At 66.0% G+C, this 114,505-nt stretch carries 98 protein-coding genes (2 of these 98 running past the window's edge); 50 read left to right on the plus strand and 48 right to left on the minus strand.

Going from position 1 to position 114,505, the window contains the following annotated elements:
• Both CSC74_RS07630 and CSC74_RS07635 read right to left on the minus strand, forming a co-directional pair.
• Positions 1 to 1,676, minus strand: the 5' portion of a protein-coding gene (locus tag CSC74_RS07630; RefSeq protein WP_162313857.1) for a M28 family metallopeptidase. 19 nt of this gene lie to the left of the window's left edge; only the first 1,676 of its 1,695 coding nucleotides appear in the window; it begins with the start codon at positions 1,674 to 1,676; its stop codon lies beyond the left edge, outside the window.
• A gap of 120 nt (positions 1,677 to 1,796) precedes the next feature.
• Positions 1,797 to 2,459, minus strand: a complete 663-nt coding sequence (locus tag CSC74_RS07635) for a DUF4097 family beta strand repeat-containing protein (protein ID WP_162313858.1) — start codon at positions 2,457 to 2,459, stop codon at positions 1,797 to 1,799.
• A 243-nt stretch (positions 2,460 to 2,702) separates the two neighbouring features.
• On the opposite strand from CSC74_RS07635, the gene gpmI reads away from it, so the two are divergent.
• From gpmI to CSC74_RS07650, 3 genes are all read left to right on the plus strand, one after another.
• Entirely contained in the window at positions 2,703 to 4,265 is a 1,563-nt protein-coding gene (gene gpmI / locus CSC74_RS07640) for a 2,3-bisphosphoglycerate-independent phosphoglycerate mutase (RefSeq protein ID WP_246193046.1), read from the plus strand.
• A complete protein-coding gene (locus tag CSC74_RS07645) occupies positions 4,262 to 5,521 on the plus strand; it encodes a murein hydrolase activator EnvC family protein (protein ID WP_162313859.1) in 1,260 nt (419 codons plus the stop codon). Before gpmI ends, CSC74_RS07645 begins: the two co-directional genes overlap by 4 nt.
• Positions 5,522 to 5,697: 176 nt before the next feature.
• The gene (locus CSC74_RS07650) at positions 5,698 to 7,014 is read left to right on the plus strand and encodes a S41 family peptidase (RefSeq protein ID WP_162313860.1); all 1,317 of its coding nucleotides are present in this window, start codon (positions 5,698 to 5,700) and stop codon (positions 7,012 to 7,014) included.
• Between the two features lie 121 nt (positions 7,015 to 7,135).
• Here the strand turns inward: CSC74_RS07650 and CSC74_RS07655 are convergent, their stop codons facing one another.
• Positions 7,136 to 7,456: a DUF1820 family protein gene (locus tag CSC74_RS07655; RefSeq protein ID WP_162313861.1), complete on the minus strand. Its 321-nt coding sequence runs from the start codon at positions 7,454 to 7,456 to the stop codon at positions 7,136 to 7,138.
• 160 nt (positions 7,457 to 7,616) lie between these two features.
• Complete coding sequence (locus CSC74_RS07660) at positions 7,617 to 8,309, minus strand: rhomboid family intramembrane serine protease (RefSeq protein ID WP_162313862.1); 693 nt, start codon at positions 8,307 to 8,309, stop codon at positions 7,617 to 7,619.
• A 238-nt stretch (positions 8,310 to 8,547) separates the two neighbouring features.
• On the opposite strand from CSC74_RS07660, the gene CSC74_RS07665 reads away from it, so the two are divergent.
• Positions 8,548 to 9,927, plus strand: coding sequence for an OmpP1/FadL family transporter (locus CSC74_RS07665; RefSeq protein WP_162313863.1), 1,380 nt, complete (start codon positions 8,548 to 8,550; stop codon positions 9,925 to 9,927).
• 65 nt (positions 9,928 to 9,992) lie between these two features.
• Here the strand turns inward: CSC74_RS07665 and CSC74_RS07670 are convergent, their stop codons facing one another.
• Together CSC74_RS07670 and putA are read right to left on the minus strand one after the other, a co-directional pair.
• A complete protein-coding gene (locus tag CSC74_RS07670; protein WP_162313864.1) occupies positions 9,993 to 11,150 on the minus strand; it encodes a GGDEF domain-containing protein in 1,158 nt (385 codons plus the stop codon).
• A gap of 300 nt (positions 11,151 to 11,450) precedes the next feature.
• A complete protein-coding gene (gene putA, locus CSC74_RS07675) occupies positions 11,451 to 14,759 on the minus strand; it encodes a bifunctional proline dehydrogenase/L-glutamate gamma-semialdehyde dehydrogenase PutA (protein WP_162313865.1) in 3,309 nt (1,102 codons plus the stop codon).
• 274 nt (positions 14,760 to 15,033) lie between these two features.
• On the opposite strand from putA, the gene CSC74_RS07680 reads away from it, so the two are divergent.
• The 7 genes from CSC74_RS07680 to map all read left to right on the plus strand — a co-directional run bounded on the left by CSC74_RS07680 (position 15,034) and on the right by map (position 20,680).
• Positions 15,034 to 15,522, plus strand: coding sequence for a DUF2244 domain-containing protein (locus CSC74_RS07680; RefSeq protein ID WP_162313866.1), 489 nt, complete (start codon positions 15,034 to 15,036; stop codon positions 15,520 to 15,522).
• 19 nt (positions 15,523 to 15,541) lie between these two features.
• Positions 15,542 to 16,474: a cytochrome c oxidase subunit II gene (gene coxB, locus CSC74_RS07685; protein ID WP_162313867.1), complete on the plus strand. Its 933-nt coding sequence runs from the start codon at positions 15,542 to 15,544 to the stop codon at positions 16,472 to 16,474.
• A gap of 80 nt (positions 16,475 to 16,554) precedes the next feature.
• Complete coding sequence (gene ctaD, locus CSC74_RS07690; protein ID WP_162313868.1) at positions 16,555 to 18,165, plus strand: cytochrome c oxidase subunit I; 1,611 nt, start codon at positions 16,555 to 16,557, stop codon at positions 18,163 to 18,165.
• A 20-nt stretch (positions 18,166 to 18,185) separates the two neighbouring features.
• Positions 18,186 to 18,320 carry a hypothetical protein gene (locus tag CSC74_RS17645; RefSeq protein ID WP_281349728.1) on the plus strand — a complete coding sequence of 45 codons (135 nt, stop codon included), beginning with the start codon at positions 18,186 to 18,188 and terminating at the stop codon, positions 18,318 to 18,320.
• The gene (locus tag CSC74_RS07695; protein WP_162313869.1) at positions 18,317 to 18,895 is read left to right on the plus strand and encodes a cytochrome c oxidase assembly protein; all 579 of its coding nucleotides are present in this window, start codon (positions 18,317 to 18,319) and stop codon (positions 18,893 to 18,895) included. The genes CSC74_RS17645 and CSC74_RS07695 overlap by 4 nt, the downstream gene beginning before the upstream one ends.
• Positions 18,896 to 18,953: 58 nt before the next feature.
• Positions 18,954 to 19,832, plus strand: a complete 879-nt coding sequence (locus tag CSC74_RS07700; protein ID WP_162313870.1) for a cytochrome c oxidase subunit 3 — start codon at positions 18,954 to 18,956, stop codon at positions 19,830 to 19,832.
• Positions 19,833 to 19,933: 101 nt separating this feature from the next.
• A complete protein-coding gene (gene map / locus CSC74_RS07705) occupies positions 19,934 to 20,680 on the plus strand; it encodes a type I methionyl aminopeptidase (RefSeq protein ID WP_162313871.1) in 747 nt (248 codons plus the stop codon).
• A 187-nt stretch (positions 20,681 to 20,867) separates the two neighbouring features.
• Here map and CSC74_RS07710 read toward each other — a convergent pair whose 3' ends face one another.
• Positions 20,868 to 21,086, minus strand: coding sequence for a twin transmembrane helix small protein (locus CSC74_RS07710; protein WP_162313872.1), 219 nt, complete (start codon positions 21,084 to 21,086; stop codon positions 20,868 to 20,870).
• 54 nt (positions 21,087 to 21,140) lie between these two features.
• Here CSC74_RS07710 and CSC74_RS07715 point away from each other — a divergent pair, with 54 nt between their 5' ends.
• From CSC74_RS07715 to cyoE, 4 genes are all read left to right on the plus strand, one after another.
• Positions 21,141 to 21,854: an SURF1 family protein gene (locus tag CSC74_RS07715; RefSeq protein ID WP_162313873.1), complete on the plus strand. Its 714-nt coding sequence runs from the start codon at positions 21,141 to 21,143 to the stop codon at positions 21,852 to 21,854.
• A 66-nt stretch (positions 21,855 to 21,920) separates the two neighbouring features.
• A complete protein-coding gene (locus CSC74_RS07720) occupies positions 21,921 to 22,484 on the plus strand; it encodes a hypothetical protein (RefSeq protein WP_162313874.1) in 564 nt (187 codons plus the stop codon).
• Positions 22,484 to 23,647 carry a COX15/CtaA family protein gene (locus tag CSC74_RS07725; protein ID WP_162313875.1) on the plus strand — a complete coding sequence of 388 codons (1,164 nt, stop codon included), beginning with the start codon at positions 22,484 to 22,486 and terminating at the stop codon, positions 23,645 to 23,647. The genes CSC74_RS07720 and CSC74_RS07725 overlap by 1 nt, the downstream gene beginning before the upstream one ends.
• A 5-nt stretch (positions 23,648 to 23,652) precedes the next feature.
• Positions 23,653 to 24,564 (plus strand): heme o synthase, encoded by a 912-nt coding sequence (cyoE, locus tag CSC74_RS07730; protein WP_425501441.1) that lies wholly within the window; start codon positions 23,653 to 23,655, stop codon positions 24,562 to 24,564.
• A 103-nt stretch (positions 24,565 to 24,667) separates the two neighbouring features.
• Here the strand turns inward: cyoE and CSC74_RS07735 are convergent, their stop codons facing one another.
• The 8 genes from CSC74_RS07735 to rpsU form a co-directional block, all read right to left on the minus strand.
• Complete coding sequence (locus CSC74_RS07735; RefSeq protein ID WP_211369580.1) at positions 24,668 to 26,677, minus strand: S9 family peptidase; 2,010 nt, start codon at positions 26,675 to 26,677, stop codon at positions 24,668 to 24,670.
• Positions 26,678 to 26,866: 189 nt separating this feature from the next.
• A complete protein-coding gene (dnaG, locus tag CSC74_RS07740) occupies positions 26,867 to 28,594 on the minus strand; it encodes a DNA primase (RefSeq protein ID WP_162313877.1) in 1,728 nt (575 codons plus the stop codon).
• A gap of 5 nt (positions 28,595 to 28,599) precedes the next feature.
• Positions 28,600 to 28,926 carry a type II toxin-antitoxin system RelE/ParE family toxin gene (locus CSC74_RS07745; RefSeq protein WP_162313878.1) on the minus strand — a complete coding sequence of 109 codons (327 nt, stop codon included), beginning with the start codon at positions 28,924 to 28,926 and terminating at the stop codon, positions 28,600 to 28,602.
• On the minus strand, positions 28,919 to 29,194 hold the full coding sequence (locus CSC74_RS07750) for a type II toxin-antitoxin system Phd/YefM family antitoxin (protein ID WP_162313879.1): 276 nt from the start codon (positions 29,192 to 29,194) through the stop codon (positions 28,919 to 28,921). Before CSC74_RS07750 ends, CSC74_RS07745 begins: the two co-directional genes overlap by 8 nt.
• Positions 29,195 to 29,269: 75 nt before the next feature.
• Positions 29,270 to 29,788 carry a GNAT family N-acetyltransferase gene (locus CSC74_RS07755; RefSeq protein ID WP_162313880.1) on the minus strand — a complete coding sequence of 173 codons (519 nt, stop codon included), beginning with the start codon at positions 29,786 to 29,788 and terminating at the stop codon, positions 29,270 to 29,272.
• A 4-nt stretch (positions 29,789 to 29,792) separates the two neighbouring features.
• Entirely contained in the window at positions 29,793 to 30,182 is a 390-nt protein-coding gene (locus tag CSC74_RS07760) for a hypothetical protein (RefSeq protein WP_162313881.1), read from the minus strand.
• Between the two features lie 6 nt (positions 30,183 to 30,188).
• Positions 30,189 to 30,635, minus strand: a complete 447-nt coding sequence (locus CSC74_RS07765; RefSeq protein WP_162313882.1) for a GatB/YqeY domain-containing protein — start codon at positions 30,633 to 30,635, stop codon at positions 30,189 to 30,191.
• Positions 30,636 to 30,845: 210 nt separating this feature from the next.
• Positions 30,846 to 31,061 carry a 30S ribosomal protein S21 gene (gene rpsU, locus CSC74_RS07770; protein WP_162313883.1) on the minus strand — a complete coding sequence of 72 codons (216 nt, stop codon included), beginning with the start codon at positions 31,059 to 31,061 and terminating at the stop codon, positions 30,846 to 30,848.
• 124 nt (positions 31,062 to 31,185) lie between these two features.
• Between rpsU and tsaD the strand changes: the two genes are divergently transcribed.
• From tsaD to CSC74_RS07790, 4 genes are all read left to right on the plus strand, one after another.
• On the plus strand, positions 31,186 to 32,238 hold the full coding sequence (gene tsaD, locus CSC74_RS07775) for a tRNA (adenosine(37)-N6)-threonylcarbamoyltransferase complex transferase subunit TsaD (RefSeq protein WP_162313884.1): 1,053 nt from the start codon (positions 31,186 to 31,188) through the stop codon (positions 32,236 to 32,238).
• Between the two features lie 171 nt (positions 32,239 to 32,409).
• Positions 32,410 to 32,763, plus strand: coding sequence for a dihydroneopterin aldolase (gene folB / locus CSC74_RS07780; RefSeq protein ID WP_162313885.1), 354 nt, complete (start codon positions 32,410 to 32,412; stop codon positions 32,761 to 32,763).
• Entirely contained in the window at positions 32,763 to 33,245 is a 483-nt protein-coding gene (gene folK / locus CSC74_RS07785; RefSeq protein ID WP_162313886.1) for a 2-amino-4-hydroxy-6-hydroxymethyldihydropteridine diphosphokinase, read from the plus strand. Before folB ends, folK begins: the two co-directional genes overlap by 1 nt.
• Before the next feature lie 184 nt (positions 33,246 to 33,429).
• Positions 33,430 to 34,257, plus strand: a complete 828-nt coding sequence (locus CSC74_RS07790) for a DUF6159 family protein (RefSeq protein WP_162313887.1) — start codon at positions 33,430 to 33,432, stop codon at positions 34,255 to 34,257.
• A gap of 92 nt (positions 34,258 to 34,349) precedes the next feature.
• Here CSC74_RS07790 and CSC74_RS07795 read toward each other — a convergent pair whose 3' ends face one another.
• The gene (locus CSC74_RS07795; protein ID WP_162313888.1) at positions 34,350 to 35,090 is read right to left on the minus strand and encodes a pteridine reductase; all 741 of its coding nucleotides are present in this window, start codon (positions 35,088 to 35,090) and stop codon (positions 34,350 to 34,352) included.
• Positions 35,091 to 35,257: 167 nt separating this feature from the next.
• On the opposite strand from CSC74_RS07795, the gene CSC74_RS07800 reads away from it, so the two are divergent.
• Genes CSC74_RS07800 through CSC74_RS07810 form a run of 3 tightly spaced genes read left to right on the plus strand, consistent with a single transcriptional unit; the run spans position 35,258 to position 38,722 of the window.
• Positions 35,258 to 36,439: a class I SAM-dependent methyltransferase gene (locus CSC74_RS07800; RefSeq protein ID WP_162313889.1), complete on the plus strand. Its 1,182-nt coding sequence runs from the start codon at positions 35,258 to 35,260 to the stop codon at positions 36,437 to 36,439.
• Positions 36,427 to 36,840, plus strand: a complete 414-nt coding sequence (locus tag CSC74_RS07805; protein ID WP_162313890.1) for a VanZ family protein — start codon at positions 36,427 to 36,429, stop codon at positions 36,838 to 36,840. Before CSC74_RS07800 ends, CSC74_RS07805 begins: the two co-directional genes overlap by 13 nt.
• Positions 36,841 to 36,892: 52 nt before the next feature.
• A complete protein-coding gene (locus CSC74_RS07810) occupies positions 36,893 to 38,722 on the plus strand; it encodes an O-linked N-acetylglucosamine transferase, SPINDLY family protein (RefSeq protein WP_162313891.1) in 1,830 nt (609 codons plus the stop codon).
• Between the two features lie 18 nt (positions 38,723 to 38,740).
• On the opposite strand, the gene CSC74_RS07815 is transcribed toward CSC74_RS07810, so the two are convergent.
• The 3 genes from CSC74_RS07815 to CSC74_RS07825 all read right to left on the minus strand — a co-directional run bounded on the left by CSC74_RS07815 (position 38,741) and on the right by CSC74_RS07825 (position 45,078).
• The gene (locus CSC74_RS07815) at positions 38,741 to 41,050 is read right to left on the minus strand and encodes a family 20 glycosylhydrolase (protein WP_425501442.1); all 2,310 of its coding nucleotides are present in this window, start codon (positions 41,048 to 41,050) and stop codon (positions 38,741 to 38,743) included.
• A gap of 156 nt (positions 41,051 to 41,206) precedes the next feature.
• Positions 41,207 to 43,909 carry a TonB-dependent receptor gene (locus tag CSC74_RS07820; protein ID WP_162313892.1) on the minus strand — a complete coding sequence of 901 codons (2,703 nt, stop codon included), beginning with the start codon at positions 43,907 to 43,909 and terminating at the stop codon, positions 41,207 to 41,209.
• 137 nt (positions 43,910 to 44,046) lie between these two features.
• Positions 44,047 to 45,078, minus strand: a complete 1,032-nt coding sequence (locus CSC74_RS07825) for a glucokinase family protein (RefSeq protein WP_246193051.1) — start codon at positions 45,076 to 45,078, stop codon at positions 44,047 to 44,049.
• A gap of 411 nt (positions 45,079 to 45,489) precedes the next feature.
• Here CSC74_RS07825 and CSC74_RS07830 point away from each other — a divergent pair, with 411 nt between their 5' ends.
• The 6 genes from CSC74_RS07830 to CSC74_RS07855 all read left to right on the plus strand — a co-directional run bounded on the left by CSC74_RS07830 (position 45,490) and on the right by CSC74_RS07855 (position 52,646).
• Complete coding sequence (locus CSC74_RS07830) at positions 45,490 to 46,773, plus strand: sugar MFS transporter (RefSeq protein WP_162313894.1); 1,284 nt, start codon at positions 45,490 to 45,492, stop codon at positions 46,771 to 46,773.
• 67 nt (positions 46,774 to 46,840) lie between these two features.
• The gene (locus CSC74_RS07835; RefSeq protein ID WP_162314256.1) at positions 46,841 to 47,887 is read left to right on the plus strand and encodes a LacI family DNA-binding transcriptional regulator; all 1,047 of its coding nucleotides are present in this window, start codon (positions 46,841 to 46,843) and stop codon (positions 47,885 to 47,887) included.
• 15 nt (positions 47,888 to 47,902) lie between these two features.
• Positions 47,903 to 48,940, plus strand: coding sequence for an SIS domain-containing protein (locus CSC74_RS07840; RefSeq protein WP_162313895.1), 1,038 nt, complete (start codon positions 47,903 to 47,905; stop codon positions 48,938 to 48,940).
• Positions 48,937 to 50,076: an N-acetylglucosamine-6-phosphate deacetylase gene (gene nagA, locus CSC74_RS07845; protein WP_162313896.1), complete on the plus strand. Its 1,140-nt coding sequence runs from the start codon at positions 48,937 to 48,939 to the stop codon at positions 50,074 to 50,076. Before CSC74_RS07840 ends, nagA begins: the two co-directional genes overlap by 4 nt.
• Positions 50,073 to 51,143 carry an acyltransferase family protein gene (locus CSC74_RS07850; protein ID WP_162313897.1) on the plus strand — a complete coding sequence of 357 codons (1,071 nt, stop codon included), beginning with the start codon at positions 50,073 to 50,075 and terminating at the stop codon, positions 51,141 to 51,143. Before nagA ends, CSC74_RS07850 begins: the two co-directional genes overlap by 4 nt.
• A gap of 237 nt (positions 51,144 to 51,380) precedes the next feature.
• Complete coding sequence (locus CSC74_RS07855; RefSeq protein ID WP_162313898.1) at positions 51,381 to 52,646, plus strand: PQQ-dependent sugar dehydrogenase; 1,266 nt, start codon at positions 51,381 to 51,383, stop codon at positions 52,644 to 52,646.
• A 76-nt stretch (positions 52,647 to 52,722) separates the two neighbouring features.
• Here CSC74_RS07855 and CSC74_RS07860 read toward each other — a convergent pair whose 3' ends face one another.
• The 4 genes from CSC74_RS07860 to CSC74_RS07875 all read right to left on the minus strand — a co-directional run bounded on the left by CSC74_RS07860 (position 52,723) and on the right by CSC74_RS07875 (position 58,642).
• Positions 52,723 to 53,640 (minus strand): hypothetical protein, encoded by a 918-nt coding sequence (locus tag CSC74_RS07860; protein ID WP_162313899.1) that lies wholly within the window; start codon positions 53,638 to 53,640, stop codon positions 52,723 to 52,725.
• Positions 53,637 to 55,091, minus strand: a complete 1,455-nt coding sequence (locus CSC74_RS07865; RefSeq protein ID WP_246193053.1) for a glycosyltransferase family 2 protein — start codon at positions 55,089 to 55,091, stop codon at positions 53,637 to 53,639. The genes CSC74_RS07860 and CSC74_RS07865 overlap by 4 nt, the downstream gene beginning before the upstream one ends.
• Before the next feature lie 204 nt (positions 55,092 to 55,295).
• Positions 55,296 to 56,528, minus strand: coding sequence for a multifunctional CCA addition/repair protein (locus CSC74_RS07870; protein WP_162313900.1), 1,233 nt, complete (start codon positions 56,526 to 56,528; stop codon positions 55,296 to 55,298).
• A gap of 167 nt (positions 56,529 to 56,695) precedes the next feature.
• Entirely contained in the window at positions 56,696 to 58,642 is a 1,947-nt protein-coding gene (locus tag CSC74_RS07875) for a transglycosylase SLT domain-containing protein (protein ID WP_246193116.1), read from the minus strand.
• Between the two features lie 132 nt (positions 58,643 to 58,774).
• Between CSC74_RS07875 and CSC74_RS07880 the strand changes: the two genes are divergently transcribed.
• Positions 58,775 to 59,572: a sulfite exporter TauE/SafE family protein gene (locus tag CSC74_RS07880; RefSeq protein WP_246193055.1), complete on the plus strand. Its 798-nt coding sequence runs from the start codon at positions 58,775 to 58,777 to the stop codon at positions 59,570 to 59,572.
• An 82-nt stretch (positions 59,573 to 59,654) separates the two neighbouring features.
• On the opposite strand, the gene CSC74_RS07885 is transcribed toward CSC74_RS07880, so the two are convergent.
• The 4 genes from CSC74_RS07885 to CSC74_RS07900 form a co-directional block, all read right to left on the minus strand.
• Positions 59,655 to 60,422, minus strand: coding sequence for an endonuclease/exonuclease/phosphatase family protein (locus tag CSC74_RS07885; protein WP_246193057.1), 768 nt, complete (start codon positions 60,420 to 60,422; stop codon positions 59,655 to 59,657).
• Positions 60,423 to 60,439: 17 nt separating this feature from the next.
• A complete protein-coding gene (locus CSC74_RS07890; RefSeq protein WP_162313902.1) occupies positions 60,440 to 61,219 on the minus strand; it encodes a thiol:disulfide interchange protein DsbA/DsbL in 780 nt (259 codons plus the stop codon).
• A 95-nt stretch (positions 61,220 to 61,314) separates the two neighbouring features.
• Complete coding sequence (locus tag CSC74_RS07895) at positions 61,315 to 61,941, minus strand: thiol:disulfide interchange protein DsbA/DsbL (protein ID WP_162313903.1); 627 nt, start codon at positions 61,939 to 61,941, stop codon at positions 61,315 to 61,317.
• A 105-nt stretch (positions 61,942 to 62,046) separates the two neighbouring features.
• Positions 62,047 to 62,895 carry a c-type cytochrome gene (locus CSC74_RS07900; RefSeq protein WP_162313904.1) on the minus strand — a complete coding sequence of 283 codons (849 nt, stop codon included), beginning with the start codon at positions 62,893 to 62,895 and terminating at the stop codon, positions 62,047 to 62,049.
• Between the two features lie 176 nt (positions 62,896 to 63,071).
• On the opposite strand from CSC74_RS07900, the gene yihA reads away from it, so the two are divergent.
• Entirely contained in the window at positions 63,072 to 63,683 is a 612-nt protein-coding gene (gene yihA / locus CSC74_RS07905; RefSeq protein WP_162313905.1) for a ribosome biogenesis GTP-binding protein YihA/YsxC, read from the plus strand.
• A 46-nt stretch (positions 63,684 to 63,729) separates the two neighbouring features.
• The gene (locus tag CSC74_RS07910) at positions 63,730 to 64,704 is read left to right on the plus strand and encodes a polysaccharide deacetylase family protein (protein WP_162313906.1); all 975 of its coding nucleotides are present in this window, start codon (positions 63,730 to 63,732) and stop codon (positions 64,702 to 64,704) included.
• Positions 64,705 to 64,728: 24 nt separating this feature from the next.
• Here the strand turns inward: CSC74_RS07910 and CSC74_RS07915 are convergent, their stop codons facing one another.
• Complete coding sequence (locus CSC74_RS07915; RefSeq protein WP_211369581.1) at positions 64,729 to 65,424, minus strand: VIT1/CCC1 transporter family protein; 696 nt, start codon at positions 65,422 to 65,424, stop codon at positions 64,729 to 64,731.
• A 191-nt stretch (positions 65,425 to 65,615) separates the two neighbouring features.
• On the opposite strand from CSC74_RS07915, the gene CSC74_RS07920 reads away from it, so the two are divergent.
• From CSC74_RS07920 to fghA, 5 genes are all read left to right on the plus strand, one after another.
• Positions 65,616 to 66,980, plus strand: a complete 1,365-nt coding sequence (locus tag CSC74_RS07920; protein WP_162313907.1) for a glutamate--cysteine ligase — start codon at positions 65,616 to 65,618, stop codon at positions 66,978 to 66,980.
• 131 nt (positions 66,981 to 67,111) lie between these two features.
• Complete coding sequence (gene frmR, locus CSC74_RS07925) at positions 67,112 to 67,387, plus strand: formaldehyde-responsive transcriptional repressor FrmR (protein ID WP_162313908.1); 276 nt, start codon at positions 67,112 to 67,114, stop codon at positions 67,385 to 67,387.
• A 15-nt stretch (positions 67,388 to 67,402) separates the two neighbouring features.
• Positions 67,403 to 68,512 (plus strand): S-(hydroxymethyl)glutathione dehydrogenase/class III alcohol dehydrogenase, encoded by a 1,110-nt coding sequence (locus CSC74_RS07930; RefSeq protein WP_162313909.1) that lies wholly within the window; start codon positions 67,403 to 67,405, stop codon positions 68,510 to 68,512.
• A 68-nt stretch (positions 68,513 to 68,580) separates the two neighbouring features.
• Positions 68,581 to 69,156: an S-(hydroxymethyl)glutathione synthase gene (gfa, locus tag CSC74_RS07935; protein WP_162313910.1), complete on the plus strand. Its 576-nt coding sequence runs from the start codon at positions 68,581 to 68,583 to the stop codon at positions 69,154 to 69,156.
• A gap of 58 nt (positions 69,157 to 69,214) precedes the next feature.
• Positions 69,215 to 70,045, plus strand: a complete 831-nt coding sequence (fghA, locus tag CSC74_RS07940) for an S-formylglutathione hydrolase (protein WP_162313911.1) — start codon at positions 69,215 to 69,217, stop codon at positions 70,043 to 70,045.
• A gap of 77 nt (positions 70,046 to 70,122) precedes the next feature.
• On the opposite strand, the gene CSC74_RS07945 is transcribed toward fghA, so the two are convergent.
• The 3 genes from CSC74_RS07945 to CSC74_RS07955 all read right to left on the minus strand — a co-directional run bounded on the left by CSC74_RS07945 (position 70,123) and on the right by CSC74_RS07955 (position 72,390).
• The gene (locus CSC74_RS07945; protein ID WP_211369582.1) at positions 70,123 to 70,800 is read right to left on the minus strand and encodes a Dph6-related ATP pyrophosphatase; all 678 of its coding nucleotides are present in this window, start codon (positions 70,798 to 70,800) and stop codon (positions 70,123 to 70,125) included.
• A 27-nt stretch (positions 70,801 to 70,827) separates the two neighbouring features.
• Positions 70,828 to 71,172 carry a hypothetical protein gene (locus tag CSC74_RS07950; protein ID WP_162313912.1) on the minus strand — a complete coding sequence of 115 codons (345 nt, stop codon included), beginning with the start codon at positions 71,170 to 71,172 and terminating at the stop codon, positions 70,828 to 70,830.
• Positions 71,173 to 71,442: 270 nt separating this feature from the next.
• Positions 71,443 to 72,390 (minus strand): DegV family protein, encoded by a 948-nt coding sequence (locus CSC74_RS07955; RefSeq protein WP_162313913.1) that lies wholly within the window; start codon positions 72,388 to 72,390, stop codon positions 71,443 to 71,445.
• A 308-nt stretch (positions 72,391 to 72,698) separates the two neighbouring features.
• On the opposite strand from CSC74_RS07955, the gene CSC74_RS07960 reads away from it, so the two are divergent.
• Positions 72,699 to 74,339 carry a sensor domain-containing diguanylate cyclase gene (locus CSC74_RS07960; protein ID WP_162313914.1) on the plus strand — a complete coding sequence of 547 codons (1,641 nt, stop codon included), beginning with the start codon at positions 72,699 to 72,701 and terminating at the stop codon, positions 74,337 to 74,339.
• Positions 74,340 to 74,362: 23 nt separating this feature from the next.
• On the opposite strand, the gene CSC74_RS07965 is transcribed toward CSC74_RS07960, so the two are convergent.
• Both CSC74_RS07965 and CSC74_RS07970 read right to left on the minus strand, forming a co-directional pair.
• A complete protein-coding gene (locus tag CSC74_RS07965; protein ID WP_425501443.1) occupies positions 74,363 to 75,625 on the minus strand; it encodes an amidohydrolase family protein in 1,263 nt (420 codons plus the stop codon).
• Between the two features lie 128 nt (positions 75,626 to 75,753).
• On the minus strand, positions 75,754 to 77,199 hold the full coding sequence (locus CSC74_RS07970; protein ID WP_162313916.1) for an amidohydrolase: 1,446 nt from the start codon (positions 77,197 to 77,199) through the stop codon (positions 75,754 to 75,756).
• 120 nt (positions 77,200 to 77,319) lie between these two features.
• Between CSC74_RS07970 and CSC74_RS07975 the strand changes: the two genes are divergently transcribed.
• Positions 77,320 to 78,096: an AMP nucleosidase gene (locus CSC74_RS07975; RefSeq protein ID WP_162313917.1), complete on the plus strand. Its 777-nt coding sequence runs from the start codon at positions 77,320 to 77,322 to the stop codon at positions 78,094 to 78,096.
• A gap of 209 nt (positions 78,097 to 78,305) precedes the next feature.
• Entirely contained in the window at positions 78,306 to 78,842 is a 537-nt protein-coding gene (locus tag CSC74_RS07980; RefSeq protein ID WP_162313918.1) for a DUF924 family protein, read from the plus strand.
• 335 nt (positions 78,843 to 79,177) lie between these two features.
• On the opposite strand, the gene grxD is transcribed toward CSC74_RS07980, so the two are convergent.
• Positions 79,178 to 80,107, minus strand: a complete 930-nt coding sequence (gene grxD / locus CSC74_RS07985) for a Grx4 family monothiol glutaredoxin (RefSeq protein ID WP_162313919.1) — start codon at positions 80,105 to 80,107, stop codon at positions 79,178 to 79,180.
• Between the two features lie 58 nt (positions 80,108 to 80,165).
• Between grxD and CSC74_RS07990 the strand changes: the two genes are divergently transcribed.
• A complete protein-coding gene (locus CSC74_RS07990; protein WP_162313920.1) occupies positions 80,166 to 80,960 on the plus strand; it encodes a polysaccharide deacetylase family protein in 795 nt (264 codons plus the stop codon).
• 74 nt (positions 80,961 to 81,034) lie between these two features.
• On the opposite strand, the gene CSC74_RS07995 is transcribed toward CSC74_RS07990, so the two are convergent.
• The 3 genes from CSC74_RS07995 to CSC74_RS08005 all read right to left on the minus strand — a co-directional run bounded on the left by CSC74_RS07995 (position 81,035) and on the right by CSC74_RS08005 (position 83,793).
• Positions 81,035 to 81,727, minus strand: coding sequence for a methyltransferase domain-containing protein (locus tag CSC74_RS07995; protein ID WP_246193120.1), 693 nt, complete (start codon positions 81,725 to 81,727; stop codon positions 81,035 to 81,037).
• Positions 81,724 to 82,377, minus strand: coding sequence for an SGNH/GDSL hydrolase family protein (locus tag CSC74_RS08000; RefSeq protein WP_162313922.1), 654 nt, complete (start codon positions 82,375 to 82,377; stop codon positions 81,724 to 81,726). Before CSC74_RS08000 ends, CSC74_RS07995 begins: the two co-directional genes overlap by 4 nt.
• Positions 82,378 to 82,497: 120 nt before the next feature.
• The gene (locus CSC74_RS08005) at positions 82,498 to 83,793 is read right to left on the minus strand and encodes an aminotransferase class I/II-fold pyridoxal phosphate-dependent enzyme (RefSeq protein WP_162313923.1); all 1,296 of its coding nucleotides are present in this window, start codon (positions 83,791 to 83,793) and stop codon (positions 82,498 to 82,500) included.
• Positions 83,794 to 83,980: 187 nt separating this feature from the next.
• Here CSC74_RS08005 and rsgA point away from each other — a divergent pair, with 187 nt between their 5' ends.
• Positions 83,981 to 85,075: a ribosome small subunit-dependent GTPase A gene (gene rsgA / locus CSC74_RS08010; protein WP_162313924.1), complete on the plus strand. Its 1,095-nt coding sequence runs from the start codon at positions 83,981 to 83,983 to the stop codon at positions 85,073 to 85,075.
• A 372-nt stretch (positions 85,076 to 85,447) separates the two neighbouring features.
• Positions 85,448 to 86,704, plus strand: a complete 1,257-nt coding sequence (locus CSC74_RS08015) for a flavohemoglobin expression-modulating QEGLA motif protein (RefSeq protein ID WP_162313925.1) — start codon at positions 85,448 to 85,450, stop codon at positions 86,702 to 86,704.
• 22 nt (positions 86,705 to 86,726) lie between these two features.
• Here CSC74_RS08015 and CSC74_RS08020 read toward each other — a convergent pair whose 3' ends face one another.
• The 3 genes from CSC74_RS08020 to CSC74_RS08030 all read right to left on the minus strand — a co-directional run bounded on the left by CSC74_RS08020 (position 86,727) and on the right by CSC74_RS08030 (position 90,590).
• The gene (locus tag CSC74_RS08020; protein ID WP_162313926.1) at positions 86,727 to 87,665 is read right to left on the minus strand and encodes a LysR family transcriptional regulator; all 939 of its coding nucleotides are present in this window, start codon (positions 87,663 to 87,665) and stop codon (positions 86,727 to 86,729) included.
• Between the two features lie 61 nt (positions 87,666 to 87,726).
• Positions 87,727 to 88,986 (minus strand): FAD-dependent oxidoreductase, encoded by a 1,260-nt coding sequence (locus CSC74_RS08025; protein ID WP_162313927.1) that lies wholly within the window; start codon positions 88,984 to 88,986, stop codon positions 87,727 to 87,729.
• 23 nt (positions 88,987 to 89,009) lie between these two features.
• A complete protein-coding gene (locus tag CSC74_RS08030; RefSeq protein ID WP_211369584.1) occupies positions 89,010 to 90,590 on the minus strand; it encodes a gamma-glutamyltransferase family protein in 1,581 nt (526 codons plus the stop codon).
• Positions 90,591 to 91,110: 520 nt separating this feature from the next.
• Here CSC74_RS08030 and CSC74_RS08035 point away from each other — a divergent pair.
• The 3 genes from CSC74_RS08035 to CSC74_RS08045 all read left to right on the plus strand — a co-directional run bounded on the left by CSC74_RS08035 (position 91,111) and on the right by CSC74_RS08045 (position 96,971).
• Positions 91,111 to 93,840: a TonB-dependent receptor plug domain-containing protein gene (locus CSC74_RS08035; protein WP_162313929.1), complete on the plus strand. Its 2,730-nt coding sequence runs from the start codon at positions 91,111 to 91,113 to the stop codon at positions 93,838 to 93,840.
• Positions 93,841 to 93,953: 113 nt separating this feature from the next.
• Entirely contained in the window at positions 93,954 to 95,699 is a 1,746-nt protein-coding gene (gene ggt / locus CSC74_RS08040; protein WP_211369585.1) for a gamma-glutamyltransferase, read from the plus strand.
• Between the two features lie 96 nt (positions 95,700 to 95,795).
• Positions 95,796 to 96,971 carry a serine hydrolase domain-containing protein gene (locus tag CSC74_RS08045; RefSeq protein ID WP_162313930.1) on the plus strand — a complete coding sequence of 392 codons (1,176 nt, stop codon included), beginning with the start codon at positions 95,796 to 95,798 and terminating at the stop codon, positions 96,969 to 96,971.
• 268 nt (positions 96,972 to 97,239) lie between these two features.
• On the opposite strand, the gene gltS is transcribed toward CSC74_RS08045, so the two are convergent.
• From gltS to dgcN, 4 genes are all read right to left on the minus strand, one after another.
• Positions 97,240 to 98,457 (minus strand): sodium/glutamate symporter, encoded by a 1,218-nt coding sequence (gene gltS, locus CSC74_RS08050; protein ID WP_162313931.1) that lies wholly within the window; start codon positions 98,455 to 98,457, stop codon positions 97,240 to 97,242.
• 63 nt (positions 98,458 to 98,520) lie between these two features.
• Complete coding sequence (locus tag CSC74_RS08055; protein WP_211369586.1) at positions 98,521 to 100,146, minus strand: N-acyl-D-amino-acid deacylase family protein; 1,626 nt, start codon at positions 100,144 to 100,146, stop codon at positions 98,521 to 98,523.
• Between the two features lie 35 nt (positions 100,147 to 100,181).
• On the minus strand, positions 100,182 to 101,210 hold the full coding sequence (dgcA, locus tag CSC74_RS08060; RefSeq protein ID WP_162313933.1) for an N-acetyl-D-Glu racemase DgcA: 1,029 nt from the start codon (positions 101,208 to 101,210) through the stop codon (positions 100,182 to 100,184).
• Positions 101,195 to 102,250, minus strand: a complete 1,056-nt coding sequence (gene dgcN / locus CSC74_RS08065; protein ID WP_162313934.1) for an N-acetyltransferase DgcN — start codon at positions 102,248 to 102,250, stop codon at positions 101,195 to 101,197. Before dgcN ends, dgcA begins: the two co-directional genes overlap by 16 nt.
• A gap of 423 nt (positions 102,251 to 102,673) precedes the next feature.
• Here dgcN and CSC74_RS08070 point away from each other — a divergent pair, with 423 nt between their 5' ends.
• Positions 102,674 to 104,974 (plus strand): NADP-dependent malic enzyme, encoded by a 2,301-nt coding sequence (locus CSC74_RS08070; RefSeq protein WP_162313935.1) that lies wholly within the window; start codon positions 102,674 to 102,676, stop codon positions 104,972 to 104,974.
• 174 nt (positions 104,975 to 105,148) lie between these two features.
• On the opposite strand, the gene CSC74_RS08075 is transcribed toward CSC74_RS08070, so the two are convergent.
• From CSC74_RS08075 to CSC74_RS08090, 4 genes are read right to left on the minus strand one after another with little or no spacing between them, the layout of a single operon-like run.
• Positions 105,149 to 105,538: an STAS domain-containing protein gene (locus tag CSC74_RS08075; protein ID WP_162313936.1), complete on the minus strand. Its 390-nt coding sequence runs from the start codon at positions 105,536 to 105,538 to the stop codon at positions 105,149 to 105,151.
• Between the two features lie 37 nt (positions 105,539 to 105,575).
• The gene (locus CSC74_RS08080) at positions 105,576 to 105,965 is read right to left on the minus strand and encodes an STAS domain-containing protein (protein ID WP_162313937.1); all 390 of its coding nucleotides are present in this window, start codon (positions 105,963 to 105,965) and stop codon (positions 105,576 to 105,578) included.
• Positions 105,962 to 106,399: an ATP-binding protein gene (locus CSC74_RS08085; protein WP_162313938.1), complete on the minus strand. Its 438-nt coding sequence runs from the start codon at positions 106,397 to 106,399 to the stop codon at positions 105,962 to 105,964. The genes CSC74_RS08080 and CSC74_RS08085 overlap by 4 nt, the downstream gene beginning before the upstream one ends.
• Complete coding sequence (locus CSC74_RS08090) at positions 106,371 to 108,419, minus strand: SpoIIE family protein phosphatase (RefSeq protein WP_162313939.1); 2,049 nt, start codon at positions 108,417 to 108,419, stop codon at positions 106,371 to 106,373. The genes CSC74_RS08085 and CSC74_RS08090 overlap by 29 nt, the downstream gene beginning before the upstream one ends.
• Positions 108,420 to 108,661: 242 nt before the next feature.
• Between CSC74_RS08090 and aceE the strand changes: the two genes are divergently transcribed.
• The 4 genes from aceE to CSC74_RS08110 form a co-directional block, all read left to right on the plus strand.
• Positions 108,662 to 111,352 carry a pyruvate dehydrogenase (acetyl-transferring), homodimeric type gene (gene aceE, locus CSC74_RS08095; protein WP_162313940.1) on the plus strand — a complete coding sequence of 897 codons (2,691 nt, stop codon included), beginning with the start codon at positions 108,662 to 108,664 and terminating at the stop codon, positions 111,350 to 111,352.
• A gap of 90 nt (positions 111,353 to 111,442) precedes the next feature.
• Entirely contained in the window at positions 111,443 to 112,660 is a 1,218-nt protein-coding gene (locus tag CSC74_RS08100) for an SIR2 family protein (RefSeq protein ID WP_162313941.1), read from the plus strand.
• Positions 112,657 to 114,486, plus strand: coding sequence for an ATP-binding protein (locus tag CSC74_RS08105; protein WP_162313942.1), 1,830 nt, complete (start codon positions 112,657 to 112,659; stop codon positions 114,484 to 114,486). The genes CSC74_RS08100 and CSC74_RS08105 overlap by 4 nt, the downstream gene beginning before the upstream one ends.
• Positions 114,487 to 114,492: 6 nt before the next feature.
• Positions 114,493 to 114,505 carry the 5' portion of a KTSC domain-containing protein gene (locus CSC74_RS08110; RefSeq protein WP_162313943.1) on the plus strand. Its footprint extends 200 nt past the window's final position, so 13 of the gene's 213 nt are visible here — the first part of the coding sequence; its start codon is at positions 114,493 to 114,495; its stop codon lies off the right edge, out of view.

Here is a 114,505-nt window from a genome sequence, read left to right on the forward strand (position 1 = left end):
TTGTCGCGCGCGTTCTTGAACGGGTTGCCCGCGTACCAGTTCGGCCAGCGGTCGCCGTTGGCGATTTCCAGGCCGACCGCGTACACCGCGGCCAGTTCGTCCATGGTCCCGTCCAGCTTCCAGGTCGCCGCGTCGTACTCGTCGCCGGGCTTGTGGTAGCGATGCTCGTTGTAGTCGCGGGCGGCGGCTTCTCCCGCGGCCTTTCCGCCGTCGATCAGGTCGTCGCCGGCGTCTACGTACAGCGCCGGCACGCCGGCCTTGGCGAAGTTGAAATGATCGGAGCGGAAATAGCCGCCGGACTCCGGGCGCGATTCGGAATGCAGCGCGCGCCCCTGCTTTTCCGCGATCGGCTTGAGGATGTCTTCCAGTTCCGAACTGCCCATGCCGACCACGGTCATGTCGCGGGTCTTGCCGGCCACGCCCATGGCGTCGAGGTTGATCACCGCCGCGGTCTTGTCCAGCGGAATCAGCGGATGGGCGACGTAATACTGCGAGCCGAGCAGGCCGGATTCCTCCAGCGTCACCGCCAGGAACAGCACCGAGCGTTTCGGCTTGCCGAGCCTGGCGAACTGTTCGGCGATCTCCAGGATCGCGGCCACGCCGGTCGCGTTGTCGACGGCGCCGTTGTAGATGTTGTCGCCGGGTTCGTCGGCATGCCGGCCCAGGTGGTCCCAGTGGGCCATGTAGATCACCGCCTCATCGGGTTTCTCGCTGCCCGGCAGGATCCCGACCACGTTGCGCGACTGTTTCTCGACGCTGGTGCTCTTCAGGTCCACGCTCATCTTCGCCGGCAGCGCCACCGCCTTGAAGCCGCGCTTGTTGGCGGCCGCGCGCAATTGCGCCAGGTCGAGTCCCGCATCGGCGAACAGCGTCGTGGCTTGGGCACCGGTGATCCAGCCCTGCAACGGCAGGCGCGGGGCCGGGTCGTCCGCGGCGGGCAGGTCGTATTGCGCGCCCGACCAGGAGCCCCTGACCACGTCCCAGTCGTAGGACGCGCCTTCGGTGTCGTGGATGATCAATGCGGCGGCGGCGCCCTTGCGCGCGGCTTCCTCGAACTTGTAGGTCCAGCGCCCGTAATAGGTCATGCGCTTGCCTTCGAAAAGCGATTCGTCGTGCGCGTGGAAACCGGGGTCGTTGACCAGCATGACCACGGTCTTGCCCTTCACGTCGATGCCGGCATAGTCGTTCCAGTCCTGCTCCGGCGCATCCACACCGTAGCCGACGAAGACCAGGTCGCTGGCTTCGACCTTCACTTCCGGTTTGCCGCTGCGCGTGCCGATCACCATGTCGGTGCCGAACGCCAGCGTGTGCGCCTTGCCCTTGACGCTGATGTCCATCGCCGTGTGTTCGTCGGCGCGGGTCTCGACCATCGGCACGGTCTGGAAATAGCTGTCGCCGTTGCCGGGCTGCAGGCCGATGCGCTGCATCTGCGCGCGGACGTATTCCACGGTCTTGTCTTCGCCCGGGGTGCCGGGGCCGCGGCCTTCGAACTCGTCCGAAGCCAGAGTCCTGACGTGTTCGGCGAAGTCGGCCGGGTCGATCGCGTCCTTGAACGCGATCGCGGCGGTCGCGGCGACCGATGCGGGTTCGGTGGCGGCAGGCGCGGGTGTTTCGCGCTTGCACGCCGACAGGGCCGCGATCGCGGCCAGGCACAGCAGGAGATTGCGGGATCGCATCGGGGATTCCTCGTTCCGGGAATCGCCGATTCTAACGTGCTTGTTCCAACGCGCCGGTTCCAGCGTACCGATCCCGGCGCGATGCGCTTCGCCTTCATCAGGCGAAGCGCAAGGGTCGCATCACTCGGCCGGTGCGGTCGGGGTGTCGAAGCTCTGCGCGGTGGCGCCGGTCACCGCGCCGATGCGCGCGGTCTTGTGTACGTACAGCTTGACCGCGCGCTCGAACACCAGCGGGCCTTCGACCACCGCGTTGGGGCCGATGACGATACGCGGATCGCGCTTGGGCTCGATGTTGAATACGCCATGCGATTTCTGCACCCGCAGGCCGCCGGCGACATGCGAATCGACCCCCACGGTCACGTCGCCGCGCACGGTTTCGATGCCGCCGCCGAGCTGGGTCGCGACCAGGCCGATCGCGCCATTCACGGTTTCCACGCCATCCTTCACCTTGCCGCCGCGGTCAACGAAGATGCTGCCGTTGACGGTCTCGATGCCGCCATTGACGGTGACGTCGCGTTCCAGCTTGATGCCGCCGTTGACCGTTTCCAGTTTTCCGGTAACGGCCTTCCCGCCGACGCTGATGCCGCCGTTGACGGTACCGGCACTGTCGGTGGTCGCGCCGCTGGCGATGTGGATGCTGCCGTTGACGGTTTCCAGATCGCCGTAGGTCTGGCCGGATTCGGTGTGGATGCCGCCATTGACCTTGGAGATGTCCTCGGCAGCGAAGACGTTGCCGGCACTCAGGGCCAGGGCGATGAACAGGGCGGTGCGGATGGGGGACATGGGCGGATTCCTGTCTGGGTGGTACGGAGTGGGATGCGCGGGAAGCGGGCAGGGTTTAGAGCTGTAGGAGGGATTCTGCCCGATGCTTCCGGGCGCAGGAGCGACGTGAGTCGCGAAGGTGAACTCCTTGCTATGTTTCCTTCGCGACTCACGTCGCTCCTGCGTCAGGTCGCGATCGCATCATGCTTCGCTACAATCGTCACCTGCCTTAAGTCACTCCCCTGCATTTACCGGAGCCCTGCCGTGCCCGCATCCCCCGCGCGTCCCAAGCCTGTCGTCCTGCTGATCCTCGATGGCTGGGGTTATCGCGAGGAGACCGCCGACAATGCGGTCGCACAGGCCACGTTGCCGAACTGGCGACGGCTGCTGGCCACTGCCCCCCACACGTTGATCCATACCGAAGGCCGCCACGTGGGCCTGCCGGACGGGCAGATGGGCAATTCCGAGGTCGGGCACATGAACCTGGGCGCCGGCCGCATCGTCTACCAGGATCTGACCCGGATCGATGCGGCGATCGAGGATGGCAGCTTCTTCGACAACGCTGAGTTGGTAGGCGCCTGCGACGACGCCAAAGGCGGCGGGCGTACGCTGCATGTCTTCGGCCTGTTGTCGCCGGGCGGCGTGCACAGCCACGAAAACCAGATCTTCGCCATGCTCGAGCTGGCCAGGCGCCGCGGCGTCGCGCGCGTGGCGGTGCATGCCTTCCTGGATGGACGCGACACCCCGCCGCGCTCGGCCGAAGCCAGCCTGGCCGCACTGCGCGAGCTGTGCGGAAAGTTGGGCAACGCGCAAATCGCCACGGTCAGCGGTCGTTATTACGCGATGGATCGCGACCAGCGCTGGGACCGCCTGCGCCTGGCCTGGGATGCCATCGTCGAAGCGAAGAGCAAACATCATGCCGCCGACGCTTCATCCGCCCTGCGCGATGCCTATGCGCGCGGGGAGAACGATGAATTCGTGCTGCCGACCGTGATCGGAGGTGCGCAGGCGATGCAGGACGGCGATGCGGTGGTGTTCATGAACTTCCGCGCCGATCGCGCGCGCCAGCTCACTGCCGCCTTCGTCTCACCCGCCTTCGAGGGCTTCGGCGAATCAGGCGGCGGCGCGCGCCGGCCGAAGTTTTCGCGTTTCGTCTGCCTGACCGAATACGACGCGAAGCTGCCGGCTGCGGTCGCGTTCGCCCCGGACGATCTGCGCCATACCCTGGGCGAACTGCTCGCCGAGGCCGGCCTGGCCCAGTTGCGCATCGCCGAGACGGAAAAATACGCGCACGTGACTTTCTTCTTCAGCGGCGGCCGCGAAACGCCTTTCGCCGGCGAAGAGCGCATCCTCGTCCCCAGCCCCAAGGTCGCCACCTACGATCTGCAGCCGGCGATGAGCCTGCCGGAACTGACCGCGAGGCTCGTCGACGCCATCGCCTCGGATCGCTTCGACGCGATCGTCTGCAACATCGCCAATCCGGACATGGTCGGCCACAGCGGCGACCTGCAGGCCGCGATCCTCGCCGCGCAGGCGGTGGACATCGCCATCGGCGCGGTCGATGCGGCGGTGCGGGCGCGGCACGGCGCGCTGATCGTCACCGCCGACCACGGCAACCTGGAGATGATGCGCGACCCGGTCACCGGGCAGCCGCATACCGCGCACACGGTCGGTCCGGTGCCGCTGGTCTATGTCGGCGAGCGCGACAACGCTTCTTTGCGAAGCGGAGGCGCCTTGCGCGACGTGGCGCCGACCTTGCTCGACCTGCTCGGACTGCCGCAGCCCGCGGAAATGACCGGCCGCAGCCTGTTCGATGCCGCCGGATGACCCATCGTTTCGCCACTTTCTGCGTCGTACTAGCGTTCGCCTTCGCGGCGACCGCTCCCGCGCCTGCGCAGAGCCAGCGCGAAGCCGAGAAGAAACTGCAGCGCTTGCGCGGCGAACTGAAGGACATCGCCCGCGAACGCCGCAAACTGGAGGATGCGCGCGGCGAAGCGGCGCGCAAGCTGCGCGAGGCCGACGAGCAGGTCGGAAAGTCCAGCCGCTCCCTCGATGAAACCGAGGCCGCGCTGCAGCGCGAGGAAGCCGCGCTGGCGCAGCTGCAGCAACAACGCGACGACATGCGCCAGCGCCTGGCCGGGCAACGCCAGCAATTGACCGCCCTGGTCCGCGCGTCCTACCAGACGGGCAGCGATGCACCTTTGAAGGTGTTGCTGTCGCAGGATCGCGTGGCCGATGCCAATCGGATGCTGGCCTATCATCGCTACCTGCAGGGCGATCGCGCGCGCCGGATCGCCACGCTCGGCACCGAACTGAAGGCGCTGGACGAGGTGGAACGCGATATCGCCGCGCGCCGCACGCAACTGGCCGCGACCCGCAAGCAGCAACTGGCCAAGGTCGATACGCTGGCCAGGGACCGCAAGGCCAACGCCGCGCTGACCGCGGACCTGGACAAGCGTTACCAGGACCGCAGCGCGCGCGCAAAAGCCCTGGGCGAGGATGCGCGTTCGCTGGAAACCTTGCTCGCCAACCTGCGCGCCGCGGCCGCACGAGCCGAAGCCGAACGCCGGGCCGAAGCGAAGCGCGGCGCCGCTGAGCGGGCCGCCGAGAAAAAAGCCGCGGCCGCGCGCCCGCCCGGCAGCAAGCCGCCCTCTTCGAATACCAGCCCGCGTCCCGCCGTGGCCAACGCGCCCGCGCTGAAGGTCGGCGGCCTGGGCTGGCCGCTGTCGGGCAGCCTGCTGGCCCGTTTCGGCGGGCGCATGCCCGACGGGCGCAGCAGTTCGGGCGTGCTGATCGGCGCGCCCACCGGGAGCACGGTCACCGCGGTGGCCGACGGCAGTGTGGTCTTCTCCGAATGGATGACCGGTTACGGCCTGATCCTGATCATCGACCACGGCAACGGCTACATGAGCCTGTATGCGCACAACGAAAGCCTGCTGCGCGATGCCGGCGACAAGGTCAAGCGCGGCGACGCGGTGGCCAAGGTCGGCACTTCGGGAGGACAGGGCATCCCGGCGCTGTATTTCGAACTGCGCCGCAATGGCCAGCCGGTCGATCCGTCCTCATGGCTGCAACGGCGCTGAGCCCGCTTCCGCGCCCGCCCCTCCCACAAAAGTCCTCCCACAAAAACCAGGCGATCCGCACGTTACGACGCGGGTCAGTCAGCGAACGCGGTTTTACGGCGCCTTCCCGCATAATCCGCCGAAACTTCGCGCCACGGCGCGGAGTCGATCATTCGAAGTCTTCCCGGAGCGATTGCATGCGTTTGCCCTTGGCCCTGTTGTTCGCATTGTTCTGCCTGCCCGCCTTCGCCCAGGACGCGGCCAAGGACGAGCCTGAAGTCGCTTCCAGCGACGATCCCGATGCCGCGGAAACCGCGCCTTCGAAAGTGCCGCTGGACGAGATCCGCCGCTACGTGGCGGTGTTCAACGCGGTCAGGGACGCCTATGTCGAACCGGTCGACGACAAGAAGCTGATGCATTCGGCGATCCGCGGCCTGCTGCTGGACCTGGATCCGCACAGCACCTATTTCGACAAGGAAGACGCCGACGCCTTCGACGAGCAGGCCACCGGCGCCTACGACGGCGTGGGCGTGGAATTGCTGCAGCAGCCGGACAACACCTTGCGGGTGATCGCGCCGATCGACGGCACGCCCGCGGCCAAGGCCGGGATCAAGTCCGGCGACGTGATCGTGGCCATCGACGGCAAGCCGATCAGCGGCGAGGACGGCATGGAACCGCTGCGCGGCGCGCCCGGCACCAAGCTGACCCTGAGCGTGTTGCGCGAAGGCAAGGCCAAGCCCTTCGACATCATCCTGACCCGCGAGACCATCCGCGTGGCCAGCGTGACCGAGCGGATGCTGGAACCCGGCTACGGCTACATCCGCATCAGCGCTTTCCAGGCCGATACCGGCGCCGCATTCCAGCAGGCCCTGGACAAACTGCAGGCCGCGGGAAAATTGAGCGGTCTGGTCCTGGACCTGCGCAGCAATCCGGGGGGGCTGCTGACGTCGGCGGTGCAAGTCGCCGACGACCTGCTGGACAAGGGCACCATCGTCAGCACCCGCGGCCGCATCGCGGTCAGCGATGCCAAGTTCGACGCCACTCCCGGCGACCGCCTGAAAGGCGCGCCGCTGGTGGTGCTGGTGGATGCGGGTTCGGCCAGCGCGGCCGAGGTGCTGGCCGGCGCCTTGCGCGACAACAATCGTGCGCGCGTGGTCGGCAGCCGCACCTTCGGCAAGGGTTCGGTGCAGACCGTGCTGCCGCTGGACAACGGCGACTCGGTCAAGCTCACCACCGCGCGCTATTACACGCCAAGCGGCAAGTCGATCCAGGCCAGCGGCATCGTCCCCGACGTGGTCCTGCATGCGGAAGTGCAGAAGGACGCGGAGCCGGAGAGCGGCATCGACTACAGCGAGGCCACGCTTCCCGGCCACTTGCGCGGCGACGACGAAGGCGCCGAAGGCTACAGCGCCGGCGAAGTGCTGGACGGCGACAAGCCGATCGCCGCCGCGTTGGCGGAATTGAAGAAGAAGGTTCCCGTCACCACCCAGGCGACCGCTGCCGCCAAACCCTGATCCGGCCGGTGTAGCGGCGTCCCGGCGCGAGCTTTCGACGACCCGGCAATGCCATGCACGCAGTTGGCATCAACGCATGCGCAGGAACTCGCGCCGGGACGGCGCCTCCCACGTGGGGCTGCTAGCGTGGTTTCGCCGGCAACGGAAACGGCGTGACCACGCGCTCGCCGCTTTCGGCGTCGCGGATCACCGACTGGCCTTTGCGCTCCACTTCCTCGATGCGCACGATGCTCTGCATCGGCAGGTGCAGGACCTTGGTGCCTGCGAATTCGTCGCGCAGGCGCTCCTCGGTGGGGTCGACCACGATCCCGTCGTGCACGTCGAACACCAGTTCGCCCACCTCGGTGAAGCCCCACAGGCTGCTGGCGGCGACATGGCGGCCATACAGCTCGTAGATCTTGCCGTGGTTGAGGAAGGTGATCTTGTAGAGGGATTTGGCCATGTGCGGATTATAGGGCGGTGGGGTCGCCCGCTTCGCGGGCTGCGAAGTCGTGGGCCGCGCCCACTGTGAATGGCGAAGTTAAAGCGATCCAGTTCCTCGCAGGCCGCGAAGCGGCCGACTTCACCCCTCGCAGCTTGCGCAGCAAGCGACTTCCCGGCCTTCAATACCCTTGCCGCTTGCGCAACCTGCGCGCGATCGCCGCACGCACCAACAGCGCGAACACCACCCCGAACAGGAAGCCGGCGATGTGCGCCGACCATGCCACCGCGCCGAAGGCCGGGCCTATGTAGGCGAAGATCACCTGCAGCAGCGCCCAGATGCCGATCAGCAGCGAGGCCGGCGCCTTGACGAACTCCAGGAACAATCCCAACGGCAGGACCACCCCCAGCTTGGCCCGCGGGAACAGGGCCAGGTAGGCGCCGATCACCGCCGACACCGCGCCGCTGGCGCCGATGATCACCCGGTCGGGGGCGCCGATGGACAGCGCCGCGGCCAGGTTGGAGAACGCGCCGCCGAGCAGGAACAGGATCAGGAACCGCCACGGGCCCATGGTCCGTTCGGCCGGCAGGCCGAAGATCAGCAGGAACACAAGGTTGCCCAGCAGGTGGGCCCAGTCCGCATGCAGGAACAAGGCCGTGAACAGCCGCGAGGCGCTGCCGTCGCGCAATGCCGCCATCCACGCTTCGGGCGTGGACAGGCCACCGGACAAGGCGCCCCATTCCAGCAGCAGACTGCCATGCGCCGGTTCCGGCCGCGTCGCCGCCCACAGGAAGGCCAGCCACAGGGCCGCGAACAGAAGTGGGGTGGCCCAGCGCAAGGTGGGCTTTCTACGGGATGGCAGGGAAACGAACATGAGGGGGAATTTACCGGGTTTGGCCCGCCAGGACGGTGCCAGACCCAAGTCAGGTCGATGAACCCAAGGCTAACCAGCTCGGACTCAAGTTGTTAGTGTTTGGTTATGCGCTGAAGTTATACTACGTACGGCGTCGTATGTCGGGAGGGAATTCCGGCACGTGGTCTTGGGGCGAAACCCGCTCTTATAAGCAACGGCGCATATGAACTTCCCCACGTCTTTCCGGAGTAGACACACCATGGAATTCACCAAGAACGCAACCCGCATCACGGCGCTCGCACTCGGCATCGCCGGCGCGCTTGCCTGTGGCCATGCCCAGGCCTCGGCCTTCCAGCTGAAGGAAAACAGCGTCAAGGCCCAGGGCCGCGCGATGGCCGGTTCGGCTTCGGCCAAGGGCGATGCCTCGGTCGTGGTCAACAACCCGGCCGTCATGTCCACCTTCACCGAAAAGACGGTGCAGGCCGATGTCACCGCGATCGACCTTTCGTTCCAGTTCAGCGGTGGCGGCTCGGCCGCGGCCGGAAGCCCGTTGCAGCGTCCGCTGGTCGGCGGCGACGGCGGTGAGGCCGGCGGCGTGACTCCGGTGCCCGCGATGTCCTTCGTCCTGCCGCTCAGCGACCGTTTCGAGTACCTGACCCTGGGCGCCATGGTCAGCGCGCCGTTCGGCCTGAAGACCGATTACGACAGCGACTGGGTCGGCCGTTACCACGCGTTGAAATCCGACGTGAAGCTCATCGACCTGACGCTGGCGGCCTCGCTCGAACTGAGCGACAGCTTCTCGGTCGGCCTGGGCGCGGTGTACGAGCGCGCGGACGTGACCCTGTCCAACGCGGTCGACTTCGGTTCGGCCATTTGCCGCATCAACATCGCCGCCTGCATCACCCCGAACCCGGTGGCTGCCCCCTATGGTCCGCAGAAGAACGACGGCACCGCCCAGATCCACGGCACCAACAATGGGCTGGGCTGGATCTTCGGCTTGAACTGGCGTCCGACCGACAGCCTGTCGTTCGGTTATTCGCACCGTTCGGAAATCGACCATGAACTGCGCGGTTCGGCCAAGTTCGATGTCCCGGCCAGCGTCCGCGCGCTGATCGGAAACTCCGTGTACCTGCCGACCGATGGCGGTGGCGCCGACCTGACCACTCCGGCCATCGATACCTTCAGCGGCACCTGGCAGACCAACGACAAGCTGAGCCTGATGGCGGAAGTGTCGCGTACCGACTGGAGCTCGCTGAAGGAAATCCGCATCGAGTTCGACAACCCGCTGCAGGCCGATGCGGCCGAAGACTACAACTGGAAGGAAAGCTGGTTCTACTCCCTGGGCGGCGAGTACGCGTTCAACGACAAGTTCACCTTCCGCGCCGGCGTGGCCCGCGACGACTCCCCGGTGAGCCGTCCGTACCGCACCCCGCGCATGCCCGACCAGGACCGCATGTGGTATTCGCTGGGCCTGACCTGGAAGGCGACGGACAACTTCGAACTGAGCGGCGTCTACACCAAGATCGACCTGGTCGATACGCCGGAAGTCGACATCCTGTCCTCGAGCGGCTCGCGCCTGGTGGGCGAATTCGACGGCGGCGCCGACCTGTACGGCATTTCGGCGCAGTACCGCTTCTGATCGCGGACACACGGAAAACGGAAAACCCCGCTGCGGCGGGGTTTTTCATGCCTGTGCTCCGCGCTTCAGGGCTGCAGCGCGCGCATCTGCACCTGGTTGCGGCCCAGGTGCTTGGCCTCGTACAGGGCCTGGTCGGCGATGCGCATCAGCGCCGGGAAAGGTTGCGGTCCGGCCGAGGTACCCACGCCCAGGCTGACCGTCACGCGCAAGGCAGGGCCGTGCGGCGCGAATTCGAGCGCCTCGACCTCCGCGCGGATGCGTTCGGCCATGCGCCTGGCGCTGTCGGCGCTGCTGCCGGGCAGCACCACCACGAATTCCTCGCCACCGAGGCGTGCGAACAGGTCTTCGCCGCGGATGCAGCTGCGCACGGCTTCCGAGAACCGTTGCAGCACCTGGTCGCCGGCCTCGTGCCCGTGCCGGTCGTTGATGGCCTTGAAATGATCCAGGTCCAGCGCGACCACCGCCAGTCCGTCGCCCGCCGGCATCGATCCGCCCCGCGCGCGCAGTTCGCTGTGCAGACCACGGCGGTTGAGGGCGCCGGTCAGCGGGTCGTACAGGGCGCTCAGGCGCAGGGATTCGCCGGCGCGGAAGCTGGTCAGCATCAGCATGCAGAAGTTGAGCAGGAACCAGATCGAGAGATCCAGGTTGACCCAGGCATCGTTGGGGCCGTATTCGCCGGTGAAGGCGTTGAGCAGGTCGCGCCCGTACAGCACCAGCAACACCGCGCAACCCAGCAGCATCAGCCGCGCGGGCAGATGGTCCGGCGCCGTGTTGAGTTTCAGCAGGTGGCTGATCACCACCACCAGCATCAGCACTTCGGCCGCGCTCATCGCCGCGCCCTGGGCGTCGACGGTTCCCCAGAAGATCCAGCCGACCAGCGAGAACCCGAGGCATAACGGCATCAACGCCCATTCCCAGCGGCTCAATGCCCGCTGGCGGACGAACTGCACGATCGACCATGCCAGTCCGGCCAGGCCGCCACAGGCGAGCAGGCCGCCGATGCCCGCGGTCCAGTAGGCCAAGTGCAGGTCGCCGGAACGGGTCAGTTCCTGGCTGGTGCCATCGAGCATGGCCGCGCCCAGCGAATACAGCAGGTGGGCCACCCCCCAGGTGGCGATTCCGCGCAGGCCACGCGAGTTGCGCTGCACATACCAGAACAGCACCAGCAACAGCACGGCCAGGGCGCAGTCGCTGAGCAGCAGGTTGTAGAAATCGGTGGTCATCGCCGGATATTAACGGCCAACGCGCCCCGCCACCCCGGCCATTGGGCATGGCCGGCTTCCATCAGGCCATGCGGACAAATCTCGTACATATCGCGTCGGCCGCCATAGGCCATCGACGCTCAGGATCGTAGGGCGGGCCTTGGCCCGCCGCTCTTCCTTCCGGCGCCAGCACAACCTGGTTGTCTGACCGGTTCGACCGCAGGAGCGAAGTCTCCTTGGAGGATGTCGCGCCGCATAGATCGTGCCTTCGCGACTCACGTCGCTCCTACGGCAGGACCCGTCCCGCAGGAAGGCGGCTTGCTAGTCGCCCAGGGTCAGCAACGAGGCGTTGCCGCCCGCGGCGGTGGTATTCACGGTCACCGTCTTCTCGGTTGCGAAGCGCGGCAGGTAGTGCGGGCCGCCGGCCTTGGGGCCGGTGCCGGACAGGCCCTGGCCGCCGAACGGCTGCACCCCGACCACCGCGCCGATCTGGTTGCGGTTGACGTAGACATTGCCGACCTTGACCCGCGCGGCGATGCGGTCGATGGTTTCGTCGATGCGCGAATGCACGCCCAGGGTCAGGCCGTAGCCGGTGGCGTTGATCGCGTCGATGACCTTGTCCAGGTCCTCGCCTTTCCAGCGCAGCACGTGCAGCGCGGGACCGAAGACTTCCTTCTGCAACTGGTCCAGCGAATGCAGTTCCCAGGCGCCGGGCGCGAAGTAGGTGCCGTGCGCCACCGACGCGTCGGCATGCGCGCGCTTGATCGGCTTGGCTTCCCGGTCCATGCGCGCGGCATGGTCTTCGAGGATCTTCAGCGCATCGGCGTCGATCACCGGGCCGACATCGGTGGACAGCAGGCCGGGATCGCCGACCCTCAGTTCGTCCATCGCCCCGGCGAGCATGCCGATCACCTTGTCGGCGATGTCTTCCTGCACGAACAGCACGCGCGCGGCCGAGCAGCGCTGGCCGGCGGAAGTGAAGGCCGAGCCGATCGCGTCCTTGACCAGTTGTTCCGGCAGGGCGGAGGAATCGGCGATGAAGGCGTTCTGGCCGCCGGTCTCGGCGATCAGCACGCCAATGGCGGCGTCGCGCGCGGCCATGGCGCGGTTGATCGCGCGGGCGGTGTCGGTGGAACCGGTGAAGGCCACGCCGGCCACGCGCGGATCCCTGGTCAATGCAGCGCCGACCACGGCGCCGTCGCCGGGCAGGAACTGGACCACATTTTCCGGCACGCCGGCTTCATGCAGCAGCTTCACCGCGGCATGGCCGATCAGGTTGGTCTGTTCGGCCGGCTTGGCGATCACGCTGTTGCCTGCGGCCAGCGCCGCGGCGACCTGGCCGAGGAAAATGGCGAGCGGGAAATTCCATGGGCTGATGCACACGAACACGCCGCGACCGTGCAGTTGCAGCTCGTTGGATTCGCCGGTCGGGCCGGGCAGGCGTTCCGGCGCGCCGAACTGGGCGCGCGCCTGCGCCGCGTAATAGCGCAGGAAATCGACCGCCTCGCGCACTTCGGCGACGCCATCGGGGATGGTCTTGCCGGCTTCCTTCACGCACAGGGCGATGAATTCGGGCATGCGCGCTTCCAGCAGGCCGGCGGCATGCTCGAGGATCGTGGCGCGGCCGGCGGCCGGGGTACGGTCCCAGCCCGGTTGCGCGGCGACCGCATTGTGCAGCGCCTTCTCGACGATGGCGCTGTCGGCGGCATGCCATTCGCCCACCACCTGGCGGCGGTCGGCCGGGTTGGTCACCGGCAGCGCGCGCGTGGACAGTACCGCGCCCGGCACCAGCGGCGCGGCGCGCCAGCCATGCGGGCCGGCTTGCGTGAAGGCGTCGTTGATCTGCTCGGCGAGTGCGCGCAGGTCCTGGTCGTTGGCGAGGTTGGCGCCCATGGAATTCTTCCTGTCGGTGCTCAGGCTCGGCGCCTGGTTCTGGAAAAGTTGCACCGGCAACGGGATGCGCGGGTGCGGAATGGAATCGAACCCGGACACGGTTTCGACCGGGTCGCGGATCAGATCGTCGATGGCCACGTTTTCGTCGGTGATGCGGTTGACGAAACTGGAGTTGGCGCCGTTCTCGAGCAGGCGCCGGACCAGGTAGGGCAGCAGGTCCTCGTGCGAGCCGACCGGCGCGTACACCCGGCAGGGAATGCCGAGGCGGTCGGCCGGGACCACTTCGGCATACAGGTCGTCGCCCATGCCGTGCAGTTTCTGGAATTCGAAAGGCGAGGAACGAGTGGAGAGGAACGAGGAACGAGAGGTATCCACCGCCGCTCCCGCTTCTACTCGCTCCTCGTTCCTCGTTTCTCGTTTCTCCAGCAATACCGAGGCCATCTGGCGAATCGCCGCGATCGTCTGTGCGTTATGCGTGGCGAACATCGGATACAGCGCGTCGATATTGGCGAACATCCGTCGCGCGTTGGCCAGGTAGGACACGTCAGTGTTGGGCTTGCGCGTGAACACCGGATAGCCCGGGTGGCCTTCGACCTGCGCGCGCTTCACTTCCGCGTCCCAGTACGCACCCTTGACCAGGCGCACCGGCATGCGCCGGCCGGCCCGGCGGGCCAGGTCGGCGAGGAAATCGAGCACCCAGGGCGTGCGCTTCTGGTAGGCCTGCACGGCCAGGCCGTAGCCTTCCCAGCCCTCCAGCGACTTGTCGGAGAAAGTGGCCTCGATCAGGTCCAGCGACAGCTCCAGGCGGTCGGCTTCCTCGGCGTCGATGGTGAAGCCGATGGCGTACGACCTGGCCAGTTGCGCCAGCTCGAGGATCCCGGGGGCGAGTTCGGCCATCACCCGTTCGCGCTTGGCGTGTTCGTAGCGCGGGTGCAGGGCGGAGAGCTTGATCGAGATGCTGGGGGCGGCGAATACGTCGGCGAACGGGCCGGTCTTGCCGATCGCGTGGATGGCCTTGCGGTAGGCCTCGAGGTAGCGCGCGGCATCCTTCGAAGTCAGCGCGCCTTCGCCGAGCATGTCGAAGGAATAACGGTAACTGGCGTTGTCGCCCTTGCGCGACCGGGCCAGCGCTTCGGCGATCGTCCGGCCCATCACGAACTGGTGGCCCATGATGCGCATGGCCTGACGCACGGCCAGGCGGATCACCGGCTCGCCCACGCGGCCGACCAGGCGCTTGAAAGCGCCGCGCACATCGTGGCGGGTCAGGTCGTTCAGGCTGACCAGCTTGCCGGTCAGCATCAGGCCCCAGGTCGAGGCGTTGACCAGCACCGAGTCGCTTTCGCCCATGTGCTTCTTCCAGTCCGCGTCGCCCAGCTTGTCGCGGATCAGCTTGTCGGCGGTGTCCTGGTCGGGGATGCGCAGCAGCGCCTCGGCCACGCACATCAGCAGCACGCCTTCCTCGCTGCCCAGGTCGTACTGGCGCATGAAGGCCTCGATCGCGCCCTGATCCTGGGCGCGGGCGCGGACCCGGGTCACCAGATCCGCGGCCAGTGCCTGGGCGGCGGCCTGGTCCGCGGCGGGCAGGCGCGCCTGCTCCAGCAGATCGCGCACGTGTTCGGTTTCGTCGCGCATCCAGGCCGCGGTGATGGCCTGGCGCAGGGGGGACGGTTCGCCCGGGAGCTCGGGGGCAATGAGATCCGCAGGAGGGGTGACGGCGGCGGGCGAGGGAATCGACATGCTGGTCGCGGGACTCGGAAGCGAAGCCCGATAGTTTAGGGCTACCGGGCTGGCCGGGATACTGTCGAATCTTGCGCTGATGCCCTCTGTTTCTGCAGATAATGCGGATCCCGTCGCGACCCTGGCCAGGGTCGGGATACAGACGCGAAAGCGCCTTGTGGCTTCGCTTGGCGAGGTGTTGGACGGTGTCGGCGGAATCGCCGAAGCTTGCCGCTAACTGTGGCGAGGGCTACCATTTAGCGGTTTTCCGCGGCCTCGCAGCGAGGTTGGCGACGTGATCGAGGTGGTTCCGTCTTTCCCCGACGGGCGTAGCGCGCGGCTCCGGCTGCGACCGCCCCGGGCACTGACGGCCCGCCAGTTCGTGGCGCTGTTCGCCGTGCTGGCGGGGGCGATGTGGCTGGTGGCAAGCATGGGTTGGCTGGCCGGCAATGTCTTCGCGCCGGCCTTCGCCCTGCTGCACAGCGCGATCCTGGCGGCCGCGCTGCGCTGGTTGTGGCGCAGCGGCGATCGCGACGAGTGCATCACCATCGGTCCGGAGGTGGTGGAGGTCAGCCGCACCGCGCCGGCGGGAGTGCAGGCGCAAGCGGTATTCCGGGCGCATCCTTATTGGGTGCGATTGGGTATCGAAGAGGATGGCGAAAGGATTTCGCTGGCTTCCAGTGGCAGGCGGGTCGAGGTGGGCAACTTCCTCGGGCCGGCCGAACGCCGGGAGCTGGCAGGGCAGTTGCAGGTTCTACTGGCGGCCGCAAGCCGCTACCGATGACGCACATAGGGTCTAGGCAATGACGCAAGCGAAAGGTTTCTTCAAGCGGGTCACGTGGTCGATGGGTGCGGCCTGCGCATCGATGTTGGCGCCGGCCCTGGCCTGGGCGCAATCCGCCGATCCCAAGCCCTGGCAGCTCAACATGGGCCGCGGCGTCACCTCGTCGGCCAACCACGCCTACGACGCGCACATGTTCGCGCTGTGGGTCTGCGTGGTGATCGGCGTCATCGTGTTCGGCGCGATGGGCTACGCGATGTTCAAGTTCCGCAAGTCCAAGGGCGCGGTCGCGGCGAAGTTCACCCACAACACCACCGCCGAGGTCATCTGGACGGTGATCCCGATCATCATCCTGGTGGTGATGGCGTGGCCGGCCACGGCCAAGCTGATCGCCATGTACGACACCCGCGATTCCGAGATGACGGTGAAGGTCACCGGCTACCAGTGGATGTGGAAGTACGAATACCTGGGCGAGGAGGTCGCGTTCACCAGCCGCCTGGACCGCGAATCCGATCGCGTCCGCCAGAGCGGCGTACAGCCGACGATCGCTGCCAACCCGCATTACCTGCTCGACGTCGACAATGAACTGGTGCTGCCGGTCAACACCAAGATCCGTTTCGTGATCACCGCCGACGACGTGATCCACGCCTGGTGGGTGCCGGCGCTGGGCTGGAAGCAGGATGCGATCCCCGGGATCATCAACGAGGCCTGGACCGACATCCAGACCCCGGGCATCTACCGCGGCCAGTGCGCCGAACTATGCGGCAAGGACCACGGCTTCATGCCGATCGTGGTGCGCGCGGTGCCGAAGGAAGAATTCAGGCAGTGGCTGGCTTCGAAGAAGCCGGCCGCGGCGCCGGCGCCGCCAGTCGAAGCCGCGCCTGCCGCAAGCCCGGCTGAAGCCGCGCCGGTCGAGGCCGCCCCCGAACCCGCCCCCGAGCCGACCGAGGCCTGATCGTCGTCGAACCGACGCCGTTTCCGCCCACGCCAGTCCGCATTCGCCAGTCCGCATCCGATATTCCGAGGTAACACCCCATGGCCCATTCCGCAGTCGATCACCACGAAGATCACGGCCACAAGCAAGGCTTCGTCGAGCGTTGGTTCTTCTCCACCAACCACAAGGACATCGGCACGCTGTACCTGATCTTCAGCTTCATCATGTTCATCATCGGCGCGGGCATGTCGGTGGTGATCCGCGCCGAGCTGATGACCCCGGGCCTGCAGTACGTGAAGCCCGAGTTCTTCAACCAGATGACTTCGGTGCATGCGCTGGTGATGATCTTCGGCGGGATCATGCCGGCCTTCGTCGGCCTGGCCAACTGGATGATCCCGCTGCAGGTCGGCGCGCCCGACATGGCCTTGCCGCGGATGAACAACTGGTCGTTCTGGATCCTGCCGTTCGCCTTCACCCTGTTGCTGCTGACCCTGTTCCTGCCGGGCGGCGCTCCGGCCGGCGGCTGGACCCTGTATCCGCCGCTGTCGCTGCAGGGCGGCTACAACCTGGCCTTCACCATCTTCGCCATCCACATGATGGGCGTCAGCTCGATCATGGGCGCGATCAACATCATCGCCACGGTGCTGAACATGCGCGCGCCGGGCATGGACCTGTTGAAGATGCCGATCTTCAGCTGGACCTGGCTGATCACCGCGTTCCTGCTGATCGCGGTGATGCCGGTGCTGGCCGGCGCGGTGACCATGCTGCTGACCGACAAGTTCTTCGGGACGAGCTTCTTCAATGCGGCCGGTGGCGGCGACCCGGTGATGTACCAGCACATCTTCTGGTTCTTCGGCCACCCGGAGGTCTACATCATGATCCTGCCGGCGTTCGGCATCGCCAGCGAGATCATCCCGACCTTCAGCCGCAAGCCGCTGTTCGGCTACCAGGCCATGGTCTACGCCACCGCGTCGATCGCGTTCCTGTCGTTCATCGTCTGGGCCCACCACATGTTCACGGTGGGCATGCCGCTGGGCGGCGAGATCTACTTCATGTTCGCGACCATGCTGATCGCGATCCCCACCGGGGTGAAGGTGTTCAACTGGGTCAGCACCATGTGGCGCGGCTCGCTGACCTTCGAGACGCCGATGCTGTGGGCGATCGCCTTCGTGATCCTGTTCTCCATCGGCGGTTTCTCCGGATTGATGCTGGCCATCGTGCCGGCCGACTTCCAGTACCACGACACCTATTTCGTGGTCGCGCATTTCCACTACGTGCTGGTCACCGGCGCGCTGTTCGGCATCATCGCCGCGGTCTATTACTGGTGGCCGAAGTGGTCGGGCCGCATGTACAGCGAGTTCTGGGGCAAGTTCCACTTCTGGTGGACCATGGTCTTCGTCAACCTGCTGTTCTTCCCGCAGCACTTCCTGGGCCTGGCCGGCATGCCGCGCCGCATCCCCGATTACAACCCGGTGTTCGCGGACTGGAACATGGTCAGCTCGATCGGCGCGTTCGGCATGTTCGTCACCCCGTTCCTGATGGCCGCGATCCTGTTGAGCTCGCTGCGCAGCGGGGCCAAGGCCGAAGCGCGCGCCTGGGAAGGCGCCAAGGGCCTGGAGTGGACCGTGCCGTCGCCGGCGCCGCACCACACCTTCACCACGCCGCCGGTGATCCGTCCGGGCGACCTGGCCCACGACGACGTGAGCCACTGATCCGGGAGGGATGATCCGAGATGAGCGATCCGATCCGCCCCGTCGATGATTCCGCCGTGCGCCGCAAGCGCGCGGCGCGTACCGCGCTGGTCGTGGGCGGCATCGCGCTGTTGATCTACATCGGCTTCATCCTGTCCGGCGTCGTCGCGACATGAGCGCGGGCAAGTCCAACTCCGCGGGCATGCTGAAACTGATCGGCGTGTCGCTGGCCGCGTTCGCCTTCACCTTCTCGCTGGTGCCGCTGTACCGCATCGCCTGCGAGAAGGTCTTCGGCATCCGCCTGGAGCAGGGCCCCGGCGAAGCCAGGGCCGCGGCGCTGGCGCCGAAGGCGCGCACCGTCACCGTGCAGTTCGACGGCGGGGTGAACTCGAAGCTGCCGTGGGCGTTCCATCCGGAGCAGCTGACCATGCAGGTCGTTCCCGGTGAATTGAACGAGGCGAAGTATTTCGCCCGCAACGACAGCGCGCGCGCCATCGTCGGCAGCGCGGTGCCCTCGGTGGCGCCGTCGCGCGCTTCGGGCTACTTCACCAAGACCGAGTGCTTCTGCTTCACCGCCCAGACCCTGCAGGCCGGCGAAAGCCGCGACATGCCGGTGCGTTTCATCGTCGATCCGAATCTGCCCGCGGACATCGGCACCATCACCCTGTCCTACACCTTCTTCAAGAACGAGGCCCTGACCACTCAGCTGGGTGGGGCCAAGACCTCGTCCTCGCCGCTCGCGGCACCGTAACTCCAATCGAAGCAAATATCGCACTCTCCACCGGATCAGCAACAGGAAAGATTCCGCCATGGCCCAATCGCATTCGCCGGACGCCAACGTCTACTACGTACCGCACCACAGCAAGTGGCCGTTCGTGGGTTCCATCGCCATGTTCACCACCATGCTCGGCGTGGCCAGCTGGCTCAATGAAACGGCTTGGGGCAAGTGGACGTTCTTCGCCGGTCTCTTCATGTTGTGCGCCACGCTGTTCATGTGGTTCGGCGACGTGATCCGCGAATCGGTCACCGGCAACTACAACAAGCAGGTGGACGTGTCGTTCCGCATGGGCATGGTCTGGTTCATCTTTTCCGAAGTCATGTTCTTCGGCGCGTTCTTCGGTGCGCTGTTCTATGCGCGCAACCTGGCGCTGCCGTGGCTGGGCGGTGCCGGCGATGGGGTGATGACCAATGCGCTGTTGTGGGAAGGCTTCAGCGCGGCCTGGCCGACCAGCGGCCCGGGCCAGGTCGGTGGCGCCTTCCAGACCATTCCGGCCTGGGGCCTGCCGCTGGTCAACACGCTGATCCTGTTGAGCTCCGGCGTGACCCTGACCATCGCCCACCACGCGCTGAAGGCCGCCAACCGCAAGCAGATACTGATCTGGCTGGGCCTGACCGTGATCCTGGGCGGCCTGTTCCTGACCTTCCAGGCCGAGGAATACATCCATGCCTACAAGGAACTGAACCTCACGCTGGGTTCGGGCATCTACGGCTCCACCTTCTTCATGCTCACCGGCTTCCACGGCGCGCACGTGTTCCTGGGCACGCTGATGCTGGCGATCATGTGGCTGCGCGTGGCCAAGGGCCACTTCAGCAAGGACAACCATTTCGCCTTCGAGGCCGCCGCGTGGTACTGGCACTTCGTCGACGTGGTCTGGCTGGGCTTGTTCCTGTTCGTTTACGTGCTGTAAGCGCAACGGAAGAAAAGCGGAACGTCCGCCGCATCCGTGCAAGCGAGACCCCGCCGGTAACGGCGCCACCGGTTTTCTTGCTGGCTTACGGAGGAATCTAAATGACGATCGAAACGGATGAGGACGTCGCAGGACTTCAGCGAATCGGCGGTATAGTCTCGTTGATACTCCAGCGAATGCTTGAATCAGCAGCCCCTGGAATGACGACCCGGGACCTCGACCGGATCGGCGAACGGCTCCTGGCAGAATACGGCGCACGATCCGCGCCGAAGCTGACATACGGCTTTCCTGGCGCGACCTGTATCAGCATCAACGAACAGGCAGCGCACGGCATTCCCGGAGACCGGATCATCCAGGCTGGAGATGTCCTCAACGTGGATGTGTCGGCGGAGCTGGGCGGATACTTCGCCGATACCGGCGGTACCACGGTAATACTGCCGACCACTCCGCTGAAGACCCGCCTGTGCCACGCCACCCGCATTGCGTTGACTGAAGCGATGAAGAACGCCAGGGCCGGGCTGCCCATCAACGGAATCGGTGCTGCCATCGAGCGTACCGCGAAGAAATACGGTTTCAGGGTTATCGAGAATCTTGGCAGCCACGGCGTCGGCCGGGCGCTGCACGAGGAGCCGGAGCATATTCCCGGGTACTTCGATCCCTCTGATCAACGAATCCTGGAAGAAGGCATGGTCATCACCATAGAGCCATTTCTGTCCACGAAAAGCCGGGTCGTCGCGGAAGAAGCGGATGGTTGGACGCTTTCGGGTGCGAAAGGAAACCTGTCCGCGCAGTACGAGCACACCATGATCATCACGACGGGTGCGCCTTTGGTCGTCACGCGACACTGATCGGGAACGAAAGCCGGTAATTCACTTGCTGGGCGCCTGTGCCCGGGGCGATTCGATCCACCCCAAGGGCATGTACGGGCTTTCTACCGATGGGTGTGTCGAGCATCGAAAGTCCATGTGTTCATCCGGCGCTTCGCGCCGCTTATCCAGTCTCGAGAATGCCCAGCTCCATATGGGATAATGAAGATCAGCCGCCGATGCCGTGCGGCTTGATCACCCCGGTGTAGATGCCCAGCGCCACCAGCAGGATCAGCGCCACGGAAACGGCGATGCGCCGGGTCAGTGCGTTGACGGTACGCTTGCTCTGGCCCTTGTCGACCAGCAGGTAGTACAGGCCGGCGCCCAGGTTCCACAGGATCACGATCAGGAACGCGATGATCAGCAGTTTTTGCAGTGAAGGGCTCATGAGGGATACGTCCAGCGATGTGTTTCCATTATCGCAGCCACGGGTAAAGCGCGCATGAGCCGGTCGGCCGGAAAGCTGTGGATACTCGCCGCGATCGTCATCGCCCTGTTCTGCCGGGCGGGGGTGTGGCAACTGGATCGCGCCGAGCAGAAACAGGCGATGCTGGCCGAATCGCAGAAAGCACTCGCGGAGCGCAAGCCGCTGCCGTTGTCCGCGGCCGGCGATCCGGCGCGCAAGACCGCCTACGACTGGGCGGCGGGCGAGGGCCGGTTCGCGCCGGCGCCGGCGGTGCTGCTGGACAACCAGAGTCACGGGGATCGCGCCGGCATCCGTGTCTATCGGGTTTTCCTGTCCGCCGCCGCGCCGCCGTTGCTGGTCGAACTGGGCTGGCTGCCGTTGCCGGGCGACCGCAAGCTCCCCGTCATCGAAACTCCCCCGGGCCCGATCCGTGTAGCCGGCCTGCTGGCGCCGCCGCCTTCCCCGGGCATCGCCGGGTCGCAAGCCACGCCGCAGGCCGATGGCAACCTGCTGGCGATCGGGCTGGATCCCGCCGCGCTCGCGGATGCGCTGAAGGTGCCGACCCTGGCATCGCGCGTGCTCAAGCTGGATCCGGCATTGAAGCTCGGCTACGCCCGCGACCTCGACATCCTGCCCAACACCCTGCCGCCGGAACGCCACCTCGGCTATGCGGTGCAATGGTTCGGCCTGGCGATTGCGGTGCTGGTCGTCGCGCTGGTGCTGACCTTGCGCAAACGACGCCCGCGCTGAGCGGCTGCGCATGAGAAAATGCCGCACATGAATCCGAATTCCCCCGTTCCTGCACGACCCGATCCCATGCAACCCGATCCCGCCCAAGTCCGCCGCGGACGCTGGATACTGGTGCTGATCTTCCTGTTGTTCTTCGGTTCCATCTTCGGCGCCGGCGTGTTGCGCTTCAGCGGCTGGCAGCCAAAGGGCAGCAAGGTCCATGGGGAGATGCTGCGGCCCGCGATCGACGCGCGCGCCGTGGTGCCCAGGCTCGCCGATGGCAATAACTATGAGTGGCGGCCCACCGAGCGCCTGTGGCGGATCGTGGTCGCGCCTGCGGCCGACTGCACGACCGAATGCCAGAAGCTGGCGCGCGACCTCGACACGGTGTGGCAGTTGTTCGGCAACAACGCCGACCATGTCGAGATCCTCTGGGCCGGCGCGCTTCCCGCCGATGCGCCCGACACCCAATCCCGTCGCGTACTGCTGCCCACGCCGGAGTTGCTGGCCGCATTGCCGCGGGTGAAGGATCCGGCCGGCGTGCCTGTCTATGTGATCGATCCCAACGGTTTCGTGATCCTGCGTTATGCGCCGGGCACGGATCCGGGCTTCATCCGCGCCGACGTCTCCAAACTGCTGAAACTGATCTGATGACCCTGGTCGCCCGTCCCGCTGTCTACCGACATTTCCATCGCTTCGCCTGGCTGGCCGTGGTGCTGACCTTGTGCGTGGTGGTGTTCGGCGCTTTCGTGCGCCTGTCCGATGCCGGCTTGAGTTGCCCGGACTGGCCGACCTGCTATGGACGCGCGGCCTGGCCGCAGGCCGCCAGCGAAGTCAGCGACCACGCGGCCAGCGCGATCCGTCCGTTCGAGACCCACAAGGCCTGGCGCGAACAGGTGCACAGGATGCTGGCCGGTTCGCTGGGCGTGCTGGTGCTGCTGCTGGCGGTGCTCGCGGCGCGCAAGCGGCGCCATGGCATCGCCCAGGTCGCGCTGGCATCGCTGCTGGTGGCGGCGGCGATTCCGCTGTACATGCGCGGGGAACATGCGGCTGCGTCGGCGCTGGCGATAGCCGGTGAGATCATCCTGTTGTTCGCGGCCGTGCGCTGGTCGAACTCGGATCTGTCGCGGGTGGCCGTGCTCGCCCTCGCGGTGATCATCTTCCAGGCCCTGCTGGGCATGTGGACGGTGACCCTGCTGCTGAAGCCCATCGTGGTCATGGGCCACCTGCTGGGCGGACTGGCCACCTTCGCGCTGCTGGTGTGGATGGCCTGGCGGGCGATCGATCGCCCGATCACCCTGGTCGAAGCCGGCGCATTGAAACGCTGGGTGATCGCCGGCCTGGTCCTGCTCGGATTGCAGATCGCGCTTGGCGGCTGGACCAGCGCCAACTACGCGGCGCTGTCGTGCGGTGCGGGCAGCTGGTCCGCGGACAATTTCCCCAGGTGCGTGGGCCAATGGTGGCCGCCGCACGATTTCCGCGAAGGCTTCGTACTCTGGCGCGGGGTCGGCGTGGACTACGAAGGCGGCGTGCTGGATGGCGCGTCGCGTATCGCCATCCAGATGGCGCACCGCATCGTCGCCGTGCTGCTGGCGCTGTACCTGCTGGTGTTCGCAGTGCGCCTGCTGCGCACGCCGGGCATGCGCGGCTGGGCCACGGCGCTGATCGTGCTGGTGATCGGCCAGGTGTCGCTGGGCATCCTCAACGTCAAGCTGGCGCTGCCGCTGCACGTGGCCGTCGCCCACAACGCCGGTGCGGCGCTGTTGCTGTTCGTGCTGGTGTCGCTGCTGGCGCGCCTGCGCAGGCCGGAATGACGACGATGGCTACCGTCCGCCAGTACTGGAGCCTGACCAAGCCGCGCGTGGTCGCGCTGATCGTGTTCACCGCGCTGGTCGGCATGCTCCTGGCCATCGACGGCATGCCCGATGCGCAGCAGCTCAGGCATGGCGCGCTCGGTTTCCTCGGCATCTGGCTGGCGGCGTCCAGCGCGGCGGCGATCAACCAGATCCTGGACGCGCGCATCGACGCGAAGATGGCGCGGACCTCGTGGCGGCCGCTGGTGGTCGGCCAGCTGAAGCCGTGGCAGGCGCTGGTGTTCGCGCTGCTGCTGGCGGCCTTGTCGATGACGGTGCTGGTGCTGTGGGTCAACACCATCACCGCACTGCTGACCTTCGCTTCGCTGATCGGCTACGCGGTGGTCTACACGGTGTTCCTGAAGCGGGCCACGCCGCAGAACATCGTCATCGGCGGCGTCGCCGGCGCCGCGCCGCCGTTGCTGGGCTGGGCCGCGGTCACCGGCATGACCGGCGAGTGGGACTGGCCGTACGCGTTGTTGCTGGTGCTGATCATCTTCGTGTGGACGCCGCCGCATTTCTGGGCGCTGGCGATCTTCCGCCGCGACGATTACGCGCGGGCGCTGGTGCCGATGCTGCCGGTGACCCATGGCGTGACCTATACGCGCTGGCAGATCCTGTTCTACACGGTGCTGCTGGTGGAAGTGACCGTGCTGCCGGTGATCTTCGGCATGAGCGGCCTGTTCTACCTGGGCGGCGCGCTGGTCCTGGGCGCGGTGTTCCTGTGGTACGCATGGCGCCTGCTGGATCCGCCCGACGAATTCTTCCCGATGCGCGTGTTCAACTATTCCATCGTCTACCTGATGGCGTTGTTCGTGTTCCTGCTGGCCGACCACTGGCTTATGCCGTTGCTGCAGCCGGCAGCGCTGGCCGGATGATTCCGCGAGAATCGTAGGAGCGCCCCTTGGGCGCGATGCTCTTGGGTTTTTCGCGATCGGATCGGAGGGCATCGCGCCCAAGGGGCGCTCCTACGGTCCGCGGTTATTCGGGCAACAGGTACTCCTGCCAGAAGCGCATCGTCGCTGCGCCGAAGTAATCGCTGTTGGTCTTCTTCTTGAAGCCGTGCCCTTCGTCGGCGTACATCAGGAACCACACCGGCCGGCCATTGCCGCGCACCGCTTTCACGATCTGCTCGGCTTCGGTGTAGGGCACGCGCGGGTCGTTGCGGCCCTGGGCGACGAACAGCGGCGAGGTGATCCTGCCGGCGTTGTTCAGCGGCGAGATGCGCTCGAACACGACCTTCATTTCCGGATCGCGTTCGTCGCCGTACTCGGCGCGGCGCAGGTCGCGACGGTAGCTCTCGGTGTTGTTGAGGAAGGTGCCGAAGTGCGAGATGCCGACTGTTTCGACGCCAGCACGGATGCGCTCGCTGTAATGCATCAGCGAGGCCAGCACCATGTAGCCGCCATAGCTGCCGCCGGTCACGCCGACCCGGTCCGCGTCCAGTTCCGGTTGTTGCGCGATCCAGTCCAGCAACGCGCCGATGTCCTTGACCGAATCCTCGCGCTTTTCCGCATTGTCCAGGGTCAGGTAGGTCTTGCCATAGCCCGATGAGCCGCGCACATTGGGCACCAGCACCGCAATGCCGAGTTCGTTGGCCATGAACTGGATGCCGGGGTTGAAGGCCGGCAGCGCCTGGCCTTCGGGTCCGCCATGGATGCTGATCACCACCGGCAGCTTGTGGCCTGCCGTCGCGTTCGCGGGCCGGTAGTAGAACGCGGGAATGGTACGCGGGCTCTTGCCCGGTGCGCCGCCATCCACCTGGTCGAAAGTGGGGAAGCGGACCAGCGTCGGCGCGACGAATTTCGAGGCATCGAGTCCGCCGACTTCGCTTTTGGTCCACTGCGTGCGTTCGCCGCCGGCCAGGTCGATGACATGCACATCGCTCGGCGAAGTCGCGGTGTTGAGGCTCAGGGCCAGGCGCTTGCCATCGGGCGAGAAACCGAAGCCGCCGATCACGCCCACGGGCAGGGCAGGCAGTTGCAACGGCCGGTGGTCCGGAAGCGAAAGCACATGCAGCTTGCCGATCCCGTCCTCATTGCTGACGAAGGCCAGGTGCCTGCCGTCGTCTGCGATCTCCAGTCCTTCCACGTCCCATGGGATGCCGCCGCTCAACTGCAGGAGCTTGCCGCTGGCGGGGTCATGGAAACGCAGGGACTGGAACTCGCTGGCCTTGCCTTCGAACGGCTCGTCGGAAATGAAGTACGCCGCCTTGCCGCCGGGCGCGTACCTGAATCCACCGAACGCCGCCTTGCCGCCATCGACCGGGAACAGTTCCAGCTTGCCGCTGGCGATATCGACTTCGCCGGGTTGCGATTCGCTCGCCGAAACGTACTTCATCACCAGCAGGCGCTTGCCATCCGGCGAGAAGTCCATCGCGCTCCAGCTGCCGCCGGCCGTCACCAGCGTGCGTGTCGTGCCCGCGCGGGTGTCGCGCAGCCAGATATCGCGATCCGTGCCGTTGCGCGCGGTACTCGTATAGGCCATCAGTCCGCCGTCATGGCTCAGCACCACGCCACCGTTCTGGGTGCGCTTGCCATCGGTCAGCAGGGCGATGGAACGGGTCTGCGCATCGAACCAGTACAACTGCGAGAACTCGTCTCCGCCCTTGTCCTTGGCGAAGACGAAGCCTTCGCGCCATGCCTTGGCCGGTGAAGGCGCGATGCCGGCCACGGGCTCCGGATAGAACGTCAACTGCTCGCGCGCGCCCATCGGCTGGCACACGCGATGCGCCTGTGCGGTCTCGGCGAAGCGGGTGCTGATGAGCAGGCATCCGTCCCCGGTCCAGCCGGCGAAGGACGCACCGCGCGTGTTCTGGTAACGGTTGAGCCTGTCGATCAGTTCAGCCGGAATTTCCGGCACGTTCTCGGTGATGCGGTTGCCCTGTTCCTTGCGCACCACTTCCTGCGGCTTCATCGCCGCCTGCGCCGCGACGGGCAATGCGGCGAGCGCGAACAGGCTGGCGAACAGGGCATGATCCATGCGGCGCATCAGGATTCTCCTGGAGAGGGTCGCGACACTTTATCGCGGCGGGCGCGGGCCTGTGCATGACCAAGGTCATGCCTTGGTAGAGCCGAGCTTGCTCGGCCGCTCTTCGCGAAAAATCAAGAGCAGCCGAGCAAGCTCGGCTCTACGCCCCGAAGCAAGTCCCCTTGGGGGACAAGGTGTCGGGATCCGTGTTCAGCCGCGGCCGATGCGCGCCTGCAGCAGGGCGCGCAGTTCGTACTTGTCGGCTTCGTCCAGCCCGCCGTCGCGGTTCTTGGCCTGCAGTTCCTCGATGCGCTGTTCGACCGTCTGCCGTTCCAGCTGGGCCACGGCGTCGTGCAGCTCCATGCGCCAGGTGGTTTCGTTGCCGGGCAGCGCATGCGACGCCAGCTTCTGCAGCGCGGCCAGTTCGTCGCGTCCGGAGAAATGCTGCAGCAAGGCGCCGGTGCTGATTTCGGGGCGTGCATGGACCAGCGACAGCAACTCCACCAGCAATTCGACGCCGGGTTGCTTCAGGTCGCGGAAGCCATAAGGCGGCATCAGCGAAAGTCCCAGCGACGGCTGCTGCAGCAATACCGAGATCGCGCCGCGCACCAGGCTGCGCTTCTGCGTGGCCACCGGCGCGCGCGAAACGGGTTTCGGCTTTTCCGGCAGGGCCTGCGCTTGCCGCACGCCGACGCCGGTGATCTCGCCCAGGCGTTGCCGCATCAGGTCGCCGAACGCGCCATCGGGGATCTGCGCGAGCAGCGGCCTGGCGCGCTCGGCCAGGCGCGCCTTGCCATCCAGCGTGGAAAGATTCACGTCCTTGCCTAGTTCGTCGTAGAAGAACTGCGACAGCGGCGTCGCCTGTTGCAGGCGCCTGTCGAAACCGGCGGCGCCTTCGCTGCGCACGATGCTGTCCGGATCCTCGCCATCGGGCAGGAACAGGAAGAACGCCTGGCGCCCGTCCTTCATCCGCGGCAACACCGATTCCAGCGCCTTCCACGCCGCGCGTTGTCCGGCGGCATCGCCATCGAAGCAGAAATACACGTCCGGCGAGTTGCGGAACAACAGCTCGGCGTGGTCCGGCGTGGTCGCCGTGCCCAGCGTCGCCACGGCTTGGGTCACTCCATACTGGAACAGCGAGACCACGTCCATGTAGCCCTCGACCACGACCAGTCGTTCGATCTTCTGGTTGGCCTGGCGCACCTGCCACAGGCCGTAGAGTTCGCGGCCCTTGTGGAACAGCGGCGTCTCCGGCGAGTTGAGGTACTTCGGCCCATCGTCCTTGGCCAGCACGCGGCCGCCGAAGGCGATCACCCGGCCGCGGCGATCGTGGATCGGGAACATCACCCGGTCGCGGAACTTGTCGTACACGCGACCGTTGTCGCTGCGCGACAACATGCCGGTCTTGTCGAGCAGCTTGATCCGGCGTTCGTCGGTGCCCAGCGCGTCTTTCAACGCGGAAAATCCATCGGGCGCGTAGCCGATCGAGAACTGCGCGCGGATGCTGTCATCGACGCCGCGCTGGTCGAGATAGGTTTTTGCCTTGTCGCTTTCCTGCAGCTGGCGCTGGAAGAACTTCGCCGCCGCGTCCAGCGCCGCGTACATGTCGCGGCCGTCGTCGGTTTCGTTGCGCTTCTGCGTTTCCTTGGGCACTTCCATGCCCACGCGCTTGGCCAGCTCGTCGACCGCGTCGAGGAACTCCAGGCGGTCGTAGTTCATCAGGAACGAGATCGCGGTGCCGTGCGCGCCGCAACCGAAGCAGTGGTAGAACTGCTTGGTCTGCGACACCGTGAACGACGGCGAGCGCTCGTCGTGGAACGGACAGCGCGCCGAGTACTCCTTGCCCTGGCGTTTCAACGGCACGCGCGTGCCGATCACCTCGACGATGTCGGTGCGGGCGAGGAGATCGTCGATGAAGGCGTCGGGGATGCGTGCCATCTTGTCTAGGAGCGGATCAGGCGTTCAAGAAGCAGTGATTGCAGATCGCGTCGGGTGTCCAGCACAGCCAGCACCAACACCCGGCCGGCCTCGATGCGATAGACGATACGCCACGGGCGTTCCAGCAGTTCGCGGTAGTGCAATACGCCGACGGCGCGCAATTCGGGGACGATCCTGCCGCGTCGCGCTTGCGACTCCAGGGCCCGTGCCCGCCGCTCGAGCGTGTCGAGAACCTGCATTGCAGCCGCGGGGTCGTCCGCGGCGATGTAATCGACCAGGCTTTCGAGATCATTGCGTGCGGTGTCGGTCCATAACACCACGCTCCTAGTCACGTCGCTTTTCCAGCTTGCGCCGCAGGGCCGTGAATGTCTGCGCCTGCGTACTGGTGCGTCCTGTCTGGATATCGGCCTCGCCCTGGGTCATCAGCTTCAACATGGCCAGGCTCTGCTGCTGGCGCTGGAAGCTCTCGAAACTTTGCACGACGGCGCTGCCACGACCGTTCTGGGTCAGCACGACCGCCTGGTTGTCTTCCTGCAGGTGCTTCAGCCATTGACTGGCGCCGGCCTTGAAATCGCTCAGGCTGATGACAGGATCGCTCATCTTCGCATCTCCAATTCGGTCCGAATTCGGTTGGAGTATAGCCGACCCGAAGACTGTGCCCTCGGAGGAAGGTGGTTATTCCTCCCGGTTCGCAGCCAATGCCCGCAGTGCGGCGCCGGTGACGCGTTGCACCGTCCATTCCTCCAGGCCGAGCGCGCCCAGGCTGCGGTAGAAGCGGATCGCCGGCTCGTTCCAGTCCAGCACCGACCATTCGAAGCGGCCGCAATCGCGTTCGACCGCCAGCCTGGCCAGGTGGACCATCAGGCGCTTGCCCAGGCCCAGGCCACGGAATGGCGGGCGCACGAACAGGTCTTCCAGGTACAGGCCGCGCTGGCCGAGGAAGGTGGAGAAGTTGTGGAAGAACAGGGCGAAGCCGGCGGGTTGCCCATCGACTTCGGCGATGAGGACTTCGGCGGCGGGTCGTTCGCCGAACAACTGTGCCGCCAGCGTGGCTTCGTCGGCCACGGCTTCGTGTGCGAGCTTTTCGTATTCGGCGAGTTCGCGAATGAAGCACAGGATTTGTCCGACGTCATCGCGCGCTGCAGGGCGTAGTCGCACGTCTGGCGGGATCGGAAGGGATGTCGTTATGGGCATTTTCTCAACGTTCCTCGCCGTGGAAGGGTTCAGCGACGACCTGCCACTGGTCTTCATGAACAATGTAGCCGGGCCGCTCCGTCTGCACGATCTCTATCAGGTGGTCATGCTGCCGCGCGATATCCGCAATGGCGTGCAGGTAACGGACGGCATCGGTGGCGCTGGATCTCAGCCATGAGATTCCGTGCGTCTGCTTGTGCGAAACATTGCGCTTGCGGGCGAACCTGGCGGGAACCGGCAGATTGGTTTCGAGCCATTGCGTGTGGCTGCGCAATCTTTCTTCTTCCGCATGAGGCAGATTGCCCGAGCGAAGCAAGCGATACGCCACAGTCATCAAACCGGTCCGTTGACCGGTCCGTTCATCGCGATCCGGGGTGACGAATCGCAGCAGCATCCGGACTCAACCCGCGAACTTCTTCTTCACCAATGCCGACACCAGGCCCATGTCGGCCTGTCCGGCCAGCTTCGGCTTCAGCACGCCCATCAGCTTGCCCATGTCGGCCGGGCCGGTGGCGCCGGTCTCGGCAATGGCGGCGTCGATGGCCGCAAGGATCTCGGTCTCGCCGAGCTTGGCAGGCAGATACTTCTCGATCACCACGATCTCGGCGCGCTCGATGGCGGCCAGGTCTTCGCGGCCTGCGGCCTCGAACTGGCTGACCGAATCCTTGCGCTGCTTGACCATTTTTTCCATGACGGCGAGCACGGCGGCGTCATCCAGCTCGATGCGCTCGTCCACCTCACGCTGCTTGATCCCGGCGTTGATCAGGCGCACCACGCCCAGCGTGTGCTTGTCGCCGCCCTTCATCGCGGCTTTCATGTCTTCGACGAGCTGCTGTTTCAGGGACATGTGGATCTCCAGGTTGTTGATTAAAACCGTATGCCAAGGCGTGCCGTCCTCTCGCCTCGTAGATCCGAGCTTGCTCGGATGCATTTCGCATTGAGGCAAGAGCATCCGAGCAAGCTCGGACCTACAAGACCGGGGCGATGCTCGCCACGGCCAAAAACACAAAAAGCCGGCTACGCTCGCGCGTGCCGGCTTCTGGCGAAGCGACGCGGCTCAGTACAGGCGCTGCTTCTTGGTGACGTCGCGCGAGCTGCGGCGCAGCTGGCGCTTCACCGCGGCGGCGGCCTTGCGCTTGCGTTCCTGGGTCGGCTTCTCGTAGAACTCGCGCTTGCGGGTTTCGGCCAGAACACCGGCTTTTTCGCAGGTACGCTTGAAGCGACGCAGAGCAAACTCAAAAGGCTCGTTTTCGCGGACTTTGACGCTGGGCATGGAATCTCCGGGACACAAACAACCGGGTCAGTCCCGGCGAGCCGCGTATGATAACGGCTCCCCGGGGCTGCCTGCAACCCGCCCGGGCGCTGGAATCCTGCCCTCAAGCCCACATTTCGAGCCCATGCGCGTCCTCGGCATTGAAACCTCCTGCGATGAAACCGGCGTGGCCGTCTTCGACACGGCCTTGCCGGGCAGCGCCGGACTGCGGGCCCACGCGGTCTACAGCCAGATCGCCCTGCATGCCGAATACGGCGGCGTGGTGCCCGAACTGGCCAGCCGCGACCACGTGCGCAAGCTGCTGCCGCTGGTCAGACAGACCCTGGCCGAGGCCGACCTGAAGCTCGGAGACCTCGACGGGGTGGCCTATACCGCCGGCCCCGGGCTGGTCGGGGCGCTGCTGGTCGGGGCCGGGGTGGCCCGTTCCCTGGCCTGGGCGCTGGAAGTCCCGGCGCTGGGCGTGCACCACATGGAAGGCCACCTGCTGGCGCCGCTGATGGAAGACGACCCACCCGAACCTCCCTTCGTGGCCCTGCTGGTCTCCGGGGGACATACCCAGCTGGTTGCGGTGGACGCCATCGGCCGCTACCGGTTGCTGGGCGAAACCCTGGACGACGCCGCTGGCGAGGCCTTCGACAAGACCGCCAAGGTCATGGGCCTGCCATATCCGGGCGGCCCACAGCTGGCGGCGCTGGCGGAAGGCGGGAAGCCAGGCGCCTACAAGTTCTCCCGGCCGATGACCGACCGGCCCGGGCTGGATTTCAGCTTCAGCGGCCTGAAGACCCAGGTCATGCTGGCCTGGCGCGACAGCGACCAGAGCGATACGACCCGGGCCGACATCGCCCGCGGATTCGAGGACGCGGTGGTCGATACCCTGGCGATCAAGTGCCAGCGCGCGCTCGACGAAGCCGGCAGCGACACCCTGGTGATCGCTGGCGGCGTCGGCGCCAACAAGCGCCTGCGGGCCAAACTGCACGACATCGCCGGCAAGCGCGGCGGACGGGCCTGCTTCCCGCGCCCAGAGCTGTGCACCGACAACGGCGCGATGATCGCCTTCGCTGGCGCGTTGCGGTTGCAGGCCGGGCAGTTCGAGGATGCGGCGGTGAGGGTGACGCCACGCTGGGATATGGCGACGTTGCCGGAAGTGGCTAGCGAAAAGCCGGAACTTCAGCAATAGCGGGCGGGAAATTCCTGCCGTCATTCCAGCGAATGCCGGGATCGACTTTGCTTCAGCCTTCGAACGAACAGGTGTTCAACAAGATCAAGATGGATCCCAGCGTTCGCTGGGATGACGAACAAAAGCGGCTACGCTTCCCTCACTCCTCACTCCTCACTCCTCACTCCGCTCATGGACAAAGTCTTCATAGAAGGTCTCGAGATCGACGCCCTGATCGGCATCTACGACTGGGAGCGGCGCATCCGCCAGACCCTGCGTTTCGACCTGGAAATGGGTTTCGACAACCGCAAGCCCGCGGCCAGCGACGACATCGCCGACACGCTCAACTACAAGGCGGTGAGCAAGCGCCTGATCGAGTTCGTCGGCCAGTCGGACTACGGTCTGGTGGAAACCCTGGCCGAACGCTGCGCGGAAATCGTGCTGGCCGAATTCGGCGTGTCCTGGCTGCGGCTGAAACTCAGCAAGCCCGGCGCGGTGCGCGGCGCGGTGGCGGTGGGCGTGATCATCGAGCGCAACCGCGGCTGATGGGCAAGGCCTATCTGAGTCTGGGCAGCAATGTGTTGCCGGAACGAAACCTGGCTTCGGCCCTGCGCGCGTTGCGGGAAAGGTTCGGTGCGTTGCTGGTTTCTCCGGTCTATCGGACCAAGGCGATCGGATTCGACGGCCCTGATTTCCTCAATGCCGCCGCCGTGCTCGATTCCGACCTCGGCGTGCGCGAACTCAACGACTGGCTGCATGCGCTGGAAGACGCGCATGGCCGCGATCGTAGCGGGCCGCGTTTTGGCGATCGGCCGCTGGATATCGACATCGTGTTCTATGACGATCTGGTCATGCAGGGGCCCGGCAGCTTGCGCCTGCCGCGTCCGGAACTGCAGCATGCGTTCGTGCTCAGGCCATTGGCGGATATCGCTCCGGACTTCGTGGATCCGGTGTCGGGTCGGACTCTGGCCGATCTGTGGGCGCAGTCGCCAGAGAGCGGTGTCCCGATGCAACTAGTGGAAGGCTGACGTGGGAGCGGCGTCCCGCCGCGAGCCCTCCCCCCAAGCGCACGCATTGCTTGCTCGGCGACTCATGCAAGAGCTCGCGGCGGGACGCCGCTCCTACGTCATGCCGCCCCCACAATGACTTCCGGCAGCTTGCGGCGCCCGTCCGCAGGCGGCACGCTATCCGCATCGTCACTGGGGAAGGGTCATGTTCGAGAAATTTTCGCGTAGCTGGGAACTGGTCAAGGCCAGCGCCGGGGTCCTGCGCTCCGACAAGGAGCTGATGCTGTTCCCGCTGATTTCCGGTGCCGCCACCCTGGTGGTGATGGCGACGTTCCTGATCCCGGTATTCGCGCTGCGCATCTTCGAGAACGGCATCGGCATAGGCGGCGCGGTACTCGGCTTCCTGTTCTACTTCTGCCAGTACAGCGTGATCATCTTCTTCAACTGCGCGCTGGTCGGCGCGGCGATGATCCGCCTCGACGGGGGCGATCCGACCCTGCGCGACGGTTTCGATGCGGCGAAATCGCGCCTGCCTTCGATCCTCGGCTATGCGGCCATCGCCGCAACCGTTGGCGTATTTCTGCAGGCGCTCAAGAACAAGGACAACAATTTCATCGTGCGCCTGGTCGGCAGCGGCCTCGGCGCCGCCTGGACCCTGGCCACCTTCCTGGTGGTGCCGGTGCTGGTCAGCCGCGACATCGGTCCGATCGACGCGTTGAAGGAAAGCGTAACCCTGCTCAGGCGCACCTGGGGCGAGAACGCGATCGGCAACGTCGGCATCGGCGCCGCGTTTGGACTCATCACTTTCCTGTCCCTGCTGGTCGGCGCCGGACTGGTGTTCGCCGCGTACCAGGTGTCGCTGCCGCTGGCGATCGGGATCGGCGCGATTTTCCTGCTCGGCGTGCTGTTGCTCGGCATCTACCAGGCCGCGCTGAGCGGAGTGTATTCGGCGGCGCTGTACCGCTACGCGGTATCGCACGAAGCGCCGGCGGCGTTCCGCGGCGCGATGCTGGAAGACGCGTTCCGCGCGTAGGAGCGACGTAAGTCGCGAAGGACATGCATGTAATCCGGGTATGCCGCACGCCCATCGCGACTAACGTCGCTCCTACGCCATTTCTACGCCGATCAACCGGCGAGGGTGCGTCCGCCGTCCAGGTGGATGACCTGACCGGTGGTGTAGGTCGCGTCGCGCAACAGCCAGCGCACGGCTTCGGCGATCTCGGCGGGGGCGCCGGTCCGGGCCAGCGGCGTGCGCGCCAGCATCGCCTGCTGCCTGGTGTCGCTGGTTTCGTTCTCGGCCCAGAGAATCGCGCCGGGGGCGATCGCATTCACGCGCACGTCGGGCGCCAATTCCAGCGCCAGCGACCGGGTCGCCATCACCAGCGCGGCCTTGGCCATGCAATAGACCGAGTGGTCGCGCAGCGGGCGCTCGGCGTAGATATCGACCAGGTTGACGATCGCGCCTTGCGATGCCTTCAGGTGCGGCGCCGCGGCCTGGGCCAGGAAGAACGGCGCGCGCGCGTTGGAAGCGAATAGCGCGTCCCATTGCGCGGGAGTCGCCGTGCCCAGCGGCGTCGGCTGGAAGGTGGAGGCGTTGTTGACCAGCGCATCCAGTCGGCCGAAGCGGCCGACCGCCTTGGCCACCAGCTCCGGCAGGCGGTCGAATTCGGACAGGTCGGCCCGCAAGGTCAGCACGCTGTCGGCGCGGGTCGCTTCCAACTCGGCCGCAAGCGCCTGCATTTCCGTGGCCGAGCCACGATAGTGCAGGACCAGGTCGTAGCCTTCGGCATGCAGTCGCCGTGCGATCGCGGCGCCGATGCGGCGGGCGCTACCGGTGATCAGGGCAACGGGGGCCGGTGCGGGCATGGAATACCTTGGATTCTGGAGTCGGCGCATTGTGTCCCCAATCCGGCGCCCAGCGCGAATGCGCGATCGCTCCCGCAGCCGCACAACTGGCCGTGGCCACTCGCGATGCGCCAAGCCATGCGCTGCCGTCGCGTAAGATGACGGCCTGTTTCCCGTGTTCTTCAACGATGTCCGAGCTGCCCGCGCCCGATCCCGATGCACGACGCCACAGCGAGGCACTCGCTGCGTTGATCCGCGCCGAAATCTCCGCTTCCGGCGGCAACCTCCCGTTCTCGCGCTTCATGGAGCGCTGCCTGTACGCGCCCGGCCTGGGTTATTACAGCGCCGGCAGCACCAAGTTCGGCGCTGCCGGGGATTTCGTCACTGCGCCGGAACTGGGCCCGTTGTTCGCAAGCTGCGTGGCCGAAGCGGTGGCGCCGGTGTTGCGGCAACTGGGGCCGGAAGCGGAGTTCGTCGAGATCGGCGGCGGCAGCGGCGCCTTCGCCGAGACCGTGCTCAAACGCCTGCTCGCGCTGGATGCGATGCCGGCGCGCTACGCGATCCTGGAACCCAGCGCGGATCTGCGCGAACGCCAGCGCGAGCGCCTCGGCCGCAGCCTGATTCCACCGGTCTTCGATCGCATCGAATGGCTCGATGGTCCGCCCGAGGCCCGATGGAACGGCGTGCTGTTCGCCAACGAGGTGATCGATGCCCTGCCTACGCCGCGCTTCACCTTGCGCGAGGGCGAAGTGTTCGAGGAAAACGTGGCGCTGGATGGCGACGGGCGTTTCGTGCGCAGCGACCGGCCCGCCGATGCCTTGCTCGCGGCCGCGGTGCGCCATGTCGAACGTTACCTGGGCGCGTCCTTCGCCGATGGCTATCGCTCCGAGTTGCTGCCGCAACTGCCGTACTGGCTGCAGGCGGTGATGGGCGGGTTGCAGGCCGGAGCGATGCTGTTCGTCGACTACGGTTATCCACGGCGCGAGTTCTACCTGCCGCAGCGCGACCAGGGCACGCTGCGCGCGTTCTATCGCCACCACATCCATAACGATGCGTTCCTGTGGCCCGGCCTGCAGGATCTCACTGCCTCCGTGGATTTCACCGCGCTGGCCGAAGCCGGCACGCATGCGGGCTTCGAGCTGGAGGGCTACTGCACCCAGGCCAGTTTCCTGCTCGGCAACGGCCTGCCGGAATTGCTGGAAGAAGCGGAAACTCGCGCCGATGAAGCCCGCATGCAGCGCTTGCGCAACCAAGCAAAGCAGCTGACGTTGCCCAGCGAGATGGGCGAACGCTTCCAGGTGATGGGCTTCTCGCGCCAAGTGGAATTCGGCACCGCATTCCTGTCTGGCGATCTGATGTGGCGACTGTAGTGCTGAAGCCGTTGCGACGTCCGTGGATATGGCTTGGCCTGTGGTTGCTGGCCATTGCCGTGGTGATCGGCACGTGCCTGATGCCGGGTGCGGATCTGCCGCCGATGCCGCGCAACATCGACAAGATCGAGCATGCGCTCGCGTTCTTCGTACTGGCCGCCAGCGCAGTGCAGTTGTTCAGCCCGGGCCGGGCGCTGCTGGGCGCGGCCGCGGGACTGGTGCTGCTGGGCGTGGGCATCGAGTTCGCGCAGGCCGCATTCACCGCAGACCGCAGCGGCGATCCGATGGATGCGCTGGCCGATACGATCGGCGTGCTGCTCGGCCTTGCGACCCTGGCGACCCCATGGTGTGATGCGCTGCTGCGGATGCAGAGCCGCTCGGCCGTTAATTCCCGTACCTGATGCGCACATCGCATCCGGGCACATCCTTCGACTCCGTCTGACAGGTATCAACATGCAAGGCGACACTCCGGCCGCGAGCTATACGCAGGCTTTCGATGCTTACCGGCAACACGACCTGCATGGCGCGCTGCTGCTGCTGGGCCCGCTGCTCAAAGCCGATCCAGGGCATGCCGATGGCTGGAACCTGTGCGGTGTGATCTACACCATCGAGCGCGATTTCAATTCGGCCATCGCCTGCTTCGGGCGCGCGGTCGCCGCGGGCGCAGGTGCGGGAACGCTGGTGAATCTCGGCTTCGCGCACCAGAAGCTGGAGCAATACGACCTGGCCGGGCGAGCCTATAAACAGGCCTTGCGGCAGGAGCCTTCGCTCGCCATCGCCTGGCAGAAGCTGGGCGGCCTGGAGGAAATCGAAGACCGGCCCGAACGCGCGCTGGATTGCTATCGTAGGGCGGCGCAGCTCGATCCCGCGGACTTGAAGAGCCTCGGCGATGGGCTGTTTCTGCGCCGGCACCTGGCCGACTGGTCGGGCGATGGCGGGCCGACGCCGGACGCGCTGCTGGCGGCATACGCCAGCGCTTCGCGCAGCGATTTTCCGCCGCTGTTGCTGCTGGCGCTGCCCGAGGCGGGTGCGGACGCGCAGAAGGACGCAGCCAGGAAATTCGCCCAATCGCAGTGGGCCGCCGCGCTTGCGTCGCCGCCGCTGGCACCGGCGGCCGCCGCGCTGGAAGGGCGCAGGTTGCGCATCGGCTATCTTTCGTCGGACTTCCGTGATCATGCGGTGTCCTACCTGGCGTTGGAGGCCATCGCAGCGCACGATCGCGATTCGGTCGAAGTCTTCCTGTATGCGCATGGACAGGTCGCAGCCCTGGACGAATGGCGGCAATCGGCCATCGCCGTGGCCGGGCATTTCGTGGATCTTGACGCGCTGGGCGATCGCGCCGCCGCCGAAAGGATAGCGGCCGACGGCATCGATGTGCTGGTCGACCTCAATGGTTACACCGGCAACGGGCGGCTGGGCATCGTCGCCCTGCGCCCTGCGCCGGTGGTCGCTTCGTGGCTTGGCTATATAGGCACGCTCGGCGAGCCGCGACTGGCCGATTACGTGATCGGCGATGCAGTCGCCACGCCGGCGGAAATCGCCGGACAGTTCAGCGAGTCGATCGCCTCGATGCCGCGTTGTTTCCAGCCTGGCGGCAAGCTCGAGTCGTTGCCGCCGCCGCCCTCGCGAACCAGCCAGGGCCTGCCGGAACACGGACTGGTGTTCTGCAGCTTCAACCAGACCTTCAAGCTGCATCCCGCGCTCTGGGACGACTGGTGCGAGATCCTGCGCCAGGTGCCCGACAGCGTCCTGTGGCTGGCGCCGCCGCGCAACGAGGCCGGCCAGCGCAACCTGCGTGCGGAAAGCGAACGCCGCGGGGTGGACCCCGCGCGACTGATCTTCGCCACGCAGCAACCACGCGCAGCGCACCTGGCCAGGCTGGCTCTCGCCGACGTGGCGCTGGATACCTACCCCTACAATTCCGGGGCCACGGCGAGCGATGCATTGCGCGCAGGCGTGCCGTTGCTGGCTTTCCCTGGCGATACGTTCGTCGGCCGGATGGCGGCGAGCCTGCTGTCCGTCGCCGGACTGCCCGAATGCATCGCCCGCGACCGCCACGATTACGTGGCGCTTGCCATCCGCATGGGAACCGAAGCATCGCTGCGCGAACGCACGCGCCAACGGCTGCGGGAGAACCTGCCCCACTCCGCGCTGTTCAAGCCGCAGGTTTTCGCCCATGACCTGGAGCGCTTATACCGGGCCATGCATGCGCAGAAACTCGCGGGCGCGCGCGGACCGGTACAGCTCCCGACGAGCGGCGCGTCCGCAAGGCCGGGCGCCTGACAGGACGCCATCCTCGGCTTACCGGCCCAGGGTCGCCCGGTCCAGCACCCACATCGCCGGGCGGGTGTCGCCGGTGAAGTAGATGCACAGATCCTGCGGACCGCTGGTGGGCTTCAGTTCCGTTCTGAGATCGACGAAACCGTCCGCAGCGGTTGCCGCGGGCATCGGAACCGTCGCCAGGACCGGGCCCTCGCAACCGGCCCGGATTTCAAGTTCGCCATGCACCGACTTCGCGGGCTTGAACTTGCGATGCGATTCGTCGTGCGCCAGCTGGAAGTAGTACGGCATGCGTCCGGCGCGGACCGTGATCGAGGCGATGCCGTCCAGGTCCGCGGCCTTCCATTCCCAGCACGGGTTGAAGATGTCGGCATTGAAGATCGCGCGTTCGCCCTCGGCCGGGCCGTCGTCTTCGAGGCGCAGCATCAGCGCGCCGGTGCACATCGCCAGTTCCTCGTCGCTGCGGGTCAGCAGCGATGCGGCATCGATCGTGCGCAGCGTCGGCGTCGCCAATGCCTGACCGTCGACGAATACCGTTGCGCGCAATTCCGCCGGCAGCTTCAGCTCGAAGGGCGCCGAGTATTGCTTCGATGCCGCGGTCGGATCGCTGCCATCGGTGGTATAGCGCATGTCCGCATAGCCAAGCTGGTTGGACAGGCTGACCTGGACCGTGCCCTGCTTGCGGTCCTCGATCAACGCGCTGCGCACCTCGAACGGCGTCTGCGCGTAGGCGATGTCCATTGCCCGATAGCGCTGCAGTTGCGCGGGTAGCCGTGCGACGAACCCTTCCCAGTCCTTCTTGTCCTGTGGCGACCAGGCGGTCTCCGCCAGTGCGGCGATGCGCGGGAAGATCGCGTGCTCGACCCGGGCGAAGCTGCGCATGTGTTCGGTCCACACGTTGGCCTGCAGGCCGAGGATATGCGCGCGCTTGTCCGCGGCCAGCGCCGCGGGTACCGGTTCGAACGCATAGACCTGCTCGAGGGTGATGGTGGCCGGACGCCCGGGTGGCTCGTTGGGCGAATCGGTCTGCAGGTAGTCCAGGTACAGCTTGTCGGAGGGCGACATCACCACGTCGTGGCCCTGGTTGGCCGCGACGATGCCGCCTTCGATGCCGCGCCACGACATTACCGTGGCTTCCTCCGGCAGACCGCCTTCCAGAATCTCGTCCCAGCCGATCAGGCGCTTGTGATGGGCGACCAGGAATTTCTCCAGGCGCTTGACTAGGTAGCTCTGCATTCCGGCTTCGTCCTTCACGCCGAGTTCCTTGATGCGCTCCTGCACCCGCGCCGAAGCCTTCCACTGGTCCTTGACCGCTTCGTCGCCGCCGACATGCACGTAGGTGCCGGGGAACAGTTCGACCACTTCCGCCAGCACGTTTTCCAGGAACTGGAAGGTGCTCTCCTCGACGTTGAACAGGGTGGTATTGACGCCCCATTCGTTGAGTACATGGACTTGCTTGCCGGTCACGCCGAGTTCCGGATACGCGGCCACCGCGGCCTGCGCGTGTCCGGGGGCATTGATCTCCGGAACGATGGTGATGTGGCGCTGCGCCGCATAGCGGACCACGTCGCGGATCTGGTCCTGGGTGTAGTAACCGCAATACGGACGCGGCTTCCCGTCGTTGCCCACGCCGCCGTCGCCGGCGGGGATGCGGCAACCGCCGACCGCGGCCAGCTTCGGGTAGCGCTTGATCTCGATGCGCCAGCCCTGGTCGTCGGTCAGGTGCCAGTGGAAGGTGTTGAGCTTGTGCAGCGCCATGGCATCGAGCAGTTGCTTGATTTCATCCACGGTCTGGAAATGGCGCGCGGAATCCAGCATCAATCCGCGCCAGGCGAAACGCGGGGTGTCGTCGATATGCACGGCGGCAATGCTCAGGTCATTTTTCGCGTCCGTTGTCAGCAGCTGCCACAGCGTCACCGCGCCATAGAACAGGCCGCGAGGATCGCGTGCGGACACCACGATGCGCTGCGGATCGGCATCCAGCGTGTAACTTTCGGGATTCGCGCCTGCTGCCTCCGGATCGATGCGGAAGTCGATCGCGCCCTTGTGGTCGCCCCCTGCTTCCTGGACCTTCAATTGCAGTGCATGGGTCCGGGCGACGAGGCTCGCGAACTGATCCGCGGCGGCGCGCGCCTGGGGATCCAGCGCCCGGACCGGCGTGGTCGGGCCCACGAGGAAGTTGCCCGCATGCCGTTGCATCGAGGCAGGCGCGGGGATCAACGCAGGTTCCGCCAATGCCGTGTTGTTCGCTGCCATCGCACCGAGTGGAATCGCGGCCAGCGCTGCCAGCGCCATCAATGCGGCACATCGCAAGCTATTGGAAACCGTCATCAGATCATCCTCGCAATATTGTCGATCCGGCCCGAGAGTAGTAGTGCCGCTCGGCATCTGGATCAAGCATTGGCAATCATCATCCCGCAAAAAAATCGGGCCCGGACAAGTCCAGGCCCGTGAGGGAAAGCACATCAAGCGATAGTACGTTGCCGCTTAGAACTTGAAGCGGAAGTTCAGGTAGTACTGGCGGCCGTTGCTGTAGAACGAGGTCGGAATGGCCGCGCTCTGGTAGTACTTGATGGTCGGGTTGTTGAGGTTGAGACCATCGAGGCTGATGCTCAGCCAGTCGGTGGCCTTGTAGTTCAACGAGGCCGACAGCGTGCCGAAGTCATCCTGGTAGTACGGGTTGGCGCCGGACAGGGCGATCAGGAACGACGAGCGACGGGTGTAGCTGACCCGCGCGCCGAAGGTGTCGTTCTCGAAGTAGGCGCCCACGTTGTAGGTGTCCTGCGAGTTGCCCTGCAGGTTGTTGCTGCCATCGGCCCAGGTATGCGAGCTGCTGCCATCGGAATAGGTGTAGTTGGCGTTGACCCCGAAGTGCTCGCCGATCGGCTGTTCGTACGCCACCTCCAGGCCATGGACCTTGCCGTCGGCGTTGATCGGCACGGAGACCTGGTAGGCCTCCAGCTGGTGGGTCAGCTCGCTGAACAGCATCTGCGTTTCCACGCCGAAAGCGACGTAGTCCTTCAAGTCCATCGAGAAGGCGCCGAGCGACAACAGGCCGCGCGGCATGAAGTACCACTCCAGGTTGGCGTCGAAGTTGGTGGACAGCACCGGCTTCAGGTTCGGGTTGCCGCCGCCACCGGTACGGTTCAGGTCCGAACCCCAGCTCGAGGCGCCCAGTGCGGAGTAGTCCGGCAGGGTCTGGGTCTGCGAGGCGGCGAAGCGGAACAACAAATCGTCGGCCAGTTCGAACTTGAGGTTGGCGCTGGGCAGCACGCGGCTGTACTTGTTGTTGTAGTGACGGCGATCCCAGGCGCCGAACAGGCTGCTCACGTCGGGGCTGACGGTATCGGCGAAGTAGGTGTCGATGTCCTGGTCGACGTTGACGTAGCGTAGGCCGAAATTACCGCTCCAGCGATCGCCGACGAAGTTGGCCTGGACGTAGGCGGCGAAGTTCTTCTCGGCCACCTTCCATTCGCCGCCATAGTTGTGGCGGCCGGTCGGGCCGTCGTTGTCGGACAGCCAGGTCGAGTTGGCGAGGATCGCCTCCTGCAGCGCGCCCGGGGTGAAGTACCACAGGTTGCGCGGGAAATCGCCACCGATGTCGCCGGCGAACCCGCTCGGGTACATGCCCGTGGCGCCATTCTGCAGCGCAGGCCAGATATCGCCCGGGCTGGCGCCTTCCGGCGAAAGGGCTTCACGGGTGTGGTCGGCATAGCGGGCGCCGAAGTCGATCGACGACAGGGTTCCACTGTTGAAGTACTGGCTGAAGTCGGCGGTGAACCAGTCCTCGTCGTCCTTGGCCGTCACTTCCTGGTTGCCCCAGGTACCGAAGCCGGTCACGCCAGCGGGAGAAATATCGCCGCCGACGGTCCAGTCCACCGGCGAGCCGGCGCCATGGGTGTTCCAGCTGGCGCCGCCGCCCCTGGCCAGGGTCACTTCAGCGATGAACTGGCGCGGGGTCGAGCCTTCGCCGCTGGTGGTGCCGGCCTGGAACCTGGAGCTCAGGTTGTCGGTGATCTGCCAGTCCGCGTCGAGGGTGGTGTAGCTGCTCTTGGCCGAGGCTTCGCGGTAGATCATGTCGTACACCGCGTAGTCCGTACCGGCCACGCCGGCATACGTGGCATTCGTCAGCACGCCGTTCTCGACCACATAACCGGGGTCGGGCGCCTGGGACCGGGCGAAGTTGCCGCCCCACAGCATGAAGTTGCGGTTGTAGTTGTTGGCCTTCATGTCCGAAGTGAAGTGGCTCAGGCCCAGGGTCAGGTCGTCGTTGGGCTTGAACTGGATGTCGACTAGGCCGCCCTTGCGGTCGCGGGTCTGTTCGAACAGGGTCGAACCCAGCAGGCCCGGGGCGTAGACGCCGACCAGGTCCGGGTTGCTGATGCCGGCCGCATCGGTGGCCCCGATCTGGAAGAACCCGCCCGGGACTTCCTGGGCCTCGCGGCGCAATTCGCGCTTCTGCTTGAACGCCTGGACCATCACGCCGAAGGTGCCGGCGTCGTTCTTGTAGTTGAACAGGCCCGACAACTGCGGGTCGGTGCTCTCGGCCTGGTCGGAACGGACCGCGCCGATCGAGGCTTCGGCGGTGATCTGGTCGGCGAACTGCAGTGGCCTGCGGGTGATGATGTTGACGGTACCGGTGGTGCCGCCATCCTGCAGCTTGGCCTGCGAGGACTTGTTCACTTCCACCGAGCTGACCAGCTCGGACGGCAGCAGGGTGTAGCTGACGCTGCGGCCGACGTTGCTGCCCTGGCTGAGCACGAACCAGTCGGCCGAGCCGACGCTGTGGCCGTTGATCAGGGTCTGGGTCAGGCTGGGACTGGTGCCGCGCAGGCTGACGCGGTCGGCTTCGTCGAAGCCGCCTTCGTCGGCGCTGGAGGAGCTGATGTTCACGCCCGGCAGGCGCTGCAGGGTGTCGGCCACATTGTGGGCCGGCAGCTTGCCGACATCTTCGGCGGTGACCACTTCCACGCGGGCATCGGCGTTGCGCTTGGTGTCGAGCGACTTCTCCATGCTGCCGCGGATGCCGATCACGGTGACCGTGTCCAGGTCGGTGGCGTCCTGTTCCGCATTGCTGGCGGCTTGCGGTGCCGGTGCCGGTGCTGTTGCCGTTTCCTGCGCATGCAGTTGCGCAGCGAAGCTGAGGCTCGCCACGATCGCAGCCGAGAGGATTGATTGCTTGTAATTCATGATGCTCTTCCCCATCACTGGTTGAATTGAGGCAACGAAGACCGCTGCCGTGCCTGTAGCTTCTTGTTGCTGGATCGCGCCTGCCCTGGCGGTGTAAAGCCAGCAGGTGATCCGTGGTCGCTCCGACGACTTTTCTCCTACCCACCCTCACATTGGCCGAGGTACCAGTTCGCGGCGCCGATGACGCCGAGTTGACCGTGCTCGACCAATCGCACGGGTATGCGTTCCAGCGCCGCACGCATCGGTCCCTTGTTGAGGAACCGTTCGACGAAGCTGCTGTTCAAGAGGAATTCGCGGATCTGCGGCAGGATCCCGCCTGCCAGATAGATGCCGCCCTGCACGCCGTAGAGCAGGGCCATGTCGCCGACCGCGCTGCCGAGCAGGCCGCAGAAGATCTCCAGGCTTTCGCGCGCCAGCGGGTCGCTGCCCGACGCGGCGGCGGCGGTGATCTCGCCCGGTGTCCTGTAAGTGTTCCGGGCGCCGCGCAATGCGCACAGCGCGTTATGCAGGTTCATCAGGCCGGGGCCGGAGAGCGCGTATTCGACCGGCACATGAGTGCGGTCCTTCAGCATCTCGGACAGCAGCGCCATCTCGATGGTGTTGCCTGCGGTCAGTGCCGCCTGGCCGGCTTCGGTGGCCAGGACCACGGCACGCTTGCCGGTGGGAATCCACACCGCCGCACCCAGGCCGGTACCGGGACCCAGGACCAGGGTAGGGCCGGCGACCGGGGCGATTTCCGGGCCGGTCAGGCGCAGCACTTCGCTGGCATCCACGTAGGCCGCCGCGTGGGCGACGGCCTCGAAATCGTTGACCAGGCGGAGCTCGCGGAAACCCAGGCGTTCGCCGATCGCGCGCGGCGACAGGCGCCACGGCAGATTGGCGGTGATGACGGTGCCGTCCTCCAGCGGGTAACCGGCGCTGGCGATCACGCCACGGCTGACGGTTTCCCCATCCAGGGCGCCGATGAAGTCCTCGATGATCTCGGCCAGGCCGGGGTACTGCGCGCAGACGTACTTGCGGTACTGCAGCACGCTGACCGGGTGGGCCGGGTCGCCGCTTTCCTGGACCAGGCCGATGCGCACATGGGTGCCGCCCACGTCCGCGGCGATGAACCGCTCGTGCAGCGTGTCCTGGGGAACGACCGGCGTTGGATTGGCGTTTGCGACCACACATCTCCCCATGTCTTTCGCGGCTGCTTGCAGGAATCCGCAGTGCCATGACGCCGGAGTGTGTGAGCGGTCTGACAACGTTGTCAACAGTCGGTCACGAAAAACCGCTAAGACCCTCCCTCTTCACGACAACAAGGGAACTGAATAGGGGAATCAGTATGCATTCGATCCGGAAATGATTATTAATGTTCATATTCAGGCATATAGCCCTGCTGCCAGTGCGGACATCTTGCTGCAGTGCAGGATAGTGTCAGGGCGTTGGATTGACTTCCGGATGCGATCCCGAGGGGCGCGAAGTGGCTCCAAACGAAAAAGTATGACAACGTTATTCCCAGTTCGATCCGCGCACCCGACCCGGGCATGGCCCCCAAGGCGCCATCGCGGCCACCGTCAGCAGGGGAGTCCATCGCCATGACCGCAGTACCCGCCACTGCCGCCGCCGCGGCCAACCGGCACATCGGTTCCATCGCCATCATCGGCGCGCTGTTCTTCATCATCGGCTTCTTCACCTGGATCAACGGACCGCTGATCACCTTCGTCAAGCTCGCCTTCGACCTGGATGATGTGAATGCGTTCCTGGTGTTGATGGTGTTCTACCTGTCCTACTTCTTCCTCGCGCTTCCGGCGGCCTCGCTGCTCAAGCTCACCGGCATGAAGAAAGGCCTCGCCCTGAGTCTGCTGGTGATGGCGGTGGGCGCGGCGATGTTCGGCCAGCTCGCCACGCAGCGCTGGTATCCGGGGGCGCTGGCCGGCCTGTTCGTGATCGGCGGCGGGCTTGCGTTGTTGCAGACCGCGGTCAATCCGTACATCAGCATCCTCGGCCCGATCGAAAGCGCGGCCCAGCGCATCGCCCTGATGGGCATCTGCAACAAGGTGGCCGGGATCCTGGCGCCGTTGCTGATCGGTACCGTGGTCCTGCACGGCATCGGCGATCTTTCCGAGCAGGTCGCGGCAGCGGACGCGGCGGCGAAGACGCAACTGTTGAACGATTTCGCGGCCAAGATCCACACGCCTTATCTGGCGATGGCGGGCGTGCTGGTGTTGCTGGCCGGCGCGATCCTGTTTTCCTCGCTGCCCGAACTCAAGACTTCCGAGGCCAATGCCGAACGCGGCGGCATGGGTGCGGTCGGCAAGCGCAGCATCTTCCAGTTCCCGCACCTGTGGCTTGGCGTGCTGTGCCTGTTCGTGTACGTGGGCGTGGAAGTGCTGGCGGGCGATGCGATCGGCACCTATGGCAATGGCTTCGGCCTGCCGCTGGACCGGACCAAGATGTTCACCTCGTTCACCCTTGGCGCGATGCTGATCGGCTATCTGGTGGGGCTGGTGGCGATCCCGCGCTTCATCTCGCAGGAGCGCTACCTCAGCGTGTCCGCGGTGCTGGGCGTGCTGTTCGCCATCGGCGCGTTCCTGACCCATGGCTACGTCTCGGTGGGTTTCGTCGCGGCACTGGGCTTCGCCAACGCGATGATGTGGCCTGCGATCTTCCCGCTGGCGATCAAGAGTCTGGGCCGCTTCACCGAGACCGGCTCGGCGTTGCTGATCATGGGCATCGCCGGTGGCGCGATCATTCCGCGCTTGTTCGTGGTGCTGAAACAGCATTACGACTTCCAGCTGGTGTTCGCCGCGGTGGCGATCCCCTGCTACCTGTACATCCTGTACTACGCATTGCGCGGCCACCGCGCCGGCATGAAGTGATGCGGCTGCGTATCCTTGCCGATCCGATGCAGTCCTGAAGCGAGCCACGACCATGACCGAACCGTCCCTGCGCAGGCCGACCATCAAGGATGTCGCCGAGCGCGCGAAGGTCTCGCTGAAGACCGTCTCCCGGGTGATCAACAACGAGCCCTCGGTGATGCAGGGCACGCGCGCGCGGGTGCTGCATGCCATCGCCGAACTCGATTACGAGCCCGATCAGTCCGCGCGCAACCTGCGCAGCGGCACCCCGTTCGTGATCGGCCTGACCTACGACAACCCCAATCCGTACCACATCATCGGCGTGCAGAACGGCGTGCTGGCGGCGTGCCGCGAGACCGGTTTCGGCCTGCAGATCCATCCCTGCGATTCCACCTCGCCGTTGCTGGCCGAGGAGTTGTCCGAACTCGTGCAGCGTTCGCGCCTGGCCGGCCTGGTGCTGACCGCACCGATGTCGGAAAGCATGGAGCTGGTCAACGCGCTGGCCGCGCGCGGGGTCAAGCTGGTGCGGATCATCGCCGCCACCGAGGATCCTCGCGATGGACATGCCTGCGTGTACGTGGACGACAACGATGCCGCCTACGAAATCACCGAGCACCTGATCCAGCTCGGCCACCAGCGCATCGGTTTCCTCTGGGGCGGGCTGGCCCATCGTTCCAGCACCGAGCGCTACAGCGGTTACGAGCGCGCGCTGAAGGACTACGGCATCACCCTGGACAAGCACCTGGTGGTGCCGGGCGATTACACCTTCGATGACGGCTTCCGTGGCGCGCGTCGCCTGCTCGCCTTGCGCGAACCGCCGACAGCGATCTTCGGATCCAACGACGAAATCGCCGCCGGCGTGCTCGCCGCCGCCAAGTCGGCGGGCATGAACGTGCCCTACGACCTGTCCATCGCCGGCTTCGAGGACAGCCCGTTCTCCAGGCAGTCCTGGCCCGCGCTGACCACCGCCAAACAGGCCACCGAAGACATCGCCCGGCAGGCCGCGCGGCTGCTGATCGCCGGTTTGCGCCACGACGCCTACGACGAGAATCCCACCCCGCTGCACAACCAGGGCTTCGTGCCGCAACTGGTGGTGCGCGGCTCCACCGCGCCGGTACGTCCGCGCAACGATTGAAATGAACCCGAGCCGATGAACAAACCCCGCTTGCCCGATCCCGACCAGACCCTGATGCATGCGGAGGCCGCGCAGACCGCCGACGTGGTCGCCGCGCAGTTCGCGCGCAACGAAGCGGTGATCGCCACTTTGGCCGAAGACCTGCGCCGCAACCCGCCCCCGTTCGTGGCGACCTGCGCGCGCGGCAGTTCCGACCATGCCGCGACCTACGCCAAGTACCTGTTCGAGACCCAGTTGGGCATCGTCACCGCTTCGGCCTCGCCGTCGGTCGGTTCGGTGTACGAAGCGAAGCAGAAACTGCAAGGCGCGCTGTACCTCGTCATCTCGCAATCGGGGAAGAGTCCGGATCTGCTGCGCAACGCCGAGGCAGCGCGTGAGGCGGGCGCGCGCGTGGTCGCGCTGGTCAACGTGGAGGATTCGCCGCTGGCGCAACTGGCGCATACCGTGATCCCGCTGCATGCCGGACCGGAGCGCAGCGTGGCGGCGACCAAGAGTTATCTCTCGTCGCTGTCGGCGATCCTGCAGCTGGCCGCGCACTGGAAGAACCAAGCGCCGCTGCTGGATGCATTGGTGAAGCTGCCCGACGAATTGCGTGCCGCTTGGCAGGCCGACTGGTCGCCGCTGACCGAAGGCCTGGTCGATGCGCACAACCTGTTCGTGCTCGGTCGCGGACTGGGCCTGGCCGCGGCGCAGGAAGCCGCGCTCAAGTTCAAGGAAACCTGCGGCCTGCATGCCGAGGCCTACAGTTCGGCGGAAGTGAAGCACGGGCCGATGGCGCTGGTGGGGCCGGGCTTCCCGGTGCTGTGCTTCGCCCAGCCCGACGAAACCGAGGCGGGCACGCTGGCACTGGCCAAGGAATTCCGTGCGCGCGGCGCGGAAGTATGGGTGTCGTCGGCGCATGGCGATCTGCCGCTGGTGCAAGCTTCGCATCCGGCCTGCGCGCCGCTGCTGACCATCCAGAGTTTCTATCGCGCGATCAATGCGCTGGCGCTGCTTCGCGGGCACAATCCCGACGTGCCGCCGCATCTGAACAAGGTCACCGAAACCGTATGAGCAGTCTCGCCCTGATCAATGGCCGCGTGCTGACCGATCGCGGGATCGAGGACGGCCTGGCGGTGGTGATCGAAAACGGGCGGATCGCTGCGGTGATTACGCCCCAACAGGCTTTGCAACGCGCGACTGAAGTACACGACTTGCAGGGCGCCACCTTGTTGCCGGGATTCATCGATTGCCAGGTCAACGGCGGTGGCGGCGTGCTGTTCAACAACTCCACGGATGTCGCCGCGTTGCGGCGCATCGGATCGGCGCATCGCAAGTTCGGCACCACCGGCTTCCTGCCGACGCTGATCAGCGACGATGTCGGTCGGATGGGCGAAGCGATCGCCGCCGCCCGCGACGCCATCGTCCAGGGCGTGCCCGGCGTGCTCGGCATCCACCTGGAAGGCCCGTACATCGCCCCGGCGCGCAAGGGCACCCACGACGCCAGCAAGTTCCGCGTGCCCGATGCGCAGGAAATCGCGCTGGCCACCGGCCTGGACAACGGCATCACCCTTGTCACCCTGGCGCCGGAGCGTGTTGGCGCAGAGACGATCCGCGCGTTCGTGCAACGTGGTGCGATTGTCTGCGCCGGCCATACCGCAGCCAGCTACGAAGAAGCGCGCGCCGGCATCGAGGCGGGCATCAGCGGCTTCACCCATCTGTACAACGCGATGTCGCCGCTGACCGGGCGCGAACCCGGCGCGGTCGGCGCGGCGCTGGAGGATGCGCAGGCCTGGTGCGGGGTCATCGTCGATGGCCATCACGTGCATCCGGCCAGCCTGCGCGTGGCGCTGGCGGCCAAGCCGCGCGGCAAGGTCTTCCTGGTCACCGATGCGATGCCGCCGGTCGGTGCGGATGATCCCAGCTACGAGCTGTACGGCGAGACCATCACCGCACGCGATGGCGTGGTGCGCAATGCCGCCGGCTCGCTCGCCGGCTCCGCGCTGGACATGGCCACCGCGGTGCGCAACAGCGTGGCGATGCTCGGCGTGCCGCTGGAGGAAGCCGCGCGCATGGCTTCGGCGTATCCGGCGGCATTCCTCGGCATCGGCGATCGTTACGGACGCATCGCGCCGGACTACCACGCCGACCTGGTGGCGCTGGATGGCGACCTGCAAGTCGTCGCCACCTGGATAAACGGAAAGCAATGAACTCCACGCAGCGCTTCGCTTCGGTCGACGCGCTGCGCGGCCTCACCGTCGCAGCGATGCTGCTGGTCAACGATCCGGGCGACTGGGGCCATGTGTACTGGCCATTGCTGCATTCGGAATGGAATGGCTGCACGCCGACCGACCTGGTGTTCCCGTTCTTCCTGTTCATCGTCGGCGTATCGATCGCGCTGGGCATCGTGCCACGCGTCGAAGCGGGCTCGGATGTTGCCGTGCTGCGACGCGCAGTGTTGCTTCGCGCGGCGAAGATCGTCGGTCTCGGACTGATCCTGCATGCGCTGGCGTTCTGGTTGCTGGACAAGCCCTGGTTCCGGCCCTGGGGTGTGCTGCAGCGGATAGGCCTGTGTTTCGCGGTGGTCGGCCTGCTCGCGCTGGCGACGCGTGCGCGTGCGCAGTGGCTGCTGATCGCGGCCTTGCTTCTGGGTTATTGGGCGTTGCTCGCCGCAGGCGGTTCGTATGCGCCGTGGGACAACCTGGCCAGTCGCCTCGATACCGCGATGCTGGGACCCATGGCCTACCAGTTCGACCCGACGACCGGCCGCGGCCACGATCCGGAAGGCCTGTTGAGCACGCTGCCCTCGATCGCAACCACCTTGCTGGGCTTGCGTGCGGGCGACTGGCTGCGTCGGGGGCAAACCCGACGCCTGTTGTTGGCGGCGGTGATCGCGCTGGCGCTGGGATTGGCCTGGTCGCAGGTATTCCCGTTCAACAAGAACCTGTGGACTTCTTCGTACGCGCTATGGACCGCGGGCTGGGCGATGCTGGCGCTGGCGCTCGGTCATGTGCTGGTCGATGGAAGGAGGTGGCCGGCCGTGGGCCGCAGCTTCGGGGTCAATGCGATCGCCGCTTACGCAGGTTCGGCGATCATGGTTTACGTGTTCGCAGCGCTGGGTTGGTGGGAGCCGATCTATAGCGTCGGCTTCAGCGATTGGATGACGCCGCGTTTCGGACCATACCTGCCTTCACTGACATTTGCCCTGGCCTTCGTGGCGTTCTGGTGGGTGGTGGTGCGTTGGATGGACAAACGCGGCTGGCATGTGAAGGTCTGAGCCCAGGAATCGCCGATCGGGCCACTCTCCGACCTTGTAGATACGAGCTTGCTCGGATGCTCTTGGCGGGAATCAAAAGCATCCGAGCAAGCTCGGATCTACAAGGCAACAGCAAGTGCTTTTGGGTCCGTGCCAAGCTCGCCGCGCCGCAGCCCGCTTCGGACCGGCAGTCCAATCACGTTTTCCTTCCGCGGATTGCGGTAGAAACCGTCAGGCATCCCGATGCGAACTCGCGCCATGAAGCCCTTCCTCTGCCTGGTCGCCTGCACCGCCCTGCTGTCGGGCGCCTGCCAGCGTCCCACGACCAACGAAACCGGGAAAAGCGCAGCCGAAGAATCCCGCAACCGTCCCATCGCGGGAATCCTCGGCGCAAAGCCTTCGCAGGCCGTTTCCGCACCGCAGGCCGCTGCGGGACCGCGGGTGACGGGTGGCAACGCACCAGTGCGTCGCGTTCTCGATCCGCCGTTCAAGAGCACCGAGGTCGCGCGTTTCAACCAGCCCTGGGCGATGGTCTTCCTGCCCGATGGCCGCCTGCTGGTCACCGAGAAGCAGGGCCGCCTGCGCCTGATCGATGTCGCCTCCGGCGCGATCGGCGAAATAAGCGGCGTCCCGGCCGTGGCGTATGGGGGGCAGGGCGGTTTCGGCGACGTGGTCCTGCATCCGCAGTTCGCCAGTAACAGACTGGTCTACCTCAGTTACGCGGAACAGGGATCTGGCGGCATGCGCGGCGCGGCCGTTGCCCGTGCGGCCTTGAACCTGGAACCGGGCAGCAACAATGGCAGCCTGTCCGGCCTGCAGGTGATCTGGCGGCAAGTGCCGAAGGTGGGCGGAGAGAACCATTACAGCCATCGCATCGCCTTCGACCGCAACGGCAAACTGTTCATCAGTTCCGGCGAACGCCAGCAGTTCGCCCCGGCGCAGGACATGCAGAGCAACCTGGGCAAGATCGTGCGCCTGAATGCCGATGGTTCCATTCCCACCGACAATCCTTTCCACAGCCAGGGCGGCGTCGCGGCACAAGTGTGGACGCTGGGCCATCGCAACGTGCTGGGCCTGGCCTTCGATGCGCAGGGCCGGCTCTGGGAACATGAAATGGGCCCGATGGGTGGCGACGAACTCAACCTGATCGAACGCGGTTCCAACTATGGCTGGCCGATCGTCTCCAACGGCGACAACTACGATGGCAGCGTGATTCCCGACCATCCGACCCGCCCGGAATTCAATGCGCCCGAAGCCTGGTGGACGCCGGTGATCGCGCCGGCCGGCTTCATCATCTACAGCGGCGACCTGTTTCCGTTTTTTCGCGGCAATGGCTTTATCGGCGGCTTGGCTTCGCAGGCCTTGATCCGGATCGAATTCAACGGCGTGCAGGGCCACGAGGCCAGGCGCTATCCGATGGGCCAGCGCATTCGCGAAGTGGAACAGGGGCCGGATGGCGCGATCTGGTTGCTGGAAGACGGCAGCAGCGCGCGGTTGCTGAAACTGACGCCGAACTACGGGTAAGCCTTGGAATCCCGAAGGCGTTTCTGCAAGGGGGCAAGGCCATCCTTCAGACGACCTTGCCGATCGACAGCAACGTTCAAAACCCGATGACGGCTTCCAGGCTCAAGTAGCGGTAGGCATAGCTGCCGGCGCCAGTGTCGTTGAGTACCGGCGTGTCCTTGTAACCGGCGTTGGCGCGCAGCCAGGCCTGCTTCCAGTGCGGCGTGTCCACGCCGATCTCGAACATGCGCGCGCGCTTCCAGCCCTCGCTGTCGCTGCGCTGGCGGCCCCAGCCGGCGACCGCGCGCCACTGGTAGCCCGCATGGTTGCGACGCAAGGCCACCACGCCCAGCGCTTCGCCATACCATGCCGGCGAGTAGTAGTCGCCCTCTGCCGGATCGCTGTTGCGGAAGTAGCGGCTGCGCAACTGCACGCTGATGCCCTGTTCGGGGAATGCGGCGAAGACGAGGTTGCCGCGCAGATGCGTGCGCAGGTTGTCGCCCGCGCCGAAATCCTGCACGCCCACCAATCCGGTGGCGGTCCAGCGCTCGTCGAGCGGCAGGTCCAGCGCGGCGCCGGCGAAGGTCTGCACCAGGCCGCGCTCGGCGCCGTCGCGGGTCTCCAGGATTTCCCGCTCCAGGAAGAATTCCTTGCGTCGTGCGTCTTCGCTATGCAGGGAAGCGCTGCCCAACAGCGCATCGCCATTGGTGCCCGCATCCACCTTCCAGCGCCAAAGGTCTCCGCCGCCCGCGGCGCGCACGTACAGGCGCTGTTCGGTCTGCGACCAGTCGTCGCCGGCGAAACGCGCGCGCTCCACCTTCGCCCCCAGCCAGCGGTCGTCGCTGTAGCGGCGCAGGTCCCAGCCCAGTCCGTATTTCTGGGTTTCGTTGCCGTCGGCGTCGGAAGAAAGCCACAGCTCCGGCCGCAGCGCCTGCTCCGGCTGCGTTTTTTCGGCCGCGGCCGCGGCCATCGGCAGCGCCATCAATAGCGCGATGACCAGTGCGTTGCGCATCATTTCGTGCCCCAGGTCTTGCGCAGGCGCAGGAGTTCGGCGGTATAGCCCAGCACGCATACCGGCTGCAGCAGCATCGTGTAGCCAAGGGTGTAGAACAGGAAGCCGCCGATGTTGCGCCGCACGTGCAGGTCCTGCTTCTTGAACATGCGGGTCTGCACGCCGAAGATCACGGCGTTCCACAGCATCGCCAGTGGCAGCACCAGCAGGGTCATCAGGCCCGCGATCCAGTAGTAGCCGAACAGCGCCAGCACCAGGCCGGGCAGGAAAGCCAGGGTGTAGGCCAGATCCAGGGGCAGGAACAGCAGGTTCCACCAGATGAACAGCGTGCTCATGCGCGCCTTGAACAGCAGGCGGCCGTGGCGCGCGAAGGCCTCCATCAAGCCACGCGACCAGCGCTGGCGCTGGCGTGCGAACTGTCCGACCGTAGCCGGCACGTTGGTGAACAGGCAGGCGTCTTCGCAATAGCCGACGCGCGCGCCGGTCGCCAGCAGCGCCCACGACACCACGATGTCCTCGCCCACGCATTCCGGCCAGCCGCCGACCTGTTCCAGCGCTTCGCGGGTATACAGCGAGAAAGCGCCCTGGGCGACCAGGGTGCCGTGGTACATGCTCTGCATGCGCTTGACCGCGGCGATGCCGTGGAAGTAATCCCACTCCTGCGCGCGGGTCAGCCAGTTTTCGCGCGAGTTGCGCACCAGCACGGCGCCGGCGACGGCCACCGTGCCACTCGGGTCGGAGAGGAAGCGCTGGGTGATCTTGCGCAACGCATCGGAGCGCAGGTAGGAGTCGCCATCCACGGTGATCACCAGGCGCTGGCCGGTTTCGGCCAGGCCCCGGTTCAGCGCGGCCGATTTGCCGCGGTTGCGCGGCTGCGCCAGCACCCGGATGCGCAGCCCGTCGCGCGACAGGGCCACGGCGCTCGCCCGGGCCCGGGCCAGGGTGTCGTCGGTGGAGCCATCGTCGATCACCACCACCTCGACGTTGCCCGTGTAGTCCTGGCGGGCCAGGCTGAGCAGGGTGTCGTCGATGTTGCCGCTTTCGTTGTAGCAGGCGACCAGCACGCACAGGTCCGGGTAACGTGCGAATTCGCGTCGCTGCGGGCGCCGGTCGCTGAGGATGGAGCCGATCAGGAACGCATTCATGAAGCCGGGCACGTAGGCGATGAACACGATCACCGTCAAGGCCAGGCCGAAGCCGATCACGTGCGACAGCTCGCCCAGCCAGGTTTGCGAAAGCCATACGCTGAGCGCCATCCAGGCGGAAGCGAAAAGCAGCACCAGCATGAATTTCAGGCGCAGCGGAACGTACAGGCGACCGGTCTTGGAGGCGGGCGCGTGTTCGATAGCCGGCGCAGGCAGTTGAGCAGCGTCGTATTCGGGAGTCGAAGGGGGAGCTAAGGCAGGTTCGTACATGGCGGTCTTGATCGCATATCGCGGATGGGGACCGTTCAAGCAATTATCGTGCCATCTATCGAAGGGCCTGTAAGAGGTGCGTTTCCACAAGGATTTGTGGGAGCAGTTCGCAAATTGATGTGATGTTTGTCACATTTGTGCCCGATTGCGTCGGTAATCGCCCATGCAGCCGACCTGGGGGGAGTGAATAAAGGCCGCTGATACCCGCGAACGTCACGGCATCCCGCCGGAATCAAGGAATCGTCAGCGCGTTTCCCGGTTTCTCGCCTTCCCGATCGCAGTGACCCGTGCCTTTTTGAGCGCTTCGCCGACGGCTGGGCCGCTGTGGGTTTCATTATCGATGTCGCGGGCGTTGACCGCGAGCGCGGCCGCGTGCAACCGCAGCAGGTCGCGAGCCTGCGGGTACTCGGCTTCCGCGCTGCCCAGCCGCCCGCGTTTATCCGCTTCGCAGACCAGTGCCAGCTGGGCGATGCGTTCGGGTTTGCGGAAGGCGTCGCAACGCGCCAGCAGTTCGAATACGGTCGCATCGCGCAACTCGTCCAGGCGGTGCACATTGAGGTGCTCGCGGCAGGCCACGATCGCCAGTTCGCGATGCGCCGCCGGGACTTTGAATCGCCCGCATAGCGCTCTCAGCGGCGCGAGGCCGGCCTGCTCGTGGCCGATGTGCTTCGGCAGCACGTCCGCAGGCGTGAGCGCCTTGCCCAGGTCGTGGGTCAAGGCGGCGAAACCGATCAGGTCATCGCCGGGCGCCAGCCGCGCGGCCATGTCGCTGACCATTTCCTGATGCAGGCCCGTATCGATCTCGGGATGGTATTCGGCGCGTTGCGGCACCCCGTACAGGGCATCGATTTCCGGCAGCACCTGGGCCAGCGCGCCGCAGTCACGCAGGGTGCGGAGGAAGGCGGAGGGCGTGGGAGAACGCAGGGCGCGCGACAGTTCCTGCCAGACGCGCTCGGGCACCAGTTCGGCCAGTTCGCCGCCGTTGGCCATGTCCTGCATCAGGGCCATCGTTTCCGGCGCGACATGGAAGTCGAGTGCGGCGAAACGCGCCATGAAGCGCGCGGCGCGCAACACCCGCAGCGGATCCTCGGCGAACGCGGTTCCGGCATGCCGCAGCACGCGTTGTTCGATATCGCGCGCGCCGCCCAGCGGATCCACCAGCTTGCCGTCCTCGTCCTGGGCGATCGCGTTGATGGTGAAATCGCGGCGCCGGAGGTCTTCCTCGAGCGTCACCGACGGATCGGCATCGACGACGAAACCGCGATAGCCGCGCCCGCTCTTGCGCTCGGTGCGGGCCAGTGCGTACTCCTCGCCGGTCTGCGGATGCAGGAACACGGGGAAGTCGCGGCCTACCGGCTTGAAGCCGAGCGCGAGCATTTCCTCCGGGGTGCTGCCGACCACGACATGGTCGTTGTCGCCGGGTTTCAGGCCCAGCAAACGGTCACGGACTGCGCCGCCGACGAGGTAGGTTTTCATGTTCGGATGATGCCTGATTTTCCTTCTCCCTCCGGGAGAAGGTGCCCGCAGGGCGGATGAGGGAATGGATTATCAGATCGTAGAAGACTCCACTACGCGCAGAATTCTCCTTCCCCCATCCGTCGCTTCGCGCCACCTTCTCCCGGTGGGAGAAGGAAAGCTGGAGATCAGCTCTTCGGCACCAGCGCCGTAGGGCAGGTAAACGATTTGCGCTTGCCGCCGCTGCGTCCGAGCATGCGGTCGGTGACCGGCAGCGCGTTGCCGGTCAAGCGCCAGTCGTAGATCACGCTGAAGGCGAGGATCCGCGCCACGTATTCGCGGGTTTCCTTGTAGCTGATCGTCTCGATCCAGAAATCGGCGTCGAAGCCGGGGCGTTGCGATTGCCAGCGCGCGGTCGGGGTCGGGCCGGCGTTGTAGGCGGCGATGGCCACGTAGGGCGTGCCGTACTTGTTCAACATCTGCCGCAGGTAAGCGGTGCCCAGCATGATGTTGGTGTCGGAATCGTACAGGCTGGCCGCGCCGCCCCACGGCAGGCCCTGGCTCCTGGCCACGGTGGCGCCGGTGCCCGGCAGCACCTGCATCAGGCCCATCGCATTGGCGCCGGAGCGCGCCTTGGGATTGAAGAGGCTTTCGGCGCGGATCTCGGCCGCGACCCAGGCCGGGTCGATGGCCTGTTTCGCCGCTTCGCGGCGGATGGTCGCATCGTGGTGCAGCGGGAAGCGCAATTCGTACAGGCGCAGTTCTTCCGGGCGGCTCTGGCCGCCGGCCTTGCCCAGCGAAAACACCGCGCGGTCGAACCAGCCGTTGTCGCGCGCCACTTCCACCGCGATCCGGCGCTGGGTGTCGTCGAATCGCGTCAGCGCGCTGTTCCATTCGCTGGTCGCCCAGCCCACGCGTTCCAGTTTCCACAATTCCATCGCCCGGACGATGGCCGGGTCGCGCGCGATCGCCGCCTGGGCCTGCGCGCTGTCGTTGGGAATCCAGGCGCACAGCGCGTACGGCTGGTCGAGGCGGTCGGCGGCGAGGAAACCGTGGAAAGTGGCCGACTTCGCTGCTTCCTGGAACAGGCGCTGGGCCCCGGCCTTGTTGCCGGTTTCCTCTTCCAGGCGTCCTTCGAAATACAGCCAGCGCGAATCCCCGCGCTGGGTCTTGGGCATCTTGCGGATAGCGGCCAGCGCCGCGCGCCAGTCGCCACGTGCCATGGCTTCGCGCACCCGCCATTCGTGCAGTCTTTCGTCGTAGACCGATTCGGGCACCGCATTGAGGCGCCGCGCCGAATCGGGATCGTACGAGGCCACCGTCCACAACGCCGCTTCATACAGCACCTTGCCGCGCTCGGTTTCGTCCATGCCCAGCGCGGTCGCGTATTGCGGCAACTGCAGCTCGGCCGCGGCCGGGGCCGACTTGGCCAGGCGCATCAGGCCGTACATGGCGACCTTGCGGCTGCGTTCGGTCCGCGGCCAGTTGAGCGCGCGCGGAGTCACCGTTTCCAGGAACGAGGCGTACTCGTTGGCCTGCGCGGCTTCGGACGCCGGCAGGCCGCGCGCGGCGCTGCGCATGACTGCGGGCTGCTGTTCGGCCGCGGCTTTCTCGATCCGTTCCCAGCGCAGTGCCGGCGGCAGGCCGCCCTGCGCGCCGAGGATTGCGAACACCGGATCGCAGCTGTCCGGCAACGGCTTGCCGCTGCCGGTCCAGAGTTTCTGCGCGTCGGCGGTCCATTGCGCATCGGCCTTGCCCATGGCCTGGCGCGCGTTGAGTTCGGCGCATTGCAGGCCGACATTGGAGGTCGGTGTCCAGGACGCGAGCAGGGTCGGCCAGTCCTGGCGCCGCGACAGCGCCGGCAACCATGCGACGCGGAACGCATCGGCTACCGCCTGGCCTTGGTAACGCTTGAGGAAGGACTGCGCCCGCGCGGTCGGCAAGGTGTCGATATCGCGCTTGAGCGCGGCGAATTCCACCCAGCCATACAACGGATGCGTGGCGAGTCCCGGATATCGCGCGGCATCGAACTGTCCGCTCTCCGCCGCCTGCAATGCCGCCTGGATCTGCGGGCGCTGCGCGTCGAGGTTCTGCGCGTGGGCGACGCCCGAAAGGAACATGCTGGAAAGGAGCATGCCGCAAGCGGCGGCGAGTACGATGGCGTGGCGGGATCTGATCATGATCGAATGGTAAGGGAGGGCGGATGAATCGCGCTTTCTCGTGGCTGACCACGTTCCGCTTTCCATGCAGTACCCACAGGAGCGAACGTGTTCGAAGGAATCTGGATCTTCCCCTTGCTCGGCGTGGTTGCCGGGATCCTTGCCGGCCTGCTCGGCGTCGGCGGTGGCCTGGTGCTGGTCGGCGCGCTGGCGTGGTTGTTGCCCTTGTATGGCGTGCCGAAGGAAGCGGCGATGCATGCGGCCCTGGCCAGTTCCTTGGCCAGCATCGTGATGACCGCGGCCTCGTCCGCATATGCGCACCATCGACGTGGCGGTGTGCTGTGGCCGACAGTGGCGTGGATGGTGCCGGGGTTGCTGCTCGGGGGATGGCTGGGCAGCGGTATCGCGGTCAAGCTCGATGACCAGGTGTTGCGCTGGTTCGTCGCCCTTTACTGCCTGCTGGCTGCGGCGCAGCTGTTGTCCAGTAAAGCCCATCGAGCGCAAGCCGGGGTCGCCGCGACGGCGCCTTCGGGGTTGCCGATGACCGCGGCGGGTGTCGGTATCGGTGCCATGTCGGCGGTGGTCGGCATCGGCGGCGGCAGCATGACCGTGCCGCTGCTGGTCTGGCGCGGCATCGCTCCGGTGCGCGCGGTGGGCACTTCCAGCGCCTGCGGGGTGGCCATCGGCCTGGCCAGTGCGTTCGGCTATGCGCTGCACGCGCCTGCAGGCGCGTTGCCGCAGTACTCGATCGGCTACGTCTATCTGCCCGCCGCGATCGGCGTGGCTGCGGCCTCGATCCTGGCGGCCCCATACGGAACCCGCCTGGCGCACAGGTTGAGCGGCCAGGTATTGAAGCGGGTCTTCGCGATATTCCTGATCACGGTGGGAGTGACGTTGCTGCTGTAGGCGCGGAATACCGGGTATCCGGAGATCCAACAAGCGAAAAGGCCGGCATGGAGCCGGCCTTTTCGCTGGAACGCGCGCCTGTTTACTTCAACGCCGCCAGCGGCACGTCGATGCTCATCGCCAACGCCAGGTGATCGGAGAACGCCGCCGGGATCGCACGCGCATCGGCGAATGCGAGCTTCTCGCTGACCAGGATGTGGTCGATGGCGCGCTGCGGACGCCAGCTGGGGAAGGTCGGCACGCAGAACGCGGGTGGACGCAGGTAGGTGCGGTCGTACAGCAGCTCCATTTCCGGCCGATCGGGGACGCAGTTGAAATCGCCCATCAGCACCGCATGCGGATGCTCGGCCAGCAACTCGGCGATGAAGGCCAGTTGCGCGCGCCGCGAGGTCGAGCCCAGCGACAGGTGCGCCACCGCCACCACCAGGCCTTGGTCGCCGTCGCCGAACCTGGCCAGCAACACGCCGCGTCCGCCGATCCGGCCCGGCAGCGCGTGGTCGCTGACCTCCACCGGTTCCAGCCGGCTGAGCAGGCCGTTGGCGCTGGAAGCCACGCGTCCGACATTGCGGTTGGGCTGGTGGCTCCAGTAGTCGAAGCGTCCCTGTTCGGCCAGGTAATGGGTCTGGTTGGTGAAGCCGGAGCGCAAACTGCCCGGATCCGCTTCCTGCAGGCCGACGATGTCGTGCTCGCCGGCCATCTTCGCGATCGAGTCCAGGCTGCCGCGCTTGTTGCCGGTAGGCAACGCATGCGACCAGCTGCGGGTCACGTAGTCGCTGTAGCGACGCGTGCTGGAGCCGGCCTGGATGTTGGCGCTGAGCAGCTTGAGCCGGCGTGTATCCGAGGGAATCACGTGGGGATGCGCCCGGCTTACTTCGCCGCGCGCTCCTGGGCGATCAGCTGGTCGGCGATGCGCAGCATGTCGTCCCAGTTCCTGCCCTTGACCAGGTATTTGCCGTTCACGATCAGCGACGGCGTGCCGCTGATCTGGCTGCGGACCGCGAACTGCCTGGCCTTGTTGAGCTTGCCGTTGATCGCGAAGCTGTTCATGGCGTTGGTGAACTGTTCGGCGCTGACCCCGTACTGGGAATAGAAAGCGGCGATCGGTGCCGCGGTCGGCTTTTCGCCCTCGCCCGGCAGGGTGTTCTTGGCGTGGATCGCGTCATAAACGGCGTCGTGGGTCTTGTCCACCAGGCCCAGCGATTCGGCCGCGTAGAACGCATGCGCATACGGGATCCAGTCCGGGCCGAACTGCGCCGGCACGTAGGTCACGCGTACGTCCGCGGGCAGCTTGGCCTTCCAGGCGCGCACCGAGGACTGGAACGCGTTGCAGGCCGGGCAGACATAGCCGAACACCTCGACCACTTCGATCTTGCCGTCGAGCGGATCGAACGGCTGCCCGCCCTGGATCTCGACATAGTCCGTGCCGGGGACCAGCGCCGGGCCGGTGGGGGCGACAACCGGGTTGTTGTTGGCCGCAGCGGGCTCGGCGGCTGCTTCTTCGGCGGGCGTGGCCGCCGGTGCTTCCGCCACGACCGGTGCTTCGGCCGCGGGCGCGGTATCGGCGACCGGTGCGGCCGCTTCCTGCTTGCTGCAGGCGGCGAGGATCGGCAACAAGGCCATCAGCGTCAGCGCATAACGGGATTTCATGGTTCGGGCTCCAGGCATGGACATGGAAAGGGGAAGGCTGGCCGCACTATGCCGCCAGCGGGAAAGGATTCAAACCGACGCGATCACGAAGCGGGTCATTTGCGCGCGGCGCGCTCCCTGGCGACAAGGTAATCGGTGACGCGAAGGGTGTCGTCGAAGCTCCGCGCGGTCACCCGGTACTTGCCGTTGACCACGATCGTGGGGGTGCCTTCGATGCCGGCGGCCACGGCGAAATCCCTGGAGCGGTCCAGCAGCAACGCCGTGGCCGGGCTCTGCATGGCGGCGACGAAGGCCTTGGGATCGGCGCCGTAGTTCGCATAGAAGGCGGCGATTTCCTCGTCCGAGGCGTTCTGGATCGGCAGGCTGCCGGTTTCGTGCAGCGCCTTGAACATCGCCTCGTGGGTCTTGCCCAGCAGGCGCAGCCTGGCCGCGGCGTAATAGGCCCGCGCATACGGCATCCAGTAGCCGCCGAACGCCGCCGGCAGCGGGGTGAAGCGCACCGAGGACGGCTGTTTCTTCAGCCAGGCGCCGAGCACCGGCTGGAAATGCGCGCAATGGATGCAGGTGTAGCCGAACACCTCCACCACTTCGACCTTGCCATCGAGCGGCGCATACGGCTTGCCGCCGGGGATCTCCACGTAGTCGGTGCCGGCGACCGGTTCGGCGGCGTGGACGAACAGCGGCAACAACGTCAGCAGCAACAGGATGAAACGCGATTTCATCGGACTACTCCGGAAGGCGGAAGCGCAAAAAGAAACGCCGGCCATGATCGGGCCGGCGCAATGAACGAGAGCTGCGGAGTTCTGACCGCGCCGGGCCGATCAAGTTCACGACTGCTGGGGAGCGGGCTCGGCAGCAGGAGCGGGCGGTGCCGCCGGTGTCGTGGCCGGCGCAGCATGGGCTGCCGGAGCCGTGGCCGACGCGGCATCGTCGGCGCGGTCGTGCAGGCCCTGCAGGTAGGTCCCCAGGGCCTGGATTTCCTGGTCGGTCAGCGCGTGGGTCACCTGGGCCATGATGTTGAACAGGGCCGGATCCTTCTCGGTGCTGGTGCCGGTCCGGTATTCCTGCAGGCGGCGGGCCACGTAATCCTGGTGCTGGCCGCCGACATGCGGATAGGCCGGACCCGGGTTGCCGGCGCCGCTGGGGCCGTGGCAAGCCATGCAGGCCGGGATGCCGCGGGCGGCATCGCCGTTGCGGTACAGCTGCTGGCCCACTTCGTAGAACTTCATGCCCTTGTAGGCGCCGTCGGCGATCAGGCCGTCGTCGGCGAGGCCGGCGCCGGCCTTCTGGGTGGCGTAGTAGGCGCCGATGTCGCGCATGTCCTGCGGGGTCAGGCCCTGCACGAACGGGACCATGGCCACGGCCATGCCGCCGCGCTGGCCGCTGGCGATCAGGGCCATCTGGTGGGCGACGTAGCGCTCGCTCTGGCCGGCGATGCGCGGATATTGCGGATCGCTGGGATTGCCGTCGGCGCCATGGCAGGCGGCGCAGGCCGAGGCCTTGGCCTGGCCGGCGGTGGCATCGCCCCAGCTGGTCTTGGTCAGGTCGATCTCCAGCGGCGCGACCTGCACCGGCGCATTGTCCGGCAGCGGCGCGACCGTGGTCTGGGCGAAAGCAACCGCACCCACGACCGCGGTGGCCAGTCCGGCAAGTACCAAAACACGAGCGTGGCGCATGCTAAAGCTCCGTAAAACCTGAGAAATGCGGTGCCGTGTGGCGACCGCGAAACAGAGGAATTATCGTCGCGGCAGGCCTTGCCGGTCAATGAAAGCGGACATCCACCGCGTTTCCCGGTCCCCGGCGAGTCCCGGCCGGTCACGATTCCAGCCCCCCGGCATGCGATCCTAGTGCCATGTTCAATCCCCTAGAAAGAGCCAAATACGTGCTGGCGGCGCACCTTCCCGGCCAGCTTCCCGCGGACGTGGGCCACGAGGTCGCCTTCGCCGGGCGCTCCAACGCCGGCAAGTCCACCGCGCTGAACGCGCTGACCCGGCAGAACTCGCTGGCGCGCGTTTCCAAGACCCCCGGCCGCACCCAGCAGCTGGTGTTCTTCGAAGTGGAACAGGACAAATACCTGGTCGACCTGCCCGGTTACGGCTATGCCAAGGTCCCGCACGAACTGAAGGATCACTGGCAGGCCTTCCTGGACCGCTACTTCCGTACCCGCAATGCGCTCAAGGGGCTGGTCGTGGTCATGGACATCCGCCACCCGCTCAAGGAATACGACCGGCACATGCTGACCTATGCGGTCGAGCGCGGCATCCCGGCCCATGCGTTGCTGACCAAGGCCGACAAGCTCGGTCGCGGCCAGCAGGCCAACGCATTGCAGGCGGTGAAGAAGGAGTTGTTCAGCGCCTTCGGCGACACGGTCAGCGTGCAGGCCTTCTCCGGCGAGTCCAAGCAGGGCGTGGACGAGGCGCGCGCGGTGGTGAACGGGTGGCTGGGGTTCGGGCCGGCCGGATAATTCGATCCGCGGCTATTCCTTTGCCGTTTCCGGAGGGAGATCGCACATGCGGTTGCTCGCCTTGTTGTTCCCGCTCTGCCTGTGCCTGGCCGCACTCCCGGTACGGGCACTGGAGGCGCCCGACCGCCGCATTGCCGTCACCATCGACGATCTGCCGTGGGCGCGACTGGATGAAACAATGCCGACCGATCTGCAGGCGCGGCACGAGCGCCTGATCGCGGCGTTGAGGCGGGCCAACGTGCCCATCGTCGGCTTCGTCAACGAGAGCAAGCTGGAGATCGACGGCAAGGTGGACCCGACGCGCCTGGCGATGCTGGAAGACTGGCTCGACGCCGGCTATGAGCTGGGCAACCACACGTATTCGCATGCGGACATCAACATAGTGGGAGTACCCGCCTTCGAGCAGGAGATTGTCGACGGCGAGCGCCAACTGCGACCGTTGCTGGCCGAACGCGGGCAGGCGCCGCGCTGGTTCCGCCATCCTTACCTGCGCGCCGGCCGCACTGCCGGACAGAAGGCGGCCGTGGCCGCCTTTCTCGATACCCACGGCTATCGCATCGCGCCGGTGACCGTGGACAACGGCGAATGGGTGTGGGCGTTCGCTTACGCCAACGTGCTGGACTCGCAAGCCGCTTCGTCCGCGCGCGAAGCGCAGCTCGAGCGCCTGCGCTCGGGCTATGTGCCGTACATGCTCAACAAGCTGGATTACTACGAAGCGCAATCCATCCGGTTGCTGGGCTACGCGCTGCCGCAGGTCTGGCTGATGCATGCCAACGAACTCAATGCCGATTGCTTCGCGACGCTGGTGCGGGCCACGCATCGCCGCGGCTATCGCTTCGTCAGCCTGGAAGAAGCGCTGCGCGATCCTGCGTACGCGCATGCCGATGGCTACGAAGGTCGCTATGGCCCCAGTTGGCTGCACCGCTGGGCGATGGCGGAGAAGAAACCGAAGGCGTTCTATGCGGGCGAACCGGAAGTGCCCGGGTGGGTGCTGCGGTTGGCCAGGGTCGATTCCGAATAGGTTCCAGTGCCGCGTCGCTGCGCATCACACGCGCACGTCGAACAAGTTGCCGATCAGGTAGGCGGCCGCCATCGCCATTGCGCCCCAGAAGCCCACGCGCAAAGCGCCGCGCAGCAGCGGCGCCCCCCCGGCGTAGGCGGCCAGGGCACCGGACACGCACAGGCTGGCAAGGGTGACGCCGACGGTGATTGCAGTAACGTTTTCGATCGGCGCAAGCAGTACGGCGACGATCGGCACCGCGGCGCCCAGGGTGAAGGCCAGCGCGGAAGCGGCCGCCGCCTGCATGGGGCGTGCGCGCAGGGCGTCGGTGATGCCGAGCTCATCGCGCGCATGCGCCCCGAGCGCATCATGGGCCATCAATTGCTCGGCCACCTGCCGCGCCAGCGGCGGCGTCAGTCCACGGCGCACGTAGATGTGCGCGAGTTCGGCCAGCTCGGTATGCGGATCCTCGGCCAGCTCGCGCGTTTCCCGCTTAAGATCCGCTTTCTCCGCGTCGGCCTGCGACTGCACGGAAACGTATTCGCCCGCGGCCATCGACATGGCGCCCGCGACCAGCCCGGCCAGTCCGGTGGCGAGGAGAACGGCATGGCTGGCGCCGCTCGCCGCCACGCCCACCAGCAGGCCGGCGATCGAAACGATGCCGTCATTGGCGCCCAGCACCGAGGCGCGCAGCCAGCCGGCGCGGTTGGAACGATGGATTTCCTGGTGTCTGGCGCGCATGGGGATTCGCTCGAGACTCAATCGCCGCGTTCCAGCCGCACCCGCAAAGCGGGCTGCGCTACGGCATCGGCAGAACACAGAAGCGGCAGGACGGCAACGATCGGGCGCATCGGCTCAGGATATAGTGCTGGCCTTGCGATGTCAGGGCAGCGGCCCAACATTCCCCAGTCTCCGACGCAGAGCATCCGCCCTTGTCCAGTCCCAGCCATGTTGCGGGTACGCCGATCACCGACCGCAGCCAACTGGTCGACTACATCGCCTCGGGCGAGAAGCCGAAGTCCGAGTGGCGCATCGGCACCGAGCACGAGAAGTTCGGCTTCCGCCTCGACGATTTGCGTCCGCCCACCTTCGAAGGCGAGCGCGGCATCGAAGCGCTGCTGAAAGGACTGACCCGCTTCGGTTGGGAGCCGGTCGAAGAGCACGGCAAGGTCATCGCGCTGCTGCGCGACGGCGCCTCGGTCACCCTGGAGCCGGCCGGGCAGCTGGAACTTTCCGGCGGCATGCTGGAGAACATCCACCAGACCTGCAGTGAAGTCGGCACCCATCTGAAGGAAGTAAAGACCGTCGCCGACGAATTGCGGCTCGGCTTCCTCGGCATGGGTTTCCAGCCCAAGTGGACCCGCGACGAGATGCCGTGGATGCCCAAGGGCCGCTACCAGATCATGCGCAACTACATGCCCAAGGTCGGCAAGCTGGGCCTGGACATGATGAAACGCACCTGCACCGTGCAGGTCAACCTGGATTTCTCCAGCGAAGCGGACATGGTCAGGAAATTCCGCGTGTCGCTGGCATTGCAGCCGATCGCCACCGCGCTGTTCGCCGATTCGCCGTTCACCGAAGGCAAGCCCAACGGCTACCTCAGCTACCGCTCGCATATCTGGACCGATACCGATCCGGACCGTACCGGCATGCTCGACTTCGTGTTCGAGGAGGGTTTCGGTTACGAGCGCTACGTCGATTACCTGCTCGACGTGCCCATGTACTTCAGTTACCGCAATGGCGAGTACATCGATTGTTCGGGGCAGAGCTTCCGCGATTTCCTTGCCGGAAAACTGCCCGCGCTGCCCGGCGTATTGCCGACGATGACCGACTGGTCCGACCACATGACCACCGCGTTCCCGGAAGTGCGGATGAAGAAATTCCTGGAGATGCGCGGCGCCGATGGCGGCCCGTGGGGGCGGTTGTGCGCGCTGCCTGCGTTCTGGGTCGGCCTGCTCTACGACCAGGCTTCGCTGGATGCCGCATGGGACCTGGTCAAGGATTTCAGTCTGGAAGAACGCAACGCCTTGCGCGATGGCGTGCCGAAGCAGGCGTTGAAACTGCCGTTCCGCGGCGGCACCGCGCGCGACCTGGCCATGGCCGCGCTGAAGATTTCCGCGCAGGGGCTGCAGCGCCGCGCCGTGCTCAACAGCAAGGGCGCCGACGAATCCGGCTTCCTCGATCCGCTGATCGAATTTGCCGAAGCCAACGAAACCCCGGCCGAACGCAAGCTGGCGTTGTTCCATGGCGAATGGAAGGGCGACATCGACCGCGTGTTCCGCGAGTTCGCCTACTGAGGCGGCAACGGCGGGGCACTCCCTGCCATCGCGGCATTGCATCATTACCGGCACTGGTCGCCGCCTCGCGGCGACATCGCATTGGCTTTTGGCATATACTGCCCCCCAGTATCAAGCCGGGCCATCCGCCGATGCCGCATTCCCCCGCCGAAAAGAAGAAAGCCCTGTCCCGGGTGCGCCGCATCCAGGGCCAGATGCAGGCGCTGGAGCGGAAGCTCGAGGCCGGCGCGGACTGCGCGCCGGTGCTGCAGCAGCTCGCCGCGATCCGCGGCGCGGTCAACGGATTGATGTCGGAAGTGCTTGAAAGCCATTTGCGCGAGGAGTTCGAACACATCGACGCCGCGCCGAAGCAACGCCGGGCCAGCATCGACCATGCGGTCGCGCTGGTTCGTTCCTATCTCAAGTGACAAGAGGGTATTGCCATGAAATCACGCGCCGCCGTCGCCTTCGCCGCGGGCGAACCGCTGCAGATCGTCGAGATCGACGTCGCCCCGCCGCAGAAGGGCGAGGTGCTGGTGAAAATCACCCACACCGGCGTCTGCCACACCGATGCGTTCACCCTGTCGGGCGATGATCCGGAAGGCCTGTTCCCCGCCGTGCTCGGCCACGAAGGCGCAGGCATCGTGGTCGAGGTGGGCGCGGGCGTCACCAGCGTCAAGCCGGGCGACCACGTGATCCCGCTGTACACCGCCGAATGCGGCGAGTGCCTGTTCTGCATGAGCGGCAAGACCAACCTGTGCACTTCGGTGCGCGCCACGCAGGGCAAGGGTGTGATGCCGGACGGGACCACGCGCTTCTCCTACAACGGCCAACCGATCTACCACTACATGGGTTGTTCGACCTTCAGCGAGTACACCGTGGTCGCCGAAGTGTCGCTGGCCAAGATCAACCCGCAGGCGAACCCGGAACACGTGTGCCTGCTCGGCTGCGGCGTAACCACCGGCATCGGCGCCGTGCACAACACGGCCAAGGTGCAGGCAGGCGATTCGGTCGCGGTGTTCGGACTGGGCGGCATCGGCCTGGCGGTGATCCAGGGCGCGCGCCAGGCAAAGGCCGGCCGCGTCATCGCCATCGACACCAATCCGTCGAAGTTCGAATTGGCGCGGCAGTTCGGCGCCACCGATTGCGTCAATCCGAAGGACCACGACAAGCCGATCCAGCAGGTCGTCGTCGAGATGACCGGCTGGGGCGTGGACCATTCCTTCGAATGCATCGGCAACGTCAACGTGATGCGCGCGGCGCTGGAATGCGCGCATCGCGGCTGGGGCCAGTCGGTGATCATCGGCGTGGCCGGGGCCGGCCAGGAAATCTCCACCCGTCCGTTCCAACTGGTGACCGGGCGCAAGTGGATGGGCACCGCGTTCGGCGGGGTCAAGGGACGCAGCCAGTTGCCGGGCATGGTCGAGGACGCGATGAAGGGCGAAATCGAGCTCGCGCCGTTCGTCACCCACACCCTGCCGCTGGAGGGCATCAACGACGCCTTCGACCTGATGCATGAAGGCAAGTCGATCCGTACGGTGATCCACTACTGAGGATCGCCGCGCGCAGTGGGCAGCGCGGCCATTCCGCGTCGAACCGATCGTAGAACGGGAGCAAGCAGATGAGCACCATGTCGATACATCCGAGCGTGGACAATGGAGTGAAGAAGGGCATTCCCGGCTTCGCTGGCGGTACCCTGCAGTGCCGGTGCAGCAGCGACAAGATCGAGGTGAAGGTCAATAGTGACGTGGCGCACAACCATGTCTGCGGCTGCACCAAATGCTGGAAGCCGGAAGGCGCGGCGTTCTCGGTCGTCGGCGTGGTGCCGCGCGACAAACTCGGCGTGACCGCGCATGCGGAGAAGCTGTCGGTCGTCGACGAGAAGGCGGCGATCCAGCGCCACGCCTGCACTGCCTGCGGCACGCACATGTATGGCCGCATCGAGAATCGGGATCACCCCTTCCATGGCCTGGATTTCATCCACGTCGAGCTCTCGCCGCAGCAAGGCTGGGAAGAACCGCGGTTCGCTGCGTTCGTGTCCTCGATCATCGAGGGCGGCGGCGCGCGTCCGGAGCAGATGGACGGCGTGCGCGCGCGGCTGGCCGAACTGGGCCTGCCGCCCCACGACTGCCTGAACCCGACGCTGATGGATGCCATTGCCACCCATGTGGCGAAACGCAATGGCGTATTGGAATAATCCGACCGACGCGGCGACGTGCCGACCGGCACACCGCCGCAATCCTTGAAGGAACTCCATGGAACGCATCGAACACCGCGCCTGCTTCGGCGGTTGGCAGGACGTTTACCGGCACGACTCCCCCGTGCTCGGCTGTGCGATGAATTTCGCCATCTACCTGCCGCCGCAGGCCGAAACGCAGAAGCTGCCGGTGCTGTACTGGCTTTCCGGCCTGACCTGCACCGAACAGAACTTCATCACCAAGGCCGGCGCGCAGCGCTACGCCGTCGAACATGGCGTGATCCTGGTCGCGCCGGACACCAGTCCGCGCGGCGACGAGGTCGCCGATGCGGATGGCTATGACCTGGGCAAGGGGGCGGGTTTCTACGTCAATGCGACGCAGGCGCCGTGGTCGAAGCACTACCACATGTACGACTACGTGGCGTCGGAACTGCCCGCGCTGATCGAAGCGAATTTCCCGGCGTCCGATGCGCGCGCCATAAGCGGCCATTCGATGGGCGGGCACGGCGCATTGATCCTGGCCCTGAAGAATCCGGGACGCTACCGCAGCGTGTCGGCGTTCTCGCCCATCGTCGCGCCGTCGCAGGCGCCGTGGGGCCAGAAAGCATTCGCGGCGTACCTGGGCGGTGACCGGGAAGCCTGGAAGGCATGGGATGCGGCGGCGCTGGTCGCCGATGCGCAGGAGCGCCTGCCGCTGCTGATCGACCAGGGCGATGGCGATGAATTCCTGGCCGGGCAGTTGAAGCCAGAGCTGCTGCAGGCTGCGTGCGAGGCCGCCGGGCATCCGCTGCAGTTGCGCATGCAGCCCGGCTACGACCACAGCTACTACTTCATCGAAAGCTTCATCGGCGAGCATATCGCGCACCATGCGAATGCATTGAAAGCCTGACATGCCTGTAGGAGCGGGCCTTGCCCGCGATGCTCTTGCGTTGGTTACGGGAAAAGCATCGCGCCCTAGGGGCGCTCCTACAGGAGCTGGAAATCGGTGTAGGCGAAGCGCCCGTCGCGCAGCACGGTCTCGCCACGTTCGACCCTGATCGGGCGATCGAACATCGGCCCGGCGTGGACGCAGGTATGGAACTCGCCGTTTTCGCCGCAGGGATCGATGCCGACCGGCAAGGCGTCGAGCAGCGTGGTGTCGAAGTCGCGGCCGGCGAAGCCGGCGTCGAGTTGTTGCGTGTCCACGCAGCACAGCGCCGCGTGCAGGCCGCCGTCGATCATCTCGCGCGCGAGTCGCGCGGTGTCGCTGCCGAACAGGGGGAACAGCGGCTGCCAGCCGGCGCTCGCACATTTGCTTTCGCGATAGGCGCGGATGTCTTCCAGGAACAGGTCGCCGAAGGCGACGCTGCGCAGACCGGGCCAGCGCGCTCCGGCCTCGGCCAACGCCCGCGCCATCGCCGCTTCGTAGGCGACGTTGTCGCATTGCGCGGGGATCTCGGCCGCAAGCAGCGGCAGGCCCGCGGCGGCGGCCTGCGCGTCCAGCACCTCGCGGCGTATGCCCTGCATCGATGCGCGCTGGTATTCCGCGGTGATCGTGGTCAACAGCGCGACCACCTCGACTTCGCCGCGCTGCCGCAGCGCATGCAACGCCCAGGCCGCATCCTTGCCGCCGCTCCACGACAGCAGCGCCGGCGTGCGCATCATCGTAATGCCGTCATCCGCAGGACCGGGTCACGCCGTCGAGACATCGCGCAATTCCCAGGCATTGCCGGCGAGCAGGCGCAGGCGATGCTTGAGCACGCTGCCGGGAATCGTGGTCACGGCGATCAGGTCGATCTGCAGATTGTGCTGTTCGCCAGTCACCGTGGCGCCGGGATCGCATGCGCCCAGGCCGGGATCGACCGCGTCCGGATCGGACTGCGCCTGTTTCCAGCGCTGGAAGAAGCCGTCGTTGCGCAGTGCGTCCTGCAGTTGCGCGGCGAATTCCGCCGCGCCGTGAGCGCTGAAACTGAAAGCGGCGTCGCTGCCGCGCGCTTTCTCGGGATGCTTGAGGCTGATGTAGTAGCGGATCGGCATACGGTGGCTATCTTCGTTGGAGTCGCTGCCAGCCTAGCCGTCAGGCGTTAGCGATGCGTTAGGGGGCCTCTGAATAACCGGCTCTTTTGCGCCCATTGCACAAAGCAGGAAAGGCAGGGGCTTATGGACACGGATCAGAGCGGAAACCGCGGATAAAGCAACAGCTGTATCTGTCTTCTGCTGTATCTGCCTTTTCCGCTCTGATCCGTGTCCAAGAAAAGCTCTGGATAATCCGTTCTTTCGCGCTTCCGTGAGCCGTTCGAAAATTCCCTAGGAAACGCTGAAAGTGTGCGGCTCGGCGGCGAAGCCGACCACCACCGCGCCCTTGCCGACATTGACCATGCCGGTCAGGCTCATCACGCTCTCGAATACTTCCACGTTGTTGTTGGCGCAGATCTCGCGCAGGCGGTTGTAGCCGGGCAGAGCGCGCAGCTCGCCTAGTTCGCCGCCGTAGCTCAGGCATACGGTCGGCGTGAGCAGGCCGGCGATGACCCGGTTGCCGGCGAACTTGAACATCTGTTCCACCGCATTGTCGAAGCCCTTCAGCTTGGCTACCGGCTCGGTCTTGCCGGCATGACCGTGCAGCACCGGCTTGATGTCCAGCGCGCTGCCCAGCGCGGCGCTGAGCAGGCCGACGCTGCGGTCGCCCTTGGTCCGCGCCCGCGCGCGCAGGTAGTAGAGGTCGCGCGGGATCATGTAGCCGTGGGTGTTGGAGGCCAGGAATTCCAGCTTGGTGCGCATGTGCTGCACGTTGGCGCCGGCCGCGCGCATGCGCACCGCTTCCACCGCGGTGATGCCCTGCGCGGCGAACAGGGTCTGGGTGTCGATCACCCGCAGGGCGAACGGCGAGTTGTGGCCCGCGGCCTGGCGCACCGGCTTGTAGTCGTTGAGGATGGCGAAACTGGCCTGCATCGCGTTCTCGTGGATCGGGCTGCGGGTCTTGGTGATGGTCATGCAGTAGACGTGGTCGTAGTCGATGACCAGCTTGCTCAGGAACAGGTCGCGGATCTGGGCGACCGAGAACGGAATGGTCTCGGCTTCATGACCGCGCGCGGCCACGTGCGCGTGCAGGAAGCTCAGGGTGGCTTCCTCGTCCCGATGGTCGGCCAGGACGGCGTCGCCGATGCGCACGGTGATGGGCAGGACCACGATGTCGTTCTTCTGGATGAAGTCCTGCGGCAGGTCGCAGGCAGAATCCACCACTATTCCTATGCGCATGAAGCCCCTCCCGGCATGCATCGCAATCGAGCCCGGCAACGTAGCGCAAATCTGTTACCGGGTACGTTATAAATACGTGATACATAGCACACTATTGAATTCTGGCCGATTGTGATGGAACCGGAGAATCGCCTTGTGTCGTGGCAACCATTGAAGCCCATTCGGATCGCGCGGAATCCGAATGGAGCCGGCTTGCTGCAAGCGGGCTCTCAAAAAAGGTGCGATAAAAACTACATTACTGCAGGGATGGAGGCTTGTCATGAGCCCTCATCCACGCCGACACTGCAGTGGCGCAAGCAAGGGGCGAAATGATCAAGCGGTGGCTGCTGCTGGCAATGGTCGGATGCGCGCTGGCGCTATCGGCGGCCCATGCACAGCAAGGCGGCATCGTCCGCATCGATCCCCTGTCCGTCGCCGGCCAGACGGCTACCCAGACCGCCGGGATCTTCCACGAACGCGATTTCAAGGCCGACCCCACGGTCCCCACGGTGATCGGCAACGGCGCCTGGCGGCTGCAGCCGGCCGGTGGCCTGGAGCAGCCGCTGCTGCTGGTCTACCACCCTTACAGCGCCCGCGTCAGCGTGCGGCTCGCGCCCGATGCGATGCCGATCGTCCAAACCCTGTTCGATCGGGATCTGGATCCGCAGTATTCACGGCACGCGCTGGTGTTCCCGCTGTCCGGCGAGGGTCCGGTCGAGATCCGGGTGGAAGGCGCGCGTTATCCGCTGCAGGTCGCCGTGGTTCCGCGCGGCCGGCATATCGCCAACGACCTGGTCCAGGTGCGCATCCTGCAACTGGCGGTCGGGGTGCTGGTGGGGGTGTCGCTGACCGTGCTGCTGTTCTGGGCGATGCTGCGCGAACGCGTGTACCTGCTTTACTCCACGAGCATGGCCCTGCAGATGCTGTTCCTGCTGTGCTCCTATGGCGAGGCCTACGCGATACCGGGGTTGCGCTCGCTGGCGACCTTCGGCGCGCCCGGGATCTGGTTCCTGGCCACGGTTTCGACCATGGTCTCGGTGCTTTTGCTGCTCGACTACGCCGACCTGCGCACGCGCGTTCCGCGCCTGGGCCGGCTGATGCGCTGGCTCGGCATCTATCTGCCGGCGGTGCTCCTGCTGCTGCTGGTTGCGCCGTGGCCGGCAAGCAAGGAATGGTTTCCCAACGCCGGCAACCTGTTGTTCCTGTTGACCAACCTGCTGGCGATCGCCGCCCTGGCCCTGGCCTGGCGCGGTGGCGGGCGGCATGCCGGCTTCATCCTCATCGCCTGGGTGCCGCTGGTGTTCTTCAGCACCGCGCGCGCGGTGCAGCTGAGCCTCGGCATCGCGATCGAGCCCTGGCTGCAGTACGGCCTGCCGCTGGTGCTGGCCTTCGCCGCCGTGGTCCTGGCGCTGGGCCTGGCCGACCGCATGCTGACCTTCCGCCGCGAGCGCGACACCGCGCAGGAACATGCCGAACGCGACTGGCTGACCGGGGTGATGAACCGCGGCGGCATCGAGCACCGGCTGGACTGGGCGATCCTCAACACGCGCCGAGAACAGTTGCCGCTTTCGCTGTTGTTCCTAGACCTGGACGATTTCAAGCAGATCAACGACCGCCACGGCCACGCGGCCGGCGACAACTGCCTGTGCGCGGTGGTCAAGGCGATCAGCGCGGAACTGCACTACGGAGACCACCTCGGGCGCTTCGGCGGCGAGGAATTCGTGCTCGGCCTGCCCGGCGCGGACCTTGATCGGGCGATGGCCATGGCCGAACACCTGCGACGGGAAATAGAAGCCGAGTGCCGTATCGTGGAAGGCATCGAGGTCGCATTGACGGTGAGCATCGGCGTGGCCGAGTGCAACTCCGCGGACACGGTCGCCAGCCTTATCAAGCGCGCGGACAAGGCGATGTATGTCGCCAAGCATGGCGGCCGCAACCGGGTGGTGGTGCAGGAAGCGGCGACCGGCTGAGCGCCGGCCGCGCGTTTCACGGATCAGGGCATATACGCGCGCGGCAGGATGCCCGCCGCACGCAGGTAACGGTCGCGCAACTCGGTCTGCCGCGAGCGCATCGGGATGGTCTTTCCACCCAGCCACAACTGCGTGGCCACGTTGGCCACGTCCAGCGGATCGCCGGTCCACAGCGCCAGGTCGGCGAGCTTGCCCGGGGCGATGGTTCCCAGCTTGTCGCCCACGCCCAGCACCTGCGCGGGGATGCGCGTAAGCCCTTCCAGTCCGGCTTCCCACGGCAATCCATTGGCCACCGCATTGCCTGCGTACTGGCGGATCTTGCGCGCGTTGTGCGAAGCGTCGCCGAACTGGGCGAAGCTCACTTCCACGCCGGCCGCATGCAGGCGCGCCGCGTTTTCCAGGGTCGCGCCGATCTGGTCGAAATCGCCCGGCAGGTCGGCCAGCGCATCGACGAACACCGGCACCTTCGCCCGCGCGATCTCGGGGGCCAGCTTCCATGCCTCGATACCGCTGGCGATGGCGATGCGCACGTGTTCGCGCTGCGCCCAGCGCAACAGCTGGCGGATGTCGGCGGCGCGATTGACGTTGACCACGATGCGTCCGTTGCCGGCCAGGTAGCGCGCCAGCACCGCGCGCCCGGTCGGAGTCAGCAGGGCATGCGGCGAATCGGCGGCGATGCGCCCGCGCGCTTCGCCGACCAGCTGGTCGAGCAGCATCCATTGCGCCGCGCGCGAACTGCCGCTCAGGCCCAGCACGTCGTTGCCCAGCTTCAGGAACAGCACGCGCGGCCCGATCGGATCGGCGCCGCCATCCAGCCGCACCACGCCACCCTGTCCGGCGACGAAGGAGCCACCGGTATTCGCGCCCAGCAGGGTGAAGCCGAGGCCTTCAATGCGCGCGACCGGGACCAGCACCGAATCCGGGTTGTAGGCCAGGGTCACGTCGAACTCCGGACGCATCGGCTGGCCGTTGGCCAGGGTCACCGCGCTGTCCACGGTCTCGGCTTCGCCGGATACTTCCTCGATGCCGATCTCGGTGATACCGCCGAACAGGGCCGGGGTCAGCGGCTTGCCGTTGGCCTCGACCACGTCGATCGAAGCGGGCGCCGGCAGGTTCGCGCCCACCGCGCGGATCACGCCGCCCTGCACCAGCACGTCCGCGTTCTGCAGCGTGCCCTGCGCGCCGGCGGTGTGCACGGTGGCGTGGCGGATGAGGAGATCCTGCGCGGAGGTGGTCGTGGCAAAGAACATGCCGGTCGTCAGCAACGCTGCGCAAAACCTCGACATCGTCATTCCCGCGAAGGCGGGAATCGCTCTCCGGCCGGATTGCGAGGATGTTGCGCAACAGCGATTCCCGCCTTCGCGGGAATGACGGGCAAAACGGCAATGACGAGCCAAGAGATCGTGCAGCGCGCTCATTTGGCACCTCCGCTCATCACGTCCTGTCCCAGCATGAAATCCGAGACCGGTTGTCGCGTGCGATCGTTGCGGTCGTAGACACGCGCGCCATCGATATAGACCTGTTCTGCATGTGCGTACACGCTGAAGGGATCCCGGTTCCAGACCACCACGTCGGCCATCTTGCCGGCCTCCAGCGTGCCGGTGACGTTGTCGATGCCCATCGCCTTGGCCGGATTGCGGGTCAGCCAGCCGATCGCGCGTTCCGGTGGTATGTCGATGCCCGCCCGCTTCGCGTTGGCCATCACCTTCGCCGCCTCCTGGTTCAAGCGCTGGATCCCTTCCTCCGAATCCGAATGCACGATCGCGCAACTGTTGGCCGGCCGGTCGACCAGGGCGAGGTTTTCCTGGATGCCGTCGAAGGCTTCCATCTTGAAGCCCCACCAGTCCGCCCACAGCGCGCCGCACACGTTTTCCGCGGCCAGCCGGTCGGCGATCTTGTAGGCCTCCACGCCGTGGTGGAAGGCGGCGATCTTGAAGCCGAACTCCCTGGCCAGGTCAAGCATCGTCGCCATTTCGTCGGCGCGATAGCAGTGGATGTGCACGCGGATATCGCCATTGATCGCGCCGGCCAGCGTGTCCAGCTTCAGGTCGCGCTTGCCGCCGCTGTCGCCGGCACTGTCGGCCTTGTCGTCGCCGGAGGCGCGGCTCCACCAGCGTTTTTTCTTCGGCTGTTCCTGCTTGGGCTGGTTTTTCTTCAGATACTCGCTGGCATCGATGAAGGCCGCGCGATAGCCGGCGATATTGCCCATGCGCGTCGACGGTCCGCCTTTCTGGCCATAGACGCGCTTGGGGTTCTCGCCGCAGGCCATCTTCAGGCCCCACGGCGCGTCCGGGAATTTCATCCCCTGGTAGGTCGTGGCCGGCACGTTCTTCAGGGTCACGCCGCGGCCGCCGATCAGGTTGGCCGAGCCCGGCAGGATCTGCAGCGAGGTGATGCCGCCGGCCAGCGCGGCCTGGAAGCCGGGATCCTGCGGCCAGATCGAATGCTCGGCCCAGACGTTGGCGGTGACCGGCGCGGTGGCCTCGTTGCCGTCGCTGTGCGCCTTCATGCCGGGGCTCGGATAGACGCCCAGGTGCGAATGCACGTCGATCACGCCCGGGGTGACCCACTTGCCCCGGCCGTCGATGCGGATCGCATCGGCCGGCGCGGACAGGCCGCGGCCCACCGCCGCCACCTTGCCGTCCTGCAGCAACACATCGGCGTCGTCGAGGCGTTCGCCGGTGCCGGTCAGCACGGTCGCGTGTTCGATCAGCACCGGGCCCGAGGCGATCGTGCGGTAGGTGCTCGGGTAAGGATCCTGGGTGAAGCGGGACCTGGCTTCGGCCACTCCGGCTTGCAAGGAAACAAGGCCGAACGCGGCCAGCAGGGCCAGGCCCGTGCGGGTGGCAATGGAAGTCATGAGGGTTCCCCGGTGTTTGCGCCCCAACCTAACCGGCCCCGGCCGCATTGCCAAGTGCAGGAAGTTGGCTCGTGACACAATTGGGAAAACAAGAAGAACGAAGAACAAAGGAGAACCACGGTGAAAGACAAGACCGAGATCGTCGACAACTGGCTGCCGCGCTACACCGGCGTGCCCCTGGACCAGTTCGGCGAACACATCCTGCTGACCAACTTCGGCGGTTATCTCAACGCATTCTCGCAATTGACCGGCGCGCCCATCGTCGGCCTGGACCGGCCGATGGCCAGCGCGACCATCGACGGCATCACCATGATCAACTTCGGCATGGGCAGCCCGAACGCGGCGACGATGATGGACCTGCTCTCGGCGATCATGCCCAAGGCGGTGCTGTTCCTGGGCAAGTGCGGCGGCCTGAAGAAGAAGAACGAACTCGGCGACCTGGTGTTGCCGATCGCGGCGATCCGCGGCGAAGGCACCAGCAACGATTACCTGCTGCCGGAAGTGCCGGCGCTGCCCGCGTTCGCCCTGCAGCGCGCGGTTTCCACCATGATCCGCGACCTGGGCCACGACTACTGGACCGGCACCGTGTTCACCACCAACCGGCGGGTCTGGGAACACGACGTCGAGTTCAAGGAATATCTGCGCAAGCTGCGCTGCATGGCCATCGACATGGAAACCGCGACCATCTTCGCCGCCGGCTTCGCCAACCGCATCCCCTGCGGCGCGCTGCTGCTGGTCAGCGACCAGCCGATGATCCCGGAAGGGGTGAAGACCGAGGCGTCGGACAGCAAGGTCAGTTCGCAGTTCGTGGAAAACCACATCACCATCGGCATCGAGGCGCTGAAGCTGATCCGGCGCAACGGCAAGTCGGTGCGGCATTTGCGGTTTGACGAATGAGGCGGGATTGGGCTCTCTGTTTGTGGAGTTGTGGGAGGGGCTTCAGCCCCGGCGCTCCTGCGATGAAAGCGTCGGAGCTGAAGCCCCTCCCACAGCGTTCAATTTAATGTAGCCCGGGTAGAGCGCAGCGAAACCCGGAGCTCTTTGCTCGGATCATTCAAAATCCCGGGTTTCGCTGCGCTCTACCCGGGCTACGGAGAGCTATGCCGATGACACGCAATGAAGTAGTTGCTTTCTGGCGTGACGCCGGCGCAGCCCGATGGTTCGCGCGCGACGACGCTTTCGATGCGGAGTTCCGCCAGCGTTTCGAGGCGGAGCATTTCGCCGTGGCCCGCGGCGAATGCGAGGCGTGGATGGATTCGGCCGAAAGCGCGCTGGCGTTGCTGATCCTGCTGGACCAGTTCCCGCGCAACTGCTTCCGCGGCAGCGCGCATTCCTACGCCACCGATGGCCTGGCGCGGCACTACGCGCGCAGGGCGGTGGAGGCCGGGTTCGACCTCGAAACCGACAGTGGCCTGCGCCTGTTCTTCTACCTGCCGTTCGAGCATTCCGAATCGATCGCCGACCAGGATCGGTCGATGCAACTGTTCGGCGGGATCGGCGATGCGGAGCTGATGAAGTACGCGCAGCTGCACCACGACCTGATCCAGCGCTTCGGCCGTTTCCCGCATCGCAATGCGGCGTTGGGGCGCGAATCGACGCGGGAGGAAATCGATTATCTGGCCAGCGGTGGGTTCAGCGGCTGACCGAACCGCGTAGGAGCGGGCCTTGCCCGCGATGCTCTTGCGATCCGACCGAAAGGCATCGCGCCCAAGGGGCGCTCCTACGGAGCCCGCGTAGGAGCGGGCCTTGCCCACGATGCTCTTGCGCGATCCGACCGAAGGGCATCGCGCCCAAGGGGCGCTCCTACGGAGCCCAGGTAGGAGCGGGCCTTGCCCGCGATGCTCTTGCGCGATCCGACCGAAGGGCATCGCGCCCAAGGGGCGCTCCTACGGAGCCCAGGTAGGAGCGGGCCTTGCCCGCGATGCTCTTGCGATCCGACCGAAAGGCATCGCGCCCAAGGGGCGCTCCTACGAGAGGATCAATATTTGACGAGGTCCGAACCGGCTTCATCGGCCCAGGCATTGGTCCCGCCGACGATGTTGTAGACGTCCTTGAAGCCGAGCGCGCGGAATTCCTCGGCGGCCTGCTGGCTGCGGCCGCCGCTGCGGCAGAGGAAGGCGATGGCGGTGTCCTTCGGCAGCGCTTCGAGTTCGGCGCGGCCATTGCCGTCGAAGGTCTTGAACGGCAGCTTCACCGACGCGACCGCGCGTTCTTCGGCGGGACGCACGTCCACCAGCAGCACTTCGCCGGCCGCTACGCGGACATCGGCTTCCGCCGGCGACAGCGTCTGCACCGGTTTCGGTGCGTTGGGGTTGTCGATGGCCAGGCCCTTGCCGCGGATGTCGTCGACCCAGTCGATGGTGACGCCCTCGGCGCGGCGCGCGCTGGCCAGGTCGAACTGGATGCGCACGCCGTTGGATTCGGCGGCGATGGCATTGGCGTCGAACTGCGCCAGCTGGAAATTCGGCTGGAACTGCGCATTGATCGACAGCGACAAGGCGCTGCCGGGGCCCGCATCGGCTGCCGCGTTGGCCAGCATTTCGGCGGCCGCCGGGGTGACGGTGATCTTCGGCGGGGTGCGGTCCGGGGCGGCGACGCCGAGTACCGAGGCCAGTTCGCCGGAGTTGCTCATCTGTTCGATGATGTCGCTGCCGCCGACCAGTTCGCCGTCGATGTACAGCTGCGGGATGGTCGGCCAGTCGCCGTAGGCCTTGATGCCTTCGCGGATGTCCTGGTCGGCCAGCACGTTGACGTGCGCATAATCGACGCCCAGCGCGGACAGCGCGCCCACCGCCTTGGCTGAGAAGCCGCATTGCGGCATGGTCGGCTGGCCCTTCATGAACAGCACGACGCGGTTGGAGTGCAACAGGGATTCGATGCGGGAACGCAGTGCGGGGTCGAGGGACATCAGGATTTACCGATTCGCGGGGAATGGTTCATTTTACGCCGCGTGGCATGATTGCGGCATGACCCTGCCGGAAACACTGAGTCGCACGCTGCATCGCGTCCCGCGCCATCCGCATGCGTGGATCTGGCTGGCGCTGGCCCTGCACCTCGGGGCGGTCGTGGTCTGGTGGCGATGGGGTTGGATGCCTGGACTGGCGTGCCTGTTCGCGACCCACCTGCTGTTCCTGTGGGGAACGATGCGGCCGCAGTCGCGGTTGTTCGGTCCCGTACTCAACCGGCTGCCGATCGCGCAGAACGCGGTCTGGCTGACGGTGGACGACGGACCGTCGCACGAAACCGAAGCCTTGCTGGATCTGCTGGACCGGCATGAAGCCAGGGCGACCTTCTTCCTGGTCGCCGACCGCGCCGCGGCGCGTCCCGGGCTTGCACGCGAGATCCTGCGTCGCGGCCACGGCATCGGCAATCACAGCCGGTCGCACCCGCAGGCCTGGTTCTGGGCGCTGGGTCCGCGCCGCATGGCCGCCGAAATCGACCGGTCCCAGGCGATCCTGCACGACCTCACCGGCCAGGCGCCGCGCTGGTTCCGCGCGGTGGTGGGCATGGCCAACCCCTTCGTTTCCGCACCGTTGAAGAAGAACGGGCTGGCGCGGGTGGCGTGGAGCGCACGCGGCTTCGACGGCGTGCGTGGCGAACCCGGGAAAGTGGTGTCGCGCATCGTCGGCCAGCTGCAGCCGGGAGCGATCGTGCTGCTGCACGAAGGCGCGCCGCACGGCAACAACCTGGCGATCATCGAAGGCGTGCTGGAGGCGATGCGCGAACGCGGTTACCGCGCGATCCTGCCGGAGCATCTGTAGGAGCGGGCCTTGCCCGCGATGCCTTTCGGTCGGGCCGCAGAAGAGCGGAAGAGCATCGCGGGCAAGGCCCGCTCCTACAGGGTGGCCACGATCAGCCAGTTGTTGAATGGGGGGTTGCCGTACAGCGGCGAGAACGTGGTCCGCAGGCCGGCTTCGGCAAGCCGGGTCCGCATCGCGTCGATGTCGGGGTAGCACCGCGGCCGCGACTGCATCCAGCCGATCAGGTTCGCCAGCCGGTCGGCGACGCGGCTGGTCCGTCCGCGCCGGCTGGCGTCGCCGAGCGTGGTGCGGATCACCAGCCGTGCGCCGGGGGTGAGCATGGCGATCGCTTCGTCGATCAATGTCCACTGCGTGGAAGCCTCCAGGTACTGGAGCACGTCGAGGATCGCCACGCTGCCCTGGTGGGGCGACGGACCTCCGGTCAGGTCGACCACCTCGAAGCGGGTGTCGGCAAGAGCGCTCCGGTCCGCCACTTTCCGCGCCCGCCCGATCTTGGCCGCATCGTTGTCCACGCCGCGATAGGCCATCGCCTGCCCGTCGAGCCGCAGCGCATGCGCCAGCAGGCCCAGCCCGCAACCGAGGTCGAGCAGCGGCGCCTGGCTGCCGCGCAGCGCCTGCAGCACGCCCGGATACAGCGGGTCGCTGCCCAGCTTGGTGCGGGTGTAGTAATAGTCCCAGCGATTGCCCAGCGGATGCGCGGGCAGGAATGCACTGGCGATGCGCGTCGCCGTGGCGCGATCGAAGGGACGGGTGGACGAGGCGTTCAACGCGGCGCCAACAGGGTCCGCGCCCACGGCAGCGCCAGCCGCGTCCATTCCGCATACATCGTCGAAGAAGGATGCAGGCCGTCTTCGACCAGCATCCGCGGTTCGGCGCCGCGCGCGCGGCTGACTGCGGTGATGTCGATGAACACGATCCCGCGCTGCACGCAGGCCTCCTGCGCGGCACGGTTGCAGGCATCGATCTCGCTGGCGATGCGCGCCGCGCTGCGCAGCTCGCGTTTTGCGAAAGGGGTGACGCCCCAATCCGGAATCGACAGCACCAGCACGCGCTCGCGCCGGCCTTGCGCGAAACCGATCGCACGTTCGAGCAAGGCGGAGAATTGGGCGCGGTATTCGTCCACGCCAAGGCCGCGGTACTGGTTGTTGACCCCGATCAGCAGGCTGACCAGGTCGTATTCGGCCAGCGGATGCGCCGCGTCGATCGCCGCATCCAGTTCGCCGGTGGTCCAACCGGTCTGGGCGATGATCTTCGGATCCGCCACCGGAATGCCATCCGCACGCAGCGCATTGGCGAGCTGCATGGGCCAGCGGCCGGATTCCGGCACGCCTTCGCCGATGGTGTAGGAATCGCCGAGGGCGAGGTAGCGCAGTTCGGTTGGTTTGCCGATGGGCGGAGCAAGGAAGGTTTCAGTCATATCGCCCGTCATCCCAGCGAAAGCTGGGATCCATTTTGCTCTTGCTGTTCGCTACATTCGAGCGGAGCAAAGTCAAAGTCAAAATGGATCCCAGCTTTCGCTGGGATGACGGCAAGGGAGTCACGCCGCTGCGGGCCGCGACTTGGCCTTGATCGGCACCACTTTCGTCACCGCCTCCGCGCGCCGCGCCAGCACCCGGTCGATGCGCGAGAACACCTCGCGCATCACCTCAGCTTCCGGCAGCAGGGTCACGCGGAAGTGGTTGCGGTAGGGCACGTTGAAGCTGGAGCCCGGCACCACCAGCACGCCTTCGCTTTCCATCAGTTCCAGGGCGAAGTCGTGGTCGTCGAAGCCCTTCGCCGCATCACCAATCACCGCCGGGAACGCGTACAGCGCGCCGGCCGGCGCGACCAGTTCCAGGTGCTCGCTGGCCGCGCAGGCCTCGATCACCGCGCGGCGGGTTTCGTACAGGCGTCCGCCCGGCGCGCACAGCGGCGAAATCGTGTCCGGGCCATTGACCGCCGCATCCACCGCGTACTGGCCGGGCACGTTGGCGCACAGACGCAGCGCGCCGAGCAGGTCCATGGCGTGGTGGAAGTTGCCGACCGCCTCGCCATCGCCGGACAGCAGCGCCCAGCCGATGCGCCAGCCGCAGGCGCGGTGGACCTTGCTCAGGCCGCTGAAGGTCAGACAAGGCACGTCGCCGGCCAGCGGCGCGAGCGGTTCGAACCTGGCGTCGTCGTAAAGCACCTGGTCGTAGATCTCGTCGACCAGCAACAGCAACCGGTGCTTGGCGGCGATCGCGACGATGCGTTCGAGCAAGGCGCGCGGATAGGTCGCGCCGGTCGGATTGTTGGGATTGATCAGGACGATGGCGCGGGTGCGCGAGGACACCAGGGTCTCGATCTCGGCAGGGTCGGGCAGGAAGCCGTTGTCCGCATCGCAGCGGTAATACACCGGGCGGCCATCGTTGAGGATGGTCGCGGCCGACCACAGCGGATAGTCGGGCGAAGGCACCAGTACTTCGTCGCCGGGATTGAGCAGCGCGCGCAGCGACAGGTCGATCAGCTCGCTGACGCCATTGCCGACGAACACGCGGTCCGGATGCGCGTTGGGCATGCCGCGGCGCGCATAGGCGGCGGCGATGGCTTCGCGCGCGGCCGGCAGGCCCTGCTGATGGGTGTAGGGATCGGTGCGGTCGATGTCGCCGGTGATCGCGTGCTGCAAGTGCTCGGGGGCGCGGAAACCGAAGGCGCCAGGGTTGCCGATGTTCAACTTGATCAGCTTGCGGCCCTGGGCTTCCAGGTCGCGGGCGCGCCGGGCCAGTTCACCGCGGATCTCGTAGCGGACCTCGGACAGGCGCTCGCGGGTGGCCAGGGGGCTGTTACCCGGGGTTTTGATCGGTGGGGTGGACATCGGCGCGGTCTGGCGGCGGAAAGAACGAAATCTTAGCGGAAATACCGCGAATCGCGGTGAATTCCCAATCTCCCGGAGCGTGGGAGCGGCGTCCCCGCCGCGAGCTCTTGCTTTTGAGCATCCAGACAAGGCAAAAGCTCGCGGCGGGGACGCCGCTCCCACGGCGCTTCCGCCTCTAGAATGGGTCATGCCCGCCACTCCCCTCGATTTCCCGACCCTGCGCCTGATCGGCTGGCCTTACGCCGGCCTGCCCGAAGACCCGGCCTGGGCCGAGGCTTTCGCCGCCCATCCCAAGGCCAGGCCCGCCCGGGTCAGCGAACAGCACCGCTCCGGCTATGTGGTCGCAGACGGCCCGGAAGCGGCGCTCAAGGCCGAGTCCCTGCCCGAATGGCAGAAGCCGCGTTTCCCGTCGCACGAACGCGCCGCGGTCGGCGACTGGGTGCTGCTGGAAGGCAATAAGATCGTCGCCCTGCTGCCGCGGCACACTTCGATCAAGCGCGGCGCCGCTGGCGAGCACTACCACCAGCAGGTGATCGCGGCCAATGTCGATACCGTTTTCATCGTCTGCGGGCTGGACGACGACTTCAATCCGCGCCGGATCGAACGTTACCTGATGCTGGTCGGTGGCGGCGGCGCCGAACCCGTCGTGGTGCTGACCAAGGCCGACCAGACCGAGTACGCGCCCGATGCGGTCGAGACCCTGGCCGAACTCGCCGCGCAGGACATCACCGTGTGCGCGGTCAACGCCAAGGACCCGGCCAGCGTGGCCTCGCTGCATGGCTGGCTGGGCGCAGGCAGGACCGCGGTGCTGGTCGGTTCCTCGGGCGCGGGCAAGTCGACGCTGACCAACACGCTGCTGGGCACCGACAGGATGAAGACCGCGGCGGTGCGCGAGAACGATTCGCGCGGGCGCCACACCACTACCCATCGCGCATTGATCCCGCTGCCGTCGGGCGCATGCCTGATCGATACGCCGGGCATGCGCGAGTTGAAGCCGACCGGCGAGGAAGAACTGGCGGAAAGCGGCTTCGCCGATATCGAAGCGTTGGCCGAACAGTGCAAGTTCCGCGACTGTTCGCACCAGACCGAGCCGGGTTGCGCGGTGCGGGCGGCGATCGAGGCGGGCGCTATCGACGAGGAACGCTTCATCAATTATCTGAAGCTGCGCGACGAAGTTGTGGCAGCGGCGGAAAAGCTGGCGGTGCGGCTGGCGCAGGCCAATACCAAGACGGGTGGGCGACCGACGGCGAAGCGGTCGGATGACAAGTATGGGCGGCATTGAGAGCGGAAATCCCCTCTTGATCTTGCTCCTGGCCTCCTCCCTTGCGCGTAGCGCAGGGGAGGATTGAGGAGGGGTGCTTTTGATCTTGGCTCTTGCTCTTATGAAGAAGCGAAAAAGCGTTTCGCGCTGACGCGCGAGTCACTTTCTTTGCTTGTGCAAAGAAAGTAACCAAAGAAAGCACACCCTACGGTGCGCCCGGCGATGAAACCGCCGGGTCCGCAAGCGGGCCGGGAATTTCCGTAAGACACATCCTGTGTCTACGGAAACGGCGCACATCCATGTGCGCCGCCCTTCGGGTTTGCCCGTCCCGCTTGCCGCACCTCACGGGGCAATGGAAAAAGCAGGAACAACGGCAACAGCAAAGGCAATGCCATGACCGGACCCACTCCCGACATCCTCCACCACGCCGCGCTCGACGCGCGCATGGTCAAGGCCGCGCGCGGGATCAAGTTGTTGAGTCTGGCCAGTTGGCCGGCGGCGGTGCAGGGGCCGTTCCTGGAATCGTTCGCGCGGGGGCAGCCGCAACTGCCGCGGATCGACTACGAAAAATTCGACTTCAGTGCGGAACGACGCGAGCTGGATGCGATCGCGGCCGAAGCCGATCCCGCGCATCCGCTGGGCCGTTACCTGGTCGAATCGACACGTAGCTGGACGCTGGCGGCGCAGTTGCTGGAAGCGTTGGGCACGGCCGCGGTCACCGCGCATTCGCTGGCCCTGTTCGGTGCGCCCGACGAGATCTTGCCCGGCAACGGACCGACCACGCGCGAGGCCGCGCGGCATTTCATCGCCATCGCCAACGAACTGGACCACGAACTGCTGGCGCCCGAGGAACAGGTCCCGGTGTCGGCCACCGCCCTGCAATTGCAGTTGCAGAACGACCTCGACGGGTTCTTCGACGGCCGGGTGATCGCCGTGGAGCTGGATCCGGATCTGATCGCCAAGGCCGCGGCCGGCGCCACCCGCATCCGCCTGCGCCAGGGCGCCGCCTTCAGCGACTACGATCGTCGCCAACTCTTCCACCATGAAGCGCTGGTGCATTCGCTGACCGCGCTCAACGGACGCGGGCAGCCGTTGCTGCCGAGCCTGGCCCTGTCCTCGCCGCGCGCCACCGAAACCCAGGAAGGCCTGGCCACCTTCGCCGAGCAGATCACCGGCAGCATCGACATCGCGCGGATGAAGCGCATCAGCCTGCGCATCGAGGCGATAGCGCTGGCCCTGGATGGCGCCGACTTCATCGAGGTGTTCCGCTATTTCGTCGCCGCCGGGCAGGATCCGGAGGAAAGTTTCTCCTCGGCCCAGCGCGTGTTCCGCGGCGTTCCCCTCGGCGGCGGCGCGGCGTTCACCAAGGACACCGTGTACCTGCGCGGGCTGATCGGCGTGCACACTTTCTTCCGCCGTTCGCTGCAGCAGGACCGGTTGCAGCTGTGCCGTTGGCTGTTCGCCGGGAAGATGACCCTGGGCGATGCGCGGGCGTTCGCCCCGTTGTTCGAGGCCGGCGTGCTGGCGCCGCCGCGCTGGTTGCCGGATTGGGTGCGGCGCGCCAACGGCCTGGCCGGGATGCTCGCGTTCTCGCTGTTCGCCAACCGCATCCGCCTGGATGCGCTCTCCGATCCCGCGACGGGGCGGTAGCCGGGAGGCGGGAGAGCCGTTTTTATTTCCGGCTGCCGGCTACCGGTTCTTTGGCTGCCGGCTCGCGATCCTTGCCGCGTATCTCGCGCAGGGTCGAGGCGAACAGCGCGACGAACTCCTCGGCGGCCTTGGAAGGCGGGCGGTCTTCGAGGTAGATGCATTCGATCTTGAACCGGATCGGGGGCTCGAGCGGACGGAAGCTGACTACCTCGTTGGCGCTGGCGCGGGCGGTGAATTCGTCGACCACGGTCATTCCCGCTCCACAGCGGGTCAATGCGGCGGCGAGGTAGAAGGTCTGGTTCGACACGACCTCGTGGACAACGATGCCCTGGCGCTTGAGTTCGGTGGTGAAGGCGTCGCCTATCGGGCCGCTGGTGGTCAGCCCGACCATGTCCCGGCCATCGAGCAGCGACAGCGGCACCGCGCCGTCGACACCAAGCAGACTGTCCTTCTGGAACAACAGCATGAGTTCGCCGGTATCCAGTACGCGCCGCTTCATGCGCGGATGCACGGGCGGGTCGTAGGCGACGGCGATGTCGCAGGTGCGCTCGTACAGCGCCTGGAAAAAATCGTCGTGATGCAGGGTCTGCACGTCGAACGTCACCTGGGGATGCAGTTTCCTGAACCGCGCGATGGCCAGCGGCGCGACATGCAGCCCCAGCGAAGGCACCACCGCGAGCCGGATGTGCCCGCCGCCGATGTTCTTGATGTTGCTTACGGTCTTTTGCAGCGAAGTGAGGCGTTCGAAAATGTCGCTGACCTCGACGAACAGCGCATGGGCCTCGTCGGTGGCGACCAGGCGTCCCCGGACCAGGGTGAACAATTCGAGGCCGAGCTGGTACTGGGTGTGGTGCAGGACCTTGCTGACCGAGGGTTGCGAGACATGCAACGCACGTGCGGCGGCGCTGATCGATCCTGTGGTGTAAACCGCGTGGAATACTTCTATCTGGCGAAAGCGCATGGCTTCGATCTTAAGCCAGGGGAGACCATGGATGCCAGAAGCGTTCGCCCGGCCGCATCGATCATTCTTCCAGCAACAAGCGGATCGCGCGTTCGCCCGCGCCCATCGCCAGGGTCCAGCCCAGCATGCCATGGCCCATGTTGAGCACGACGCCGGGCCGCGCGCGGCGAATGATCGGCACCGAATCGGGCGTCATCGGGCGCAACCCCGCCCAGGTGCTGTCGATCAGGTCATAGCGCGCGGCGTCGGGAAGCGATTCGCGGGCCATCGCAACCAGCAACCGGCTCCTGGCCGGATCCGGCGCGATGCTGCCGTTGCCCAGTTCCGCCAGCCCCGCCACCCGCATCCTGTCGCCGAGGCGGCAGAACACGATCTTGCGGCGGGTGTCGGTGATGCTGATCGCGGGCGCATGGCTGCCCGGAGGCGCGGTGAAGGAATAGCCCTTCATCGGCACGAGTGGCGCGCGGATGCCGATGCGGCGCGCCAGTGCCATCGACTCGATACCGGCGCAGACAACCAGATGGCGCGCCTGCAGGCGATGGTGGTCGCGGGTTTCGACGGCCACCCCCTCCGCACCCAAGGCAAGATCGGCCACCGCGAATCCGAAATCGGTCCGCAGCGCATAGTCCGTCTGCAGCACCGCGAGCAATCCCAGGCAGAAGCGGTGGGGGTCGCCCACTTCTTCCTGGGGCGAATACACCACCCCCGCCAGTCCCGGGGCATGGATCAACGCAGGTTCCAGGTCGATGGCCTGGCGTGGCGACAGCACCTCCTGTACGGCGCCATGGGAGCGCTTGATCGCGACGATGGCGGCTGCGCCCGCCAGCGTTTCGGCGTCGCCATAGAGATGCATCTTGCCGGCAGGGGCGTGGTCGAAGTCGATCCGGTGGCGTTGCAGCAGCGCCTGCATGGCCGCGCGCGATTCGAGCGCCAGCTTCAATACGGCCAGAGTGTTCTCGCTGAAGCGCGCGTGCCCGGTGTTGCGCAGGAAGGTCAGGCCCCAGCGCAGGAAGTCGGGGTCCGCCGACCAATGCATGCGGAAAGCGCGATCCAGGCCCAGCGCCATCCGTGGAAATTTGCTCCATAGCGAAGGGCTGGCCAAGGCGTCGGTGTAGGCGTAACTCAGCTGCGCGCCGTTGGCGAACGAGGCTCCCAGCCCGGGACCCGGGGCGCGGTCGACCAGCCGGACCGACAGGCCGCGGCGTGCCGCCGCATAGGCCGTGGCCATGCCGACCACGCCGGCGCCCAGCACGATCACATCCACGGTCGTGTCGTTCCGTGGTGCCGGCCTGGCGGCAGTAGCCTGGTAGTCGGTCGGCATGGAGGGTCGGTCCTGCGAAAGCGCTACCGGCCGGGATGACGGCCGGTTCCCTCGCGCCGCGGATCGGCCGCCCACTCGAGCGCACCGTCGCGAAGGAACCCGCCATGCAGGCCGGAGTCCTCGCCGGCGCCCGCGCGGACCTCGACGCCGCGGCGGGCGAGTTCGTCGCGGATGCGCGGCGAAAAACGCGCGGCTTCGCCGTCGAAACGCTCGCCGCGCGCGACCAGGTTGGGAAGGTCGACCGCCTGTTGCAGCGGCAGATGCCAGTAGACGAGACCGACCAGGGTCTTGCCGATGTAGGCGGGGATCGAGGAACCACCGGGCGAACCGATCGCACCGACGAACCCGCCGTCGCGGTCGAGCAGGATCGCCGGCGTCATCGACGAGCGCGGACGCTTGCCGGCGGCGATCGCATTGGCGGCGGGAACAGGCCCGGCGGCCGGGTTCCAGGAAAAATCGGTCAACTGGTTGTTGAGGAAGAAACCGTCGACCATGCGCCCGGAACCGAAGAACGATTCGATCGTGGTGGTGATCGACACCGCGTTGCCTTGCGCGTCGACGACCACCATGTGGCTGGTGCCGCCGGGTTCGTCGGTGCGATCGTCGGCTGTTTCCGGCGCGCCTTGCGGTTGTCCGGCCGTGGGCGCGGGCGCGGCCGTGGTGCCGATCAGCTTGCGGCGCGCCGCGATGTAGGCAGGATCGAGCAGGCCGTCCACGGGCACCGGCACGAAACGCGGATCGCCCACGTACTGGTCGCGGTCGGCGTACATGATCCGGCTGGCTTCGGCGAACAGGAACCACGCCTGCGGATCGTCCGGCCCGCGCTGGTCGATATCGGTGCCATCGAGCAGCGCCATCAGCTGCAACAGACCGACGCCGCTGGCGGGCGGCGGCGGCACGCACAGTACGTATTGCCGTAGCGGCCTGCAGATCGGTGCGGATTTCTCCGGTTCGTAATCGGCCAGGTCATGCTCGCTCATTGCGCCGCCCAGCGGCTCCTGGTGAGTGCGGGCGACGATCGCGCGCGCGATGCCGCCGTGGTAGAACGCCGCCGCACCGCTCCTGGCCAACGTGCGCAGGGTGGCGGCGTAGGCGGGATTGCGCAGCAGGTCGCCGGCCTGCAACGCATGGCCGGCGGCATCGGAAAAATAGGCGGTGACGTCGGGCGCCGACGCCTGCGGGAACTCGCCGTGGATATGCCGTGCCAGCCGCGGGGTGATGCGGAAACCGCGTTCGGCCTGATCGATGGTTTCATCGAACAACTGGTCCCAGCGCAATTTCCCGTGATCGCGCTGCGCGGCGGCGAACACCGCGACCGCAGCGGGAACGCCGGTGGCGCGCCCGGTCAGCATCGCCTCGCGATGCGGGATCGCGCGTCCCTCGGCATCGTCGAGGAGTCGCGGCGTGGCCAGCGCAGGCGCCGCCTCGCGCCCGACGTAGCTGGTCACTTCGCCGCTGGCGGCGTCGTAGGCCATGATGATGGCGCCGCCACCGATGCCGGAACTCTGCGGTTCGACCAGGCCCAGCATCATCTGCACCGCGACCGCCGCATCCATTGCGCTGCCGCCGCGCCGCAGCACCGCGGTGCCCGCATCGACGGCCAAGGGATGCGCCGCGACCACGACCGCTTTCGCTTGTACGTCCCGGCTTTGGGGCGCGCCGAGTGAAGGGACAGGTTGGCGGCTTGCGCAGCCGGCGATGACGGGAAACAGGACGGAGAGGCATACAGCGAGCACGTACAGGCGGACGCCAGCCCGGGCTCGACAGCTGGATGCGCCGGCATATGAAGGTGAATTGGCCATTGCCGAAGCGTAGCGGGCTTCACGCGGCTTGTGCCCTCACATCGCGTGCATCTTCAATAACCTGTAGCTATGCATTGATGGTCGGGCCATGCGAGACGCAAGAGATGCCTGCGTGCAGCGGTTCCAGGAGCAGGCACCGCGCGATCTCCATAGCCTGAGGCTATACCGTTTCGCAAAAACCATGCACGACAAATCGACATGTTGTCGTCACTCTGAAATGGAAGCGGGTTTCGGAAGCTCCATTCGTGTGTCCGAGTATCAGCGCAGCCATTCCAAAGAACGGGGAAGTTTCATGATTAGAAATGTCAATTCAACACGTGGCTTGGTCACGGGCAGCGTTCTGGTCATTGGTGGCTTGTGCGCGGGCACGACGCTGGCGGCCGTCCAGGAAGAACGCGCGGGCACGCAGGTCCCGGCGAGCGAACAATCCACCGCAGCGACGCTGGACACGGTCCGGGTCACCGGTTCGCGCGTCATGAGCGGAGCTTACGAGTCGCCCACCCCGGTCACCATGATCGAGTTGGAGCAGATCGAGATGGCGGCGCCGAACAACATCGCGGACTACTTGAACACGCTGCCGTCGATGGTCGGCGACCGCACCACCACCCAGGGCAATAACGCCATCAGTGCCGGTAGCACGGGCATGAACCGGTTGAACCTGCGTGGCCTTGGATCGGACCGCACCCTGGTACTGGTGGACGGTCGGCGTTTCGTCGGTTCCACGCTGGAAGGCAACGTGGACGCCAATGGCCTGCCCAATGGCCTGATCCGCAGCGTCGACGTGGTGACCGGCGGCGCTTCTTCGGTCTATGGCTCCGATGCCGTCGCCGGCGTGGTCAACTTCATGCTCGATACCCGTTACACCGGCATCAAGGGCTTTGCCCAAGTCGGCCAGTCGGGGCAGCAGGACGATGAGCAGACCAACGTCGGTTTGACTTTCGGCACGCCCTTCGCCGGTGGCCGTGGCCACTTCCTGTTCAACGCCGAATACGCGAAGAACGAGGGTGTTGGCGCGGTTCGCGATCGCGACTGGTTCCGCGGTTGGGGCACCATGAACAATCCTGCGTGGACGGCTACCAATGGCGAGCCGAACCTCATCACCGTGCCTTTCCTGAACCGTCCGAACGAAGCCGTCGGCGGCCTCATCACCAGCGGGCCGCTGCAGTGGACCACGTTCGACCCGGATGGTTCGCCGCGCCGGTTCGACTACGGCACGCTCGACCGCACCGGCACCAGTTCCTCGGGCGGCGAGCTTGACGGGCATTTCGCCTCCATGTCGCTGAAGGGAGCGGTGGAACGCCACAACACGTTCGCGCGTGGCTCGTTCGAGGTCAGCGACAACTTCGAGGTGTTTGCCGAAGCCAGCCATGCGCGGTCGGTGGTGAACACGAATTCGTCTTACAACTACTACGGTGGAACGCTGACCATCCGCAGCGACAACCCCTATCTCGATCCGGTCACCCGCGATGCAATGGCGGCCGCGGGCGTCACCAGCGCCGCTTATGGCTTGTTGCTGGGCGATGCGTCGCCGCGCGTCGAGGTCAATACCTATCGCGCGGTGTTCGGCGTGAATGGCACCTTCGGCCGCGACTGGGAGCTGGATGCTTATTACCAGTACGGCGAAAGCCAGCTCGACACGCAGGTGATGAACACCACCAACTCGACCCGGCTGGGGTTGGCTCTCGATGCAGTAGTCGATCCCGGGAACGGGCAGATCGTATGCCGTTCTTCGTTGGCTGCCCCGACCAATGGTTGCGTGCCCATCAATACCTTTGGCGGCGCGAGCATGTCCGATGAAGCGTTGGCCTATGTGCAGGGAAATCCCTACCTGCGGCAAACGATGAAGCAGCAGGTGCTGTCGGCCAGCGTTCGCGGCGAAGCCTTCCAGATGCCGGCCGGCGCGGTGATTACCGCGTTCGGCGTCGAGCACCGGCGCGAAAGCGTGGTGGGCAGCAGCGATGAAGCGGGCCAGGCGCGCGAGTGGCTGTTCGGCAACTTCCTGCCCACCAGGGGCGAGAACAAGGTCAACGAAGCCTTCTCCGAAATCCTGATGCCGCTGGTCGAAGACAAGCTCACCTTCAATGGCGCGGCCCGTGTCGCCGACTACAGCTATTCGGGAACCGAGCTGACCTGGAAGGCCGGCCTGACATGGAAGCCGGTGGATTCCGTGCTGATCCGCGGCGTGCGTTCGCGTGATATCCGCGCTCCCAACCTGAGCGACCTGTACCAGGCGGGCGTGACCCAGCGCCAGAACGTCAACGACCCGTGGTTCGGCAACATCCGTCGCAATATCGAACGCGTATCGGAAGGCAACCTGGATCTGACCCCGGAAATCGCCGATACCTACAGCCTTGGCGTGGTGTATACGCCGACCGCCGATTTCCAGGCGGCGGTCGACTACTACCAGATCGATATCCGCGATGCGATCTCCACCCTGACCAACCAGCAGACGGTGGACCGTTGCTACGACGGCGACCAGACCCTGTGCCAATACGTCAGTCGCGATGCCACGGGTGCGTTGAACGGTCTGGTGCTGAAGCCGGTCAACATCGCCAAGCGCGTGGTGCGCGGCGTCGATTTCGATATGGCCTATCACCAGCCGATGCGCGTGTTCTCCGAGGATGGCGGGATCGACCTGCGCCTGGTAGCCACGCGCTTGATCGAAAGCCGTACCGAAAACCCCTTCACCAGCTACGACTACGCAGGCGAAAACACCGGTAGTTCGGTCAAGTGGCGGGCACTGGGAAGCGCCACGTACAAGCAAGGGCCGCTGCGCCTGGGCGCTTCCGTGCGCTTCGTCGGCTCCGGTGTGCAGAGGAACGACTGGGTCGAAGGCGTGGACATCGACGACAACAGCGTGCCCAGCACCTGGTATCTCGGGTTGTCCGGCTCCTACCGGTTCGCCGACGACAAGCTGGAAGCCTTCTTCCGCGTGGATAACGCGCTGGACAAGGATCCGGTCGTCATCAGCACCAACAACAATGGCCTCAATGCGACGCTGTACGATGTGCTCGGTCGTTACATGAGCGTTGGCCTGCGGTTCGAGTTCTAAGCGCGGCCTGTCGATTCCCTTTGCGGCGCGATCCTTGCAAATGCATTGGTCGCGCCGTTTTTTGTTCGATCCGGGCGGCTGCTGCCGCTGCATGACATGAGGAATGGAAAGCGATGAATCCTTCGAGCCCCGGGCTGGAACCGGACCGCGTACGGCCCTGGCCCCTGATGCTGTGCTGTTTGTTGATGCTGTGCTTCCAGGCGCAGGCGCAGCCCCGACAATTGCTCAACTACGAGGCGATCCACAAGCCGGTGCATGCCGATCGCGGCATGGTCGCCAGCCAGAACGAAGTCGCCAGCGCGATCGGCGCCCAGGTCCTGCGCGACGGCGGCAACGCGGTGGATGCCGCGGTGGCCACCGCGTTCGCGATGGCGGTGGTATTGCCGCGCGCGGGCAACATCGGCGGCGACGGTTTCATGCTGGTGTACCTGGCCCGGGAGCAGCGCACGATCGCGATCGACTACCGCTCGGTGGCGCCGAACGCGGCGACGTTGGAACGTTATCTCGATGGCGACGGAAAGGTGGTCGGCGACAAGGCCGGTTACCTGGCCGCCGGCGTGCCCGGCACCGTGGCCGGCCTGGAACTCGCGCATCGCAAGTACGGACGGCTGCCGTGGTCGAAGCTGCTGCAACCGGCGATCCAGCTGGCCGCCGAAGGACTCGTGCTGACCCGCGACGAAGCCTTCGCCCTGGACTGGGGCAAGGAACGCCTGGCGCGCAGCGCGGCCGGAGCCAAGGTGTTCCTGCACGCCGACGGCAGCGCCTTGCGCGCCGGCGAACGTTTGCTGCAACCCGATCTGGCCTGGTCGTTGCGGCAGATCGCCGAGCACGGCGCGGATGCGTTCTACCGTGGCGCGATCGCCGAACGCCTGGCCGCCGGCATGCAAAAGCACGGCGGCCTGATCACCCGCGCCGACCTTGCCGCCTATCGAGCCATCGAACGCGATGCGCTGCTGGGCAGCTATCGCGGGCATGGCATCGCCACCATGCCGCCGGTCAGCGGCGGCGGCGCCAGCGTCATCGAAATGCTCAACATCCTCGAAACCAGGGACCTGGCCGCCTTCGGCGCGGGATCCGCCGACGCCCTGCACTACATGACCGAGGCGATCAAGCTGGCCTGGAGCGACCGCAGCCGTTTCGCCGGGGATCCGGGGTTCTCGGACATTCCGGCGCATGGCCTGACGTCCAAGGCGTACGCCGCCACGCGCGCAAAACTTGTTTCGCCGACGAAAGCGTTGCCGGCGCCGGAACTCGCCGCCGGCGACCCGTGGCCGTACGAAAGCAAGGAAACCACGCAGATCTCGGTGATCGACGCCGACGGCAATGCGGTCAGCAACACCTATACGCTGGGTTCGGATTTCGGCGCCGGGGTGATGATCGAAGGCACCGGCTTCCTGCTCGGCAACCTGATCGGCAACTTCCCGATCGCGGCGCAGGCGAAGGCGGGCAAGGACGCGAAGAAGGCCCTGGCCAACCTGCTGGGCCCGGGCCGGCGCCCGGTGTCGAGCATGTCGCCGACCCTGCTGTTCCGCAACGGCGAACTGTGGATGGTGACCGGCAGCCCGGGCGGCAACACCATCCCCGGCACGGTGATGCAAACCATCGTCGATGTGGTCGACTTCGGCATGAACATCGCCGAGGCCACCAGCATGCCGCGCATCCACCAGGAAATGCGCAGCGGCGAATTGCAGGTCGAACGCGGCTTCAGCCCGGACACCTTGCGGCTGCTGCAAGCGCGCGGGCACAAGGTGGTGCAGGACGAAACCATCGGCAGCACCCAGACCCTGCTCAAAGCCGCCGACGGCGTCGAAGGCGCCGCCGATCCGCGCCGTCCCGGCGCCGCCGCCGTCGCGCAGTAGGCGACCGGTGCCCTGGCTTTCCCCCATCGCTGCACGACGCGCCCGGACGTGGCCGACGTGTGGAATCGCACCATCACGGCATCAGTTGGAGGGATCATGAGGCAAGGCAGCAAAGCGGGACGCGCCCTGGCACTCTGCGCGGCATTCGTGTTGTCGTGGGCCTGCGTATCGTCGGCATCCGCGCAAGGCATCGAAGAGCGCCTGGGCCAGCTGATGGCCGAGCATGGAACCGCGGGCCTGGCGGTCGTGGTGGTCAGGGACAATGCCGTCGTGTACCAGAAAGCCCTGGGCTGGAAGGATCGGGAGAAGAAGATTCCCCTCGACGAGGACGATCTCTTCCGGATCGCCTCGATCTCCAAGTCGTTCGCGGCGACCGCCATCCTGCAGCTGGTGGAACAGGGCCGGCTGTCGCTGGACGACGACGTCGGCGACCTGATCGGCTTTCCCGTGCGCAATCCCGTGTTCCCGGACCGGATGATCACGCTCGGGATGCTGCTGAACCACACCTCGTCGATCACCGACGGGGAGAAGTACGGCAGCCTCGACTTCATCAATCCCGGCGCCGGCAAGGCCTGGCGCGACAGTTACGCCGACCGCGCGCCCGGCGAGCGGTACGAGTATTCCAACCTCGGCTACAACATGGTCGGGACGATCGTGGAGCGGGTATCCGGCGAGCGGTTCGACGCCTACGTCAAGGCGCACGTGCTCGATCCGCTCGGGTTGTACGGCGGTTACGTGCCCGAGGCGCTGGATGCGGACCGCTTCGCGCGGATCTACCGCTGGGGCGAGGGCGAGGGCGAGGGTTTCGTGCGCTCGGACCAGGCGTACGCGCCGCTGGGCGAGCGCCTGGACGGCTACACGATGGGCTACGACACGCCGCTGTTCTCCCCGACCGGCGGCGTCAAGATCTCCGCGCCCGACCTGGCGAAGTACATGCTGATGCACATGAACCTGGGCGAGTGGAACGGCGTGCGGATCATCACGGCCGAACACGCGAAGAGGATGCAGACGCCCACCGTCGATGCGGACGAGGGTGCCGGCTACGGCCTGGCCATCCGTACCGACCGCGCCCTGGTGCCTGGCGTCGTGCTGACCGGGCACACCGGATCTGCGTACGGGCTGTACAGCTCCATGTTCTTCGACCCGGAGAAGAAGTACGGCTTCGTCGTGATCACCAACGGGACCCGGGACATGGAAGTCCGGACCGAGGTCAACCGGGCCCTGTACGAGCACTTCATCGCGAAGGCCGCGGACGCGCCGGCGGCGGAGTAGGCCGCCCGGGCATGGGCCGGGCCATTGCATTTCCGCCATCGCGGCGATGACGGCATCGCTGACCCACGCGATCAAGGGCAGGCTCAGGAAGGTCCGACGATTCCGAACGGACTCCGGGGGCAGGCTCATTCGAACCACCTGGAGAGATCGGCAATCTCACGGCTGCCGCAGGAGTTCCAGCCTTCCAGTGGACGCGAAAGAGGGAATCCTGCAGAGGCTCCCCAAGGGCGCGCAATCGTTGTCGCCCCGCGCATGGCCCGGGCCTTGCCTACGGCCAGAAGTTGAGGAAGCCGGTGATGATCAGCGCATTGGTGAAGTCGATGAAGAACGCCCCCACCAGCGGCGCGACCAGGAACGCGCGCGGCGCCAGGCCGTAACGCAGCACCAGCGTGCGCATCACCGCCATCGCATTGGCGGTGGTGCCGAGCATGAAGCCGATGAAGCCGCCGCCCATCACCGCGGCGTCGTAGTCGCGGCCCATGATGCGGAACACCGGGATGCAGAACAGCACCACCAGCACGACCTGCAGCGCCAGGTTGACCACCAGCGGCAACGCCAGCCCCGACAGCTCCCACAGTTTCAGGTTCATCAGCGCGACCGCCAGGAACAGCGCCAGGCAGACGTTGCCGATCAGGTCGGTGGTCTGCACCGACAGGCCGACCCAGCCGGTGCGGTCGTCGAGGTTGCGGATCACCGCGCCGACCAGCATCGCGCCGATGTAGGCGGGCAGGGTTATGCCGAGCGCGTCGAAGCCCTTGCCGACCCAGGCGCCGGCCCACATCGCGATCAGGATCGCCACGATGCTCTTGAGCGCCTTGTATTCGCGCGCGGCTTCGGTGTCGACGACAACGCCATCGCCGACGGCGAGGTCGATCTCCGCCGCCACGGCCGCAGGCACGGCTGCCTGGTCGCCATCGGGCCGCAGGCGCAGTCGCCGGATCAGCACGGTGATCGCCGGACCACCGACGATCCCGCCGCAGACGATGCCGGCCATCGCCGAGGTGATGGCGATCGATTCCGCGCCGACCAGGCCGGCCTTTTCGAACAGCGGCGCGAAGGCCAGGCCGGTGGCCGGTCCGCCGGTGAGCGTGGCCGAGCCGGCGAGCACGCCGAACATCGGATCGAGCCCGAACGACGTCGCCACGCCGATGCCCACCAGGTTCTGGACCACCGCGAATCCCGTCGCCAGCGCCAGGAACACCATCACCTGCTTGCCGCTGACCCGCAGCAGCGCGACGCTGGCGTTGACGCCCATGGAGGTGAAGAAGGCGATCATCAACGGCCCCTGCAGCGCGGTGTCGAACTGGAACAGCACGGTGTCGCGGCCATGCGCCCACAGCACCACCAGCGCGACCACCAGTCCGCCGATGACCGGCGCGGGCAGGTTGTAGCGGCCGAGCACCGGGATGAGGCGACACAGCGCATAGCCGAGGAAGAGGGCGAGGCCGCCGAAGGCCACGGTCTGCACCGCGTTCAATTCAAGCATGAGGGTTCAACCATGTGGGTGTTCGCGAAGTGGATCCGGCCCGCACCCGTCGGCGCCGAAGCATCATGGACAGGTGCCGGGCGTGGGAGTGTGGAGGCGGACGCGACCCGCCGCCGTGCCGGTCAGTCTGCCATCGGCGATGGCCAGCCGTCCGTTGACCAGCAGGTATTCGACGCCGCGCGACAGCGCGCGCGGATGGACGTAGTCGGCCATGGGCGCGAAGCGTTCCGGATCGAACACCACGACGTCGGCAAGATATCCCTCGCGCAGGTAGCCGGTGTCATCGAGGCCGAGGATGTCGGCGCTCAGGCCGGTGGAGCTGCGGATGAAGTCGCCCACGTCGATGACATGGTCCCGCCTGACGTAGCGCGCGTATTTCTCCGGGAAGGTCGCGTACTGGCGCGGGTGGCCGTTGCTGCCGTCGGAGCCGGTGATCACCCAGGGCTGCTGCATGAACAGGTCGACGTCGTCCTTGCGCATGTTGAACGAGGCCACGCTGTCGGCGGACGCCGCCGCGCGCTGCCTGCCGGTGCGCTCGCCGCCTTCGGAGATGACGCGCAATGCCGCTTCGATGGGATCGACGCCCTGCTCGCGTGCCGCTTCGGCCAGGGTCTTGCCGGTCCACGGCCAGCCGCTGCCGGTCAGCAGCAACGCATCCGCACCGCCGCGCCGGCGCAGGTTGTCGACCATCTCCGCGCGGATGCGCGCCTGCGTGGCGGCGTCCTGCAATCGCCGCAGCAACGCCTTGCGGCCGCCGTCGGCTGCCCAGCGCGGCAACAACGCGGCGCCCAGGTGGGTGCCCGAAGCCAGCCACGGATACTGGTCCGCCGTCACCCGCTGCCCGGAGGCGCGCGCCTGCTCGACCAGGTCGATGACCGCCGCGGCCTGGCCCTGGACATCCACGCCCAGCGCCTTGATGTGGGAGATGTGCACCGGGATCTCCGCGCGGCGCCCGATCTCCAGCACTTCGCGGACCGAACCGAGCAGGCCGATGCCGTACGACGATTCGTCGCGCTGATGGGTGTCGTAAAGGCCGCCGCGTTTCGCCGCCTCGCTTGCGACGGCCACGACCTCATCGGTGCTGGAGAAACTCTGCGGTGCGTAGAACAGCCCGGTCGAGAGGCCGAACGCGCCCTCGCACATCGCGTTGGCCACCAGCCCGCGCATCTGCTGCAGCTCCTGCGCGGAAGGCACCCTGTCGTCCTGGCCCAGCACCCGCGAGCGCACCGCGCCGAAGCCGACGTACAGCGCCAGGTTGGTGCCGACGGCGTGCGTGGCGAACCAGTCGCGCTGTTCGGCGATGTCGGGCGAGCCCGAGCCATCCGAGCCGATGAAGATCGTGGTAACGCCCTGGAACAGCCACGGCGCATTGAGACGTACGGCGGCATCGTCCGAACGGATAAAGCGGTCGGGATGCGTATGCGGGTCGATGAAGCCCGGCGCGACGATCTTGCCGGTAACATCCAGCGTGCGCGCCGCGCGGAAACGGGAAGCGGCCTCCTCGCCGACATAAACGATGCGATCTCCCGCCACCGCCACGTCGAGCAGGCGCGGTGCCGCCTCGCTACCGTCGTAGACCGTGCCGCCCAGCAACAGCAGATCGGCGGCCGGCAATGCAGGCGGCGGGCTCTGCGAGCAACCGGCCTGCACGAAAATGGTGAGCGTGGCGACAAGCAGCAGGCCTCGCACGGCTCGGCCTCGTGCCGCGTGGCCTGGCGCATCCGTCACGAGGCATGGCCTGAGACGGCCGCGCGCGCGATGGCCTCGGCCTGGCCCCAGAATCCGGGAGCGACCGGCTGCAAGACACCGTCATGCGACTGCACGCCGCCGCGGTGGTCGGCCTTGAACCACAGCGGACCGTCCAGGTCGACGAACTCGGCCTCCTGCGCCACCAGGAACGCCGGGGCGATGCTCAGCGACGAAGAAATCATGCATCCGACCATGATGCGGAAGCCGCCCGTGCGCGCCGCCGCCAACAGCGACAGCGCCTCGGTCAGGCCGCCGGTCTTGTCGAGCTTGATGTTGACGACCTGGTAGCGGCCCTGCAGGCGCGGAAGGTCGGCGGCGACATGGCAGGATTCGTCGGCGCAGATCGGCACCGTCGAGGAGAACCCTTCCAGGTCGCCGTCGTCGGTCGCGGGCAGCGGCTGTTCCACCAAAGCCACGTCCAGTTCCACCAGCAGGGGTTCGATGCGGCGCAGCAGGTCGATGGTCCAGCTTTCATTCGGATCCACGATCAGGCGTGCGCCAGGCGCTGCCTGGCGCACCGCCCGGATCTGCGTGGCGGGAGCGACGGCATCGACCTTGACCTTGATCAGCCCCGCCGAGGCGATCTTCGCGGCGGCGGCGCCCATGCGTTCCGGCGTGTCCAGGCTGACGGTCAGCGCGGTGGTCAGGGCCTGCGGTTGCGCCCGGTGCAGCATCGACCAGACCGAGGTGCCGGCCAGCCTGGCGCCCAGATCCCAGAGCGCGCAGTCCACGGCGTTGCGGGCCGCGCCCGCCGGCAGCAATTGGGCGAGCTCGGCGCGCGACGATCCCGCTTCGATCGCCTTGGCGACCAGCCGGATTTGCCGCAGGACCGAATCGACGGTTTCGCCATAGCGGGCGTACGGCACCGATTCGCCGCGGCCGCAGATCCCGCCCTGGTTGATTTCGACGGCAATCACTTCGGCCGAGTGCTTCACTCCGCGCGAGATGCGGAACGGCGCGGCCAGCGGCCAGCTTTGATGGGCGACGCTCAGTTCGCGAAGCATGCTTGCAACCGATCCGCGATGCGCGCCACACCCATGCCGACCGGGTCCTGGCAGGGCAGTCCGAGCAGGTCCTCGATGTCCTTGCAGATCCGCGCCGCGTTGTCCGCGCCGCCGGCCTGCGAGGTGTTCACGGCGACGCCGACGGCGACGACGTCGGGGTTGGTCAGGCGCGCGGCCTCCAGGTTGGCTTCCAGGCAGGTCTTCAGGTCCGGAACGGGGTAGTGCGGCAAGCCGCGCATGTGCGCGCGGCCGGGTTCATGGCACAGCACCAGGGCATCGGCCTGGGCGCCATGCAGCAGGCCCAGCGAGACGCCGGCGTAGGAGGGATGGAACAGCGAGCCCTGGCCTTCGATCAGGTCCCAGCCGCCATCATCGCGCGCCGGCGATATCCACTCGGCGGCGCCGGAAATGAAATCCGCCACCACCGCATCGATCGGCACGCCCGCGCCGGCGATGAAGATGCCGGTCTGGCCGGTGGCCCGGAAATCGGCACGCACGCCGCGCGACCGCAGTTCGCGTTCGATCGCCAGCGTGGTGTACATCTTGCCGACCGAACAATCGGTGCCTACCGCCAGCAGGCGCAAGCCGGCGCGGCGGCGGCCGTTGCCCACCGGCAACGCCGGCGCCTGGCGCGCATCGAACAGGAAGCGCGCGTTGCGTTCGGCGGCGGCGACGATTTCCGGGTGCGAGGTCAGGCGTTCGTGCAGGCCGGAGCCGATGTTCATGCCGGCATCCAGCGCCGCCACCACATGCCGCACGACTTCGGCATCCATCACTCCGCCGGCATTGGCCACGCCGACGATCATGGTCTTCGCGCCGGCTTCGACGGCCTGCCTGAAATCCAGGTCCGGCAGGCCGAGCGTGGTCTTGCACTCGCTGCCCCGGAACTGGCCCACACACCACTGTGGCCGCCAATGGGCCAACCCGCGCGCGGTCTTGGCGGCCAGGTGATCCGGGGCATTGCCCAGGTAAAGCAGGTAGGGCGGCGACCACGGAGACGCGGGGATGGCCGGGGTGGGGGTTGGGTCGATCGGAAGCATGGTTTTACGCGGTCCTTGATGACGTGGGTCTTGTGAGTGCGCGGCAGCGATGAGCCGACGGCACGATTGCGGGGGGAAGCGGAAAGGCAGTTCCGTGCCCGGCCACGGACCGCAGTGGGAAAGAGGTCGCGGCTTGGACGAAAGATTGCCTGAGGAGGCGCCGCCCCGGCGCGGGATGCGACCACCTTAGCCACTGGGTCTGCGGCCCACCATTGAAAAGACGCTGTCGGTGCATAGCCCAAGGTTATGTGTGGTGGGCACGGGATCCACGCTGGCGAAGGTGCTGACGATGGCCCGGCTGTCCAGGCCATAGCTGTCGAGGCGGCGCGCGTGGGGCGGCAGAGTCCACGGCCGGAACGGGCGAGGTAGAATCAAGATCGTTTTTTTTCGAATGCCAAGGAAATGTCCGAACAATCTCCCGTGATGCCTGATCCCGGTCAGTCCCCTTCGCAGCAACCCGACCTGAAGCAGGCTGCGCTGGAGTACCACCGCCTATCGCCGCCGGGCAAGATCAAGGTATCGCCGACCAAGCCGATGGTGACCCAGCGGGACCTGGCGCTGGCGTATTCGCCGGGGGTGGCCTTCGCCTGCGAGGCGATCGTGGAGGATCCCAACGCGGCCAGCGAGATGACCGCGCGCGGCAACCTGGTGGCGGTGGTGACCAACGGCACGGCGGTGCTGGGCCTGGGCAACATCGGCCCGCTGGCGGGCAAGCCGGTGATGGAAGGCAAGGGCGTGCTGTTCCAGAAATTCGCCGGCATCGATGTGTTCGACCTGGAGATCGACGAGACCGACCCGGACAAGCTGGTGGAGATCATCGCCTCGCTGGAACCGACCTTCGGCGGCATCAACCTGGAAGACATCAAGGCCCCGGAGTGCTTCATCGTGGAGCGCAAGCTGCGCGAGCGGATGAAGATTCCGGTATTCCACGACGACCAGCACGGCACCGCGATCATCGTCGGCGCGGCGATCTACAACGCCCTGGAAGTGGTCGGCAAGAAGATCGGGGACGTGAAGCTGGCCACCAGTGGCGCCGGCGCGGCCGGCATCGCCTGCCTGGACATGCTGGTGGCGCTGGGCCTCAAACCGGAGAACATCCTGGCGGTGGACCGCGACGGCGTGCTCTACACCGGCCGCCCGCATCTGGACCCGGACAAGGCGCGTTATGCGCGCGACACCGACAAGCGCAGCCTGGCCGACATCGTCGCCGGGGCCGATATCTTCCTGGGCCTGTCCGCCGCCGGCGTGCTCAAGCCGGAGATGGTCGCGACCATGGCCGAGCGGCCGATCATCCTGGCCCTGGCCAATCCCAACCCGGAAATCGATCCGGCCGCCGCCAAGGCCGTGCGCCCGGACTGCATCATCGCCACCGGCCGCTCGGACTATCCGAACCAGGTCAACAACGCGCTGTGCTTCCCCTACATCTTCCGTGGCGCGCTGGATGTCGGGGCCACGGTGATCAATGAGGCGATGAAGACCGCCTGCGTCAAGGCCATCGCCGCGCTGGCGCGCCGCGAGTCCTCCGACCTGGGCGCCGCCTATGGCGACGAGATCCCCTGCTTCGGCCCCGAATACCTGATCCCGCGCCCGTTCGATCCGCGCCTGCTGGTGGAACTGGCCGGGGCGGTGGCGCAGGCGGCGATGGACTCGGGCGTGGCCCTGCGCCCGATCGCGGACATGGCCGCGTATCGCGAAAAACTCGGTCAGTTCGTCTACCGCACCAGCCTGATGATGAAGCCGGTCTACGACCGCGCCCGCGCCGACCTCAAGCGCGTGGTCTATGCCGAAGGCGAAGAGGAAGTGGTGCTGCGCGCGGTGCAGACGGTGATCGACGACGGCCTGGCGTTCCCGATCCTGATCGGCCGCCCGGACGTGATCCAGACCCGGATCGAGCGCCTGGGCCTGCGCATGCGCGAAGGCGTGGACTTCGAGCTGACCAACCAGGGCGACGACCCGCGCTTCAACGAGTACTGGCAGTACTACCACGCCCTGACCGAACGCCGCGGGGTGACCCCGGCGGCGGCCAAGAACCTGATGCGCTCGCGGCCCACGCTGATCGCGGCGGTGATGGTGGCGCGCGGCGAAGCCGACGCGATGGTCAGCGGCATCGTCGGCCGCTTCCACAAGAAGCTGGGCTATGTGCGCAGCGTGATCCCGCTGGATCCGGGCGTGCAATCGACCTCGGCCATGACCGGGGTGATCAACGAGCAGGGCGCCTGGTTCTTCCTCGATACGCACGTGCAGGACGATCCGACCGCCGAACAGATCGCCGAGGCCACGCTGCAGGCCAGCTACCGGCTGAAGCTGTTCGGGATCGAGCCGAAGGTGGCGCTGCTGTCGCACTCCAACTTCGGCAGCCACGACACCCCCAGTGCACGGAAGATGCGCGCGGTGCGCGAGCTGCTGAAACAGCGCATGCCCAAGCTGGAGATGGATGGCGAGATGCAGGGCGACACCGCCTGGGACGAACTGCTGCGCAAGCGGATGATGCCCAACACCACGCTGAGCGGCCGCGCCAACCTGTTCGTGTTGCCGAACATCGACGCGGCCAACATCACCTACAACATGGTCCGGGTGATGACCGATGGCGTGGCGATCGGCCCGATCCTGATGGGCATCTCCAAGCCGGTGCACATCCTGACCAGCTCCGCGACCCCGCGCCGGGTGGTCAACATGACCGCCATCGCGGCGGTGGATGCGCAGATCAGGGCGCAGCAGAAGTAGGGCTTTCCTTCTCCCGCCGGGAGGAGGTGCCCGAAGAGCCTGCCCCCGAATGCTCTAGTCGGGGGGCGGATGAGGGAAGGAGCTATCAGGCGCTGCTGAAGCTACTGGGTTAGTCATCCTCCTTCCCTCATCCGTCGCTGCGCGCCACCTTCTCCCGGAGGGAGAAGGAACAGCTCAGGCTTCGTCGTCGCTTCCGTGCAGCATCTCGCGCTGCAGCTTGTCCAGGTAGGCGTCGACTTCGGCGGTGGTGGCGAAGATGTCGCTCACCGGCAGTGCCTGGACCATGTCCAGGACCTTGCGGATCTGCGCCTGCGGGTGCACCACCAGCACCTTGCCGCCCGGAGCCAGCAGCTTGCGCGCCTTGAGGATGGAACGGATGCCGGCGCTGCTGATGTAGTCCAGCCGGGCCAGCTCCAGGACCAGCACCATCGACGGATGGGCCGCGGCCAGCAGCGGTTCCAGCGCATCGTCCAGCTGCTCGTGGCTGTCGCTGTCCAGGCGCCCGGTCAGGACCACGTACTGGTTGCCGTTGACCGGCGGATAGATGTCGACTTCCAGGCTCATCCATCGCTTCCCGCGTCGCGCCTTCCGGTGGCTGCCATCACTCGTCCTCGTCCTGATCTCCGCGCAACACCTTGCGCTGCATCGCATCCAGGTAGGCGTCGGCTTCGGCGGTGGAGACGAAGATCTCGTGCATCGGCACCGCCTTGACCACGTCCAGGACCTTCTGGATCTGCGCCTGCGGATTGACCAGCAGGACCTTGCCGCCATGCCCGCCCAACGCCTTGCGTGCCTTGAAGATGGAACGGATCCCGGCGCTGCTGATGTATTCCAGGCCGGCCAGGTCCAGGACCAGCGATTGCAGCTGGCGCTGCAGCAACGGCGCCAGCGCCACGTCCAGGTCCTCGTAGGAATGGGTATCCAGGCGCCCGGTCAGGGTCACGCGCTGGCTGCCGTTGCTCGGGGGCAGGATCTTGATCTGCAGGCTCATCGCGGATTCTCCGGGGCGGGGACGCGCAGGCTGACGCGCAGCAGGTTGCAGTCGTCGATGCGCTCGTAGTGCATCGATTCGGCGATCTGGCGGATCAGGTACAGGCCCAGTCCGCCGATCGGACGGTCGAGGATATCGGCTTCCAGGTCGGGCGTCTGCGCCGACAACGGGTCGAATGGCGCGCCCTGGTCGCGGAAGCGCAGGGTCAGCAGGTCGCCGTCCATGCCGATGTCCACGGAAAGCTCGTGCTGGCCCACGTCCATGCCATCGCCGCCACCGTATTCGATGGCGTTGCTGGCCAGTTCCTCGACGATCAGACGCACGTCGCCGCGCACCCCGGCGTCGATGCCGTGCCGGGTCAGCACCGCTTCCAGCGAGGTGTTGAGGTCCTCGACGCGGGCGATTTCACCCGGGACGATCAGTCGTATCAGCATGCAAGTTCTCCTGCGTTCCGGTTGCGATGTCGGTGCTGGTGCCCGTCTCCGCGCTCGCCGCGGCCGCCTGGTCCAGGCGGATCGCGAGCACGGTGATGTCGTCCGATTGTGGCGCGGTTCCGGCGAAACGGTGCACATCGGCGATCAGTTGCAGGCAGTTCTCGCCCGCGTCGTCGCCGGTCCGCACCGCCGCCAGCAGGCGTTCGCTGCCGTAGGCCTCGTTGCCGGGGTCGAAGGCTTCGGTCACGCCGTCGGTATAGGCCATCAGGCTGGCGCCGGGTTCCAGGGTGCCGTGCCACAGCGGGAAATTTTCCGACACCTCGAAGCCCAGCGGCGGGCCGGCGGCGATCTCCAGCATTTCCACCCGGCCGTCGGCATGCAGCAGCAGCGGCGGATCGTGGCCGGCGCTGGCCAGGGTGCAGCGCCCGCTGCGCACGTCGATGTGGCCGCACAGCACGGTGGCGAACATGCAGGTGTCGTTGCCTTCGATCAGCCGCCGCGACGCTTCGGCCAGCACCTGGTCCGGCGAGGCCGACGAATGCGCCGCCACTTCCAGCACGGTCACCGCGCGGGCCATGAACAGCGCCGCCGGCACGCCCTTGTCGGAGACATCGCCGATCGCGAACCACAGTTCGCCGTCGCCGCGCTCGATGAAGCTGTAGAAATCGCCGCCCACTTCCTTGGCCGCCTCGAGCACCGCATGCGCCTGCAACCGCGCCGCGCCGCGTTCGATCACCCGCGCCGGCGACAGCATCGCCCGCTGGATGTCGCGGGCGATCGAGAGTTCGCTGTGCAGCTTCTGCCGCGCCGCGCCCATCTCGCCGATCTCCACGAGTTGCTGCTGGATCGAGGTGCGGGCGTGCTCCAGGGTGCGGGCCATGCGCCCGACCTCGTCGCCGCGGCCGGTGTGCGGCACCGGCCAGTCGTACTGGCCTTGGGCCAGGCGCGAAGTCGATTCGGCCAGGTGCTCGACCGGGCGGCTGATGCGCTTGGCCAGGCGCCGCACCACCAGCATGGAGACCAGCGCCAGCAGCAGGCCCACCGCGGCCAGCTGCCATAGCGCCCGATTCAGGCGGGCCACGATCAGCCGGTAGGACTGCGCCACCAGCAGCGACCAGCCGGTGTCGCCGATCGGTTCGACCACGGTGTAACGCTGTTCTCCGCTGCGCGTGTCGCGATGGATGAACTGCCCGGCCTGGTGCAGTCGCACCGCACGCGCGGCGTCCGCCAGGTCGACGCGGCCGCTGCGCCGGATGTACTCGTCCAGGGTCATGCCCAGCGCCACGCCCGGTTCGGGGTTGGCGGCCAGGGTGCCGGCCGGCGCCACCAGCGACACCCGCCAGCCGGGCAGGCTGGCCAGGGTTTCGAAGCTGTCGGTCAGGGTGGTCAGCGGCAGGTCCAGGCTGACCATGCCGCGGGCGCTGCCGCCGCGGGCGGTGGCGCGCAGCGGCAGGTTGTAGGTGAGCATCCACACGCCGCCGGCGGTGTCGTTGCGATACGGCTCGGACCACCAGCCGCCGCTGGAAGACAGGGTGCGCCGGTACCAGTCCCGGCTGCGGTAGTCGTAGCCGTCGGCCAGCAGGTCGCGGTCCTGGCCGTCGGCGGCGATGTAGCGTGCGTAACCCAGCTCCGGCTGCCCGTGCACCGGGTCCAGCACCAGCAGCGCGCCGTTGGCGCCGGGGGTGGCCCTGACCATCGCGCGCAAGGTGGTGGTCAGTTCGTCGGGATCCAGGGTGGAAGCGGCCACCAGGTCGGTCAGGCCGACGGTGGTGATGGTCACCGAGCGCATCGCCACGGCCAGGCGCTGCGCGGCTTCCTGCGCACTGGCGCGGGTGTTGCGTTTGGCGTCGTCCAGGATCATGTCGCGCGCCACCCAGGCGATGGCGACGCAGATCAGCAGCAGCAGGATCAGGTTGAGCGCGCCCGACCACAGCGCGATTTTCGTGCGCAGGCTGCCGCGCCAACGCACGGCGTCGGCAGGCAACGTGGCGCTGCGCTGATCTGGTCCTGCTCCGGTCATGCCGGCGCCTCTTTGGATCCCCCTCCCGATCATAGGCCGCAAACGCGGGCAGTGGCGGTGCGTCCGTCGCAAATCCCGGCGCGGCGTTGTCGCGGGACAAGCCGGCGCGGGCGCGGAAACCGCCGCTTTCGGAACGCTCCATACGCCTGCGTAGCGCTTCGCCGTTACAGGCGCTGCGTTACACTCCATGGCTCATAAAAACGACAACGACCGCGCGCTGGCGCGGTGCAACGGGAGTGGTGATGAACTGGTTGAACGAGATGCTGCAGAACGATCCGGACCCGCAGGAAACCCGCGAGTGGGTCGATTCCATCAAGGCCGTGATCGACGCCGAAGGCCCGCTGCGGGCGCACCAGTTGCTGGAGGGCATGGTCGAACTGACCCGCCGTTCCGGCGCCTTCCTGCCGTTCTCGCCGACCACCGAATACGTCAACACCATCGCGCCCGCGCTGGAAGCCAAGTCGCCCGGCGATGCCGCCATCGAATGGCGCCTGCGCTCGATCATCCGCTGGAACGCGCTGGCCACCGTGGTCCGCGCCAACCGCAAGCCCGGCGACCTCGGCGGGCACATCGCCAGCTTCGCTTCCGGCGCCACCCTCTATGACGTGGGCTTCAACCATTTCTGGCGCGCGCCGTCGGAAAACCACCCCGGCGACCTGCTCTTCATCCAGGGCCACAGCTCGCCCGGCATCTACGCGCGTTCGTTCCTGGAGGGCCGCATCACCGAGGCCCAGCTCGACAGCTTCCGCATGGAAGTCGACGGCCACGGCATTTCCTCGTATCCGCACCCGTGGCTGATGCCTGACTACTGGCAGACGCCGACCGTGTCGATGGGCCTGGGCCCGCTCGCCGCGATCTATCAAGCGCAATTCATGAAGTACCTGGAGCACCGCGGCCTGATCGAGAAGTCCGACCGCAAGGTCTGGTGCTTCATCGGCGACGGCGAATCCGACGAGCCGGAAACCCTCGGCGCGATCTCGCTGGCCGGGCGCGAAGGCCTGGATAATCTGATCTTCGTGGTCAACTGCAACCTGCAGCGCCTGGACGGCCCGGTGCGCGGCAACGGCAAGATCATCCAGGAGCTGGAAGGCACCTTCCGCGGCGGCGGCTGGAACGTGATCAAGCTGCTCTGGGGCAGCTACTGGGATCCGCTCCTGGCCCGCGACACCGACGGCGTGCTGAAGAAGCTGATGATGGAAACCGTCGACGGCGAGTACCAGAACTGCAAGGCCTTCGGCGGCGCGTACACGCGCGAGCACTTCTTCAACAAGTATCCGGAAACCGCGGCCATGGTAGCCAACCTTTCCGACGACGACATCTGGCGCCTCAACCGCGGCGGCCACGATCCGCACAAGGTCTATGCGGCCTACCACCAGGCGGTCAACACCACGGGCATGCCCACGGTGATCCTGGCCAAGACGGTCAAGGGCTACGGCATGGGTTCGGCCGGCGAGTCGCTCAACCCGACCCACCAGACCAAGAAGCTGGACGACGAATCGGTCAAGGCCTTCCGCGACCGCTTCAACATCCCGGTCAGCGACGCGCAGCTGGCCGACGGCCAGGTGCCGTTCTACCACCCGGGCGAGGATTCGCCGGAAGTGCAGTACCTCAAGGCGCGCCGCGAGGCCCTGGGCGGTTACCTGCCGCAGCGCCGGCGCAAGTCCACGCAATCGTTCGAAGTGCCCAAGCTGGAGACCTACGAGCGCCTGCTCAAGTCCAGCGGCGAGCGCGAGAACAGCACCACCATGGCCTTCGTGCAGACCTTGAACATCGCCCTGCGCGACAAGCAGATCGGTCCGCGCATCGTGCCGATCGTGGCCGACGAGGCGCGTACCTTCGGCATGGAAGGCATGTTCCGCCAGATCGGCATCTACGCACCGTTCGGGCAGAAGTACAAGCCGGTCGATGCCGACCAGCTGATGTACTACCGCGAGGACCAGTCCGGCCAGGTGCTGCAGCAGGGCATCAGCGAACCCGGCGCGATCTCGTCGTGGATGGCCGCCGGCACCAGCTATGCGGTCAGCGACGTGCCGATGCTGCCGTTCTACATCTACTACTCGATGTTCGGCTTCCAGCGCATCGGCGACATCGCCTGGCAGGCGGCGGACATGCGCACCCGCGGCTTCCTGCTCGGCGGCACTTCCGGCCGCACCACCCTCAACGGCGAGGGCCTGCAGCACGAGGACGGTCACTCGCATCTGTTGGCCGGGGCAATCCCGAATTGCCGCAGCTACGATCCGACCTTCGGTTACGAGGTCACGGTGATCCTGCAGCACGGCATGAAGTCGATGATGGAAGACCAGATCGACGAGTACTACTACATCACCCTGCTCAACGAGAACTACGCACACCCGGAAATGCCGGCCGGCGCGGCCGAGGGCATCATCAAGGGCATGTACCTGTTGAAGGACGCGGGCAAGCCGAAGAAGGGCGAGCTGCGGGTGCAGTTGCTGGGCAGCGGCAGCATCCTGCGCGAGGCGATCGCGGCGGCGGAATTGCTGGACAAGGATTTCGGGGTCAGCGCGGACATCTGGTCGTGCCCCAGCTTCAACGAGCTGCGTCGCGACGGTTTCGATGCCGAGCGCTGGAACCGCCTGCACCCGGAAGCCAAGACCCCGCGCAAGCCCTACGTGACCGAACTACTGGAGGGCCGCCAGGGCCCGGCCATCGCCGCCACCGACTATGTGCGCGCCTTCGCCGACCAGATCCGCGCCTTCGTGCCGGGCCACTACACGGTGCTGGGCACCGACGGCTTCGGCCGTTCCGACACCCGCGCCAACCTGCGCCGCTTCTTCGAAGTCGACCGCTACTACATCGCCCAGGCGGCGATCGAGGCGCTGGCGAAGGAAGGCAAGATGACCGGCAAGGATGTGGCCAGGGCGATCAAGCAGTACAAGATTGATGTGGAGAAAGTTAACCCGGTTGGGGTTTGAGGGATCAACCATATTCATTGAAAAGGGGCGCCGATAGGCGCCCTCTTTTTTTCATTTCTCTCGACAGTTGCCTGTTGCTAGGAGCGAAGCATGGAAACGCTGCATAACCCAGATAGATTCATGGCTGACTTGCGTCAAATCCTTTCTCAAGGCAGAAAGCGAATAGGACTGCTTGTAGGCGCCGGCGCGCCAATCGCAGTCCGTGTCAACGAGGATGGCGCACTGGATAATGCAGGAAGGTCGCTAATTCCAGGAGTTGAGAAGCTCACAGAAAGTGTGCTCGACAGCCTCATTGGCAGCGAAAAGGATGCGGCGCTCGCGATAAATGTGGGCTTGGGAGCTAAAGGGAATATCGAAGCAATCTTGTCTAGAGTGCGACTGCTGGAGTTGGCTCTTGGTCCCACCGAAGTGAATGGACTGAATAGCGCGGGATATAAGGCTCTTGGTCAATCCATCTGTAAAAAGATAGGCGAGATTGTGGGGCCAGTCCTGCCGGAAGGGGTGTCCGCGTATACAGAGCTTGTTGCCTGGATCAGCGGCACCATGCGCGCTCATCCCGTAGAAATATTTTGTACAAACTATGATCTACTTTTCGAAGAAGCTTTTGAGCGTGCAAGAGCACCATACTTCGACGGGTTCACAGGAGGAAGTGCACCCTTTTTTGATCCGGTAACGGTTGCAGGTGATGATCTTCCGGCAAGGTGGTCTCGCTTGTGGAAAATTCACGGCTCACTTGGCTGGGCAGTTGAAGGTGGCTCTATCGTTAGAGGGAGAGGAAGAGAGGCGGCTCAACTTGTTTACCCTGACCACTTAAAATATGACCTTACTCAGAAGCAGCCTTACGCAGCTCTTTTTGAACGGTTAAAAAGATTTCTGCTGACCCCGGATACTTTGCTTCTAACAATCGGATTCTCATTTCGAGATGCGCACATATGCGCAGTAATCGATGAAGCGCTTGCTATGAACGCGAATACCGCGGTCCTAGCGTTTCAATTCCAATCCCTTGGACAAGAAGAGTGCGCGCGGAAACTTGCTTTTGATCGACCTAATCTAAGCATCTATGCAGCAGATGGCGCAGTTGTAAATGGTGTAGAGGGTAATTGGCGTCCTGGAGAATTACCCAAAAATTGGGAAGAAATCCGGTCGAGTTTCTGGGGGCGTCGCGCACCAGATAAGCCAGTCCACTTCTTGCTGGGCGACTTCAATCTTTTCGCCAGGTTCTGTGCATTGGCTCAGGCAAAAGACTTCGGAAGAGAGCAACTAAGTGCTGCTCAGTCATCGCCCGAAGATTCGGCAGCATCAGTATGAGTGGCGTTGATCCGACCTACGTAGGACAAGTTTATGCCGTTTCTGGTGCGACCGTCACCGTGCGGCTTACGGAGTCTTTGGCGTCAGGCCTAGCAATTATTGGCGGCCATACTTATCGAGTAGCGCAAGTAGGTAGTTTCGTCAGAATTCCGCAGGGATATCAGGATTTATACGGAATTGTTTCAGAGGTAGGCGCAAATGCGGCTCCAGCAACAGAAGCTGCTAGTTTGGGCGAGATCGGCCGCTGGATGCGAATTGAGCTGGCTGGAGAAGCGATTGGAGCTAGGTTTGAGAGAGGCCTAAGTCAACACCCCAACATACGAGACTCTGTACATATCGTTACAGAGCGAGATTTGAGGCGCATCTATGGAGCCGGCGGGGGCGATCAAATAGCAGTTGGAACGCTTGCTAGCTCAGACAATGTAGAAGTAAAGCTCTCGCTCGACAGTTTGGTCACACGGCATTCCGCAGTACTTGGCTCAACTGGATCTGGAAAATCAACCACCGTGGCGAGTTTGCTTAGATCCATTATTGGGGTGGAGGAAAATGCCACGCGTTCGCCAGCCGCGAGGATTCTATTGCTTGATATTCATGGAGAGTACGCATCGGCACTTTCGGATATATCTAAGGTCTTCAGCACCACGCCAAGACCTGGCGACGAAGCTTTGCGCGTGCCTTATTGGGCGCTGGAAGGATCAGAGCTTTTGGATCTAATCGCGGGCGATCTGACCGAGACTCAGGAAATAGCAATATCAGACAAGATTCTTGAACTTAAGTCGGCAAGTCTGGCGGCAAATGCGCTGCCTGGGCTTGATCCAAAATCACTTACGGTAGATAGCCCGGTTCCATTTTCTATCAAAAGGCTTTGGTTCGAACTGATCGATTTTGAGACTATGACCTTCACGGGGAAGGATCGAAATGAACCATGTTTGGAGAAAGCTGGTAACGAATTTGAGCTAGTTCCTCCAGTTTATACGCCGCATGCCATGGGTGCCGCCGGTCCATTCTTGAATCAGGCGGCAAAAGGTATACGCCGCCAGCTAAATTTGATGCGATCTCGGCTGCTTGATCGGCGTTATGACTTTATTTTGCATCCGGGAGAGTGGGAGCCAGAACATGATGGCTCAGTTGAGGCTGATCTCGACAAATTATTGGCTGGATGGCTGGGGCACGATAAGCAGATCACGATTTTGGATTTGTCTGGTGTCCCGAGTGCTGTCTTGGTTCGAATGATCGCATCGATACTTAATATTGTGTATGAGGCACTTTTCTGGAGTCGAGAGAAATCTGAGGGCGGTGTTCATCGGCCTCTTTTAGTGGTCATGGAAGAAGCACACCGCTACTTGGGCGCAGACGGCAACATGGTTGCGGCAGACGTTGTAAAGCGAATTGCAAAAGAAGGACGAAAATACGGTGTTGGAGCAATGTTGGTCTCGCAGAGACCTGCAGAGATAGATGAAACGGTCCTGTCTCAATGCGGAACACTGATTGCAATGCGACTATCCAACCCAACTGACCGCGCGCGCGTAAAGGGTGCGTTGCCAGACAATCTCGCAGGTCTAATGGACCTATTGCCCGTCCTTCGAACAGGCGAAGCAATAATTGCTGGAGAAGCGGCACGATTACCTGTGCGCTGCCGCATAACGCTACCATCTAAAGAGCATCAACCCAGAAGCGCAGATCCCGAAGTAAGTAAGGCTTGGGGCTTGCGCAGAAATGCAGAGGGGTATGACCGTGTAGTAGCGTCGTGGAGAGCGCAGCGGACTACTGCTGTGGTGGAACATCTAGATATTACCCGAACTAAAGTTAGCCCTGGTGAGGAGTAAAAATTCATGGAAAGGCAAA

The sequence above is a fragment of the Pseudoxanthomonas yeongjuensis genome, assembly GCF_010093345.1.
Taxonomy (GTDB): Bacteria; Pseudomonadota; Gammaproteobacteria; order Xanthomonadales; family Xanthomonadaceae; genus Pseudoxanthomonas_A; species Pseudoxanthomonas_A yeongjuensis.

Coding starts and splice junctions, on each gene's coding strand:
- dgcN (WP_162313934.1), bottom strand. CDS start 102,250: ATGCTTCCGATCGACCCAACCCCCACCCCGGCCATCCCCGCGTCTCCG.
- CSC74_RS07760 (WP_162313881.1), bottom strand. CDS start 30,182: ATGCTGCTGCGATTCGTCACCCCGGATCGCGATGAACGGACCGGTCAA.
- CSC74_RS07800 (WP_162313889.1), top strand. CDS start 35,258: ATGTCCGAGCTGCCCGCGCCCGATCCCGATGCACGACGCCACAGCGAG.
- map (WP_162313871.1), top strand. CDS start 19,934: ATGACGATCGAAACGGATGAGGACGTCGCAGGACTTCAGCGAATCGGC.
- CSC74_RS07955 (WP_162313913.1), bottom strand. CDS start 72,390: ATGCGCATAGGAATAGTGGTGGATTCTGCCTGCGACCTGCCGCAGGAC.
- CSC74_RS07810 (WP_162313891.1), top strand. CDS start 36,893: ATGCAAGGCGACACTCCGGCCGCGAGCTATACGCAGGCTTTCGATGCT.
- nagA (WP_162313896.1), top strand. CDS start 48,937: ATGAGCAGTCTCGCCCTGATCAATGGCCGCGTGCTGACCGATCGCGGG.
- CSC74_RS08085 (WP_162313938.1), bottom strand. CDS start 106,399: ATGCTGATACGACTGATCGTCCCGGGTGAAATCGCCCGCGTCGAGGAC.
- dnaG (WP_162313877.1), bottom strand. CDS start 28,594: ATGGCACGCATCCCCGACGCCTTCATCGACGATCTCCTCGCCCGCACC.
- CSC74_RS07750 (WP_162313879.1), bottom strand. CDS start 29,194: ATGAGCGATCCTGTCATCAGCCTGAGCGATTTCAAGGCCGGCGCCAGT.
- CSC74_RS07720 (WP_162313874.1), top strand. CDS start 21,921: ATGCAACCCGATCCCGCCCAAGTCCGCCGCGGACGCTGGATACTGGTG.
- CSC74_RS07960 (WP_162313914.1), top strand. CDS start 72,699: ATGATCAAGCGGTGGCTGCTGCTGGCAATGGTCGGATGCGCGCTGGCG.
- CSC74_RS17645 (WP_281349728.1), top strand. CDS start 18,186: ATGAGCGATCCGATCCGCCCCGTCGATGATTCCGCCGTGCGCCGCAAG.
- aceE (WP_162313940.1), top strand. CDS start 108,662: ATGAACTGGTTGAACGAGATGCTGCAGAACGATCCGGACCCGCAGGAA.
- CSC74_RS07820 (WP_162313892.1), bottom strand. CDS start 43,909: ATGAATTACAAGCAATCAATCCTCTCGGCTGCGATCGTGGCGAGCCTC.
- CSC74_RS08005 (WP_162313923.1), bottom strand. CDS start 83,793: ATGTCCACCCCACCGATCAAAACCCCGGGTAACAGCCCCCTGGCCACC.
- CSC74_RS07945 (WP_211369582.1), bottom strand. CDS start 70,800: ATGATGCGCACGCCGGCGCTGCTGTCGTGGAGCGGCGGCAAGGATGCG.
- CSC74_RS07855 (WP_162313898.1), top strand. CDS start 51,381: ATGAAGCCCTTCCTCTGCCTGGTCGCCTGCACCGCCCTGCTGTCGGGC.
- CSC74_RS07695 (WP_162313869.1), top strand. CDS start 18,317: ATGAGCGCGGGCAAGTCCAACTCCGCGGGCATGCTGAAACTGATCGGC.
- CSC74_RS07950 (WP_162313912.1), bottom strand. CDS start 71,172: ATGCCGATCCGCTACTACATCAGCCTCAAGCATCCCGAGAAAGCGCGC.
- frmR (WP_162313908.1), top strand. CDS start 67,112: ATGCCGCATTCCCCCGCCGAAAAGAAGAAAGCCCTGTCCCGGGTGCGC.
- CSC74_RS07870 (WP_162313900.1), bottom strand. CDS start 56,528: ATGAAAACCTACCTCGTCGGCGGCGCAGTCCGTGACCGTTTGCTGGGC.
- CSC74_RS07930 (WP_162313909.1), top strand. CDS start 67,403: ATGAAATCACGCGCCGCCGTCGCCTTCGCCGCGGGCGAACCGCTGCAG.
- CSC74_RS07895 (WP_162313903.1), bottom strand. CDS start 61,941: ATGAAATCGCGTTTCATCCTGTTGCTGCTGACGTTGTTGCCGCTGTTC.
- CSC74_RS08045 (WP_162313930.1), top strand. CDS start 95,796: ATGAGGCAAGGCAGCAAAGCGGGACGCGCCCTGGCACTCTGCGCGGCA.
- CSC74_RS07875 (WP_246193116.1), bottom strand. CDS start 58,642: ATGCTCCTTTCCAGCATGTTCCTTTCGGGCGTCGCCCACGCGCAGAAC.
- CSC74_RS07890 (WP_162313902.1), bottom strand. CDS start 61,219: ATGAAATCCCGTTATGCGCTGACGCTGATGGCCTTGTTGCCGATCCTC.
- rpsU (WP_162313883.1), bottom strand. CDS start 31,061: ATGCCCAGCGTCAAAGTCCGCGAAAACGAGCCTTTTGAGTTTGCTCTG.
- folB (WP_162313885.1), top strand. CDS start 32,410: ATGGACAAAGTCTTCATAGAAGGTCTCGAGATCGACGCCCTGATCGGC.
- gfa (WP_162313910.1), top strand. CDS start 68,581: ATGAGCACCATGTCGATACATCCGAGCGTGGACAATGGAGTGAAGAAG.
- fghA (WP_162313911.1), top strand. CDS start 69,215: ATGGAACGCATCGAACACCGCGCCTGCTTCGGCGGTTGGCAGGACGTT.
- CSC74_RS07700 (WP_162313870.1), top strand. CDS start 18,954: ATGGCCCAATCGCATTCGCCGGACGCCAACGTCTACTACGTACCGCAC.
- CSC74_RS08015 (WP_162313925.1), top strand. CDS start 85,448: ATGACCGGACCCACTCCCGACATCCTCCACCACGCCGCGCTCGACGCG.
- CSC74_RS07660 (WP_162313862.1), bottom strand. CDS start 8,309: ATGTTCGTTTCCCTGCCATCCCGTAGAAAGCCCACCTTGCGCTGGGCC.
- CSC74_RS07970 (WP_162313916.1), bottom strand. CDS start 77,199: ATGACTTCCATTGCCACCCGCACGGGCCTGGCCCTGCTGGCCGCGTTC.
- CSC74_RS07655 (WP_162313861.1), bottom strand. CDS start 7,456: ATGGCCAAATCCCTCTACAAGATCACCTTCCTCAACCACGGCAAGATC.
- CSC74_RS07765 (WP_162313882.1), bottom strand. CDS start 30,635: ATGTCCCTGAAACAGCAGCTCGTCGAAGACATGAAAGCCGCGATGAAG.
- CSC74_RS07645 (WP_162313859.1), top strand. CDS start 4,262: ATGACCCATCGTTTCGCCACTTTCTGCGTCGTACTAGCGTTCGCCTTC.
- CSC74_RS07900 (WP_162313904.1), bottom strand. CDS start 62,895: ATGCGCCACGCTCGTGTTTTGGTACTTGCCGGACTGGCCACCGCGGTC.
- CSC74_RS07965 (WP_425501443.1), bottom strand. CDS start 75,625: ATGTCGAGGTTTTGCGCAGCGTTGCTGACGACCGGCATGTTCTTTGCC.
- CSC74_RS08020 (WP_162313926.1), bottom strand. CDS start 87,665: ATGCGCTTTCGCCAGATAGAAGTATTCCACGCGGTTTACACCACAGGA.
- CSC74_RS07710 (WP_162313872.1), bottom strand. CDS start 21,086: ATGAGCCCTTCACTGCAAAAACTGCTGATCATCGCGTTCCTGATCGTG.
- CSC74_RS08100 (WP_162313941.1), top strand. CDS start 111,443: ATGGAAACGCTGCATAACCCAGATAGATTCATGGCTGACTTGCGTCAA.
- CSC74_RS07795 (WP_162313888.1), bottom strand. CDS start 35,090: ATGCCCGCACCGGCCCCCGTTGCCCTGATCACCGGTAGCGCCCGCCGC.
- grxD (WP_162313919.1), bottom strand. CDS start 80,107: ATGTCCCTCGACCCCGCACTGCGTTCCCGCATCGAATCCCTGTTGCAC.
- CSC74_RS08090 (WP_162313939.1), bottom strand. CDS start 108,419: ATGACCGGAGCAGGACCAGATCAGCGCAGCGCCACGTTGCCTGCCGAC.
- ctaD (WP_162313868.1), top strand. CDS start 16,555: ATGGCCCATTCCGCAGTCGATCACCACGAAGATCACGGCCACAAGCAA.
- CSC74_RS07830 (WP_162313894.1), top strand. CDS start 45,490: ATGACCGCAGTACCCGCCACTGCCGCCGCCGCGGCCAACCGGCACATC.
- CSC74_RS07635 (WP_162313858.1), bottom strand. CDS start 2,459: ATGTCCCCCATCCGCACCGCCCTGTTCATCGCCCTGGCCCTGAGTGCC.
- CSC74_RS07980 (WP_162313918.1), top strand. CDS start 78,306: ATGACACGCAATGAAGTAGTTGCTTTCTGGCGTGACGCCGGCGCAGCC.
- CSC74_RS08000 (WP_162313922.1), bottom strand. CDS start 82,377: ATGACTGAAACCTTCCTTGCTCCGCCCATCGGCAAACCAACCGAACTG.
- CSC74_RS08075 (WP_162313936.1), bottom strand. CDS start 105,538: ATGAGCCTGGAAGTCGACATCTATCCGCCGGTCAACGGCAACCAGTAC.
- folK (WP_162313886.1), top strand. CDS start 32,763: ATGGGCAAGGCCTATCTGAGTCTGGGCAGCAATGTGTTGCCGGAACGA.
- CSC74_RS07840 (WP_162313895.1), top strand. CDS start 47,903: ATGAACAAACCCCGCTTGCCCGATCCCGACCAGACCCTGATGCATGCG.
- gltS (WP_162313931.1), bottom strand. CDS start 98,457: ATGCTTGAATTGAACGCGGTGCAGACCGTGGCCTTCGGCGGCCTCGCC.
- putA (WP_162313865.1), bottom strand. CDS start 14,759: ATGTCGATTCCCTCGCCCGCCGCCGTCACCCCTCCTGCGGATCTCATT.
- CSC74_RS07915 (WP_211369581.1), bottom strand. CDS start 65,424: ATGCGCGCCAGACACCAGGAAATCCATCGTTCCAACCGCGCCGGCTGG.
- CSC74_RS08070 (WP_162313935.1), top strand. CDS start 102,674: ATGCCTGATCCCGGTCAGTCCCCTTCGCAGCAACCCGACCTGAAGCAG.
- yihA (WP_162313905.1), top strand. CDS start 63,072: ATGTTCAATCCCCTAGAAAGAGCCAAATACGTGCTGGCGGCGCACCTT.
- CSC74_RS07715 (WP_162313873.1), top strand. CDS start 21,141: ATGAGCCGGTCGGCCGGAAAGCTGTGGATACTCGCCGCGATCGTCATC.
- CSC74_RS07755 (WP_162313880.1), bottom strand. CDS start 29,788: ATGCCCATAACGACATCCCTTCCGATCCCGCCAGACGTGCGACTACGC.
- CSC74_RS08025 (WP_162313927.1), bottom strand. CDS start 88,986: ATGCCGACCGACTACCAGGCTACTGCCGCCAGGCCGGCACCACGGAAC.
- CSC74_RS07725 (WP_162313875.1), top strand. CDS start 22,484: ATGACCCTGGTCGCCCGTCCCGCTGTCTACCGACATTTCCATCGCTTC.
- CSC74_RS07860 (WP_162313899.1), bottom strand. CDS start 53,640: ATGATGCGCAACGCACTGGTCATCGCGCTATTGATGGCGCTGCCGATG.
- CSC74_RS07650 (WP_162313860.1), top strand. CDS start 5,698: ATGCGTTTGCCCTTGGCCCTGTTGTTCGCATTGTTCTGCCTGCCCGCC.
- tsaD (WP_162313884.1), top strand. CDS start 31,186: ATGCGCGTCCTCGGCATTGAAACCTCCTGCGATGAAACCGGCGTGGCC.
- CSC74_RS08080 (WP_162313937.1), bottom strand. CDS start 105,965: ATGAGCCTGCAGATCAAGATCCTGCCCCCGAGCAACGGCAGCCAGCGC.
- CSC74_RS07910 (WP_162313906.1), top strand. CDS start 63,730: ATGCGGTTGCTCGCCTTGTTGTTCCCGCTCTGCCTGTGCCTGGCCGCA.
- CSC74_RS07670 (WP_162313864.1), bottom strand. CDS start 11,150: ATGACCACCGATTTCTACAACCTGCTGCTCAGCGACTGCGCCCTGGCC.
- CSC74_RS07815 (WP_425501442.1), bottom strand. CDS start 41,050: ATGACGGTTTCCAATAGCTTGCGATGTGCCGCATTGATGGCGCTGGCA.
- dgcA (WP_162313933.1), bottom strand. CDS start 101,210: ATGCTTCGCGAACTGAGCGTCGCCCATCAAAGCTGGCCGCTGGCCGCG.
- CSC74_RS07990 (WP_162313920.1), top strand. CDS start 80,166: ATGACCCTGCCGGAAACACTGAGTCGCACGCTGCATCGCGTCCCGCGC.
- ggt (WP_211369585.1), top strand. CDS start 93,954: ATGAATCCTTCGAGCCCCGGGCTGGAACCGGACCGCGTACGGCCCTGG.
- CSC74_RS07665 (WP_162313863.1), top strand. CDS start 8,548: ATGGAATTCACCAAGAACGCAACCCGCATCACGGCGCTCGCACTCGGC.
- CSC74_RS07790 (WP_162313887.1), top strand. CDS start 33,430: ATGTTCGAGAAATTTTCGCGTAGCTGGGAACTGGTCAAGGCCAGCGCC.
- CSC74_RS07735 (WP_211369580.1), bottom strand. CDS start 26,677: ATGCGCCGCATGGATCATGCCCTGTTCGCCAGCCTGTTCGCGCTCGCC.
- rsgA (WP_162313924.1), top strand. CDS start 83,981: ATGCCCGCCACTCCCCTCGATTTCCCGACCCTGCGCCTGATCGGCTGG.
- coxB (WP_162313867.1), top strand. CDS start 15,542: ATGACGCAAGCGAAAGGTTTCTTCAAGCGGGTCACGTGGTCGATGGGT.
- CSC74_RS08105 (WP_162313942.1), top strand. CDS start 112,657: ATGAGTGGCGTTGATCCGACCTACGTAGGACAAGTTTATGCCGTTTCT.
- cyoE (WP_425501441.1), top strand. CDS start 23,653: ATGGCTACCGTCCGCCAGTACTGGAGCCTGACCAAGCCGCGCGTGGTC.
- CSC74_RS07850 (WP_162313897.1), top strand. CDS start 50,073: ATGAACTCCACGCAGCGCTTCGCTTCGGTCGACGCGCTGCGCGGCCTC.